Origin of the sequence: Neptunicella marina (assembly GCF_014270035.1) — a bacterium.
Classification (GTDB): Bacteria; Pseudomonadota; Gammaproteobacteria; order Enterobacterales; family Alteromonadaceae; genus Neptunicella; species Neptunicella marina.
Genome location: NZ_JACNEP010000001.1, coordinates 346,029 through 461,371, shown reverse-complemented (window position 1 = coordinate 461,371; position 115,343 = coordinate 346,029). Strand labels below are relative to the sequence as shown.

The window sequence follows — 115,343 nt, the reverse complement described above, 5'->3', positions numbered from 1 at the left end:
TTGGAAAAGTTGAAGCCAAAAAGCCTGCCAAAGAATTGAAGTTGTTGCCTGAAAAGGAACGCGAAGACTATCTGCGCCATTATGAATATTTAAAACTGGTGGATCGCATGGGTATCGATCCACAAAATAACTGGCAGGCGCACTATGAAATTTTAAACGGCAAAGAAAAAGTCGTTAGTGAATTAAAAAAACTGGCTAAAGACGCTGATACTATTTATCTGGCAACGGATTTGGATAGAGAAGGGGAGGCTATCGCCTGGCACCTTCGTGAAATCATAGGCAGTAAAAATAAACATTATCAGCGTGTGGTGTTTAACGAAATTACTAAAAAGGCCATTCAGGATGCTTTCTCCAAACCGGGGGAGTTGAATCAGGATCGGGTGGATGCTCAGCAGGCCCGACGTTTTCTGGATCGCGTTGTTGGTTTTATGGTGTCGCCACTGCTGTGGAAAAAAGTTGCACGAGGATTATCTGCCGGTCGGGTTCAATCAGTTGCCGTGCGTCTGGTTGTTGAGCGTGAACGCGAGATCAAAGCCTTTGTTCCGGAAGAGTTCTGGGACGTGCATGCGGATTTATCCACACCGCAAAACCATGCCTTAAAAATGCTGGTGGCCAAACAGCAGGGACAAAACTTCCGACCTGTTAATAAAGCCCAAACAGACGCTGCATTGGCTCAGTTAAATAGTGCTAAATATCAAGTTATTAGCCGCGAATCCAAGCCGACTCAAAGTCGCCCATCGGCGCCATTTATTACCTCAACCCTGCAGCAAGCTGCCAGCACACGTTTGGGATTTGGCGTAAAGAAAACCATGATGATGGCACAGCGCTTGTACGAAGCGGGCCACATTACCTATATGCGTACCGATTCGACCAATCTAAGTGCCGAAGCGGTTGATGCATGTCGGGGTTATATTCAGGATAATTTTGGTGACGCCTATTTACCGGCTAATCCGGTTAAATATGGCAGTAAAGACAATGCTCAGGAAGCGCACGAGGCGATTCGTCCATCCAATGTGATTGTAAAAGCTGAGTCCCTTGGTGATATGGAGCGTGATGCACAACGCTTATATGAACTGATTTGGCGTCAGTTTGTTGCCTGCCAAATGACCGCGGCTAAATATGATGCCAGTACTATTCGTGTTGCTGCGGGTGATTTTGAGCTGACAGCCAAAGGACGTGTATTGCGTTTTGACGGCTGGACCAAAGTCCAGACCCAGGCGCGTAAAAAAGGTGAAGAAGATCTCATTCTGCCCGATGTAAAAGAAGGGGATGTACTGGATTTACAATCACTTGATCCTAAACAGCATTTCACTAAACCTGTGGCGCGTTTTAATGAAGCCTCGCTGGTTAAAGAGCTTGAAAAACGTGGCATCGGTCGTCCTTCTACCTACGCCAGCATTATCTCTACCATTCAGGACAGAGGATATGTGCGAGTGGAAAATCGTCGATTTTATGCGGAAAAAATGGGTGAAATCGTTAATGATCGTCTGGTCGAAAACTTCACTAATCTGCTCAACTATGACTTTACCGCCAATATGGAACAGCACCTGGATGAAATTGCTGAAGGTAAACTTGAGTGGAAACAGGTTTTAAACGACTTCTATAAAGACTTTTACGGTCGCCTATTAAAAGCCGAGCAGGATTACGAGCAGGGTGGCATGTTGCCCAATCAGGCAGTTCCTACTGCCATAGATTGTGCCAAGTGTGGTCGCAAAATGATGCTGCGTACTGCCAGCACAGGTGTGTTCCTGGGATGTTCTGGTTATAACCTGCCACCAAAAGAGCGCTGCACGCATACCATGAATCTGGTATCAGGTGATGAAGTTGTCAAAGTTGACGATGAAGAAGAACTGGAAACCGAAATTCTGCGTGCCAAACACCGTTGCCCCATATGTGAAACGGCCATGGATAGCTATCTGATCGATGAAAACAGAAAGCTGCATGTATGTGGTAATACGCCGGCTTGTACCGGTACCGAAATCGAACAGGGTACCTTCAAAATTAAAGGTTATGATGGCCCACTTATTGAGTGCGATCGTTGTGGTTCTGACATGGAACTGAAAAACGGCCGTTTTGGTAAATATTTCGGTTGTACCAATGACGAGTGTAAGAATACCCGTAAACTGCTGAAAAATGGTGAGGTTGCTCCTCCCAAAGAAGATCCGGTGGATTTGCCTGAATTGCCATGTGAAAAGTCTGACGCGCACTTTGTATTACGTGATGGCGCTTCCGGTATATTTATGGCTGCGCATAACTTCCCTAAATTCCGTGAAACTCGTGCGCCCCTGGTTGAAGAGTTAGCGCGTTTTCGCGACCGTATATCAGAAAAGTTCTATTATCTGGCTGATGCACCACAACAGGACCCTGACGGCAATAAAACACTGGTACGCTTTAGCCGTAAAACTAAACAACAGTACGTTATGTCTGAGGATGACAACGGTAAATCAACAGGCTGGTCTGCCTGGTATCAGGATAATAAATGGGTTGTAGACGATAAACGTAAGGGTAAAAAGAAGTAGTTATGTCATCGTTACAGGAACAGCTTTTGAAAGCAGGGTTGGCTGATAAAAAAAAGGCCAACCAAATCAAAAAAGAAAAACATAAGCAGGTTAAAGCCAGGCAACATCACAATGTTCAAATTGAAGATGAAGCTAAAAAGCTGGCGGCTGAGCAATTAAAAGCCAAGCAGCAAAAGGATAAAACACTTAACCAGCAAGCAAAGGCGAAGGCTGACGAAAAGGCAGTAAAGGCGCAAATTAAACAGCTTATTCAATTGAATAAACAGCCAAAAGGAAATGGCGATATCGCCTGTAATTTTACTGATGGTACTAAGGTAAAACATATGTATGTGGATGATAAAACCCATAAACATATTACGCGCGGACTGTTGGCAATCGTTAAGTTTCAAGGTGGTTATGAGCTGGTGCCAACTCAGGTGGCAGAAAAAATCGCTCAGCGTGATGAACAATCAGTGTTATATCGTGCTGACCAACTGGAAGAAAATAATAACCTTACTGAAGAAGAAAAAGACTGGTATGCAGATTATGAAATACCAGATGATCTGGTGTGGTAATCAGCATGAAAAACAAAACACAGCGGCTTTTAAGCCGCTGTGTTGTCTGGATCGACTTGCAAGCTAACTGTCACTAGATAAACCGTCAGCCCAATTATTGCGCCAATTAAAAAAGCACAAACATTTTGTACACTCACTATATTTATTCCAATTTGCACCGAGAGTTGTTGATGCAAACCTTCAATGGCAGGATGATGATTATTGGCAATCAGCAGTAAACTGTAACAGCCGCTGGATAACATATATTGCAGGCGTTTTATATTAACATTGTTGTCGTTAAGTAAACGTATCGAAACCCACAGCAACCAGCTGATTAGGCCGGACATAGTGCACGACATTAAAATATCACTAAAGCTGCCGTAACTACCGGTTAAAATAAAGATGATCGCCATAATAATGGCTAACCCGAGGAAGGTGACAAAACTTCTGATGCCCAGTCTGGGGGCGGTCAACTGAATAAACTTCACAAACGTCCTTATTCGTTAGCAAATCCATTGTATGGTTTAACCATACTGCTAATTCTACCCATTTTAAATGGGGGCAGAAAAATATAATAAATTGTTACATTTATCAAATTTTTGTTCAGTCACTGCCAGAATCAGAACGTTTGTGCTGCAATGAGTGTTTAATGATTCCTTATCGTGCTACCCAGCCACCATCCAGCACCATGGTCTGTCCGGTGATATTTTTCGCGGCGTCAGTGAGTAAAAACGCCGCTGTGCCTGCCAGTTCATCCAGTCCAATAAAGGACTTTTTGGGCATAGGCTCCAGCATGATTTTATTTACAACATCCTGTTCGCTCATGTTGTTTTCTTTGGCTTGTGCTGCGATTTGTTGTTCAACCAAAGGCGTTTTAACATAGGAAGGACACAGAGTATTGGTGGTAATGTTAAATTCACCGGTTTCCAGTGCCAGTACTTTTGAGAAACCCAGTAACCCGTGTTTAGCTGCAACATATGCAGATTTAAACGGTGAGGCAACCAGTGAATGAATTGAACCCACATTAATAATGCGTCCAAAGTTGCGTTGTTTCATGCCCGGCAATACAGCTTGAGTGAGCATAGCAGGGCCCACCAACATAACATTGATAAGTTGTTGCCATTTATCTGCCGGAAAATCTTCCAGTTTACTCACATGCTGAATGCCGGCGTTGTTAATCAGCACATCAATATTAGCGCCGCCAGTTAATTCATCTAATCTGGCAATTTGTGACATATCTGCCACATTCAGTGAAATGGCGCTGGCTGCAACGCCATTTGCTTTTAATTTCTCGGCACTTGCACGTGCGGCATCAATATTTAGGTCTGCGAGAATCAGTTTATGGCCCAAGTCGCCTAAATGTTCTGCTATGCCCAACCCTATACCGCTGGCCGCGCCTGTGATTAAAATGGTGTAAGCTGACATTACTTAGCCTCCAATGCATGGACCATATTACTTACTGCTTTTATTTGCTGGCCGTCTTTAGTGGCATAGTTAGCATCGGTATATCCCCACCAATCCCAGCATGCTTGTGGGTTTAGCGGCATTACCGTGCTCTTTTTAGTTTGCGGATAAAGCACCACAGTATTGTGTGTGGCGGCCCATTGATTTATGCCGGTTTTTGTTGTGTAAGCATCGCCGACCGCTTCGGCATTCTGGTTACAACCATGGAAACTGACATGTACCTTACATTGCGCGCCTTGTTCACAGTTTTGCGGTATAAATACATAGCCGGTATCCGCTAAGCTGATTGCAGCATCTCCACCTAACTGATGCTGGTTAAATTCATATAATTTACCGTTTTGATTGTCTGCTTCCGGCGAGGAGGCAATAAAATCCAGCATGTCACTGGCAGCGTTGTAATCACAATTACCAATAAATGGCGCTTCGGATACATCACACTTACTGCCTTTGTCTTTTGTTGGGAAGTGATGCGCAAAAGGTTTATTACTGGAATATTGTAGGTTTTCTGTCGGCATTAACTGGCGGTATTGCTCAGCCAGTTTGTCAGTGACCGCCTGAATAACTCGCGTATCCTTTGTGCCGTGTAATAACCACACTTTGTCATGTTTAAGGTTGATTAACCCATCGACTTTGCCTTGTTTTTCCCAGTCTTTTAATTGAGCATTTAACGCAGCCAGATCGACTGGCGTTTCCATCTTATTTACGCATTGACCAAGCGCCGTGAAAATATCACCTTTGGCACAATAGTAGGGGCCAGCAGAAATGATACCTGCACCCGTTACCCATGCAGAGTGGGCGATATGAAACTGGTTAGCCATGTAACCACCACTGGATAAACCTGACACGCTGATGTGTGTGGTATCCAGATTTAATTTAGGGATGTCAGCAGCCGCAGTACCAGCAATAAAAAGTGATGCCAGAGTGAGTTGACCTAGTGTCATGGAAGTTCCTTATCGGCTAAAAATGCCGCGATGGTATTCGCCTGAGACTGAATATGGCTAAGGCCGTTTAAGTGTCCGGCATTGCCCTGAATCTCAGTAAGATAACTGTGTTTGTGTAATTCAAGTAAACGGTTGTGTACCTGTCTGGCCATGTAGGGCATCAACAATAAGTCATTGTTGGAAGGTAAAAACAGGCAACGGGCTTTTACTGCTTTTAGCGCTTCATTTAGTGCTTTGTTATGTCCGGCGATATATAGCTGGTTGGCGCGAACTAAATACAATAAATGATTGGCATCGCTGGTTTGTGCACGTTTTTCAGCCATGGTTCTTAACCAATCAACCACCGCGGGTGATTGGTTAATGTCGTTTAAGACCTTGTTATCAAGCGCGTTATGATGCGGATTTGCTGCATTGATAAATTCAGGGTGAAGTGCCTGCTGAGTCAACATCATTAAAGACGCGGTTAATCCTTCCATTGGTGGTGTGCGACTATAATAGTCACCCTTGTTCCAGTTAGGATCGAGTTTGATAGGTAATGTCCATTGCTCCAGTGCAAGCGTCGTCCACGCATCGGCCTCGCCACTGCCGATTACTGAAATCATGCGTGGCACTTTGTCGGGATAAGCCACAGCCCAGTCCAGCGCTTGCATCGAGCCCATTGAGGCGCCAATAACTGCGTATAAGGAATCAATGCCCAGGCTTTCCAGTACCGCTTTTTGCACATTCACAAAGTCGCGAATGGTCACTACGGGAAAGCTTAAACCATAAGGTTTACCCGTATCAGGATTGATACTGGCAGGTCCTGTGGTGATCACGTTTTTATCACCAACGTTTAAATTCACCAAAGTATCGACACTAATCACAAAATACTGATTGGTATCAATCGCTTTACCGGGCCCGATAATGGTATCCCAATAACCGGGTTTGGCATCACTTTGGCTGTATTTGCCTGCGGCGTGTGAACTACCACTAAAATAATGGGTGATTAATATAACGTTGGACTTTTCCCGGTTTAGCTTTCCGTAGCTCTCAAATCCTACCTGTAAATTTTTAATAGTACTGCCATTGAAGGTAGTAAAAGCCGGCATTGAGAAACGCTGTTTTTCGACGAGTCGTTCACTGGCTTTAACTGGCTGTAAGCCAGCCAGCAAAGCCAAAAAAACAGTGAAGATTAAGAAGGGGTTACCTTGTCTTAACCGCATAAAAAACATCCTTTAAAACCAGTTAAATAAAGCCACTGCCATGGCTAATCCAATTAACGGAATTACCACAGTTAACGCACCGACTGCCCAGTAAGCCTGTTGGTGAGTTTCGTTGCAAATGGCACGTATGGTTGTCACTACATATCCGTTATGCGGCAAAGAATCGAGCGCGCCGGAAGAAATGGATACGATGCGATGTAATTGTTCAGGATCAACTCCCTGATCAATATAATGTGGAGCGATCAGAGGCAGAGCGATCGCTTGTCCACCTGAAGCAGAACCCGTTAAGCCGGCGATCACACTCACCGCTACTGCGGCACCAATTAGCTCGTTGCCAGGCAGTTGCGTCATAACTTCAACCGCCATTTGAAAGGCATCGGTTGACTTAGCAATAGTGCCAAAACCGACAACTGCCGCAGTATTACCAATTGCAACCAGTGCACCTGTGGTGCCTAAACTAATGGCATTATTTAAATTGGTGAAATGTTTGTAATTGATAAGCAATAAACATAATACGCCACCACCTAACGCAACAATTAACGCCAGTTGCTGTAGTGCTTCATGCAGGGTAAATGACAATACAAGAACCACAATAAGCGGCAGTAGACCGGTGAGTGGGTGAGGGTAATCACGCTCGCTGGCAAAGGTATCGCCTTCACGCTTTTCGAAACATTCACCGTTGGCAACAGCTTTGCCAATCATGCGTTTTAGCCACCAGTATCCAAAACTCGCCATGAAAATGGCAACCACTAAGCTCACTTCCCAGGCAGCGAAGGGGGACGTTCCTAAATATTTAATTGGGATCCAGTTTTGGATTTCCGGTGAACCAGCCGAGGTCATAGTGAAGGTCACTGAACCAAATGCCAGCGCAGCAGGGATAAAGCGACGGGGTAAATTGGCATCTTTAAACAAACTTAGCGCCATAGGGTAAACTGAAAAGGCCACCACAAATACGCTCACGCCACCATATGTTAATAAAGCACAGGCTAAAACCACGGCAGCTACAGCATGTTTCATACCGAGTTTATTGACGATCCAGTTGGCTATGGAATCGGCTGCACCGGTATCTTCCATAAATTTGCCAAACAAAGATCCCAGCAAAAACATAAAAAACCACGAAGCGATAAAGCCGGAAAAACCCGCCATATACGTGGCGACAAAGTTAGTGTCACCTATAAAAACCGGCATGTTGCTGCTTAAGGCAACGATTAGGGCACAAAAAGGTGCGGCAATAAAAAGATTCATGCCACGAATGGTCAGCCAAATCAGTAAAATCAGCCCACCTACCAGCCCCAGTAAACTCAACATAATGTATTGTCCTTGGTGATAGTGTTATTTTTATGTGCGGTAAATCAGTTGTTAATTAAACCAATTACCAGCATTGATAAAGCTTTGACCGAAGCGAAACAAATGCGTGGATATAGCCCTGTTATTCAAGGCCGTAGAGATAATGCGATAACTTCGATACCTTGCGCCATAGTACTATGGTACAGCTTACCATTTGTTAAAAATACGTTAATGTTTGTCGTGACCGTACAACTACAAATGCCAAAACCATAACAATACAGGTATAGAGGAACAAACATGTCTAAGCCGATTTTTACACAATCTGTGTGCGCTATTGCAGTAGCCGCAGCACTTGCCAGTCCGCTGGCTCTGGCTCAGCAACAATCTCAGGAAGAAAACCAGAAAAAAGGATTGGAACGCATCGAGGTAACCGCTCGCAAAACTGCTGAAAGTATTCAGGAAGTGCCGGTTGCCGTCACATCTGTCGGAGAGGTGGAGTTAGCCGAAAAAGGCATTTCCAGTGTGGTGGAAATTCAACAAATGTCACCCAACACCACCTTGCAAAAAAGCCGTGGTACCAATTCAACCTTAACCGCATTTATTCGTGGGGTAGGTCAGGAAGATCCATTATGGGGTTATGAGCCCGGTGTCGGTATTTATGTGGATGACGTTTATATGGCGCGTCCCCAGGGCGCTGTGCTGGATATTTTAAATGTCGAACGCATCGAGGTATTGCGTGGTCCTCAAGGCACGTTATACGGCAAAAATACCATAGGTGGTGCAGTTAAATATGTTACTAAAACCATGTCTGGTGATACCGAGCTTGCGGTTAAAGGCACGGTAGGTAGCTATGGTCAAAAAGACATTAAACTGAGTGGTCAGTTACCTTTGGTGCAGGACAAGCTTTATTTTGGTTTTGCTTACGCTAATTTAAATCGTGATGGGTTTGGTGAGTTTTTAACCTCCGCTTTGCCTAATCAGGATAAGGAAAACTACAACAAGGATTTACAGGCCTATCGTTTGACGCTGGAATATCATGCATCTGACGATGTATTTATGCGTTTGAACTATGACAATACTGAAGATAAATCCAATTCGAAAGGTGGCTACCGGTTATTGCCTAGTTTGCTAACTGATGCGCCGGTTCCTGATAGTAAATACGATTCCTATACCAGTTTGCCAACCTGGAATAAGGTTGAAAACGAGGGTGTAAGCCTGACGATAAACTGGGATGTTAATGATAATTTCCTGTTTAAATCGATTACGTCAAAACGTGAAAGTTATTCACCCACCAATATCGATTTCGACAACACCTCGTTGCGCATTTTTGATGTGCCGGCAATTTATGACGATGAGCAGTTTACTCAGGAATTTCAGTTAAATTATGTTGATGACGGCATAAAAGTGGTGTCGGGCTTGTATTACTTTAAAGGAGACTCCTGTGGCCAGTACGATGCCATTCTGGATGTGTTAGGTAATGCACTGGGATTTGACGGTTATACCAGTGAAGTGGGAGGGTGCAGCAATAGTAAAAGTATCGCTGCCTATGTACAGGGATCATTTGACTTAACCGACAAACTGTCTTTAACCGCAGGTGCCCGTTATACCAAGGAAGAAAAAGATGCGACCGTATATAACGGGGTGTATTTTGGCACCATGTACCCGCAAAGTGGCTGGGTCGACGGTTTTGTGCGTGATCAGGCACTGGTCGATGCTACCAATCATGTTGTACTGGATAACAATGCTGACTGGTCACGTTTTACCCCTAAATTAGGGGTGGAATATCAGTATTCGCCGGATATGATGTTATATGCCAGTTATGCACAAGGTTTTAAATCCGGTGCATTTAACCCACGTGCCACCACGGATGAGCCAGCAGCCGATCCGGAAATTGTTGATTCATTTGAAGTGGGTATGAAAAGCGACTGGAACGACACGGTGCGTTTTAATGCCACTTTATTTATGCTCGATCACAAAGATCGCCAATATGTGACCTTAATTCCTGATCCGGATGATTTAACCATTAACAACCAACGTTTGGGTAACGTGGGTAAATCTGAAGCGACAGGGGCGGAAGTTGAATTAACTGTGCTCGCCACGGACGATTTAGAATGGTATGCCAATTTAGGTTATATCGACGCTAAGTTCAGCGAAGTGAAGTCGGTAACACCGGATGGTCAGCCGTTAGATATAACCGATCAGTTTTCCATCACCAATACGCCTAAAACCACGGCAAGTCTTGGATTTAATTACAATTTCTCCAGTGAAATGGGCGATTTTGTATGGAATACCAACTATTACTATCGCAGTAAATATTCGTTAGTAGAGAAAGGCAACTTATTAACCCAGGAAGGTTATGGTTTAGTTAATATGAGCCTGAACTGGTACAGCGAAGATGGTCAGTGGTCAGTGGGGCTGCATGGTAAAAACCTGACGGATAAAGAATATCTGGTGGGTAACTATCCGTTTGTAAACGTGGCTGCGCCATATTCAACAGACAACCCTGGCCCGGGTACCGGAGGTGATACCACGTTAATCGGTTATTATGGTGACCCGCGTACAGTGAGTTTAACCGTGGGTTATCGTTTCTAATCCGTGTTTCGGGCAAAAATAAAGGCGACTTAGGTCGCCTTTATTTTTTAGTGAGCGTTGTCAGAGTGGTTTCACTTGCACCATTTAATCTGTTAGTGAATAGTTGGCTTAAAAAATTAAGAGCAAAAAGTTATCTATGTCGTTCAAAGTTGTTATTGCCGATGATCATCCATTATTCCGCAGTGCGTTAAAGCAAGCTGTTGAATCTGTTTTGGGATGTGATGTGCTGCAGTCTGCCAGTCTGGATGAAACCCGTCGTTTGTTGTCGGAACATGCGGATACCGAGTTGGTGTTTCTTGATCTTAATATGCCGGGCAATCAGGGGTTAACTGGCTTAAGCAGCTTGCGTAGTGAGTTTAGTGATGTTTTAGTGGTGATGGTCTCGGCAGAAGAAGATCCTCAGATTATACGCAAAGCTCTGGATTTAGGTGCCAGCGGTTATATTCCTAAATCAGCCTCACTGGACCAATTGTCAGACGCCGTTGCTCAGGTTATGGATGGTGAACAATGGGTTCCACAGTCTGTTATGTCTGACGTGCAAAGCGCCACAGATCATAATCAAAAAGCCTTCGCCGAGAAAATGCAGCAACTGACACCACACCAGTTTAAAGTGCTTAAACTCATCGCTGACGGCATGCTTAATAAACAAATCGCCTATGAACTCAATGTGCAGGAAACCACGATTAAACAACATGTCTCTGCGGTTTTGCGCAAGCTGGATGTGATTAATCGCACTCAGGCAGGGATTATTTTTAAGCAAATAATGGGTGAATAGCGGTCTGATTTCGCAAGGAAAAACGTGAAGTTATGGTACGATGCGCCGTCGTTTTAAAGGAGCTTTCATGAGTTTACAGGCGCGCCCAAAGCAGTATTTATGGGTCTGGGGGTTCTGGCTAACCGCTTTTTATCTGGTGTGGTCCTATATTGTATTTGGCCACGATTTATTAGCCGTAACCTTGCAGCACTGGCCTATGGCTGCAGCAATGGCTGTGGGCAGTTATGCCGCGGGTTCGACGCCAATGGGCGGAGGTACCGTTGGTTTTCCGGTATTGGTACTGTTATTTGAATTGCCTGCCAGTCTGGGACGGGATTTTAGTTTTGCTATTCAAAGCATCGGCATGACCAGTGCCTCCATTTTTATTCTTGCCAAGCGCCAACCGCTGGCCAAAGCACTGTTATATGGTGCTATGCTCGGCGCATTAATTGGTACGCCGCTTGGCCTTATATTTGTTGCGCCTTATTTTTCAGAACTGTATATAAAGTTGGTGTTTGCAGTAATTTGGGCCAGTTTTGGTTTATTGCATCTTTATCGGCTGGATGAAATCGCCAGTCATAGCGGCATGACTGACTTTGATGAAAGTTGGGATTTTAAGCTCGGTTTAACGCTTGGTTTATTATCGGCAATGATACTGGTTTCGGTTACGGGCGTAGGTATTGATATGGTGCTTTATACAGCACTTGTGCTGTTGTGTCGGGCGGATTTGAAAATTGCCATTCCCACATCAGTTGTGATTATGGCATTTACGTCTGTTGTCGGCGTTATGGTCAAAACCATCAGTGGTAGCTGGCAGGATGGGGTCTTTGAGAACTGGTTGGCGGCTGCACCTGTGGTGGCTCTTGGGGCGCCGCTTGGCGTATTTGTGGTGGCGCGAATTGGGCGTAAGCCAACGTTATTGGTGGTCGCGACATTATGCGTGGGGCAATTTGTCTGGACGTTGCACTCCGAGCAAAAAATTCTTGGTTTGTGGGGCATGCTGTTAGCCGTATTGGCGGTATTAATCAGTTTGCTGGGCTTTGAAAAGCTAAGGCAACTGGGTGCTAAGCTGGTTAGATACAAAAATGCACCTTAAAAGGTGCATTTGGGGGAAATGTATTATTTGCGGCGTTTTACAAACTCTTCCCATCAAAATGATTAATTTTAAACTGGCTTAAATCCACATTATCCACACACCTTGCATTAATTGCCGCCATGGAATTGCCCTTACCATCTTCACCTTCGCCAAATGGCGCACAGCCACATACCGGGCAAAAGTGGTGTTTTATTTTATGACTGTTAAAGGTGTAGGTGCTCAATGGTTTATCCGGCGTGCTCACAGATAGATTGCTACGCGGGATAAACCACAGCAAACTGCCACGTTTACTGCATATGGAACAATTGCAGGACAGCAAATCGCCAAATTCACCATCCGCCTGATAACGAATATTGCCGCAATGGCAGCTGCCGTTAATTTTCATGTGTTTACCTTCCGTATTAGAGCGTGTTGAACTTTGCGGTATATTTTTGCAACGAGTTGCGCGGTATTTAAACAATGAAGCACGAATGTGGTGTAGTTGTTCTACATAAATGAGTGCTGAAGCAGTAGAAATGCCGCACAAACGTTGCCCGAAGGGTTCGTCCTAAACACTTTTCACTCTTTGTTGCTTATTTTTGACTTAATCCATTAGGCCTGCAAATAAGCGTCGCGATTAAAAAGTGTTTAGTTAGAACAAAATTTATACAGTAAAGTTCAACACGCTCTAGTTTGTATGAGCCAGCTCTAGTTATCGTAGTCAATATTGTTGAGTGCAAAGAGTTTTTTTATTGCTCGTTTTAATGCCGCGGTTTTCAGCGGCTTGGGTAAAAAAGTAAACCCCGCTTCAATCGCCTGATCTTTTATCGCATCGTTGTAATCGGCACTATTGACGATAACCGGTACATTGTCGTGCCACAAATCCATTAATTGAGTGGCAACGTCCACGCCAATCACATTGTGATCCAAATGGTAGTCCACCAGCAGTAAATCTGGCGGCTCAGCCTGTAACTGTTGAGCTTGTTCCAGATTGGTTGCCACGAAAACGTTTGCCCCCCACTGGCTAAACAATTCCTGCATTGCGTGTAAGTTTTGGGTTTCGTTATCAATAATCAGTACCTGTTTATTGTGCAGAAATACCGATTTATCGGCAGGCTCTGAAACCGGGAGATTGGCGGGGGGACGCTGAGCTTTACAGCGACTGAGTTGCACACTAAAACAGGTCCCTTTACCCAGCTCCGAACGCAAGGTGACGGGATGATGTAATAAACTGCAGATACGTTCGACTATGGTTAATCCGAGACCCAGTCCCTGACGGTTATCGGCATCGAGTTGGTGGAACTCATTAAATATTTCCTGTTGCTGATGTTTGGCAATGCCAACACCCGTATCGTGAACCTGAATGTAAATTGTATCTTTGAGTCGTCTGCCACCGATTAATATTTTGCCTTTTAGGGTATAACGAATGGCATTTGATAATAAGTTTTGCACAACACGTTTAAGTAGTTTGCGATCTGATTTGACCCAAATAGAGTTTGGAACGTAAACAAGTTCTAAACCCTTCTGCTGAGCTTGCAGCGAAAACTCAGCTGCTAATGGGTGCAGCAGCTCATGCAAATTAACGGCTTCTATATGACTGGTTAATACACCTGATTCAAGCTTGGTCATATCCAGCAACATGCTAAGCAACTCCTCGGCATTACCTAACGACAGCAATAAACTTTCGGATAATTCCTGAACCTTGTGGTGGGTGGATTGTTGCTTGATCATGCTGGCAAACAAGGTAGCAGCATTAAACGGCTGCATTAAGTCATGTCCTGCTGCTGCCAAAAATTTGGTTTTACTGTCGTTGGCCTGTTCTGCCTCCTGTTTAGCTATTTCCAGTGCCTGATTAACCCGCTCCAACTGTTCTGTTCGCTGAGCGACGCGCAGTTCTAACTGCGATTTGGATTCTTCCAGCAATTGCTGGGTACGTACGTAATCGGTCATATCGCTGTAAGTTGTTACAAAACCACCACCTGGCATAGGATTGCCCTGTAGTTCAATAACACGTCCATCGGGCTGGGTACGTAAATACTTATAACTACTGCCATGGCGCAGATAATCGATACGTTTGGCGACTTCTGCATCAATATCTTTATTACTGGCAAACAAGCCTCGCCGGGCGTTAAAACGCAGTAATTCTTCAATTGGCATGCCGGCACGAATAAAACCCGTGGGATAGTTGAATAACTGGATATAACGTTGATTCCATGCCAGCAATTTTAGATGGCGATCGACTACGCTAATGCCCTGATCAATATGTTCAACCGATGACTGCAGCAGCTCGTGATTAAACTGATAGCTTTGACTGGCTTCTTCCACCAGTCCGACTAGCTGCGCAAGTGGAACCTGATGTTGCTCGGTAATCGCCGATAGCAGGATCCGTGCACTTGCAGAGCCAACATGTGCAGCCAGATCTGCTTCTATTTTTGCAATAAGGGATTCACTGGCATAAGCACTTAGATCCTGCGTGCCGATTTGACTGATCAATTGTTGCTGTTGGGATGGGGAGAAAACCCGCTCTGTTACTGCCAGCAGGTTTTGCAGCTTAATGGCATAATAAGCTTCGTGACTTTTATCCTGTATAGTGCTTTGCAGCTCACGTCTTTGTCTCAAAATTAAGCTACTAACAAGATAGACCGAAATATTTATCGCCAGACTGATAAATACACCAAAACTTAATTCACTGTCGCTGGGAATGGAGTCAAAGTAATAGGTTGAGGTAATACTTGGCCATAACAAATAGATCCACCAGCAACAGACACCGGTCAGGATTGACAAAATAGCTGCGATTTTATGACTACGTTGCCAGTAAAGCCCCAGAACCAGACTTGGCGCAAGTTGTGCCATCAGTGCCATTGCAATAATGCCACTGTTAACCAGTGGTGCAGTGCGGCTAAGATACTGGTAGTACAGATAAGATAAACCTACTACCAGTAAAACAGTGAGTCGACGAATGGTGAGTAAACTTTGTTGATTAAATACCTGTTGTTTGTCGGCACGAAAACGTAGTTTCAACCATAACGGCGTGACCAGATTGTTGGCCATCATTATGCCTATGGCCAGTGTGGCAACAATCACCATGCTGGAAGCAGCGGCCAGTCCGCCAATAAAAACAATGCCAGCGACGGCAGCGTTATTGCCAAGCATAGGCAAAGCAATAACATAATTATCCGGACTGGTTTCGGGCAGCAGTATTTTGCCTGCCAGTGCAATGGGTAAAACAAACAGATTTATTGCAAGCAAATACAGCGGAAATAACCAGCGTGCACTTTTTAATTCCTGTTCTCCGTTATTTTCAACATAGTTGATATGAAACTGTCTGGGTAAACAGAACATTGAGCACATACCCAGTAGCATATGGCTCATATAAACCCAGGGGGCTGAGGAGCTATCCAGTACGTTGCGCGCCTGTGTGTGCAGCTGGGTTTTACCCATTAAATCAATTACACCATCGAATAGCTGATAGCAGACAAATAACCCAAGTAACACAAATGCCGCCAGCTTAATCACTGACTCAAAAGCAATAGCCAGCATTAACCCAGGGTGTTTCTCGGTCAGACTTAACGTACGGGTACCAAATAAAATTGCGAAGAGTGCCAGCAGCATAGCGACATACAAACTGATACCTCCTGGCCAGGGAGATTCAGCATTAGATAACATACTTAAACTGGCCGTCACAGCATCAAGTTGTAAGGCAGTGTAGGGCAGCACACCTATAAAGCATATAAAGGTAACAATCGCGGCAATTAAATGAGATTTTCCATACTGATTGCCAATAAAGTCAGCAACAGAGCTGATGTTATTTTGTTGGCAGAAATGAATAACGCGTCTTAACAGGGGGTAACCAAATAAAAACACACAAATGCTACCTACGTAGGTAGGTGTAAAAGCCCAGCCATATTGTGCCGATTGTGCGGTGGTACCGTAGAACGCCCAGGAGGTACAGTGAACACCCAGTGCCAGACTATAAATAACGGGGCGTTGACGATTACCCTGATGATAACGATCTCCCCAGAACCCCACCGCAAATAGTAAAGCTAAAAAGCCAACCGCTATGGCCGTAAGTGACCAGATAGTAAACATAGGGTAATGCGCCTGTTGTAATGTTGTTAACGCTTTATTTTCAATAGCTTATAGCCTCTTTAGTTGGGTTACAAATTGATATTGACTGGCACTCTGATATTTATCTTGTAGCGGTTCCTATGTAGTCTGATTCAGATGCCCGGGAGGTTTCGCAACAATAATGGGTGTTAGTTCAATGATATATTGTCGTAAAATTTGTCGATTTAAGACCTGTTGCAAGGATGTAAAACATGGATCAAGCCGAAAAACCTCAGGATAACGTGAGTCATGATTTAACCCATAGTCAACCTACCCGGGCTACCGAGCGTATTCAATTACTGGATATTTTGCGTGGGTTTGCCCTGTTTGGCATTTTGTTGATGAATATCGAGTTTTTTAATCGCTCGCTAAGTGCCATCAGTCAATTCGATTTGACTCTGCAGGGCTGGGACTGGGCTGCAGGCTGGTTAATAAAGGTATTGGTGGAAGGTAAGTTTTATAAGTTATTTTCCCTGTTGTTTGGCATGGGATTCGCCATCATGTTGCTTAAAGCTCAGCTGCAGAACAGACCTTTTGTTGGCCGGTTTACCCGTCGCATGCTGGCATTATTTGTCTTTGGTCTGGCACATATGATTTTGTTATGGAGTGGCGACATCCTGCATGACTATGCTGTTGGCGGATTGGTATTGCTTGGCTGGGTATGCCTGATTAAAACACCTCGCTTTAAGCGCTTTGATAGCAATAAATTTTTTTTAAAAGCAGGGTTACTGGTGTTATGCATGCCATTTTTAGTTGCCACAATCGGTGGGATGCTGTTTGGTATGGTGCAGGACAATAATGGTGCACTTGCTAATGCAGAACAGGATCGAACAATTAAGTCTGAGGCTGATAAGCGGTTTGCCGGTTATTACCGGCAATATGTTGCAGAACATCTGGATGAACTTCCTGAACATTTACAAAATCAGATTATTACGGCTGACATGACAGATACTATTGCTGAAAATCAGCAGGCTGGTGAGGTGGTAACATCAGTCAAAGGTAGCCCTCACAACTCAGTCTTTGATTCGTCTGAAATTTTAACGGAAGAACCACTGCAATCTGCGACAGATTCGACTGAAACACAGCCTGCAAGTGCGGAAAACGATCAACAACAGGCATTTGAAGACGCGGTTGAAGAACGTCTTAAAACCAAAGCGCAGCAACAGTTTAATCAAAATAAAGATAAATTGGGTTTGCTGCAAAATGAATACTGGCAAGTTACCCGATTCCGTGCGACATCGGTTATTGACTGGTTACTGACGACACCTGTATTTGTGGCATTTTTCGGTCTGCCTTTGTTTATGCTGGGTTATTGGTTAATTGCTACTAATAAAATGACACAACCAGAACAACATACTTTGTTTTTTAAAATTATGACGTATGTTGGTTTGTTCTGCGGATTGATGATGAGCACTGCCGGGGTTTTGCTCTCTGCTCAGCCAGAGTCTGATATCCACCCTGTTTTTATGGTCGTCGCAACGACGTTGGATCAGGCCGGACAATTATTACTTAGTGCCGGTTATCTGGGGGCGGTTACTTTGTTATGTATGTCAGTTAAATGGCATAAACGTTTAGCCTGGTTAGCGCCGATGGGGCAGATGGCGTTAACTAACTATATGATGCACTCACTGGTTCTTTCCTGGTTATTTTATGGTTACGGTGGCGCCTTATTTATGCAGGTTTCCCGCTTTGAACAGGTAATACTGGCTTTTGGTATACTGGCATTTCAGGCAGTATTCTCCTTATGGTGGTTAAGAGTGTTTCACTTTGGACCACTGGAGTGGGTGTGGCGTTGTATTACCTATTGGCAATGGCAACCTTTTAAACGCCTCAGCGCAGGTTAATTATCGGAATGAATATGCAAACAGAAGTAACAATTGAAGATTTAGTTAAAGGAGAAGGTAAGGCTGCTGAAAAAGGCGCTTTAATTACTGCTCATTACCGGGGATGGCTGGAAGATGGTACCGAATTTGACTCGTCTTATTCCAGGGGGCGGGCGTTTCAGACCGTTCTTTCACAAAAGAAAGTTATTCAGGGATGGTTTATTGGTTTGCAGGGCATGAAAACCGGCGGCAAACGCAAATTATGGGTACCTGCTGAACTGGCCTACGGTGAGCGCCGGATTGGCGATATGATCCCAGCTAACAGTAACCTTATATTTGAAATTGAATTGCTGGAAGTACTCACTCGTGACGATTGACCAAATCACATAAAAAAGCCCCGGACAACGGGGCTTTTAATACTGAAATCACGTCTTTATTTTTTTAGTGGATCACGCAATAAATGTAAAAAGTGCAGGTGTTTCTGATATTGCTCAAGAATATCGTTAATCACTTCATCCTTACTCCAGCCCATCACATCGTAGTCTTGTCCACCTTCACGCAGGTGCACTTCAGCGCGATAGTAATCGTTGTGCTGCTCATCTTCGTCATGTTGCACAAAGTCAGGCTGCATATGACGCTGACAATACACGCCGTAAGTGAAGTCAATTTCCTCACCATGTAAAACCTGAAGCAAGGTGGCCTTGTCTTCGGGATGAATGATATGGGTTTCCAGTCCTTGCTTTTCCATTTCCTTGGCAACCTCAATTAGCGCAGGATTTACCGTCTTTTTAATAAATCGGGTAACTGCGTCACGTTCAGGAAAATGAATGATATTTTTTAATCGCTCTCGCCAGTCGTCGTAACTGACACTCATACCATGGGTAATACTGGTCGAACTTAAGCTGGTGCGTTTATACACGTCAATGCGCAAGGCTTTAAATAAGCCCAGCACGCCTAGTAGTAATACCAGAGTAAAAGGCAACGCACTGGCGATAGTCATGGTTTGAAGAGCTTCCAGTCCATCCGCCAGCATCAGTGCAATGGCGACAACGCCTGTCAGTGACGCCCAGAAAACCCGTTGCCATAGCGGGGTATTGGTTGAGCCGTTAGAGCACAACATATCCACTACCAGTGAGCCCGAATCTGCTGAGGTAACAAAAAATACCACTACCATCAGGATGCCAATACCGGATAACAATCCTGCCAGAGGAAATTGTCCTAAAAACTGGAATAACGCTGAGGCGGTATCGTTTTCAACGGCCTGTCCCAGGGCGGTATTGCCTTGATTAAATATAAAGTCGATTGCGGAATTCCCGAATACAGTCATCCACAACAGCGTGAAAGTCGTCGGCACGAGCAACACGCCTAAAATAAACTCACGGATGGTGCGCCCTCGCGATATTTTGGCAATAAACAAACCGACAAAGGGAGCCCAGGCCAGCCACCATCCCCAGTAGAAAATAGTCCAGCCTCCAATCCAGTCGGTTTTAGCATAGGCAAAAAGGTTAAAAGTGTTGCTAACCAGATTGGATAAATAAGCGCCGGTATTTTGTACAAAAGCTTCAAGCAGGAATACGCTGTTACCCAGCAAAAGAATCAGCACTAGCAACCCTACTGCCAGCGCAATATTCAGTTCTGATAAACGGCGCACTCCTTTGTCCAGCCCGGTTGCCACAGACACCACGGCCATTAGTGTTACCACTACAACGATAACCATCTGCATACTGGTTGTTTGTGGCAGATCATACAAATAATTCAAGCCGGAGTTTACCTGAGATGCACCAAAACCCAGCGAAGTGGCAACACCAAATACAGTACCGATAACGGCAAATACATCTACGGCATGGCCAATAGGGCCATAAATTTTATCACCAATCAGAGGATAAAGTGCTGAACGCAACGTGAGGGGCAGATTATGTCGATAAGCAAAAAACGCTAACATCAGTGCAACCAGAGCGTAAATTGCCCAGGCATGCAAACCCCAGTGAAAAAAGGTCATCATCATTGCCTGACGCACTGCAGCCAGAGTGGCTGGTTCTGCAGTAGGTGGAGATAAATAATGCATAACAGGCTCAGCCACACCAAAAAACATCAGGCCGATACCCATACCAGCAGAAAAGAGCATTGAAAACCAGGTGATCTGGCTGTACTTGGGGGTGGAATGATCGGGACCTAAACGAATTTCCCCATAACGTGAAACACCCAGATAAATCACAGAAACAAGAATAATCGCTACGCTCAATACATAAAACCAACTGGCATTACTGACAATACTGGCCTGCATACTGGCAAAAAGATCTTTGGCCGTTTTGGGCATAGTTGCCGCAAACAGGACCAGTATTCCAATCAGTATGGCGGATGGATAAAACACACTGGGAGTAAGGCGTTTAGACGATTTATTGGCAGTTTTTTGCATAGTGATAGACATCTTTTAATTATTAAACCAGCCAGAGTATTGTAACTGTTAAACGCTCAGTGATCTGCCTGTTGCTTTGCTTTTTGTACCTATTTTATATAATAATAATTAGAGCACAAACAAATATTTAAGCTGTTTAAAGCAGTTGATGTATAGATATAAGAACCACTTATGTGCGCTATTAGGCAATTTTAAATGACTATTATCAGTAGTATTGAGTAAGTGTATTGGTGATTTAAAAATTGAGCACTAATAGTTTGAGTGCGTTTAATTAAAATATGACGAGAGTCAACAAAACACAGGTGCCTAACATGTTTCAACACACAAAATTATCGTCGGCTATTGTGCTGGCGATGAGCAGTCATATAGCTATGGCTGCAGATACGCCCAGCCCGGATGGAAGCAAAAAGTCCATTGAAACCATTCAAGTCACTGCAACAAAAAGAACACAATCCATTCAGGAAGTGCCGGTATCGGTTACCGCTCTAAATGGACAACAGCTGGAAAATCTCGGTATTGATGATTTTCAGGATTACGTAGAATTTTTACCTAACGTTGTGTTTCAGGGCACAGGCCCAGGGCAAAACGAAATTTATATTCGCGGTGCCGCCACCACCCAAACCAGTATTGCCGTATCAACCGTACAGGCATTACAACCATCAGTAGCGTTTTACCTGGATGAACAACCGGTATCCATGCAGGGGCGAAATCTGGATATTTATGCCACTGACATGGAACGTGTGGAAGTATTACCTGGCCCACAAGGCACGTTATTTGGTGCCAGCTCGCAATCGGGCACTGTGCGTTTAATTACTAAAAAACCTAGCCACAGTGGTTTTGCTGCCGGTTTTGATACCGGTATGAGCTGGACCAAAGGTGGCGATATGAGTAACTCGGTCGAGGCTTATATCAACCTGACACCAACTGATGATACGGCCATTCGTATTGCAGCGTACAATGATCGTCAGGGCGGCTGGATTGATAACATTCTTAACCAACCGGGCAAAGGTGGATACATTGGCTCTGCTGTAGTGATTGACCGTATTTCAGGCGGCTTATTGGCCGACCCGGAAAATACACCAGTAGAAGCACCCAAAAATGATGGCTTAGTAGAAGATAATGCCAATGACGCAACCTATTCAGGTGCGCGTTTTGGTTTACATCATAATTTTGATAATGACTGGAGCTTATTGGTTCAGCACACAGAACAAACCTTAAAAACCGAAGGCGTATTTGCATACGATCCTAACCTTGAAGGTGAAAGTTCAACCAACCGTTTTGTACCAGAAGAAAACCAGGATGATTTTGGTTTAACCACCTGGACGCTGGAAGGTCGCCTGGCCAAGCTGGATATTGTTTATACCGGCGGGTATTTAAACCGTGATATTCAATCTACCATTGATTACACAGGTTACACCAATGGTGGTTTGTATTCGGCCTATTACGCTTGTAACTACGCCAGCCCTGATCCGGCGGAACAGTACTGTGCCGATCCAACTAAATGGTACAAAGAAGATACCGACACCACGCGTTTAACTCATGAGCTGCGTTTTAATACTGATGTGGATAATCCCTGGCGTGTAACGGCGGGTATCTTCTACGATGAACAAGAGTTGTCTACTGTAGGGAAATTTAATTTAGGTAACACCGATTTGCCCTATTTCCAGAATCTGGGTGTAACAACCGTAGGTCAGGAAGGTATCAACAGTGACGGTGGCCCATTTGAATCAGAAGTCAGCTTTGTTAACGATATCACCCACGAAATTGATCAGTTAGCGGTATTCGGTCAGTTTGAATACGATTTAACCGATACTATTACTGCTAGCCTAGGTGCGCGTTGGTATCAGATTGACGACATCTTTAAAGGTTCTACTACTACGGTTGATGTTAGCCGCCGTGTTAAAGCCTTTGCCACGCAAAACCCAGACGAGTTAATTGCGGTGGGTGAGGATCCTGCGTTAATTGCTGACGCTATTCAAAGTGGCCAGCTGGAAGTGGGTTTGCTGGACGATGACGGCACCTTAACCGTTGACGATGTAATTTATAAGGCGACCCTTAACTGGAAAGCTGCTGATGATTTGATGTTCTTTACCACTTATTCAGAAGGTTTTCGTCCACCGGTAACCAACCGTGTTGGTGGTGGTTTGGCTAAAAACCAACAAGGCGCCTTTGAAGGGTTCCGTATCCCGGTTTATTCAACTACCGATACCCTGAAAAATTACGAAGTGGGCATGAAAGGTGATTTCTTTGACAGTGTTTTACGTGTCAATGCAACCGCTTATTATTCAGAAATCAAAGACTTACAAACCTCACGTTTCGACCCAACCAATATTAGCTTTTTGGTATTTACCGATAACGTAGGTGATGCCGAAATTCGTGGTTTAGATGCTGATATTACCTGGCTGGCGACCGATAATTTGGTTGTTAACGGTGCAATGAGCTGGATTGACAGCGAATTAACCCGTTTAAATGATGAGCTTAAAGGTATTGCGCCGCCGGTTGGTAGCAGCCTGCCATACTCAGCTGATTTCTCTGCCAATATCCGTGCACGGTATTATTTTGAGTTGGATAACGGTTGGGAAGCCTATATTAACGGTGCCGTCAGTTACACCGGTGATCGTTATACCGGTATGACCATGAATGCTTTTGTGGTGGAAGATGCCACACGTCTGGTTTACGGCACAGGTTCCGGTTTGTCGATTGAAAAAGAAGCTGACCTATATTCAGGCGTTAACTACACCGATACCAATGGCAACAGCTATGCTGGGGGCCGTTATGTGCAGGACAGTTATGTACTGGCTAATGCATCGGTAGGTATTACCGCTAACGAATGGAAGGTGGAATTGTACGTCGATAACATCACCGACGAGCATGCCATTTTGCATATTGATGATCAGCAATTTACCCCGAAAGTGGTGACTAACCGTCCACGCACGGTTGGATTGCGTTTCTCATACGATATGTATTAAGTCTTAAAGTAGGTTAAGCTCAAAAAGGCAAGCCACAGGCTTGCCTTTTTTATCTTTCAGGGAGTAGGTAGGTTTTGAATTCAGTGGTTAGCCCCGATAAACAGTCAGATAACAATATCAGCGAAACACAGTGGCTTGAGCAAACACAGCAGCTACAGCAATTGATTCAGCAAGCAAAATTCAGTCAGGCGATTGAACAGGCAACCACTTTGCTGCAACAAGCCGACAATACGCAGCGACAAGCGGATATCCTGTATTTGTTAACGGTGGCTGAGCGTTATGCCAATCACGCTGAAAACTCGCTGCAATGCGTTGAGCAATTACTCGCGCTCAATGCGGTTCATGCCCGTGGCTGGCAGGAAAAAGGCTATATCTATTTAAAATTACAACAGCCAGATAATGCGGCCTATGCCTTTGAACAAGCGGTAAAATATAACCCGGCATTAATTGCCAGCTGGAAGTTGCTGGTGGAGCTGTATCGTCACCAAAATAAAACCGCTGATGCACAACGTGCCGGTTATCAAATCGAATTTTTATCTTCCTTACCTCAGGCGTTATTAGCCGCACGCGATTTAATGTATGACGGAAAACTGCATAAAGCCGACAGTTTGTGTCGTCAGTATTTACAGAAATATAAACATGACATTGAAGGCATGTGTCTGCTGGCAGAAATTGGCGGTCGTTTACGGGTATTTGATGATGCCGAGTTTTTACTCGAAAGCTGCGTGGAACTTGCGCCCGATCATCAGCGTGCACGCAGCGAATATGTGGGCTTATTAATTCGTTTAAGTAAGTTTAGCGTGGCGCAACCTCATGTAGACGAGCTACTAAAAGCACAGCCGGATAATCCCTCTTTTTTAATTGCCAAAGGCTCGGTTGAAGTGGGGCTGGGTAATATTGAAGCGGGTATCGGGATTTTTCGGCGCGTATTGACGATTCAGCCCGACAGAGCCGGCGTGTACGTGCAACTAGGCCATGCTTATAAAGCCAATGGCCAGAGAGAGCAGGCAATTGAAGCTTACCAGCAGGCGTTTAAACTCAACCCGTCATATGGCGATGCCTACTGGAGTCTGGCCAATACTAAAACCTATTGTTTCAGTGATGCCGAGCTACAACAAATTAAACAACAGGAAGCCCAGCCTGATATTGCTGAAGATGATCGTATTCATTTGTGTTTTGCTGCCGGTAAAGCGCTGGAAGATGCAGCTGACTTCGATAGATCTTTTGAGTACTACCAACGCGGTAATCAACTGCGACATCAGCAGTTAGGCTATCAGGCTGATAACACCGACAAACAGGTTGACGAGCAAATTGCACATTGCAGCACTGAATTGTTTGAGCAATTTGCTGATGCTGGCCATGATGATCCTGCGCCTATTTTTATTCTGGGCTTACCACGCGCCGGCTCAACATTACTCGAGCAAATTCTTGCATCGCATTCCATGGTGGACGGCACCATGGAGTTACATAATATTCTGGGACTGGCAATGCGTTTACGTGGGCGAATTGCCGGTGATGCGCCGCAATATCCGGCCAATTTAACTGAGATTGATAAAAGCTATTTTGCCCGGTTTGGTCAGCAGTTTATTGAACAAACGCAGGTTTATCGCCAGGGGGCGCCATTTTTTATTGATAAAATGCCAAACAACTTTATGCATATCGGTTTAATCAAACTGATTTTACCTAATGCAAAAGTGATTGATGCACGTCGTGAGCCGATGGCCTGTTGTTTTAGTGGTTTTAAACAGCTCTTTGGTGAAGGTCAGGATTTCAGTTACAGCCTGCACGATATTGGTCGTTATTATCAGTCTTACCTGCGCATGATGGAACACTGGAACAAGGTGCTGCCCGGTTTTGTGCTTAAAGTACAGCACGAAGACGTACTGGATGACTTGCAAGGGCAGGTTAAACGTATGCTCGATTTTTGTGGTTTGCCCTTTGAGCAAAGCTGCGTTGATTTTCATAAAACCAAACGCCAGATCAAAACCCCAAGTTCAGAACAGGTACGCCAGCCAATTTTTAAAAGCGCACAACAGCAATGGAAAAACTATGAAATCCATTTAGCTGAGTTAAAGGCGTGTTTTAGCTAATCGCCATCAATCTATGAGGTTGTACAGCTGTTTATTCATTTGGCAGTAAACAGCTGTGTTGGCTGTATAAGGTAAATATTGCTACATTAACCGCATTTGTAAGCCATTGTTAATTTTATGATTTCACTACCTTCATCCGCCATATTTGATTTGGCATTTCGTTTTGCCACCGTAGGTTTGTTATTGATGATGATGGTGCTGAATATCAAAAATCCGGCTCCCGTTGTAAAAAGAACAGCCGTTTTATTGTTGTTAACCTGTGTTAGTGCCTATTTGCTGTTAACTTTGCCTATTGAAGATGAGTATTATGGTTGGTTACGCCAGCCACTTTTGCTGTTCACCGATTTAACCGCATTCGCCATACTGTTTTATGTACAAACGCAATTGCAGCCCAAATGGCATTGGCGGGATTCCCCATTTTGGATCAGCGCACCGATATTAGGCTGGTGTGTTTTTTTAGCTTGGTTTTTCCTTTTTACACCGGGTAGTGGGCTAATTCATGACATAAGTCATGTGGTGGGCATGGCGGTGCTGCTGTGGGTGGTTTATCGCTGCATAAGTGGTTATCAGGACGATTTAGTGGATAAGCGTCGTCAAATGCGCCTCAAACTTAGTATTGGTATTGGCAGCTATATGGCGTTGTTAACCTTGTTTGAGTTGTTTTTACATCAGATTAGAAATACGGCTGCATTTGGCATGGTCAACGCCATGATTATGTTTGTGCTGGTATTTTGGGTGATACTCAGGAACATTCATCTCACTGCAGAACAACCTGTCGATAAACCTAAAAAAGCGGCCAACTCAAATAATCCTCAACTGGCAAAACTTGAAGAGTTTATGCAGCAAGGCGGTTTTCGCGAGGAACAATTGAGCATTGGTAAATTAGCCGAGCATATTAATATGCCGGAACATCAACTTCGCAAACTGATTAATCAGCAATTAGGATTCAGTAATTTTTCTCACTATTTAAACAGCTACCGCATTCCTGCCATGTGTGAAAAACTCAAATCCGCAGACAAATCTTTGCCGATTCTTACCTTGGCACTGGACATGGGGTATGGCTCTGTTGCCACCTTTAATCGTGCATTTAAACAACAAATAGGTGTGACACCGACAGAATATCGTGATCAATTTTAAAAATGCGCAGCATTTTTCATTTTTGAGAAGATAAAACCCTTAAATATCAGCAGCATCAGCACAATCAAACACTTAGGAGATTGTGATGAAATTAAAACTGATATTAGTACTTTTACTGGTAATTCTTGGTTATTTACTGACACCGATTTACGGCTTTTTAAGCCACAAAGATAAATTACCCATGCTGCCTTTTGGTCAGCAAACCATGCCTCATGCCAATGCGCCAATGGTGTCTAAGGTGCATAACAGTGATTATGCAATCCAGGCCGCGGATGCAATTGCAATGTTAGAAAAACACCGGGAGGTTATTAATTCGCCGGGCTTTACCGCTGCCGTTGCGATTAATAATCAACTGGTGTGGCAAGGTGCGGCAGGCTGGGCCGATCTTAAACATGCATTACCCATGCAAACCGATACGCAATTACGTATTGGCAGCACCTCAAAAGCACTGACTTCTGCAGGTTTGGCTCGCGCGGTGGCGAGCCATAAACTGACTCTGGATACGCCACTAAAAGACTTATACGAACATTTGCCCAATCCAAACTGGGCACAAATTACCCCAAGGCAGCTGGCATCACATATGGCAGGTCTGCCACATTATGGTCAAAACACTGAGTTTAGCGGCTTATTAAAATCCATGACCCTGGATCATTATTATGAGCATGTGGATGATGCCGTTGCTCTGTTTGATGAAAGTAAACTGTTGGGTAAGCCCGGCGAACGCTTTGAATACTCAAGCCTGGGCACGGTTTTGTTGAGTCAGGTGATTGAAAAGGCAACGGGTGAGTCTTACACAGCCTGGATGCAACATCAGGTTTTTAGCCCGCTTAAACTGTCTCATACTCAGATTGAGCAAAAAGCGACTAAACTTGCACAGTTTTACAAACAGGATAAATCCGACTCAGAACAGTTTTATGTTTGGCGCAAGGTGGATTTAAGCCATCGATTAGCTGCCGGTGGCTGGGTGTCTACTTCAAGCGATTTGGCACAGTTTGGTCAGGGTTTTATGCAATCTGACTTTATACCGGCCGATGTTAGAGAGGCGTTTTATGAGCCGCAACGATTAAATAATGGTGAGGTAAATCCGCAAAATTATGCGATTGGCTGGCGTAAACATCAAATTAGCATTGATCCTGCTTTACCAGAGGTCGATTATTACAGTCATGGTGGCGTATCCCGCGGTGCACAGAGCTTTTTAATGGTGATCCCTGAATATCAGTTTTCACTGGCAGTGAACATTAATCGCAATGTCGATGAATTTGGCGATTTCTCCAAAATAGCCGGACAGTTAAGTCGATTGTTTTTACGCCCACAAGGTATAAAACGGGATTAATTGTTCAAACCATCAGGCATGTAACCACTGGAATTGCTCACTGGCTTATTGCATTATTTTAATCAGATATTCAATCAGGCATAAATATGAAAATAGGTACAGTGAGCAGTGAAACCGGGTTAGGTATTCATACCATCCGTTACTATGAAAAACAGGGGTTAATACAAAAGCCAGTTAAAGATATCAGTGGGCATCGCGCCTATGCGCATAAAGATGTGGAAGTGCTTAACTGGATTTCCTGTATGAAAAATTCAGGTATGTCTCTGAATAAAATCAAACAATATACCAATGCCTTTTATTCCGATGATAAACAAGCCTGTATTGAATTGCTGCAAGAACACCTGGCGCATTTGGCTGTGCAGCAACAAAATATCGAGCATTATGTTGAAGTGACAAAAAATAAAATAAATCGGTTCAAAAACGCTTGATCTAGAGCATGGTCCAGGTTGTTAAGCTTACTTTCTCATTCACTCACGGAGCAACAAAATGAAAGTAAACGTAGCCATAGTCGATGCTTTTGTCGATGGTCAGAGCGGTGGAAATCCTGCCGGTGTTGTACTGAATGCTGATGCTTTATCAGCTGAACAAAAATTACAGATCGCGCGCAAAGTCGGTTTATCGGAAACCGCTTTTGTATCGGACTCACAAACCGCCGATTTTAAGCTGGACTTTTTCACCCCTAATCGCCAGATTGCCCATTGTGGCCACGCCACGATTGCCACCTTTAGTCATTTATCACAGCAAGGGTTAGTGCCTACGCAGCATACCTCTAAAGAGACCATCGATGGTGATCGTACCATTGAAGTGCAGGGTCACTTTGCTTATATGGCGCAGCTTAAACCCAGCTACATTGACGTTTCGCATAAGCTGGAACAAATTCTGTTGTCTTTAGGTCTGGAGCAGCAACAAATCGTCGGTTCACCACGTATCGTTAATACAGGCAACGGATTTCTGGTGGTGGGTGTTACCAGTATCGAAGCGTTGGAAAGTATTCAACCCAATCAAACCATTATCGAACAGCTGTCGGATGAATATGATCTGATTGGTTATTACGTTTTTACCAGTGAAACCAATGTAGCAGACCGTGATGCCAGCACGCGTATGTTTGCACCGCGCTATGGCATTGATGAAGAATCGGCAACAGGCATGGCAGCCGGGCCGTTAGCTTGTTATCTACACGATATCATGCATATTCAAAAATACAGCTTCCAGATAGAGCAAGGCTATGCCATGCAACCGGCATCACCCAGTTGTATTAATGTGGTATTGAATCTTGAGCAAGGCGAAATTGTTGGGCTTAAAGCGGGTGGCGTAGGCAAACCATCTCGCTTTGAGGAAATAGAGATTTAGTCATAGATACTAAATCGCGTCACCGTCTTATTCGTTAACCAATCCCACATTGACCTTTATTAGAATGAGCAAAGCGTTATTAGTGCTTTGCTCATTCTAGATTTCCTTATGCATATTTTTTGTGCGGTAAATCTTTCATATCTCAGCATGTAATTGTTGCTAAAAAGCGACACTTTTACTCTTCGCAATTTACATAATGTTAATTAAGTTATTGTTATTAAACAAAAATTATAAAGTGGAATAGTACTTGATATATGACAATTACAAACCGATTTTATGGATGTGGTCGGCTAAACCGAATTCAGGGAAATTAAGTATATAACGAGAATTGAAGTGAGGTAGCAATGTATAAAGTAATCCTTCCCCTGGTCAGTAGTGTTTGTCTTTTAAGTGCCTGTGGTGGTGGTAGCGACAATAGTAGCTCTAATACTGCACCTCCAGCTCAAACCAGTAATAAAACTAACTTTTCAATGAATGTATCAGATGCACCGGTTGATAACGCCACTAAGGTCGTAGTGTATTTTGATGCCATTACGCTTGAGGGAAATGGCGATCCTATTGTGATTGATGTTAAGGATGAAAATAGTGAAGCAAAATCAGTTGACTTGTTAACGGTGCAGGGCAGTGATTTCGCTTCTTTGGTGACGGATGTGGAAATCCCCACCGGTGAATATTCACAAATTCGTTTACATGTTACCGATGAATCTTATATCGAAATGTTGGGTGGAACCTTTAATTTGCGCGTTCCAAGTGGTGAGCTAAAGCTGGACGGCATTACAGCACAAGCGAATGTTGAAGCGGCGTACACAGTGGAATTCGATTTACGTAAGTCACTGGTCGATCCTGTGGGACAACAAGCGGTATTCCTGAAACCTCGCGGTGTTCGTTTGGTAGCGAACAATGACATTGGAACCATTAATGGAACCGTGTCGACTGATCTCATTAATGACGAATCATGTGCCAGTAAGACCGACATGGAAATGGGTAACGCAGTGTATATCTATCAAGGTGAACATACCGATATGACCCTTCTGGGTGATGATGCAGATGAGCCGGAAAATCAGGATGAAGTGACCCCATTTACCACTGCAGCAGTTAATTTCAACGATGATACTCAGGCTTACGAGTTCGAAGCTGGTTATGTCCCCACAGGTGAATACACAGTCGCTTTTAGCTGCATGGCGCAAATTGATGAACCTGAAACAGATCAAAATGCACAAGACGGTTTTAGCTTTTTGGCATCACAATCTGCGATGGTTGAAGCAAATCAGACTACTCATGTTGAATTCACCGCTACTGAGCAAGCTAGCGGCGAATAAAAACACACTTTTCCCCTTTGTGTTCCGGTGTTACAACTTCGGTTGGCACCGGTTTTTTTATGCCTGTCGCAAATTTAAGACATGGGAACTTAAATCGCGTTCTGGGTTAGTTATTAGATGAACTACGTCGAAGACGACTTTGCTCAAACATGGCATCAAGGTCGGCAGCAGGGCGGATTTCAAAGGTGCCGCCCATGCCAATGCTGGGGTGGTGCGACATTAATTGAATGGCTTCATTTAAGTCCCTGGCTTCGAGCAACATAATGCCACCTAAATATTCCTTGGTTTCGGCAAAGGGGCCATCGGTAATTTGCAATTTACCGCCGCGCTGGCGCACTGTGGTAGCGGTGTTGGTGGGTTGCAATGCCTCACCACCGATCATATGGCCGTTTTTTTGCAGTTCTTCATCGTAGGCAAAACAGCTATCCATAAAATCCTGTTGCTGTTTTTCGGTTAAGTCTTCGAAATATTTATCTTCGATATAACCCAGGCAAATGTATTTCATCACTTCACCTACTTATTCTTCGAATTCGAATATCTGGCGAATTTCAATGATATCGCCGTCTTCTGCCGGGCATTGCTGCATCATTTCAACCACAGCCTCTTTGCTGTCAGCTTCAATCATCCAGTAGCCGCCCAGTACTTCTTTACTTTCAATAGAAGGACCATCGGTAACCGTGGCATGACCTTTGTTAAAGGCCACACGTGCGCCGTTTAGCTGTGGTTGCAGGCCATTTAAATCGGTAATTTTAGAACGCTTGCCGAGCTCTTCGTTAAAGCGTCCCATTTCCTCCATTTTTTGCGGATCGGGGGTGAAATCGGATGTGGGATTGCTACCAGGCTGATAAACATTGGGGATCATTAACAACATAAATTTCATCTGAATATCCTTTTGTAGGTTAGGTTTCAGCAAGTAGTCGTTTGATGGTTAATGATTTCGACATTGGCTGAAAATATTTTTTAACTTAATTGGGCAATACGTTTTTTTAAAAAACGTTGTTCAGCTGCTTGTTCAGTTAAACCAAGTGCTTGCTGATAATGTTTTAGCGCGTTTTGTTTATCACCGGCACGGCGATATAAGTCGGCTTTAGCGCTTTGCAACCAATAGTAATTTTTAAGTGCAGGTTGCTGTTGCAACTGATGTAAAAGTTTAAGCCCATCTGTTGGGCCATCACGCATCGCGATAGCGACTGCACGATTAAGTTCAATCACCGGTGAGGGCGTTAGTTCGAGCAGTTTATCGTACAGCAAAATGATTTGCGCCCAGTCGGTATCGCTGGCCGATTCAGCCTCGCAGTGCACCGCAGCAATCGCCGCTTGCAAACTGTAAGCGCCAAACTCACCGCTTTTTAACGCTTGCTCAACGAGCGCTACGCCGTGTTCAATTAACTGCTTATCCCATAAAGCCCGGTTTTGTTCTTCAAGCAGGATCATATCGCCATCATCATCCATACGAGCATGGCGCCGTGATTCATGCAACAGCATTAATCCCAACAGACCTTGTATTTCTGCGTTGGGCAGCAGTGACAGTAGTAATTTCCCCAAACGAATCGCCTCGTTGGATAATTCCTGACGCAGCAAATTTTCGCCGCTGCTGGCGCTGTAACCCTCGTTAAATAACAGATAAATCACTTGCAACACCGCATCTAAACGCTCGGGTAAATCTTCCTGTTCTGGTACTTCGTATGGAATGCCAGCCTGACGAATTTTACTTTTAGCGCGCACAATTCGCTGAGCCAGAGTTGTGGTACTTTGTAAAAAGGCACTGGCGATTTGTTCTGTACTCATGCCACACACCTCGCGCAGGGTTAAAGCAACACGCGCTTCGGCAGAAAGAGCAGGGTGGCAGCAGGTAAAAATTAAACGTAGTTGATCATCGACAATCGATTGTTCGTCTTGCAAAGCGGGGTCATCCTGCATATCAATCTGATGATCATCGGGTAATTCGGCATAGGTGCTGAATTTAGCCTGCCGGCGCAATCTGTCGATAGCTTTAAAACGGCCGGTGGATATCAGCCAGGCACGAGGATTGTCCGGCATACCTTTGACTGGCCAGTGGTTCAAGGCTTCATTAAATGCATCCTGCATGGCATCTTCCGCCAGCTCTATATCACCTAATAAGCGCACCAGCGTCGCCAAAATACGGCGTGATTCTGTTCGGTAGATGTCGTTTATTGGCTGGGAAATTGCGGTCATGCTAACAATCCTGATTAAGATTGCCACTCAGTGTAATCAGTCGCTGATTTAAATGCGAATGCTTTGTTTTAATTATCTAACTAATTGATTTAAATTGATTTGTTAAGACTGGGGTTGTCGTGCGCTCTGCAATAGTTAATATTTTTATTCATATGTCAGATGGTTGTGCATCCTGATTCAAACGAGCAGCATCACGTTTTTGATTGTCTGCGTTATTATGTTCCTGAGGTTCATTAATACGTTGCTGTTAGTGGGTGGCAACGATATACCTTATGGGAAAAATATTGCCGCTAATTCATATCCTTACAGGTGAAAACAACCGGTAAAAACAGTATTACTGTTTGGCGTATTTATTGCTTTTGAGATTGAAATAAAGAAATAGATGATTTTAAAACCTTTAATAAGGACGCTTAATACTGTGAATATCGATTCTGGCATAAATCCTTATACGGCCCTTTACCGTTCAAAGACAAGCGCTTCCTCTGCTAACGTTAATCCTTCAAATAACCATAGTCCCCTGGTTAATCTGGATGCCAAAGAAGTCGAGGTGAAAAATATCAAAGCGACTCAGGAGTTGCAGGGGTTAAAAGTCGATATTCAGAATGACACCGATTTAGGCACTCAGGAAAAACAGTTATTATTATCTAAGTTGGAAGAGCAATTGATGGCTCAATATGTCAAGTCTTCCAGTGAAAAAGAACAGCCGGTTAAAGACAACGTTTCTGCTAATAATCTCAACGTGAATAAATTGCATCAGGCTTATCAAACCAACCACAAACAACAATTATCTTCGTTCTCCGGACTGGCGTAAGTCCGGAAGCCGTCGGTTATTGCACGCCATTATTAAACCATATCGCTAAAAATATGATGTTGGCTCGCAGTAAAATAATCGCGGAATATTTGATTAAGGATATGCTCTTCGCGCGCCGCTTTTACGCCTAAATGCGGGAATATGGTCACTATCTGTTGGCTAAAACATTTCACAGAATCACAGGCGCTTTGGTGTACCTTGTCGCAAAATGCACTAGCGGGTTCCCGAGCGTTTTCAACCCTTTCACTGGTTAATGTGGCAAAGTCGATTATTTGTTGATTGGCTTGCGTGATTGCCGCTTGCAGCTCAGCTAGTAAGCCTTGTGCTGATTCAGTTGGCAATACATCTTGTGCCTCTGCTACAAAATGTTCGGCCATGCCAAGGTAGTTCACCCATAAAGTTAAATCAGCAAACAGACTAAAGGGAATACGGAAAATCGCTTGCGGTAAATGGCAATGGTTATAGCTAAAACTGGCTTCCTGATTCACGAGCAAGTTGCTAACGCTAAAGGAATGAGTAGCAGAGGCTTTTAAACCCATGGTGTTCCAGTCCTGAATAATGTCCACTTCGCTGGCCGGGATCACAAAGGACAAAAACTGTGGTGAGCCGTCGGCATGAGTGAGTGCCTGACCATTTTCGGTTATTTGTGCATTGAGTGTGAAGTGGGTTAAGTAAGGTGCGCCGGTTGCGTAGCGCCAGGTACCATTAAGCTTGTAGTGGTTGTCCAGTTTCTCTGCAGTGCCAAACATGCCACCACTGCCACCTAAAATAGCTTTGCCCCCGGCGAATATCTGATCGGCTGTTTGAGGAAGCAAATTACCGACAAAATAATTGGCGCCTGCACATAAGGTAACTGTCCAGCCGAGACTACTATCGGTTCTTGCCAATGTTTGTAACTGCTGAAGTCCGGTCAGAAAACCGGTTTCCAGCCCTCCATAGTTTTTGGGCACCCATAAATTCCACAGGTTGCACTGAGCAATCCAGTTTAACAATGGTTCAGAGAATAAGGTGTTTTCGGAAAAGGACGGCAGTGGTGTCATAATCATACAGCGCGAGACAAAATAAAGAGCAGCAGTGTCGCATATTCGGTTGTTCTCATTCAAACAGTCACTATCAATTTTAAAAAGCCATTAATAATCACATAATTGAGATTTACAGCTACACTTTAAATACCAATAATAATCCTCCTGCCATTACAAAGTTGTCCGGCGTAATGAATGATTCAAAAAACCTAAAAACTCAGTTTGCGACACCGGAACGTGAACTGCTGTTATTAAAAAATTTGGTCGAACATGCCTCGGATGGCGTGCATGTTGTTGATACTCAGGGCGATGTCGTTTATTGCAGTATTGCATTTGCTGAGTTACTGGGATATTCGCTGGAAGAAGCCTTGAACCTCAATGTAAAAGACTGGGATCGTGTTTTCCCTGTCGTGCAGATAGTTCCGATTATTAAAGATTTAATTCAATCCCCCAGACGTTTTCAGACCCGTCACGAGCGTAAAGATGGCTCACAGTTTGATGTGGAAATTAACGCCCGTGGCATTGAGCTGGACGGTGAGTTTTTTTTATATGCCTCCTCGCGCGATATAACCGAATTAAAACAGGAGGCGCTGGAAAATAAAAAAAATAACGCCAAGTTAAATTCTATTTTTACCACGATGCCCGACGCTTTTTTTGTGATTAATAAACAAGGCATTATTGAAAGCGTCAATAAAAAAAGTACTGAAATGTTTGGTTATTCTGAGCAGGAATTTACAGGCCAGAATATATCGATGATAGTGTCCGATGAGCATCGTTCTCATCATGATCAATATATTCAAAATTATCTGACGACAGGACGAGCCAGTATTATTGGTAAAACCCGGGCATTAGAAGCAAAAAGAAAAGATGGTACGGTTTTTCCTATCGCATTAAATGTCGGCGAAGCGCTCACCGATGATGGCATCTATTTTACCGGTATTATCCGTGATATCAGTGAAATAAAACAAAAACAGCAGGAGCTGATTTGGGCCAAAGAACAGGCGCAATCAGCTGAAAAAGCCAAATCTCTGTTTTTAGCCAATATGAGCCATGAAATCCGCACACCGATGAACGGTATTCTGGGCTCCCTGTCTTTAATGGAAGCAACATCGCTTGATGATAATCAGCGTGAAATGTTCAAAATCATCAAATCCTGTAGCGATAGTTTGCTGATAATCATCAATGACATTCTGGATATTTCAAAAATTGAATCCGGCAAGATGACCATAGAGGCGGTGAATTTTCAGCTACAAAAAATTATCGAAGAAGTTGCGTTTTTAAATACCAATGCCAGCGCTGAAAAAGGCATAACCATTCATTCGTTTATCGATTCCAATGTGCCCGAATATCTGGTTTGTGATGTGGTCAGACTTAAACAGATATTGATGAATCTGGTCAGTAATGCAGTTAAATTTTCATACAGTGATTCTGATGTTTTTATAAATGTTTCCCTGCTTAATGAGTCACAAGATAACCTGAGGGTTGAGTTTTGTGTACAGGACCGTGGAATAGGCATGTCACTCGATGAGCAGGCAAAACTATTTCAGGATTTTAGTCAGGCAGATAACAGTATTACCCGTAAGTTTGGCGGCACAGGTTTAGGACTGGCCATTTGTGCCAAGTTGATTGATTTAATGGGGGGGAATATTCGGGTAAATAGTGAAAAAGGTATTGGCTCCAGTTTTGTGTTTGAACTCGACATGCAGCGCGGCGAGAAACAGGAGGAAACGAGCAACCATATAGATATGAGCAATTTCGCCAGCCATCACCCACATAAGATTTTGCTGGTGGAAGACAACATTGTGAATCAGATTGTGGCCGTGAGCATGCTGGAAAATTTGGGTTATGAATGTGATGTTGCGGAAAACGGGCAACAGGCGGTGGACATGTGTACTGAGCAGGCATATTCACTGATATTTATGGATATGCAGATGCCGGTCATGGACGGTGTGACCGCAACTAAACTTATTTTAAAAATTAATCCCGGTATACCTGTTATTGCCATGACCGCCAATGCCCTGCAGGAGGATAAAGACAAGTGTCTCAACGCCGGAATGCGTGAGTTTGTAACCAAACCGATTGTGTTAAAAGACATTGCACAAGTGATTGAAAAAGTCAGTCGTTAGCTTCTAACGTTGTGTAAATTAGTGTTTTTTTGTGGTGTTAGCTGCAGTCGATAACCCCACAACGCATTTTCTACAACGACATCCAGCTTTATTTCGCCTTGTTCAATGTCATAGGTTTTTACTGAATCCGTTATCGTTTGATTAACCGGACTTTCTTTACTGTCCCAAACAACATGTTCAGTTTTTACTAAAATTGTGTCACCAAAGGCTTGTGGCAATCCACTAATGTTAACACTGGCGGTGCCGGTAAAATTGCCGCCCAGCACAATGCTCGCTGAATTATTGAGCAGGTCGATATTCGCAAAGGCGTCCAGACCATCACTGTTATCATCGGGTGGAACTGTTTTAACCATGTCTCCTTGCATATCGCCATACCATTTATATAACCACCAGCCTCCATTTTTCTGATTATTAGCCGTAAGTAAACTACCTAATCGACCGGGGAGAGCAGGGAACCACCATGATATATTGGCACTCTCCACGCCATGACGCTCAAACTTGGCAATAAAAGGCACGGATACACCAGGTGCTCCCTCATATTCGTGTGTATCGTGAGAATACTCGTTAATACTCAATCGTTTGGCCGCTATTCCTAATTCTTTCTCAGTTGCGCGGTAATTAGCGACATTCGTCGCCACGCTTTCCACACCTTGTAATTGATGCCAGGAAATGACATCAGGCAAGCAGTTGTATTGCTTACAAAAAAGCAGGAATTCGCGCATTTTTTGTTGTTCATATACCGCAAATGAAGGACCTATAATCGCTTGCTGAGGATCATGTTGCTTTAATAGCTGGTAAGTTTTTAGCCATACATCACGATTAAACTGACCATTTTTCGCTTGCCAGGTCACATCGGGTTCATTCCAAATTTCATAGCCATAGTAGTTATTGCTGTTGGAATGCTGGCGTGAATTAATAACCTGCATCACTTTGCTTTGCCATTGCTGCCAATTTGTCCATTCGTATGGCCAGCCGGGCAATACATCTGCCAGCCTAATTGTTACTTTGGCATCGCTGACATTTGTCAATCGTTCAGCTACCGCAACCGCATTGCCGTAAGGCTGTTGTGCATCTTTACCTGCAAGAGCCGGTTGCAAATAGGTACTGGGTTGCAAGGGCGTTACTAATTGTTGTAAATCTTCGGGGATATGTTCAACCACACCATATAAAGCGCCAGAGGCTACATGTGTTACTGGTTTTATGCGATGGTCGAACTCTACTCTAATAAGGTTTTTAGCTAGCCTGGGTTTAGATGAAAGCGGGTTATCTTGTTTGGGTGAGGCGCTACTTTGTGATGCAGGGTTGCAGGCTGCGATACTGGCCAATGCGAAAATACATGTAACAACCCTTGGAATAAATCGGTGAACTCGCCCAAAAAACATAAATAAACCATTAACTTATATATTGTGTTAATTAAACGTTAATGCTGGTTGTCTTAATTTAGAATGCTTTTTTTAACTAGCAGTATTACCAATTTTAGTTTTACCATTTGATTGCCAATGAGTATTGAGCAATGCCCAGCGTTCATGATCTTTCCAGCCTTTGCCACCAATATTTAAATATTGCTTTGAAAAGCCTTCTTTCACAAAACCTGCACCCGATACCAACTTAGTCGATGCACTATTTTCTGGTTGAATATTGGCTTCAAGCCGATGCAAATTAAGGGTTTCAAAGGCTTCTTTTATTAACAGCTGTAAGCCCGGTTTCATAAACCCTTTACCCTGATAAGGCGCAAACACCTCAAAGCCTAAATACGCGGACTGAAAATAACCCCGTACGATGCCGGAAATATGAAATGTCCCAATAATTGAATCGTCCACTTTCAGGCACAACAGATAACGCCCTTCGTCCTGTATAAATTGTTCAAAGTCAGTCGGCGCATAACTCCATGGCTGATGTAAAGAGCTACTCGCTGCATAAAGTTGTTTTAAGATTTTGATGTCGCTGGGAGCAGGGGAGCGAAGGTATAACACTGTGTTACTCAATATTTTTATGTTTGTTGGCGAGGGTTTTTATATTACTTAGAGCGTGTTGATCTTTGCTGTATATTTTGTAATTAAATCAGGGTTATGTCGTTCTAATCTGCAGATTATTCTAACTATAAGCCATTAGACGAGTTATTCATGAAGTTATCAATTCGTACCCAATTAACCTTAGTTGCCATTCTGCCTGCACTGATCCTTACCTGCATTATAATAACCGCCGCACTGACTGACATGAGTAAAATCATTACTCAACAGGCTAAGGAATCTGCAGCATTTGTTCGTATGAATGATGTATCGACATTGTCAGAAACCTCGTTGGAGCAGAAATTTGCTGAATTCGGTCGGTTAAAAAAGGTGGATGTAACCACAAAAGCGATATTCGTTATCCTTATTCTGATGGCTAGCCTGGTTGCCGGCGGTTTTTTCCTTGTACGTCAGATAATGTCAAAAGTGGATAGTCTGATACATCAAATTACAACAATGGCCGACCCTCAAACCGGTCTGGACTACAGGTTGCAACTGGATGTCAATAATGAACTGGGCACTCTGGCTCAGTCACTTAACCAAATGATGGTTAATATAGAAGATGTGATGAATGACATTCGCTCTTCCAGTACCAAAGTGGCTGGCAATGCTGATGACCTTATGGGCCGGACGTCGTCAACAATGGAGTGCATCAATCATGTTAATGACAATATGCATAACGTTGCGACTGCCATCAATCAATTACAGGCATCAGCTAAAGAGATAACCCAAAGCGTTCAGTCAGCGAGTTCTGAAGTTCAGGAAGTCAGTGAGCAAAGTAGTCAGATGAACTGTAATTATCGCACTGTGATGAGCGACATGGACAAACTTAACCTGCGGATGTCTCAATCCGCAAAAGAAGTGGTGGAATTAGGCTCTCAGGTGGAAAAGATTAATAGCATTATTACCACCATTCAGGGTATTGCAGAGCAAACCAATTTATTGGCACTTAATGCGGCAATTGAAGCGGCGCGCGCTGCGGAACAAGGTCGGGGGTTTGCCGTTGTTGCGGATGAAGTGCGTAATCTGGCAGCGAGAACACAGCAAAGTACTCAGGAAATTGAAACAATGATATCCGCCCTTAAAACGGTGTCTGAGTCTGCTGTACACAATATGCAGCACTCTGAGGCAGAAGTAAGAAGTATGGTTACCATGTTGAATGAGAATACTCAGCAATTTGACGTGCTGAACAGTAAATTTGAACGCGTCATGGCTTCAAATCTGCAGGTTTCTGCTGCGACAGAAGAACAAAGCATGGTAATCAATGATATCAATCAAAATGTTCACCGTATTACTGACTTGTCGAAACAGGTTCAACAGCAAGCTGATACCAATGGCAAGATAGTCAACGGTTTGCATGGTGTTGCCAATCAGCTGGATAAAACAGTCAACAGTTTTAAAACATGTCAGCAGGTGGATGATTCTGCAATAGTTTGATGTTGACTAAAGTCAGAGTCACAGAAAGCTAAGCTGTTGCTTGACTTTAGGCGTTAATCAAAGTGGTTTAAGTTAACTATGCTCACAGTTAGACATCAAAGATGATTTAGCCGCCTTTGTTGACGGCTCGTATTAATTCAGTAACAGCCAGACAACGCCAGCCTTAGCGCCTGCGTTTTATATTAACCAGGGAACCCTCAGACTCCGCCCTATTATTTTTGTTAATTTATAAACCAGATTGATCTTTAGTCTGTTCATACATTATGATTACAAATGTAATCTTTACAATATCAAATGGATGACTCTAGTGAAGTATCTTAAGTATTGGATTTTTTTAACTGTTATTGGAACTATAATTTTTAGAAGTGTTATAGCCGCAGAACCACAAAAACCACTGATAGGAATGTTCGATGCCGGAGACGCAAAGCTGCATTTAGCATGTTATGGTAATCAATCACCTACGATAATTGTTCATTCAGGATTAGGTGATTATGGTTCCCAGGGGCATTGGAATGCAATTATCGACAATATCCAGTCAAAGAATAGAATCTGCATTTATGACAGAGCGCATACCGGTAAAAGCGATAAATTAAAGCATGCAAATAATATCAATGATATGAGTCACCGGTTAAAAAAAGTATTAAACAATGCCAATGTTAATCCTCCTTATATTATGGTTGGGCATTCATATGGTTCCTATCCTGTAAAAGCATACAATCATCTGTATCCAGATGATGTAAAAGCTATTTTGCTGATAGATCCAAGCCAATATGGTATGTGGTTTAACAGAGTAAATAGGTGGCACTTGAACACGGAAAGTTATGAAGGAGAGTGGGAGTCAGCAAGACTGAAAGAAGATTTTAAATACTGGGATGATCCTGGTAAAAATAAGGCTTTTATCGATATAAAAATGAATGAATCGATTATAAAAAAGACACAAGACTTCGGCGATAAACCTTACGTTTTATTATGGGCTAAAAATGGGATTTGGGACCCCAATAACAGTAGTTTTAAACAACGTCTCCCAAAAGTTTGGGAACGTACAAGAGATAGCTACCTTAAAGCAATTGCCGATATGCACAAACTTTCAACAAACATTCGAGTTGTTTTTTCAAAAACGGATAATCACTATATTCATTATGTGGAACCTGAAACCGTGATAGAGCAACTGGATTACCTGCTAGCGCAAATATAAAGATAAGACACGGAAACTGCTCATTCCACCAATGACCTATTACAACTGGCAGCGCCCACATCCGTACAACAACGTTTTACAGCCTGCCATTGTTTTTTCGTGCGACATCCATATCGCCCAAGGCCGAAAGTCGTGTTCGGCCATTCGAAAGCCAGCTTGTTTTTGGCTAAATGCCAGAATCGCTGAAAGGAAAAAGCCAAGCGGAGCTTGGCTTTTGGGAGTTAGTGATAATGTGATTTGACATTACGATTAGTTCTTTAACTAGTTTGCAGGGAAAGGCGAAATTTCAATCGGTGCGTTTTCAGCGGGCTTTTTAATCATCGCAGTAAAGCCTGCTCCAAGGCTATTGCCGCTGCCTAATCTGCAAGTGTCTGAACGGTCAACTCGATAGCCTTGTAGCAGTAATTCAGCGATGCCGTCATTATCAAAATCGGCAACCAGTTTTACCGATAAATTGAAGGTATCATTTATCTCACCACAGGCTTGTTTATCTGTCGCTAATATCAGTTCAAGCGTTGCTGTATCGCTTGAGGTATTTGATAAATTAAGCTCACCAAGTTGTTTGCCTGATACAAGTTTTTGTCTGTTTTGCTGTGCGATTTTCCATGAGTCATCGCTATAAATACCGCCCGACATGGGAATAATTTCAGCTGGAATAGCCTGCCACCAATTGGGTGATGACAAGTCAAAATAATTTACCTTGGTTAGTTTGGCATTTTTTAATCTATCGATTTGATTGCATAATCTTTCATAGTTCAGTTCAACGCTCATAGCGTAAGTTGAATTGCCATAACAGCCTTGTTGTTTAAGTTGGTTAAACGCTTCACAACTCTTAAATTGATGATTGTCCTCGTCCTTTTCACAATACAATGAACCACCGCGTTGCTCAGTTTTATGTAAATCGGCCAGATAAAGGTCAATTGCATTTGGCACGGGGTCAGGTTTTTGTGTAGAAGCGCAACTGGTCAATAAAATTGTCAAAGGTAATAAGATTATGGCGCTGGTGAGTTTTGTTAATGTCATTTTCGTATGTGGTTATTTGTTATTTTAATCGACGTTAACATTAAGCATGATTATTCAAAAGCCAGCTCGTTTCTGGTTAAAAGTCAGAGTCACTGAAAAACAAAAAAGCTAAGTTGTTGTTTAGCTTTTAGGAGTTACTGACAATTTTAATTCACTTTTTTTATTCAAAATAATTAGCCCTGACCACTTTGATTGATTTTCCACTCTAAAAAGTTTGTTAGGTCGTCATTGTTTATACCAATGAGCTGGAATATTTTTGAAATTGACAAGCCTGTCTAAAGTTTGTTTTACAGTCCAGTTATTAAAGATACCAACTGCCAATGCCGTAGCTAAATAAGAGACAAGAAACGTTAAAACAAGTGAAATCAAATATACATAATCAAATATATTAAGACTTTCACCAGGTTCTCCTGAAGCATATTTTTCGATTCCTAAAACGTGAAATAATGAATACAACAAGTCCCACACTACGTAAAAAATACCAAGGGCGGCAATAAATAAAAAACTTAAATATAAGTTGTATTTTGTTTGTAATCTCACAGCGTATTTACTATCCACCATCATTACATAACGCCAAGCTAAGCGGCACAGTTTGCTGCGTCCTTACTTGACCGTCTCGTTATGTGCGTATCTAGAACGGAATATCATCCCATTCAGCTTCCTGTTCTGTTTTTCCAATCGTAAGTTTCTTAACATTGAATTTGCTAAGCATCATGTTCAGATTATCGACAAATTCCTTGGATTCTGTAAGACGGCTATTGTCAACAACCTGCTGCTTTAGATTTTCCAGGATTTCTGATGGGACGCCATCTAAAGAGTTGAAGATTAAAACCTTTTCAATTGCCTCCTCGCTAGTAGTTGCATTTGCAATTGCACCAGATAACGCAACTAGTATCTTATTTCTGGTTTTGGGCGATTTTACTAAAGTTTTGAATACAGCCTCAGCTACTTCACCTATTGTTTTTCCTTTCGCCTGAATGCCTTGATACTTCCCTATAAATCCGTAGGGATCCTGCCCTTTGCGAATCGGAATTACTAAGACATCACGACCGACTGCAACTCCAACTTCTTGATCGCACCATTTACTTTCTTGAAAGCCTGGCATAAGAATGGCCGCTATAGCGTCCATTGTACGCAAACCAGCCTCAATTTCATTTTGCCATTCCTTGGTTGGCTCAATATCTTCATGAGCAACAAAACTCGATATAGCATATTTTCTGAGAGCCGTTTGAAGATGAGATGTTTGAACCTTAAACGAAGCCAAGTGGCTAAGAAAAAGCCGGAAGTGTCCTGCTTTCCAAAAACTGACATCCTTAGCCGAAGTCGAGCTATTTGGAACTTCTATTATTCCTAGTTCATCCGCAATTTTAAAAAGTAACTCATCATCTACATTAGCAAGCATATCTTTTGCGTATGCTCTTTTGCTATTGTGAGGATAATCGTCCTGTGTTGGAACGCCATACCCTCGGAAATATGTATCAATATCAGAAAAGGTCATCCTAGACTGAAGCTCTGATCCAATGTTATCTAGGAATTCAATTTTTTCTAATCCATTCATAACTGTCTGCATACCTCCCAAAGCACGCCTTTTGCGCTGCGACAACAGCAACTTGTTAAATGGCATTACCTGCCAACCTTCTTGTATAGCTTTTCAAAATGCTCATTAGCTTCCTTGGCATTGAACACTTGGCGCTCCTGCACCTTTAGGGTGTTGTACTCCAGCAGCTTCTGAATGAATACATCGAAAAAAACTAGTGGTAGGATTAGCGACAAGACAACGGAGAATACAATTACATCAGTTAACCATGCTGCATCCGTGAAGTACGCACATACAACCAAGCAGGCCAAAGATACCTTTAGCCACTTAGATGCGGATACAAAACCCTTCGAGGATTTGATCTCGCCTGTCAGCATTTCTTCCTGAATATCACGCACGTTATCTCCTTTGACATTTAACACCCAAGTATGGGGCTTATAAAGCTTGGCTAAAATGTGTAGCGAAGCGGAACCAAAGCAAGCTTTAAAAGTCCCACATAAGTTGTTTGTTAGCCTTACATTCTATTCCAGTTCCATTCATCGCCTTTCACTTCATGCTTTGTTTTGGAGTGACCAATCCAGCGTCCTTTCATAGAGCTTGCATCAATTATCTGCAATTGAAATGCACCGAAATAGCCACTAGCGTCATTCTTATCAAACCAGTCACCAACCAAATAATCGTTGACGATTTTACCAAAAACCACATAGGTTTTTGATTTGGATTCGAACTCTGTATAGCAATAACTTCCAAACTGACGAATTACAGGATGGCTGTGGCGTTGGCTAGACTTAGAAAACCCTAAACTACCTGCTGATTCCCAAATTTGCTCCCACTTACCCGCTATATTTATTGGTTTCGATCTAAACATCCCACGTACCGGAATCCACCAAAAATATTTAACAAATAATGGAGCCAGCTTGAAATCAAGGATAGTTTTGATAATTAGCACTGCAACAGGGGCTAACAGACCAGTTAAGATTACGTTCCAATCGATACTCATATATTCCTTTATGTAAGGCTAACAGTGTATTAGCGCGATTTCCGTATAAGTCCGGAGCGGCTATTCCCAAATTTTTTCTTACCTTATCCCTTTATGTTAATAAAACCAATACTTTAGGTTGTCACCTTTGCCGTTAAGTATGATTTTATGTCTGGGGAAAACAAGACTTGTTGAAAACGAACCTGTGCGAGGTAGCTATCCGTGCAAAACACGCACATCGGGAAAACGTCCTGTTTTCCCGTTCGAACAAATTTCACCTACACAAGGCAAGTTTGAGTCGCAATTAGCCAAACTTTGTTTGGCTGCTGTCGCTGAAAATTCTGATGTCTTTGGTTTTAAACCTAGTCAGCCAACGGCTGACTTAATGCGACTCTAACTTTTAGACAAAATCAAATTGGCTTTCGAATGGCCGAACAGGACGTTCGGCCAAGGCCAACGCTTTGCAGGGATTGCTGCCTTTGGCCGTTTCGAATTTAAGCCAGTCTGATTTTGGCGTTAAGAAAGTTGGCGGAGTGAAAGACCTTTCGCCTATTTGGGTCTTTCCAAATAGGCTCGCGCCCACGGGACTGGGGGTGAAAAACATCAGGGATGATGTCATTGCGAATACAACAGTCAGAGTCGCAGACTAGCCATGCGACTATTTGGCTAAAAACACAAAAAAGCCGACGACTGTCGGCTTTTTAAAAGATTGTATTGATGCAATCGCATCTCTAGCAATCTGCCAATTTGGCCTTTGCCACTTTAGACTGATTCTCTTTGCCCAATGCTTTGGTAATCGCATCACCCGCTTCGATTACTTTATCCAAATCAACACCGGTTAAAATGCCCATGCCGTGCAGCATGTACAACACATCTTCACTGGCTACATTGCCGCTGGCGCCTTTAGCGTAGGGGCAGCCGCCTAAACCGGCTACTGCAGAATCCACTACGGCAATGCCCATTTTCAGCGCTTGCAGGATATTTGCCAGTGCCTGACCATAGGTATCGTGAAAATGCACCGCCAGTTTTTCAAGCGGCACCACTTTTAATACCTCATTTAACATGGCTTCGGTTTTTACCGGGGTGCCAACACCTATGGTATCGCCGAGGGAAATTTCGTAGCAGCCCATATCCAGTAGTGCTTTGCTGACCTCGGCCACTTTGGCTGGGGCGATTTCACCCTCGTAGGGGCAACCTAATACGCAGCTAACATAACCTCGTACTTTTAAGCCTTTGGCTTTGGCTGCTGCTACCACTGGCGCGAAACGCTCCAGTGATTCCGCTATGCTGCAATTGATGTTTTTGTGGGTAAAACTTTCTGATGCGGCGCCAAAAATCGCCACTTCGTCGGCGCCAGCTTCAATTGCGGCATCAAAGCCTTTGAGATTTGGCGTTAGCGCAGAGTAGGTAACACCCGCTTTACGTTCAATGCCGGTAAATACCGCGCTACTGTCGGCCATTTGTGGCACCCATTTGGGCGAGACAAAACTGCCGGTTTCTACCACGTTAAAACCAGCATCGGCCAGCTGGTTGACCAGTGCCACTTTGTGGCTTAAATCAATCAGTGCCTTTTCATTTTGCAGTCCGTCACGCGGACCCACTTCAACGATTTTGACAAATTCAGGATAGCTCATGACTGATGACTCCTAATCGGCTTCAAACGCCAGCAGATCGCTGCCGCCATCGACCAGTTCACCGGGCTGATAATAAAACTCGGTGACTTTGCCAGCCGCTGGGGCTTTGATGCTGTGTTCCATTTTCATGGCTTCCATCACCAACAGTGCCTGACCTTTTTCCACACTTTGGCCAGCTTCTACTAGATGGGTGACGATAGTGCCATTCATCGGTGCGGCAAAATCAGCCGGGCCGGCGTGGTCGCTATCGAGCTGTAAATCGGGCAATTGCTGCTCAATCAACACGCTGCCGCTATCGTCAAATAACTGGATCTGATTGCCATCGGCAAACACGGTAAGTTGCTCATGGCGACCGTCCAGTGCGATATCCAAAGTGCGGCCGTTTAACCTGGCATCAACCAAATGCACCACATTGTCGTGCTGGATATGCAGCAGATTATCCTGCTGAAATACGGTTAACCTGAACAGGTCTTCACCGTGTGCCAGTTCAAACACTTGCTCCAGTGTTTCATTGCTGCGCCAGTTATCCTGCGCCAGCCAGGGCGAATGAGCATCCTGTGAGCGCGGAATAACATGGCTGCGGTTTTGCTGCTGACGTAGCGCCAAATAGGCTGCGGCATACACTAGTTTGTCACCTAGATGTACATCCTGCCCGGCAAAGAGTTCTGCTTCATGTTTTTGGATAAAGTTGGTATCCAGTTCGCACGCTGCAAAGGCTGGATGCACTGCTAAACGATGCAGAAAATCGAGGTTGGTGGTCACGCCACTAATACGGTAATCACGCAAAGCACTTTGCATGCGTGCCAGCGCTTTATCGCGATTTTCATCCCACACGATCAGCTTGGCGATCATTGGGTCGTAATACACCGATACTTCATCACCTTCGGTAACACCGGTATCCACCCGCACAAAGCGCGATTCAGCTGGCGCTTGCAGTAATTTGAGCGTGCCGGTGGCAGGCAGGAAGTCGTTGTCCGGATCTTCGGCGTACACCCGCGCTTCAAAGGCATGGCCTTTTAAGGTCAGCTGCTGCTGTGTTTTTGGCAGATGTTCACCATCGGCCACACGGATTTGCCATTCCACCAAATCCTCGCCGGTGATCATTTCGGTAACCGGATGCTCTACCTGTAAACGGGTATTCATTTCCATAAAATAGAAACTGCCGTCGACATCAAGCAAAAACTCCACCGTGCCGGCGCCCACATAACCAATGGCTTCGGCTGCTTTTAGTGCCGCTTCGCCCATTTGTTGACGTAATTCGCTTTGCATGCCCGGTGCCGGGGCTTCTTCAATCACTTTTTGGTGGCGACGTTGCAACGAGCAATCACGCTCAAACAGATACACGCCGTTGCCGTGTTTATCGCAAAATACCTGAATTTCCACGTGGCGCGGTTGCATCAGGTATTTTTCTACCAGCATTAAATCATCGCCAAAGCTCGACATGGCTTCACGCTTGGCGGCGGCCAGTGCTTCATCAAATTCACTTAGCTGATGCACCTGACGCATGCCTTTGCCGCCGCCACCGGCTGCGGCTTTGAGCAATACCGGAAAGCCCATATCAATGGCTTGTTGTTTTAAAAATTCGGCGTCCTGATTATCGCCATGATACCCGGGTACCAGTGGCACACCGGCTTTTTCCATTATCGCTTTGGCTGCCGATTTACTGCCCATGGCTTCAATTGCGCCAGTGGGTGGGCCAACAAACTCTATGCCATTATCTGCACAGGCCTGGGCAAAATTGGCATTTTCGGATAAAAAGCCATAACCCGGGTGAATGGCATCCACACCTAAAGCAATCGCTGCATCCAAAATTCGCTGGCCTTGCAGGTAACTTTCTTTAGAGGGTGCAGCGCCAATATGTACTGCTTCATCGGCCATTTGCACATGCATGGCATGGGCATCGGCATCGGAATATACCGCCACGGTTTTGATACCGAGTTTTTTCGCGCTGCGGATAACACGGCAGGCGATTTCACCACGGTTGGCAATTAATAGTTTTTTCATTGGATTACTCCTGCCCCTGACGCCACGCCGGTAAGCGCTTTTCTAAAAAGGAATTGAGCCCTTCCTGACCTTCCTGGGATACTCGAATGGCCGCGATTTGCTCACTGGTGTAAGCCAGTAATTTATCATCCACACTGCGCTTGCTTACGTTGGCAATTAATTGTTTTCCTGCCGCAATGGCTGCCGGACTGTTTTGCAGCAGTGAATCGATTAAGCCGTTGACCGTTGGCTCTAAGTCTTCTTCGGTGACGGTTTCATTAACTAAGCCTAAACGACGCGCACGACGAGCGGTAAAACGCTCGGCAGTTAAGAAATAACGGCGCGCCTGACGTTCGCCAATGGCAGCAATCACATAAGGGCTGATGGTGGCCGGAATTAATCCCAGTTTGACTTCCGATAAACAGAACTGGCTAAGCTTGGTGGCGACTGCCATATCACAGCAGGCCACTAAGCCTACCGCACCGCCAAAAGCCGCGCCGTTTACACGGGCGATAGTCGGTTGTGGCAGGCTGTTTAAGGTAAATAACATCTCGGCCAGCGCGTTGGCATCACGGCGGTTTTCCTCTTCGCTGTAACCGGCCATGCGCTGCATCCAGCCTAAATCGGCACCCGCGCAGAAGTTTTTGCCGTTGGCGGTTAATACCACCACACGTACAGTTTTATCTGCGGCAATCTGTTTAAACTGCGCGGTTAGCTCGGCAATTAACGCATCGTCAAAGGCGTTGTGTTTTTGCGGGCGGTTTAACGTAACAGTGGCCACACCGCGCTTATCGACTGAATAAAGTAATGCATCAGACATAATTCGCTTCCTTACATTCTGAACACGCCAAAGCGTGTGTCTTCAATTGGTTTATTCAGCGAGGCAGAAATACACAGCCCCAGTACTTTGCGGGTATCGGCCGGATCGATCACGCCGTCATCCCATAACCGCGCCGAGGCGTAGTAAGGGTGACCTTGTTTTTCGTAGGTGTCGATTACCGGTTGTTTAAAGGCTTGTTCTTCTTCAGCTGGCCAGTTTTCACCTGCAGCCGCTTTTTGGTCGCGTTTCACCTGGGCTAATACGCCAGCCGCTTGTTCGCCGCCCATTACCGAAATACGTGCATTGGGCCACATAAACAAAAAGCGCGGATCGTAAGCACGGCCGCACATGCCGTAGTTACCGGCACCAAAACTGCCGCCGATTAAAATGGTGAATTTAGGCACATTGGCACAGGCCACCGCCGTGACCATTTTGGCGCCGTGTTTGGCAATACCGCCTTGCTCGTATTGTTTACCCACCATAAAACCGGTGATGTTTTGCAAAAATACCAGCGGGATTTTGCGCTGAGCGCATAGCTCAACAAAGTGCGCGCCTTTTAAGGCCGACTCACCAAACAAAATGCCGTTATTGGCAACAATGCCCACCGGATATCCGAAAATTCGTGCAAAACCACACACCAAAGTGGTGCCGTACAGCGCTTTAAACTCATCAAACTCTGAGCCATCGACAATGCGCGCAATCACTTCGCGTACATCAAAGCTTTGTTTGCTGTCTTTGGGGATCAGGCCATAGATTTCTTTGGCATCGTATTTAGGCGCAACCGGTTCACGCACATCGATGTTAAGCGTTTTAACCCGGTTTAAACGGCCAATGGCATCACGCGCCAGTTGCAGTGCATGGTGATCATTATTGGCTAAATAATCCGCCACACCCGAGGTGCGGGTATGTACGTCACCGCCGCCTAATTCTTCGGCCGTGACCACTTCGCCGGTGGCAGCTTTTACCAGTGGTGGCCCACCTAAAAAGATGGTGCCTTGTTCACGTACGATAATTGACTCATCTGCCATGGCCGGTACATAAGCACCGCCTGCGGTACAAGAGCCCATCACCACAGCAATCTGGCCGATACCTTCGGCCGACATGGTCGCCTGATTATAAAATATACGCCCGAAGTGTTCGCGGTCGGGGAAGACGTCATCCTGACGCGGCAGGTTAGCACCGCCGGAATCCACCAAATAAATACACGGCAGATTATTCTGGCTGGCGATGGTTTGTGCGCGCAGGTGTTTTTTTACTGTCAGCGGGTAATAGGTTCCGCCTTTTACTGTGGCATCGTTAGCCACAATAATACATTCCACACCCGCCACACGGCCTATACCGGTAATAATGCCGGCTGCCGGTACGTAATCTTCATATACTTCCCATGCAGCCAATTGGGATAATTCCAAAAAGGCGCTGCCGGGGTCGAGCAGGGCGTTGATGCGATCACGCGGGAGTAACTTGCCGCGCGACACGTGTTTTTCGCGGTACTTTTCACCGCCACCAAGTTTGATTTGGGCGATTTTATCTTGCAAATCATCCACCACCGTTTGCATGGCGGCGGCGTTATCGCTAAAGCTTTGGCTTTTGGTATTGATTGTCGATTGAATAACTGGCACCTGGTGCTCCTATTCTGACAAAGCCGGCAAAGGCCGGCTTATTAGGTTGTCCGGCGGCGGATTAAGCCGATTCTTTGAATAATTCGCGACCGATTAACATACGGCGAATTTCTGAGGTACCGGCGCCAATTTCATATAATTTGGCATCACGCAATAAACGTCCGGCCGGGAATTCGTTGATATAACCGTTACCCCCTAATAACTGGATGGCATCCAGCGCCATTTTGGTTGCCAGTTCTGCGGCATATAAAATCGCGCCTGCGGCATCTTTACGGGTGGTTTCACCACGGTCACAGGCTTTCGCTACAGTGTAAACGTAAGCACGGGCGGCATTCATCTGGGTGTACATATCGGCCACTTTGCCCTGAATTAACTGGAATTCACCGATGGACTGACCAAACTGTTTACGGTCGTGAATATAAGGCACCACTAAATCCATACAGGCCTGCATAATGCCCAGTGGGCCACCCGCCAGAACCAGACGCTCATAATCCAGACCGCTCATTAAAATTTTAACGCCGTCGCCTTCGTTACCCATCAGATTTTCAGCCGGTACACGGCAATCTTCAAATACCAGTTCACAGGTATTGGATGAGCGCATGCCTAATTTGTCGAGTTTTTGCGCCTGTGAGAAACCTGGCGTGCCACGTTCAACGATAAAAGCACTGATGCCTTTATGACCGGCACTCACATCGGTTTTGGCGTAAATAACAAAGGTATGTGCATCAGGACCATTGGTGATCCACATTTTGTTGCCGTTTAGCACATAGTGATCGCCGTCTTTTTTAGCGGTCAGTTTCATGGAAACTACATCGGAACCGGCGTTAGGTTCACTCATTGCCAGTGCACCAATGTGTTCACCGCTGATCAGTTTTGGCAGGTACCTGGCACGTTGTGCATCGTTACCGTTACGGTAAATCTGGTTCACACATAAATTAGAGTGCGCACCGTAGCTAAGTGCGATACCGGCAGAGGCGCGGCTGATTTCTTCCATCGCCACCACATGAGCTAAATAACCCATATTGGCACCACCGAATTCTTCATCCACGGTCACACCTAACAAACCCATTTCGCCCATTTTAGGCCAAAGTTCATTGGGGAAGCTGTTTTGTTCGTCGGCTTTTTCCGCCAGAGGGGCGATTTCACCCTGTGCGAAGGCATACACGTGGTCACGTAACATATCCACGTCTTCGCCAAGATCAAAGTTTAAAGTAGGGTACGGAGCATTCATTTAATTATCCTCAATCTCGAAACCTGTTGTGTCACAGGCTGGGGTATTTATTTGTTTTGGGTTTCCAGCTCGGCCAGATCTTCGCGGCAGCGCTGTTCCACTTCATTTAATTCATTCATCAGCAAGTTGATGTCTTCCAGTTGCTGGTTAAGTACCGCACGTTTTTCGTGGGTCATTTCCAGCATGGCATGCAACTGTGCTGCAGAGTTTTCATGACTGTCATACAGGTTAAACAGGGTTTTGGTTTCTGCCAGTGAAAAGCCTAAACGCTTACCGCGCATAATCAGTTTTAAGCGTACGCGGTCTTTTTTGTTGTAGATGCGATTTTGGCCATTGCGCTCTGGATTAAGCAGCCCTTGTTCCTCGTAAAAACGGATGGAACGGGTGGTAATGTCAAATTCTTTTGCCAGTTCACCAATACTGTATGTGATGTCTTCAGTCATAATTACTTTACGTTTACGTAAATGATAGGTTAACGTAAAGGTAAAGTAACCTTGGTCGTGCGTCAATACACTGGTGACTGGATTTTAAGCAAATATGTGCAATTTCCTGTACGACACCCTGATAAATTAATTAGCCAGGGTGTACCTAAGTGTTATGGCGACAGGGCTAAAGCCTATGTAAATTAGCCGTTTAATTTTTGTTAGTGGAATTCAACATGCAAGCAAATGACATTGTAATAGTAACTGCCAAACGTACGCCTTTAGGCGGATTTATGGGGAGCCTGTCCAGCGAAACTGCCACCAGTTTAGGTGCGGTAGCGATTAAAGCTGCGGTAAATGATGTGCAGGTAGATGAAGTGATTATGGGCTGTGTATTGCCTGCTGGTCTGGGTCAGTCTCCGGCCCGTCAGGCCTCGTTAGCGGCAGGTTTACCTTTATCGGCTGGTGTCACTACCATCAATAAAGTGTGTGGTTCAGGCATGAAAGCCATTATGTTAGCGCATGATTTAATCAAAGCTGGCAGCGCCGAGGTAGTGGTGGCTGGTGGTATGGAATCCATGAGTAATGCGCCTTATTTATTGCCAAAAGCACGTGGCGGTTACCGCATGGGCCATGGTCAGGTGCTGGATCACATGATGCTGGATGGTCTGGAAAACGCCTACGACGGTAAAGCTATGGGCTGTTTTGCCCAGGATACTGCCGACAGCGAAGGTATCACCCGTGAGCAAATGGATGAATTTGCGTTAAGCTCATTGTCGAAAGCGCAGCAAGCCGCTGCAGAGGGTAAATTCGATAACGAAATCGTGCCGGTAACCATCAAAACCCGTAAAGGCGACGTTGAGGTGAATATTGACGAATCTCCAACTAAAGCCATGCCGGATAAAATCCCGGGCCTGCGTCCGGCGTTTAAAAAAGACGGTACTATCACGGCGGCTAACTCCAGTTCGATTTCTGATGGTGCCGCCGCTTTGTTAATGATGAGCAAAGGCAAAGCCGATGAATTAGGTTTAACACCGATTGCGAAAGTGGTAGCACATACTACCAACTCGATTGAACCAGAAAACTTCACCGTGGCGCCTGTGGGCGCAATGCAAAAGCTGTTTGATAAAACCGGCTGGAGCAAAGACGAGGTGGATCTATTTGAAATTAACGAAGCTTTTGCCATGGTCACTATGCTGGCAACGCGCCAGTTAGGTTTAGATGATGCCAAAGTTAACGTACACGGTGGTGCCTGTGCTTTAGGGCATCCAATTGGTGCATCCGGTGCACGTATTGTGGTTAGCTTAATTCATGCGATGCAGCAATACGGTAAACAAAAAGGTATTGCGTCGTTATGTATCGGTGGTGGTGAAGCCACTGCGGTAGCGATTGAGTTAGTAAACTAAGCAAAAGGTAGCTGGTTCATTCTTTTGAATCAGCTACTTCTTCTGTTTGTTCGGACGTCGCCGGTGGTTGATGAATACTCACATCGGCTTTCATTTTGGCTTTCACGTCATTAAATCGTTTTTGGTTGGCATCCGATAACGTGAATTCAAGTAATTTGCGGTAGATATCGATTGAACGCACTTTTTTGTGACTGGCTATCTTGGCTTCAACCATGCATTGCAACAGGTTGAGTAAAAAGGCTGGTTCTTTTGGAAATAAAATATGCGCCTGATAGAAATAATCGATGCCTTCATCAAACTCACTTTGATTAAATAACGCCAGTCCCGATTTATTAAATTCCAGTGCACGGGATTTTTTATCACCCATGGTTTCTTCATTTTTGAGGATGCGCAAAGATGAAACGGTTTTTTCGTTTTCATCCTGTAACTGTGCCATTTTATCTTCACATTCCTGCATTAATTCTGAGGCGAGACCTGCTTCACCTACGCCCATCCAGGCACTGGCGGCGTCTGCCAGTAATGACACATCGGCACTTTCCAGTTCCATCATGCCGTCCTGTTTGAGGATTTCCAGTGCTTTATCTTCATCCCCTTCAAGCACTGCTACCATGGCACTCATATAGTTGCGTTTAAGGCTTAGCTCTTCATCTACTGCGCGACGACTGGCACTGCCAATTAGCATACGTGCTGCCTTGATGGCGTTATCTCTGTCTTTACCGGACGATTTTTCCGCTAACACCAGATGGCAGCGGGCTAAATCCATGGTCAGTTCAGCAAAACGTTCACGGGAATGGCGATTGGTTTCGCGTTTTTTCTCCAGCAGCTTAATTGCGTCTTCGACATTGTCCTGTACCTGACACAAATGCACTTTAAGACGTGCGGCTGACATGGTTAAATCTCCTTCACGGATCATGTCAATATAACCCTGCGCGCGCTGGTATTGTGTTTTCTGAATATTAATACGTGTTAGCCACTCACATGCTTTGTCTTTGGTCATGTGTGTATTAAGCATACGCTCAAGGTCTGCTTCACTGCCTGCAATATCACCGGATAAATAGCGACTGAGTACCAGCCCCCATTGTGCCCACACCACCTTGTCAGAGGCTTGTAAAATACGTTCGTAAAGCGCAATGGCTTTTTTGAACTGTCCGGCTTTAATCAACAGACGACCACGTAACTTGGTCAGGTTAGTACGACTTTTGCTCAGTTTTTTACTGGCGATGACTTCATCCAGTAGTGCCAGCGCTTTGTTGTAACGGTGATTATCCAGTTCACGAAAGACTGGTTTTAATGCGTCGCGAAATTGCAATGTCAGGATCACTGCTTTTTCGAGATTACGGATGGTATAGGGTTTTAACACCACTACATCAGGGTGAATATCAACAATCTGACCCAGCACCATGGGCACGCTGTCTGCAGTTAAAAATACCACAGCAGTGGAGGGTTTTAAGCTACCAGATTGTTGAAGTTCCTGAATGACCTCCACCCCGGTTTTATCCGGACCTAAATGGAAGTCCATTAGTATCAGATGGAAGGAACGTTTACGCATCGCATTGCGTAATTCACGTCCGTGGCTGTAACAGCCTATGTCAACGAAACCCATCGCCAGCAGGTGATTGCGCAGATTTATTCTGGCAACTCCATTATCTTCTACGATGGCGACATTTATATTGGCAATTCCCATGAACGAGTTACAGCATCCTTAATATTAAGATTGGCTTAAGCAATTGTGATAATACCAACAATTCCTGTCATAAATGAAATTTTGTTTTATGCATTTTATCTATTCTGTATGCAAAGCGAGCAGGGGTTAAAAAATCTGTACAGCTGGTTGGCAAAATTATTGTAAATATTTAACCTTAACGTTAACGTTAAAGTGAAAACTTTGTTAATGTTATGAAAATTAAATGTCGTTCCTCAGGCCAAAACACTGAGTCACAGCCAAGAGAGTACCCTATGAATACAGTTCCATTATTTATTGATGGCAAGTTTGTGTCATCGAAAGCCGATCAATTTATTGACGTTACCAATCCGGCGAATAACGAAGTTATTGCTCGTGCACCTTGTGCCACTGATGATGAAATGCAACAGGCAATTGCCTCTGCTAAGTCTGCATTTGCAGACTGGCGTGAAGTGCCGGTGCCTGAGCGTGCGCGACTGATGATGCGTTATCAGCATTTATTAAAACAACATCACGATGAAATTGCGGAAATCCTGGCCAAAGAAACCGGTAAAACGTTTGCTGATGCTAAAGGCGATGTGTGGCGTGGTATCGAGGTAGTGGAGCAAGCCGCCAATATTCCAGCTCTGATGATGGGTGAAACGGTTGAAAATGTCGCGCGGGGCATTGATACCAGCAGTTATATTCAGCCTTTAGGTGTGTGCGCAGGTATTACACCCTTTAATTTCCCTGCAATGATTCCATTGTGGATGTTCCCTCTGGCGATTGCCTGCGGCAATACCTTTGTACTGAAACCCTCTGAGCAGGATCCGCTTACGCCCACCCGTTTAGCTGAATTGTTCGAAGAAGCCGGTTGCCCTAAAGGGGTATTAAACGTGGTACATGGCGGCAAAGATCAGGTGAATACCTTACTGACCCATGATGATATTAAAGCCGTATCCTTTGTCGGCTCTGTGCCTGTTGGTCAGCACATTTATAAGACAGCGACCGATCATTTAAAACGTGCGCAATGTTTTGCCGGGGCAAAAAATCACTCGGTAATCATGCCGGATGCCAACAAACAACAAGTGATTAATAACCTCGTTGGTGCCAGTGTTGGTGCAGCCGGTCAGCGCTGTATGGCGATTTCGGTAGCAGTCTTTGTGGGTGACTCCAAACAGTGGATTGACGAACTGGCCAGCGAAATCGCCAAAGTAAAACCGGGTTTATGGAATGATGAAAAAGCCGGTTTTGGTCCGTTAATTAGCCCGCAAGCCAAAGCGCGTGTTTTAAGTTTGATTCAATCGGGTAAAGATCAGGGAGCAAATTGTATTGTTGATGGTTCTGATTTTAGCGTTGCCGGCTACGAGCAGGGTAACTGGGTTGGTCCGACGGTGTTCACTGATGTGAAACCTGATATGGATATTTACACCCAGGAAATTTTTGGTCCTGTACTGTGTTGTGTCTGTGTAGATACATTAGAAGAAGCCATCGCACTGGTAAACCGCAATCCATTTGGTAACGGTACCTCTATCTTTACAGCCAATGGTGCCGCTGCACGCAAATATCAGCACGAAGTTGAAGTAGGACAAGTGGGTGTTAACGTGCCGATTCCTGTGCCATTGCCTTTCTTTTCCTTCACTGGCTGGAAAAATTCTTTCTATGGTGATTTACATGCTTACGGCAAGCAAGCTGTACGCTTCTATACTGAAACCAAAACTGTTACATCGCGCTGGTTTGAGGATGACATTCCTTCAGGTCCAAATTTGACGATTAATTTAGGGTAAGTCGCTGTTATGAATTTTAATTTAACCGAAGATCAAATTGCCTTTGCCGATACCGCTCGTCAGTTTGCCGAGCAGGAACTGGCGCCCAATGCGGCATTATGGGACAGGGAACATATTTTCCCTAAAGACGTGATTCAAAAAGCCGGGGAGCTGGGTTTTTGCGGATTATACGCGCCTGAAGATGCCGGTGGTTTAGGGCTGTCGCGTTTAGATTCCTCGATTATTTTTGAACAATTATCCATGGGGTGTACCACCACCACCGCCATGATGACCATTCATAATATGGCCACCTGGATGATTGCCAGCTGGGGCACAGAATCGCTCAAAAATAGCTGGTGTGATGATTTAGTGGCCGGTGCCAAACTGGCGAGTTATTGCCTGACTGAGCCGGGTTCAGGTTCGGATGCGGCATCTCTGCGCACTACCGCGGTTAAAGATGGTGATGAGTATGTGATTAACGGCTCGAAAATGTTTATCTCGGGTGCCGGTGAAACCGAAATTTTAGTGGTGATGGTAAGAACCGGCGAAGCCGGGCCAAAAGGCATTTCTGCGGTAGCCGTGCCTGCCGATGCCAAAGGTATTATTTACGGTAAAGCCGAAGAGAAAATGGGCTGGAACGCTCAGCCTACGCGTTTGGTCACCTTTGAAGATGTGCGTATTCCTGTTGATCATTTATTAGGTGAAGAAGGCCAGGGTTTTACCTTTGCCATGAAAGGCCTGGACGGCGGCCGCATTAATATCGCCACCTGCTCAATTGGTACAGCGCAGCAAGCGTTAAACACGGCCAAAAATTACATGCAGGAACGTGAGCAGTTTGGCAAGCCTTTAGCAGCATTTCAGGCACTGCAATTTAAATTAGCCGATATGGCGACTGAACTGGTTGCGGCACGCCAAATGGTGCGTTTAGCGGCGTTTAAACTGGATAATAACGATCCTGAAGCCACTGCGTATTGTGCGATGGCAAAACGTTTTGCTACCGATGTCGGGTTTAAAGTGTGTAATGAAGCGCTGCAATTGCACGGTGGCTACGGTTATATCAAAGAGTATCCACTGGAGCGCCATATGCGTGATGTGCGCGTTCACCAGATTTTAGAAGGCACTAATGAAATTATGCGACTGATTATCGGTCGAAGAATTCTATCTGCCGATGCCGGTGACCTGCTTTAAGGAGAACATATGACAGATAAAGTCATTTTTGAGGAGTTATCTGCCCATAACGGTAAAAAAATTGGTTATGCCAGGTTAAATAAAGTGCGTTCACTCAATGCGCTGGATCTGGATATGATTCAGGCGTTAATGCCACAACTACTTGCATGGCAAAACGACAGCACTATTGCGGCCGTTTTGCTTGATGGTGAAGGCGATAAAGCCTTTTGTGCCGGTGGTGATGTGGTGGCAATGCACGATGCCATGGTTAAAGCACCAAAAGTCACACCAGAAGCGGTGGAAGTCTTTTTCAGTGAAGAATATCGCCTCGATTATTTGATTCATACCTTCCACAAACCTTTTATAGTCTGGGGCAATGGTATTGTGATGGGTGGCGGTTTAGGGCTGCTGTGCGGTGGCAGTCATCGCATTGTTACTGAGTCTTCGCGTATTGCCATGCCGGAAATTAGCATCGGTTTATATCCTGATGTGGGGGGGAGCTGGTTTTTAAATAAAATGGCACCGGGTGTTGGTTTGTTTTTGGGATTAACCGGCGCCAGTATTAATGCGATGGATGCCTTGCATGTCAAACTGGCAGACCATTTTATTCCCCATGAGCAAAAAGCCGGTTTTATCGAACAGTTGCTGACATTGCCTTTTGGTGAAACGGTCAGTCTGAATCATCAAAAACTGACTGATCTGTGTCAGCAGTACCATCAGCAACATTTAGCTCAGTTGCCGGCGGCTAATGTCAAACCTCACGAGGCATTAATTCAGCAATTAACCGCCAGCGACAATATTGCTCAGATTTATCAGGCTATTTTGAATCATGATTGCGGTGAAGATAAGTGGTTAGCTCGCGCGCAGCAGACGTTAAACAATGGCTCTGCCTTAACTGCCTGTTTGGTATTTGAGCAATTAAAACGCGGTGCGTCGAAAACACTGGCGGAATGTTTCCGTATGGAACTAATTATGTCGTGCCGTTGTGCATCCACTGGCGAGTTTCAGGAAGGTGTGCGCGCCTTGCTTATCGATAAAGATCAGAATCCAAATTGGCAATATGCCTCGGTAGCAGACGTGCCTGCAGAACTGGTTGAACACTGTTTTACGTCGCCATGGACAGATGAAGCGCATCCGTTAAAAGGCATAGGAAAGTAGGAGATTTAGAATGAGTCAAACCATTGCATTTATCGGCTTAGGTAATATGGGTGGCCCCATGGCGGCCAATCTGGTCAAAGCCGGATTTAGCGTCAAAGTCTTTGATTTAGTAGCCAGCAGTGTTGAAACTCTGGTTAAACAAGGCGCGTTGGCCAGTGCAAGTGCGAGCGATGCCGCCAAAGATGCGGATGTTGTTATTTCGATGCTACCTGCTGGTAAACACGTGAAAAGCCTGTATTTAGCTGATGATGGATTAATTCATCAATTAGCTAAAAATACCCTGGTGATTGATTGCTCAACCATTGATGCGGCTAGTGCACAGGAAGTGGGAAAGGCATTAGAAGAGCAGGGGATTGCCTTTATTGATGCACCTGTCTCTGGTGGTACCGCCGGTGCAACTGCCGGCACCCTGACCTTTATTGTGGGTGGTGATGCTGAGAATGTAGCGCGCGCTCACCCTGTATTATCGGCGATGGGTAAAAACATATTCCACGCCGGTGAAACCGGGGCGGGGCAAATTGCCAAAATCTGCAACAATATGTTGTTATCGGTGTTAATGGCAGGTACCGCAGAAGCATTGCAAATGGGTATTGATAATGGCCTTGATCCTAAAGTATTAAGTGACATTATGCTGCAAAGCTCTGGTCGTAACTGGACACTGGAGCTGTATAACCCATGCCCGGATGTGTTGGAGAATGTGCCATCATCCAAAGGTTATCAGGGTGGATTTATGGTGGATTTAATGAAAAAAGACTTAGGTTTAGCGGTTGATACGGCTAACAAAAGCCAGTCTACCATTCCTATGGGATCGATGGCGCAAAGCCTTTATAAATTGCACAGTCTGGCGGGCAACGGTCAGTTAGATTTTTCCAGTATTTTTAAAATGTATAGCGCAAAACAGGATTAACCCATGCAACTTAAAGATAACGTAATCGCAGTAACAGGTGCTGCGCAGGGATTAGGAAGAGCAATGGCTGAAGCCCTTGCAAACGAAGGCGCGCATATTGCGTTAATCGATTTGCAGGAAGATGCGCTACAAAACGCCGTCAGCGAATTACAGCAAAAAGGCATTCAGGCTGAATATTTTGTGATGGATGTTACCAACGAAATGGCGGTTGAACAGGGTTTTGCGGAGATTGTTAAACGTTTTGGCCGTTTAAATGGTTTGATCAACAGTGCCGGTATTATGCGTGATGGCATGTTACTCAAAGTAAAGGACGGAAAAGTGGTAGGCAAAATGTCGGCTGACCAGTTCCAGTCTGTGCTTAACGTCAATGTTACCGGCACTTTTCTGTGCGGGCGTGAAGCGGCGGCTGCGATGATTGAGACTGGCAGTCAGGGCGTGATCATCAATATTTCCTCAGTGTCGCGTGGCGGTAATATGGGGCAGAGTAATTATTCAGCCTCTAAAGCGGCGGTTGCGACCATGACAGTGACCTGGGGTAAAGAACTGGCGCGTTTTGGTATTCGTACCGGTTGTATCGCGCCGGGATTGGTTGATACCGCCATGGCTGCGCAGATGCGTCCGGAAATGAAAGAAAAATTCCTGCAAAGCGTACCTTTGCGCCGACTCGCGCAGGTGGAAGAGTTAGGTCATGCGGCCAAATTCATTTTTGAAAATGATTATTTCACCGCCCGTACGTTAGAGCTTGATGGTGGTACCCGCGTGTAATCCCCATTTGTTTTTAACATGCTAAAAGCCTGCAATCGCAGGCTTTTTTTATGGCTGTTTGGTATGATTGGGTTTTATTGTTTTAGTCAATGATGCTTATGTGGTCCTGTCCTTCCTGTAAAAGTCCTCTTTATCTTCATCAGCCAAACTCTAATTCGCAAAGAGTCTTACGTTGTGACAATGGCCACAGTTTTGATGTGGCAAAGGAAGGGCATGTCAATTTGTTACTGGCACAACATAAAAACTCACGTGATCCCGGTGACAATAAACAGATGGTGGCGGCACGTCGGCGCTTTTTGGATAGCGGTGCCTATCGGCCCCTGGCGATGAAATTAGCCGACATCATAGTGCAACATTGTCAGCACACCGAACTCAATCTGTATGATGCCGGGTGCGGTGAGGGTTATTATCTCGGGCAAATAAGTCAAACGTTATCAACTGCGGGTAAAACAATAACAGCAGCAGGCAATGATATTGCTAAATTTGCGGTGCAGAAGGCGGCTAAACGTTATCCGGATGCCAATTTTGCAGTGGCCAGCAGTTTTGACCTGCCGGTTGCGGATGGCTCGCAGGATGTGGTTATTCAAATCTTTGCGCCAGCTGATGAAAATCAGGTTTTACGGGTACTAAAATCACGGGGACTCTGGATCCAGGTAAATCCGGTTGCTAAACATTTATGGCAGTTAAAACAGGCGCTTTACGATACGCCGCTTAAGTTCGATACCCCAAAACGCGCAGAAAATGCAGAACTCATGCAGCAACAAGTACTTGGTTTTGATATTGATCTCGAGGAGCAATCATTGCGCGAAGATTTACTGATGATGACGCCATATTACTGGTCTACCCCGCAAGCTAAAAAACAAGCCGTGATAGATGCGATGCAACATCTTAGCATTGAGTTTGAAATTTCCATTTATCAAAATAAGCCGGCTTAAAAGGATATCCACTGCGAATGACCAAAGTGGATGGTATATAAATTGCTCTAAACGCATACAAAGCACAGTGACTTTTAATTAAAGGACTAAGCTAATATGCAAATTAATAGCAATAATCCAGTGAATCGCTTGTATAACAGCGTTTTCACCTTACAAACACACGAAACAGCTAACAACCAGTTACAGAAGGCTAATCAGACGACACAGAATGTGACTGCAGATAATGAACAAGCGGAATGGCAACAAATTGCCGCGCGTTTTGATGTCACTAATATTTCCACCAGTGAGCGTGCTGAACTTGCCGGGCAACTGGCAGAGAAAGGATTGATATCCTCTGAAATGCAATTGAAGCTGGCTGCACCTTCCAGTATGAATGATGATTTTCAAACTAAAACCAATTTTTTAGCCGAAATGCAAAACAGCCAACAAGTTCAGCAGGGGGATCCGCTGGCATTGAAAACACTCAAGGTTTTGCAACAGTTAAATGGATTTTCCACCGGGAGCGATGGGAGTCAGGTTTGGCAAGGTTATGCGCAAGCATAAATTTTGAATTCTGTAAGGGAGCCTGCCGGTAAACCCCAGGAGATTTACCGGCCTGCAATCGAAAGGCGTTAAGTTATTTGGCGATAAAACGGCTTAAATGCTTAATGCCCTGACTTAATACACTGGTGTTTAAGTCCTCTGATAATTCGGCTCCGGTCTGGCGATCAAATATCTTGTGGTTACCGTTGGAGTCCACTTCTATGCGACGGGTCGGATTCAGTAATACAATTTTGTCACCCAGGCTGGTCACCATCCAGTCACGCTTAAGTTGCATCAGGTTTTGTCCTGTGCTGTATAACTCAGTATTGGTTGAACAGCCCATCGCATTTAATAAAGTGGGGGCAATATCTTCATGTCCGGCAACACTGACCTGATCAACCCCCTGCAAGTTTGAATAAGTTGACACCTGTGAATCACTTTGCAACCCGGTAATCACAATTTGTCCGGCAGAAAAGTCAAAATGACTGAGTAGTTCCTGTGCTTGCTCAGGGCTGACAAAAGCGATAGCCAAACGGGCAGAATGTTGTGCAAACTGTTGTTTAAACGCGTCCCAACTGCTGTTGCCGTATTTAAAACCGGGTGCATAAACATAAGTTTCAAGCCCCAGTTTAGCCGGTAAATCAAGCAGTACTGGTGTGATGGGATACATCACATGCTGATACATTTCGGGTAAACCATATAAAAGACTGAACTGACCCGCGACCGCACTTGATGACAAATCATAGTAGTTATTGATTTTACTTACTGGCAATTCAGCCACCAGTGCATCGATATCACCATGATTTAACACCAGCAAGTTGACATTGCTTTGTGGGTTGATAGAGCAATATAACGCCGATGTGGGGTAATTTACGCCCTGAATACGGCGTTCCAGTTGTAATTGTTTGCGTTGTTCATAGCTGTCACGATCCAATAAATCGTACTTCGACATCAGGGTTTTAGCCGTTGCCGGATAAGACAGCGGGAACATGTCGTCCTGCTCGACAATAGGTTGATACAAGTTGGCATCTGCCCATATGTGGGTTGCGTGGCTGGTAACAAAACAAGCAATAAAAAACAGCGCCAGAGGTTGTGCGTATTTGCGTAACTTAAAGCGTTCAGTGCGTTTCCATAAGGCATTCGCCAGTATCAGCTGGAAACTCAGCCACACAATAAATAACAAGGCAAAAAAGCCCCATTGCTGCCAGCCAAAATTGGCAATTACATTGCGAGTTTCATTACGCAATAGTTCGGCTGAACTGAAACTAACATGCAGACCATACTTGGTATACACCAGCGCATCAAAAGCCAGTAAGGCCAGACCCACTGCGGCCACAACCGACGCAATGGCTTTGACTACTTTGACGTTTGGCAGCAAATAACACAGTGGTAAAATTAAGATAACAAAACCAATAAAGGTTAAAAAACTGATATGCCCAAACCAGTTAGAGAACAGGTAAACGGCGCCCAGAGCAGTATCAGGTAAACGGGAATTAAAGGTATAAATTGAGGCGATAACAATGGCGATCAAAATATTGAAAAAGGCAAACCAATGGCCCCATCCAACTAATTTTGTCACCCGCTGACGCCGGGGTGTTTCGGTTAAAATCATAGCGCTTGTCTTTTTTATTTAATTTTTACTGACTGGCTTTAACACTTTTTATTAAAACTTGGGTAAACTGCGCGACCATTTGCTCACGGTTGTCCGGTTTTACCTGATGCTGAAAAATGTTGGTCAGGATATTGCCCAATACCATTAATGACAAATCGCGATTCGCCTGGTGTTTTTCCAGCACATCGATAATGTCATGGGTCAGGGCTGTAAATTGTGAATCGGTATATTTAGACTGTTGTGGCATGTGTATTGGTCTTATTGAGTAATATGCGACATAGTAGCAAGTAAATGCAGGTAGCTCCATAATAACTGCGCCATGCTGGTGCAGTTGTAGAAACTACCATCAATAAAGTCGAAAAAGAGGTTGGTTCGCCCCATGAGTGCGATTATTCATCATTTTGTTGTTCATCAATTAGCAATTAACGAAGCGCAGGAACTGACGTTGGTTCCGCGTGAAAACTGTTACCCGGTTTCAGCTCAAATCGAAGGGTTAGCAGCACAACTTAACCAGGTATTTGCCGGTAAGCCAGGCAAAGGTGTTGGTGGTTTAATTGATGCAGACGAAGACAATTTCACCGGTGTTTTACAACAACTGGGTGAAGACGAACAAAGCTTTTACGACTTTAGTGTGGCGACAGCCAATATCCTCAAAAATACCCTGGTAGAATTTGGTCGGGCCGATACCGGCTTTTTGATTTTTTGTCAGTACCAGTTTTTAGCCACTGACTATATTTTTATTGGTTTGCTCAATACCAAACAACATGTGGAAATTAATCATAATCTGGAATTGAATTACAGTACCCATCTGGATTTAGCCAAGATGCAATTGGCCGCGCGTATCGACTTAACTGAGCGCCGTATTAATCCGGACGCCAATCGTTACGTAAGTTTCATTAAAGGTTTGGCCGGACGCAAAGTGTCTGATTTTTTTCTGGCGTTTTTAGGCTGCGAAGAGCTGGTTGATATCAAACAGCAAAATAAACAACTCGTTGCTGTGGTGGATGATTATTTCCAGAGTGAACAGCTCGACCCGCACGAAAAGCAACAAGGCCGTCAGCAAATGGTCGGTTACTACAAAGAAAAAATCGATGCGGGTGAAGATATTACCATCGAAGAACTGGCCGATCATTTACCTAAGGGTAATGCCAGTTTTGTTGATTTTGCGCGCAACACCGAACAACCCATGGAAGAAAAGTTTCAGGCCGATCCGGCTGTGATCAAAAGCCTGAGTAAATTTAGTGGCGGCGGAGCAGGATTAACCATTAGTTTTGAGCGCAAATTACTGGGCGAAAGGGTACAATATGACCCGCATTCCGATACCCTTTTAATTAAAGGCGTGCCGCCTAATTTGAAAGATCAGTTACTTAAGTCTGGTAATTAATCGTCTATTTTATTCATTTGGAGAAGTTACACCACCATGCAGTTATTTGTTAATGATCTCACCGTTATGGATTTTTCTTATCTGTGCCCACAGCGCGGTATGGTAGGAGAGTCCTGGATTGTTGATGTGATTTTAAACGGCGATCTCAACGAAGAAAGCATGGTTTTGGATTTCTCCAAAGTGAAAAAGCGTTTAAAGGCGCTGATAGATCAGTATGTTGATCATAAACTGCTGATCCCGGCTGAACATGCGTTTACCCGCATAGTGCCGCATGCACAAACCGATACCATTCAGGTCGATTTTAATCGCGAAGATAATAAATCTATCCATCTTAATTGCCCGGCAGAAGCCTATGCTTTTGTGTATAGCGATGCGGTGACCATGGAATCGGTAAGCCAGTATCTGAAAGACATTATTGCCACCCATTTACCGGAAAATGTCGCAGGGCTCGAGCTGTCTTTACGTGCAGAGCAAATCGATACCCCTTATTACCACTATACCCACGGCTTAAAGAAACATGACGGTAATTGCCAGCGAATTGCCCACGGGCATCGCTCAAAAGTGATCGTGTATCAGGATGGCGCTATCAGTGATAAATGGCAGCAATACTGGGCCGAGCGTTGGCAGGATATCTACATTGGCACAGAGGAAGATATTGTCACGGTGCAAACGCTGGGCATGACTGATCTTGCGGGTGAATTTGCCGACCATTATTGTTTTGCCTATGAATCCTCTCAGGGGCGCTTTGAGCTGATTATTCCAAAAGCAGAAAGCGACATAGTACAAACCGATTCTACGGTGGAATGTTTAGCGCAATTTATGGCAGACGAACAAAAACGCTTAGCGGCTGATGCAAATTACCGTGTATTTGCTTTTGAAGGTGTGGGCAAAGGGGCGATTGCTGATGCGTAAAGTGTGCTTGTTGTTATTAATGTTGTTGCCGTTGTCACTGCAGGCCATTGAACTTAAAGGACAAATGACGCAAGGCAGTATGATAGTTGGCAAAGTCGAGCCGGGTACTTTGGTTTGGTTAGATGACAAGCCATTGAAAGTAGCAGCAAACGGCGAGTTTTTATTTGCGTTTAGTCGTGAAGCAGAGCTATCCCACACGCTAAGCTGGCAGCAGGCGGGGGAGGATAAACAATCTCAATCCCTGGCGCTTAAAAAACGTGAATACAAAATCGACCGCATTGATGGTTTGCCGCCTAAAATGGTCACGCCAGATCCAAAGGTGATTGCGCGTATTCGTGAAGAAGGCAGGCGCATCTCCAAAGCCAGAACCCGCGACGATGACCGTACCGATTTTGCCATGGATTTTATCTGGCCTGCCAAAGGACGTATTAGCGGTGTATACGGCAGCCAGCGTGTATTAAACGGCAAACCCAAAAATCCACATTACGGTGTGGATATCGCTAATAAAGTGGGTACAGCTGTTGTAGCACCTGCCGATGGTATTGTGACTTTCTGGATGCCGGATATGTATTACTCTGGCGGTACTATGTTGATTGACCATGGCCATGGTATTACCTCCGCTTTTTTGCACCTTAGTAAAAGTGAAGTAAAGGTGGGTGACATGGTTAAACAAGGTCAGCTTGTGGCTCGCATTGGTAAAACCGGACGCGCCACAGGTCCGCATCTGGACTGGCGCATGAACTGGTTTAAAGTGCGTTTTGACCCGCAGTTATTAGTTAAAGGTAAACCCTGATTCAGGCAGTGTGAGTGCTCAGCGCCTGCTCAAAATTGTCATAAAAGGCTTTGCTGACTTTATTAAAATCCGTCCAGCCATCCATGTTGACCGCAAAATCCAGCGCCGAGCGACAACGTGCAATTAAGTCCTGCCAACCGCTGGTGGACCACTGTTGTTCCGGTAAGGGGGCGGTTTTAGTGGCAACACCATCAATTTGAAAGCCGTAAACCATGTGATGCATGTGAAATTGCATCATCATTTTGTCTGATTCGCTCATGTCGGCAGTCGCTTCATCCCATGCCTTTTTTACCCATTCTGGCGCGTTCGCCGGAGGGAAAGTAATAGTTTTGGCTTCACCGTGTTCAACAATACCATCGTTATTTAAATCTACCAGATCACTGCCATCTGGCTGAGCAAACAGGTTTTGTGCTCCTTCTTCAGATAACATGCTGGTGTTGATTGGATTAGCCAGGGAGTTACCCTGTTGCAGTAATTTAAGTTCGTCGGCGGACAAGCCTTGTACTACTTGTTTATAGCTTAAATGCTGCTCTTGTTGCTGAGCCTGGGCTTTAGTCAATAAGGCAGAAAAATCACTGACCTGCTGCTCACTCAACCCGCGTAGCTGCAGCAGTGACTGGGATTTTGTACTGAAATCATTTTGTATTTGCATGGCGTGATATGGTCTGTTGGCAAACTGTTATTGAGCAGATAGTACAAGTTATGTGCCAGAACGCGACTCACGTGTTTTATTTTATAAAGTTGTAATTGCGCAAGTGATGTCAGGTTTTTTGCGGCACAATAACGCAATATTTTGTGCAGTGTATTCAGTAAGTGAAGCAGATTATGCAAGTAGTTTCATATTTAAGTCGCTTTGAGAAGGTGTGTGCTTATATTAACCAGCATTTAGAGCAGCCATTGCGCTTAAGTGAATTGTGTGAGCTGGCACATTTATCTGAATTTCACTTCCACCGGCAATTTTCTGCCCTGACAGGTATGCCGCTGCGGCAATATATTCGCTTGCAACGTATGCACAAGGCGGCGTTCTATCTGATGTATCGAAATCATAGTGTGCAAAGGATCAGCGAAATGATTGGCTTTGAAAATGCGGAATCATTTTCACGTGCATTCAAACAGCAGTATGCACAATCGCCAACTGATTATCGAAAACATGCCAATACGGTACCCGTGTCTGTGCAGAAATTGCGTTTTACATCCCAAATAACGGAGCACAAAATGCAAGTTGAAATAACCGAATTACCTTCTTTAACCCTGGCGGTGATTGAGCATCAGGGGCCGCAACAACATTTACCCCAATCCATTGCTAAATTAATTCAATGGCGCAAAAAACAGGGTTTGTCGCCGGATAAAAGCCGTACTTTTAATGTGTTTTATCACGATCCTGACGATGTTAATCCTGCTGAGTACCGTATTGATGTCGGAGTATTAACCGATATCAGTCCCGAAGGCAGTGAATTGAAACAAAAAATCATTCCTGCCGGTCGTTATGCCTGCCTGCGTTATATGGGGGCCTGGCATCATATGCGTAGTGCGGTGGAATATTTGTATGGCGAATGGTTAACTGAATCCGCAGAGGAGTTAGCAGATTTTCCCTGTTTTTGTGAACGGATTAATCTTTATCCGGAAACCCCGGAACACCAGCTAATTACCGATATTTATTTACCTTTGGCGTAAAAGCATCAAATAGTTGCTGGTGATTTAACCAAGTCCGCTAATTTGCGCACTTTTTGTCACCGCAGCTATTGTTCATATTACAAAAATATTTAATAATTAATAATAATTATTATCATTTGAGGTAAGCAATTGTTTATGACCTTGTGGGACATCAAAGTAAAACAAATCGCACAGATCCATAGTTTAAGCTCTATGTTAAGTAGTGCGGTATCTCAACGTCTTGATGAGATGGGATTTAACCCCGGTCAGAATGTAATTTGCTTGCGTCGTTCTCCGCTTAAAGGCCCTGTTGTAGTGCAAATTGGCGACAGTGTTTATTCACTGGAGCAAAACGTTGCCAATAAAATTCAACTGGCATAAGTCAGCTGAATTCTCACCTTCTTATTTGCCTTTTTGGGTCATCACAGGTAGTTGAATGAAAAAGATTATTTTAGTCGGTAAACCAAACTGCGGGAAAAGCCTGTTATTTAATCAGTTAACCGGTCTGCGTCAAAAAGTAGCCAACTTTCCCGGCGTGACGGTGGAGTTGAAAAGCGGTCAGTTTAAACAGTTTGAAGTGGTTGATTTTCCCGGTACTTATTCTTTACAAACACTATCGCGCGATGAAGAAATTGCCATTAGTAAGTTGCATGAATCTTTATTGGATGATGACACCGCTCTGATGGTTTGTGTGCTGGATGCAACACGATTAGAGCGTAGCCTGGTGTTTGGTTTACAGGTTCAGCAACTGGCTAAAAAACACAATAAAGCCGTCGTATTTGTACTGAATATGATTGATGAGGTACAGCGCTATGGTTTAAAAATTGACACGGATGGATTGCAACAGGCTTTGGGTTCTCCCGTATTTGCGTTATCCGCCAAGGCACTGGTCGGATTGGCGGAATTTCAGCAAGCCTTGCCTGAACTGGCAGATAATCCACAGCAGCATATTCCTGATATTAGTGAAGAAACAACACAACTGAATGTATTGCAACAGGCAAAAACACTTGGCCAGACATACGGTATCAATGTGGATGTTATGCTGAAAAAGCAAAACCGTATTGATAACTTCCTGCTTAATAATGTATTCGGCGGCCTGGCCTTCCTGTTTATCATGTTTTTTCTGTTCCAGAGCGTATTTACCTGGGCGAATCCCTTAATGGATGGGGTTGAAGCATTGGTGGGGGAGTTGGCCGCTGTTGTCACCTCGTTTACCGGTGAAGGCATAGTCACAGATTTTCTTAATGATGCCATTTTTGGTGGTGTGGGGGCTTTTATTACCTTCGTACCGCAGATTATGGTGTTAACCCTGATTATCGGTTTGCTGGAAGACAGCGGCTATCTGGCACGCGCTGCGCTGATTTGTCATAAACCCTTAAGTTATTTTGGCCTTTCCGGCCGAAGTTTTATTCCATATTTGTCCGGTCATGCTTGTGCTATTCCGGCCATTATGGCTGCGCGTACTATTGAATCACCGCGCAAACGTCTGATTACCATGATGACTATTCCTTTAATGTCGTGTTCAGCCCGTTTACCTGTTTATGCGTTATTAATCGCCGTCTTGATCCCAGAAGATCATACAGTGTTAGGCATTTTTAACCTGCAGGGTGTGACCTTTTTTGGTTTATATCTGTTTGGCATTCTGATGGCGTTAGTGGTCAGCATAGTCATGAAACATGCACTACCACAACAAGATGATAAATCTGATATGCCTTTTATTCTGGAGTTACCTACCTACCGTTTACCACACTGGAAGCCTTTGTCCCAAAGGGTGCTAAACAGCGGTAAGCAGTTTATAAAACGTGCTGCTCCGGTGATTTTTGTGGTGTCAGTTGTGATTTGGTTTTTGGGGTATTTCCCACAAGGAGGAGGCTTACAAAACTCCTGGTTGGGTACAATTGGGCATGTGATTGAACCTGTCTTTGCACCGTTAGGACTGGACTGGCGTTATGGTGTGGCAATATTAATGTCGTTTGCAGCACGTGAGGTCTTTGTTGGTGCTCTGGGAACTATGTTAGGCATTGATGGTGCAGATGAAAATATCGGTGGACTGGCGGCGCAAATTCAGGCCGATGGTCTGGCATTAGGTGCCGGCATTGGTCTTTTGCTGTTTTATGTGGTTGCTCTGCAGTGTGTGGCCACCGTGGCGGTATTACGGGCTGAAACCGGGAAAAGCCGTATAGCATGGGGATTATTTGCTCTTTATGGTGTGCTTGCCTATTTCATTGCCATGACGACCTATCAAATTATTGGCTAAGTTGCCGGCAAAACAAGCCTGAACCAAAAACGCCGCATTTATCTGCGGCGTTTTTATTGGGGATTTAATTCGGCAGATGCTGATTTAAATTGATTTTGCCAGCCATTTATCGGCTAAGTCTTTGTCTTTAACTGTCAGATAAATACTGTCTTTTAACGCTGCTACAGGGCTAAACGTCAGTTTAAGCAGTTTGCCACGTCTAAAGACTAACAATGTTGTCTTAGCCGTTAATTTATCAATAAGACTTTGTAAATTGCTGGCCGTTATTTGCCATTCACCCAGTGCGACCAGTACATCTCCTTTGGCTAAACCTGCTTTGCTTGCGGGGGAGTCATTGAGTACCGAGGTGATTTTAACGCCGCTAGGTTCCGCATTATAGGTTGCACCAAACTGATGTTTAATGGCGCTGGTCAGCTTTTTACCACCTTTATCCTGATAATTATTAGCTGCCTGATAATTCACTTCTATGCCTTGCTGGTTTAGTAAATTATCAACAGGTAATGGGTCGGTGCTGTATAACATCTGATTCAACAGGTTGTCGGCATCAATCCCCATTTGTGTGCATAAATCGTGAATAACGCGCGGGTGCGTGCCATTAGGGGTTAACCCGTATTCACGCCACAAGGTTTGCATTAATTCGACCAGTGTCAGTTTCTGTTCACTATTTTGACGAATATATAAATCCAGACACAACGCTATTATCGCGCCTTTGCTGTAGTAACTGACAATGGCGTTGTTGGCGTTTTCATCTTGCTGGTAAAAGCGTGTCCAGGCATCAAAACTCGATTCGGTAACCGTTTGTTTAAATTTACCCAGATTGCGGTGCACGCGGGTTAACATCTGCCCCAGTAATTCAAGGTAACTCTCTTGTGAAACCACGCCACTTCTCACCAGTGCATAGTCATCAAAATAAGAGGTGATGCCCTCAAATATCCACAATTGTTCGGTGTAGGCTTCACGCGATAAATTTGCGTTAATATGTTCCTGTGGGCGAATACGTTTAACCAGCCAGCTGTGGAAAAATTCATGACTGCATAAGCTTAAAAATGTGCGATAGTTTTCTGATATTTCTTTGTTATCAGTCGGCGAGGGCAGATCATTGCGTCCACAAATTAGCGCAGTAGATGCGCGATGCTCCAGTCCGCCAAAACCGTTGTCTGTTACCATGGTCATAAAGACATAACGGTCAATATCCAGGCCATTGCTGAACATAGATAGATGATGATCACATAATTTACTGACATCATCTGCGATGCGCTGTTTGTCCAGTGATGCTGCACCAACAAATACCATATCAAACTGAATGCCATGTTGTTCAAATTGAATAAGATCCAAGTTACCCATCATTACCGGATGGTCAATTAATGCCTGATAATCTGGGGCCTGATATTCACCGAAGGCGTAAAGTGGGGTAGTGTCACTCAGTGGTAGGCTTGTGGCGACTTTCCATTGGTGAGTTTTGGCATGTTGACTTTGATTTAACGTTACTGCAACCGCCTGTTCTTGCTGGCCTTCGACCTGCATAAACACACTGGTTCCGTTGAAAAAGCCAAACTCCTGATCAAGGTAAGCCCCGCGAACAGAATAATCAAAGGCGTACACTTTGTAGTCTATTTCGATACTCTGCTGGCAGGGCTCGACTTTCCAACGTTGTTTATCCAGCTTAGAGTATGACAGAGCATCGCCATTGCTATTTTTTGCCGAAAATTCGCCAATATGTTTGCAAAAATCCCGAACCAGATAGCTGCCGGGGATCCAGGCAGGTAAGCTGAGCACTTGCCCATTTTTATCGGGGGTGGGGATGACAATCTTTACGCAAAATGTGTGGGTATTTATCTCGTCATGGCTAATAATATAATGCACAGAGGGAAATTGTTGTGTCATTGTTTTTGTTTCAGCTCACATAAAGTTATGGACAGATGGCAAAATTTTACAATAATTTGGCTTTAGAGTGTGGTGAACTTTGTAATTGGTTTTATGAAACCTGATTGTGTTTTTCTCTAACAGCAGCAAATGTGGCGTGGTTATTTGTATCAAAAATAATCAGCCAATGAAAAAACATTGTTCAGGAATTTAATACACCCATAAAAATCAACATGTTGTTAAATGTTTCTCTATAATCAACAGGTTATTAAATATACACGGACGTTGGTATTTTTAACTTACAGTTTCTTGTCGTACAAATTTAACGATGTACCTCAGTGTATTACGGGTGATAAAGATTTAAATGGCAATCCTTAAGCAAACTCAACGTCTGACATTAGAAGATTTAAAAAAGCTGCATGCGATGCATCCGGGCATGGCCGTTGATATGCAGTTAAAAGGCCCTAACGCCGCTAAAAGAGTGCGTTCTGAATTTATTGGCCGTGATGGTAATAAAATGTTGATGATAAAATTTCCTGATGAGAGCAAATGGGGAAATTTGCGTGACATGATTTTTAACGATGCGAACATTGTTGTGCGTTATATCCTTGAAGAAGATACCGGTGAAATTGTAGCATTTCAGAGTAAGGTTATGTTTGTGCTTACCAAACCTGTGCATATGATCTTTTTACAATTTCCAGGCAATATTCAGCTGCATGGTTTGCGCTCTACTAAACGCGCCTCAACCAGCATTCCTGCCAAAATTTTTAACGGCGACAATGAAAAATATTTAAAAGAGGGTGTGATTGTTGATATGTCCTCGACAGGTTGCCGTATTAGTGTAAAGAAGATAGGTCACAGCGAACAAAAACTGGAGAACGGCGAAATCTTTGTCCATATCGAAAGTAATCGTAAAGAGCCGCATATGATTAAAGCGATGATTGTAAATAGCAGAACTGATGGCCTGAGCTTTTATTATGGTATAAAGTTTGAACAATCAGCAGATTCTGTGTCTGAAATACTCGACGATTTGCTGGTCGCCATCTGATAAAACAATAATGACAGGCCACAGGCCATTTCGGAGAGCATGATGCGAAATATTGACCGATTAATGCAGGAATATTCAGAGAGTCATCAAAACCCTACCAACAAAAAAATCCACAACATTGCGGTGCCGGCGATTTATTTTGTCACCGTTGCGTTGCTTTACTGTATTCCGGTACTACCCATTATGGAAAAGTACGACTTTACCTTTGCGCATGTTGCAATTATTCCGGTACTTTTTTATTACTTTAAATTATCGGGGCCGGTGGGCGCCGCCATGACAGCTCTGAGTATTTTGGTATTCTGGGGCATTAAATGGCTGGAATATATGGATGTTTCTGTTTGGCAATTTAGCCTGATTTTATTTGTCGTGATGTGGATCCTGCAGTTTATTGGTCATGCTATTGAAGGTAAAAAACCCTCTTTCTTTAAGGATGTACAATTCCTGCTTATTGGACCGGTATGGGTTATTTCCGGTTTTCTCAAAAAATTAAATATCCAGTATTAATTCGTATTTAGTACTGCGACAAGTCAACACCGACTTAAGACCAGTGGCCGTGATTACCTCACGGCCCGCTTGATATAATCACTCGTTAACATTTCTAAGCGGATAAACACGTGACGATCAATAAGTGGTTTGAAGATAAGGAACGTTTTTTCTGGATCCTGCATACCGGTGGCTGGGCCGGTTTTGTGCTGGTGTATTATCTGGGATCGTTTCTGCACGATATGCGTGCTGTGTTTGTTTTGGTTATTGTGCTTAATGGTATTGCGGGCTGGTTACTGACTATCCCTCTGCGTTATCTCTATCGTCGTATCTGGGATTTTCAACCACTGGCATTAATTGGCAGCATGTTACTGGCTTCCTATTTAATTGCACTGGTATGGACGGTGATTAAAAACCTGCATTATTGGGAAATTTATAAATTTGGTTATGTGCCCGAAGACTGGATTTATTATTTCACCAATAGCCTGGCTTCGTTTTATATCATTTTCAGCTGGAGTGGGCTGTATTTTGGTATCAAGTATTACCAGATGCTGCAGGCAGAAAAACGTAATGTATTAAAGGCGTCGAGCATGGCACATCAGGCTCATTTGAAAATGCTACGCTACCAGTTAAATCCTCACTTCTTGTTTAATACCTTAAACGCCATATCTACTCTGATTTTGGTTAAAGAAAACGATACTGCCAATAAAATGGTTAGTCGATTAAGTGACTTTTTGCGTTATTCACTGGACAAAGATCCGATTAAAACGGTGACATTAAAGCAGGAAGTTCAGGTGGAAAGTTTGTATCTGGATATCGAAAAAGTACGCTTCGACGACCGTTTAACAGTGCACTTTGCAATCGATCCTGAAGTGGAAAATGCGTTAGTTCCCAGTATGTTATTGCAACCATTAATTGAAAACTCGATTAAATATGCCATTGCTGCATCTGAACAAGGTGGTACTATTTGGATATCAGCAAACGCATTTGGCAAAGATGTATTGATTGAAGTCGCAGACAACGGCCCCGGTGTGAATTTGGATGAATCCTCTATGTACCGTAGCAAAGGCGTCGGTTTGCCAAATATTAAGGAGCGTTTGCAGTCATTGTATGGAGACAATTACTCATTTGATATTGCTAAAAATCAGCCCACGGGTGTTAAAGTCCGCATAAGGCTACCATTTCAGGAAAAAAAACGTGGAAAGGAAAATTAAAACCCTGATAGTAGATGATGAGCCGCTGGCCAGGCGGGGATTATCGGTTCGTTTACAGGATTTTGAACAGATTCAATTGGTGGGTGAATGTCATAATGGCAACGATGCAGCCAATAAAATAGTCGCGTTAAAACCTGATTTGGTTTTTCTTGATATCCAAATGCCGGGTATGAATGGCTTTCAGCTGATTCAGTATCTGGCGCAAAATCATCATCCTCTTCCCCTGATTATTTTTGTCACGGCTTACGATACCTACGCGATTAAAGCCTTTGATGTGCATGCGCTGGACTATGTGCTTAAGCCGGTGGACAACGAGCGTTTAGGTCAGGCTATTAATAAAGTGATGCAACATTATCAGTTGCGCGAAGGCGAACAACAAAAGCGTCATCTGGCTTCTTTGGTGGCCAATTTCACAGGTGAAGATTGCGAAACCATATTGCAGGACCTGGCCGAAGGTAAAAACATTAATATTAATCCTTATCCGGATGTACTGGCGGTTAAAGATGGTAATGAGGTTACCCGGGTGGCGTTATCTGATATTAAATGGATAGACGCTGCAGGAGATTATATGTGTGTGCATTCGGTGAATGGTACCCATATTATGCGCAGTACCATGAAGGAGCTCGAAGAATTACTCGACCCCAGACATTTTGTGCGTGTGCACCGTTCAGCTATTGTCAATATTCGGTTTGTGACCAAAATGGTAAGTCATGTGAGTGGTGAGTATCACCTTATTTTAACCTGTGGTAGCGAGCTTAAAGTCAGTCGTAGTAATAGGGATAAAGTGAAAACCATGGTAGGTGTATAACACATTCGGTCATCAATGTAGTTGGGCGGTTATGACAACATCCTGTAGACGCTTTTATCAGTTTTTTCTTGCGGTGAGCCTATTGCTTGCAGGTTTTGCTGCGCGAGCCAGTGTCGTTGATGTTTTGTTTACCCACGCAAGGGTGATTGATGGTAGTGGCAGACCTGCTTTTATTGGTGATGTTGCGGTGACGGGAGGGCAGGTCAGCTTTGTTGGAGACGCCGCTAAACACAATATTATCGCTACGCAAACTATTGATGCGGCGGGTAAATATTTAACCCCTGGGTTTATTGATTTACATGCTCATGGCAATCCGGTTAAAGATGGTGCTTTTACTAACTTTATTAGCATGGGGGTTACCAGCGTTGTACTGGGACAGGATGGTTTTAGCCCGGCTATTAGTGGTATCCAGAGCTGGCAACAGCAGTGGGATCCACAGGGTGTTGCAGTTAATATTGGCATGCTGGTTGGTCATGGTAGTCTGCGCCGCTATGTTGGAATAGGAAACGTTTCCAACGTATCTGAAAAGCAAATCTCAGCAATGGAAAGTGTGTTAAACAACGCACTTGATACGCATTTTGGTTTATCAACCGGTCTCGAATATGTGCCTGCAATCCATGCTCCCGAATCAGAGCTCATCGCGCTGGCCAAAATTGTTGGTAAAAAACACCGGCTGATCATGAGTCATATGCGTAGTGAGGACGATGACAAACTTTTTACCTCAATTCATGAACTGGCGCGTCAGGGCAAGTTTGCCAAAGTACATATTTCGCATATTAAATCTGTTTATGGCCAGGGCGCTGAGCGTGGTAAGGACATCGTGGCGCTGCTGGAGCAATACAATAACGAACGTATTCATATTACAGCGGATATCTACCCCTATACGGCAAGTTATACCGGTTTAGCCATATTATTTCCGCAATGGGCAAAAACCGATGGCATGATGCAGCGGGCAGTGCAGACCCGTCGTAAAGAGCTGGAGCAATATTTATTAAATAAAGTGTTATCCCGCGGAGGGCCGGGCAGCACCTTAATGGGGACCGGCAAATATAAGGGAAGAACGCTGGAAGAAGTCGCCACCTTGCTGGAAAAGCCTTTTCAGGATGTATTAATTGATGATCTGGGGCCTGAAGGTGCCTCTGCCGCTTATTTTATTATGGACGATGCACTTCAGGAAGAATTGCTGAAAAGCCGTTTGGTGGCAATTGGTTCCGATGGCAGCCCGACTATGTATCATCCGCGGGGCTATGGCAGTTTTGCAAAAGTTTTGCAGCAATATGTTAAACAACAGGGTCTGTTAACCATTGAAAAAGCCATCTATAAAATGACAGGATTGGCTGCGCAGATCATCGGGTTACCGAAACGAGGATTGATTCGCGAAGGATACAGCGCTGACCTGTTGTTGTTTGACCTTAATCAGATAAAAAGTCATGCTGACTATCAGCATCCTCATCAGTTAGCCACCGGATTTGAATGGGTGATGGTTAATGGTAAGTTTGCTATTGAGCAAGGTAACGTTAATTTAAACAGACAAGGACAATTATTATTACCAGCTTCTTACAATCAAGAGCATTAGTTGCACTGGCAGTTATTTTCGCCAGTCCTTTGCTCCGGGCTGAACAGCCGTCACTACCTGCTGATTTTTCCAGTGTTAATAAACTGATCCCCAATGCAATTTATCAAATGCGTTATGCCACCCGTAATAATTTTGTTGGCAGTGTGGTTGATGGTTATCAGGCACGGCAATGTATTTTGAAAACGACCGCGGCAACGTCATTGCAATTGGTGGCACAAGCAGCAAAGACTCAGGGGTTAAAGCTGGTGTTATTTGATTGTTACCGACCACAGCGCGCGGTAGATCATTTTGTGCGTTGGGTGAATGACATTGAGGATACTAAAACCAAAACCGAATATTATCCTAATCTCGATAAAGGCGTTTTGCTGGGTGACTATATCGCGGAAAAGTCCGGCCATAGTCGTGGTTACACCATAGACTTAAGCCTTGCGCAGAAAAATGAACAGGGTCAGTGGCAATTGCTGGATATGGGGGGGCAGTTTGATTTGTTTGATCCTCTGTCCAATACCGATAACCCGGAGGTTACGGCTCAACAAAGAGCTAACCGTTATACCCTCAAAAATTTAATGGCAAAGGGCAATTTCAGTAATTATCCCATGGAGTGGTGGCATTACACCCATGAACAGGATAGCCAGCAAACAACGAAACATTATTATAACTTTCCGGTGTTAGCTTATTAATCGAGGCGCGCAAGGCAGTTAAACGCATATTTTCACTAATGATAACAGAGCCAGAACGGAGAACGAGAGTGGCTGGAGAAACCGATTTAGAGCATATTCTGGCAAGTTTATCGCCAGTATTATCTGAGCAGGAATTTGTATTTTGTACCTTTGTGCATGGACAAATCGGTGACTTTTTGGGCATGGAGCCTATGGCACATTTTGTGGAGCCAGAAGGTATAACCCTGATTGTTAAGCGTGAAACGGCGGAGCGGTTTGCCGTGGATTTTGAGGGGGTATTTAAGTGTATCACGCTTAAAGTGCATTCTTCACTTGAGGCCGTCGGATTAACGGCTGCGATAAGCCAGCATTTAGCGGCTCATCATATTAGTGCCAATGTGGTAGCAGCTTATTACCATGACCATGTATTTGTGCCGGTAAAACTGGCCTATAAAGCCATGCATGTATTAACTGAATTATCGGAACAATATCAGCAAAAGGCAGGTTAAGTTAGTGGCTAAAACCCAGTGTTAGACCGGGTTTTTAACCAGATCAAAAAAGTCCTGCTGGATTTCTACTAAATATGGATCCAATGGTTTTTTGCTGCTACGTGTTTGTTCCAGAGGTATCTCAACTACATTGTGGTTTTGTTCCCCAATCATTATCAGGTGCTTGCCATCACGAGCGGCTTCAACAGCATATGCCCCGAGTTTTGTCGCGAGGATCCTGTCCATGCTGACCGGTGAACCACCACGTTGAATGTAACCCAGAATGACGGGTTTACAATCTACATTCATTTCTTCGGTTAATTTGGTCGCCAGTGCGTTTGCGCCGCCGGGATAAAGGTTTTCTGTAATGACAATAATGTAACTGCACATACCGCGTTTTTCACGAGTGACTTTTACATGACGCATGATTTGCTTTAAATCGATAGCGTTACCATCGTCTACCAATTCTGGTAACAACATTTGTTCGGCTCCGGAGCCTATTGCCGCATTTAAGCCAATAAATCCGGCATGACGGCCCATTACCTCTATCAGAAAAATACGCTCAAATGCATCAGCGGTATCACGCACTTTGTCAATTGCTTCCAGTGCCGTATCTATCGCCGTGTAATAGCCGATAGTGCCGTCGGTACCGGTAATGTCATTATCGATAGTACCGGGCAGGGTAATTATTTGTCCGTCCCAGTGACGGCCAAGGTGTTCAGCCCCCATAAATGAGCCATTGCCACCAATTATCAGCAATGCATCGATGTGCATGTCATTAAGATTTTGTGCTGCACGTTCTGCGGATTCGGTGCTGACAAATTCAGGGCAGCGGGCACTGCGTAAAATGGTACCGCCACGCTGAATAATATTGACCACATCACCTGGGTGAAGTGGCTGATATTCGCGTTTTAATAACCCGTTGTATCCGTGACGATAACCAATAACCTCAATTTGATTACGATGCGCAGTTAATACGATGGCGCGGATACATGCATTCATACCCGGAGCATCACCACCTGATGTTAACACTGCGATACGCTTCATAATCTTTTCCTTGCGTTGGAATGAATTTATTAAAAGTCAAAAATGCCACATTTTTTTAACAGAGCAAAGGAAATTCATTTTCTGTAACAAAGCGTTAGTAAATAATTGAAGCCAGAGCATAATCCCGGCAGGATGAATAAATATATTCATCAAAAGGTTGATTCTTATGCGTCGTTGGGCAGGGATACTGGGGTTGTTGCTTTTAGTAACTGGCTGTAGTTCAAAATTCGCCTACAACAATCTGGACTGGATAAGTTACTGGTACATTGATGACTATATCGATTTAAGCCGTCTGCAAAAACAGCAGGTGGATAAAAAGCTAAATCTATGGCTTAGCTGGCATCGTAAAGAAGAGCTGGCTCGTTACAAGCAGCAACTTGAAACATTAAAGTCACTTCGATATCAGGGGCCACTCACCGCCGGGCAGTGGTTAGAGCAATTTGAGCAGGGCCGGGAGCATTGGTATCGTTTTCGTGACCGGGTGATTCCTGATTTAGTATCGTTAGCACATCTGATCAGCGATGAGCAGGTTGACTCCATATTTGCCGAACTGGATAAGCAAAATAACAAATCGATAAAAAGACGTCAGGACAAATCTGCCAACGAGAAGCTTGAAGAGCGGATAGAGGATACCAGGGAAAATATCGAAGAGTTTGTCGGTCATTTAAATGCCAAACAGCTTGATATGATTCAACAGGCAGCTCCACAATTTAATTCTGCATTTAAAGCCTGGATTGCTTACCGGCAGGCTTTTCAGCAAGCATGCAAAGAGATGTTGCTACAACGTGAAAAAATGGCTGATTTTGACCAACAATTTTTACATTTACTTGGGCATCCGGAAGAATTTCAGGATCAGTCGTTTATATCTCTGGTAGAGCAAAACAGGATGTTGTACGCTCGCCTCGTCGCAGATATTGATCAAACCCTGACCCCGGCACAGGTGGCGAAATTAAATCGTGAACTGGATGATTTAATTGAAGACCTGGATGATTTAATCCAGCACTAAGTGGCATTCAAGGCGGGTAAGCGACAGCAGCACATTGTCTTTCCTGTTTAAGTAGAATTTATCTGATGCAAAACCAATATGAAGTGCGCCATTGGTATGGCTTTTTTCTGGCGTTAACCACCGCAATCATGTGGGGAGTATTACCGGTTTTCCTAAAACTCGCATTGCAAAAAATGGATCCGGTCACTATTACCTGGTACCGCTTTATGGTGGCGGCTTTATTTGTGTTTTTGTTGCTGTTACGCCAAAACAAATTACCTTCCTTAGCACAGTTGGGTGGACAGCAGGCCAGATGGTTGTTTATTGCCTCTGCGGGTTTAATTGTTAACTATGTCTTTTATTTAAAAGGGCTTGATTATCTGAATCCCGAAACGGCGCAGGTTCTTATTCAACTGGCGCCGTTTTTAGTAATGTTGGGGGGGATATTTCTTTATAAAGAAAAGTTCAGCCGGCTGGAGTGGCTGGGCGCTTTTATTTTGTTTAGTGGCATGTTGTTGTTTTTTAATAACCGACTGGATGAATTGTTAACATCGGTAAACCGCTATAGTCTGGGGGTATTGATGATTATTCTTGCCGCTGTTACCTGGGCTGTATATGGCTTATTGCAAAAACGCTTGCTTAAAAGCATGAATGCTAAACAACTGACGTTGATAATGTACACAGCCGGCGTTGTGGTGTTATTGCCTTTTTCTACCCTGTTCACAGTGCTGGAGATGAATCAATTACAATTTTTGGCACTGTTGTTCTGTTGTGCCAATACCATTATTGGCTATGGTGCTTTTACGGAAGCCATGGCTGTATGGCATGCCTCCAAAGTGAGTGCGGTGATCGCTTTAGCACCATTAGTGACCATTTTTAGTATGTCACTCGCGGTAAAATTCTGGCCACAGTATTTTGCTCAAAGCGACATTAATCTGTTGGCTTATGTTGGCGCAGGGTTGGTTATGCTCGGATCTATTCTGGCATCGATGGGCAAAGCTCGTCCGGGTGTAAAAGCCAAATAGGATTACAAACAGGGAATTAAAATGAAAGGACTCGAGCGGGAATGGTTATTGTTACAACAACAATATGAAAGTTATGAACGCTTGTCGTTAAGCATTAAAGTGGTAGCTGTGATTGTAACAGCACTACTTTATGGGTTTCAGATAGCTTATGGAGCGATATTTGTGGTTTTGCTGTTGTTGATAGACTGTATGCTTAAAACCTTTCAACAACGTTTGGAATCCCGTTTACTAACGGTTGAACAATTCATTCAGAATAATAGTCAGCAAGGTGGCTTTCGTCTGTATCTCGAATGGCAAAATCAACCCCGTGGACTGAGTGTTTTGCTTCATCAATATCTGAGGGCGGCGGTCAGGCCGACCCAGGCTGTAATTTATCTTTTGCTACTGATTTTTTGGGGACTTGTGCAGGTGCAGTGGTTTTAGCCGACATTCTCAGTAATTTGGCATCACTACCGTCGGTTAATAAATAAATACTGCCATCGGCGGCAATATGCACATATCGCATGCGCTGATTGAGGTGCCTTAACAAGTTTCGTTGCTGCATGACCTTATTTTTTTGTACTTTCAACCAGCGTAATGCCCGGGTTTTTAGCGTGGTAACCAGTAAATCCCCATTTATCTGTTTAAACATGTCACCGTAATAGATTTGCATTGAAGAGGGGGCTATGGACGGCGTCCAGTCTACTATTGGTTGTTCCATGCCAGGATATTGCTGATAGGGGCTGATCATGGCACCTGAATAATCCATGCCTTTGGTGATCACTGGCCAGCCATAATTTTTGCCTTTTTCAATCAGGTTTACTTCATCGCCACCTGCCGGGCCATGTTCGTGCTCATATAAAACATGATGTCTGGGATCATATGCCAGTCCTTGTGGATTACGATGCCCAATGGACCAGATATAGGGATCCACAGCAGAATCATCTGTAAAAGGATTATCATCCGGCACGCTGCCATCATCTTTCATTCTAAGCAATTTCCCCATTTGACTGGATTTAACCTGTGCCTGTTCGCGGTAATTAAACCCCTCACCAACCGTTAATATCAGGGTTTTGTCCTCTAGAAAAAGCAATCGTCCACCATAATGAACGGGTGTATCCTTGTCCGGACTGGCGCTGAATATAACTTTTTGATGTTGTAAATGATTTCCGGACAGTTCAGCCTGCATCACGCTGATATGATTGTGACTGGCTGTTCCCTGGGCAAAGCTAAGGTAAATTAAGTGATTTGTGTGAAAATCAGGGTGTAATACTATATCCAGTAATCCACCCTGGCTGGCGTAATAGACATCTGGTACACCAGTTACTTGCGCCACAATTTGACCTTTTTCGAGGCGTAACAATTGACCGGGTTTTGTGGTGATTAAAAAGGTTTGGGGGGCGATTTCCGCCATCGCCCACGGATGGTTAAGTGAATGCGTGATGACATCAAGATTATATGCCGGAAAAGTGTAACCTGTTGATGTTTCCGGTGTGGCAATGCTTTGTGCCATGATGAAATACAGTCCTGATATGGCCAAATAGCGCTGTTTTACATTCATATATGCATTCCGTGGCGATTTGAGTCTCAATTCAAATTATTGTATAAAAAATAATAACCTATCCTAACCTGCCTTCAGTGGCAAGGGAAGGTAATGAGCCGGGCGACCACATAACAAACTAAAGATTAACTTGCCCTAATTGCAGGACGCGCCACATGAAAAAAATCCATCGCAGATTGATTAGTTATTGTTTTGCCACAGTGCTGACCTATTTATTGGCGAGTACTTTTCATACTTTATTGGTATTAGGTGCATTAACGGATGTGGGGGTAAATCTGCCATCGGATGTATGGCTGCGTTCGGTTATTAGTGACTGGGGAAATTTGTTGGCAGGTTTTGCCCCCATCGTTGCTGCCGCATTGTTGCTGGCGTTTGTTGTGGTCTCTGCATTGCGTTTTCAGGTTTCTTCCTATGGAAAGCGTGTGTCTTACTGGATATTTCCGTTTGCCGGGGCGCTTAGTATGTTGATTGCGCATCTGTTAATAAGCGCAATATTTGATATTTATCTTATTGCCGGGGCCCGGGGCGTTGTGGGGCTTTCCACTCAGGTATTTGCGGGGTGGTGTGGTGGTTTAGTGTATGCCTCCACGATTAAATATTTACGCTTACAGAGACAAAAACGCCGCCTAAGCAGACGGCGTAATCACTATGATTCAAACAAACAAGCTGCTATACGGTAATAATTTTACAGCTGTTAGTTGCACCCACGGTTTCCATATTATCGCCATAGGTCATGATCAGTTGATCGCCGGGTTGCACCAGGCCTTTTTCCAGTAGACGGGCTTTAACATCAAATGCTAAACGACCCGGCTGGCAGTGTTTGGAATCAAAATAAACCGGCTTCACTCCACGATAAAGTGCCATGACGTTGAGAGAGCTTTGGTGGCGGGACAAGGCCAAAATAGGCAGCGAACTGGTAATACGAGACATCAGACGTGCAGTATCACCGGTTTCTGTCAGTGCAACAATGGCTTTTATTGACGACAAATGGTTGGCTGCGTACACCGCTGACAAGGCAGTAGTTTCGCTAACGGTGCTAAAATGCTCATCTATTCGGTGTTTGGAAATTTTCACACTTGGATGTGTCTCTGCGCCTTCACAAACACGCGCCATTGCTGACACCGTTTCAACCGGGTAGTTACCTGCGGCGGTTTCCGCTGATAACATCACCGCATCGGTACCATCCAGTACAGCGTTTGCCACGTCCATGACTTCAGCACGGGTGGGCATAGGGCTGTCGATCATGGACTCCATCATCTGAGTCGCAGTAATAACCACTTTGTTTAACTGACGTGAACGCGCAATCAGTTTTTTCTGCACACCAACTAATTCAGCGTCGCCAATTTCCACACCCAAATCACCACGGGCAACCATAACTGCATCTGATGCTTCGATAATGTCATCCATGGCTTCATCGGTCTGAACTGCTTCAGCACGTTCAACCTTGGCGCATATTTTGGCATTACAACCGGCGGCAACGGCCAGTTCACGTGCATAACGCAAATCGTCACCATTACGCGGGAAAGATACCGCCAGATAGTCCACATTCATTTTGGCTGCGGTTTTGATATCTTCTTTGTCTTTTTCGGTCAGAGCATCGGCTGACAGGCCACCACCTAAACGATTAATACCTTTGTTATTAGACAGTTTGCCACCAACGGTTACTTCGGTCAGGACTTTGTTGCCATCCACGCTCTCTACCCGCAGCTGGATACGACCATCATCCAGTAACAGGATATCGCCGGATTCAACATCCTGAGGCAGCGCTTTGTAGTCAATACCCACGCAATGCTGATTACCCGCGTCACGATCCAGACCTGCATCCAGAACAAACTTATCGCCAATTGCCAGTTTAATACTACCTTCGACAAAACGAGCTACGCGGATTTTGGGACCCTGAAGATCGCCCAGAATGGCAACATATTTGCCCAGCTCTTCTGCTGCTTCACGTACACGTTGAGCACGGGCAATGTGGTCTTCCGCGGTGCCATGAGAAAAGTTCATTCGCAGAACATTTGCACCTGCTTTGAGAATGGCGGAGATTTGTTCTTTGCTATCTGTTGCAGGGCCGAGAGTGGCAACAATTTTAGTTCTTCTTAGCATCATAATTGAGATTAGCCTGTAGAAATCGAAGTTTGTTGTAATTTAATTACAAAATATTAAAGCACTATGGCAAAAATGTGAAACGATTCCCGCTTTTATGCGGCCATTTAATCAATGCTCGTACCAGTGCTTCACTAATTAGTCGTAATATTAACAAAAAGGAGCCATTTGGCTCCTTTATGTTTTTTCATTTACTTGTCATATCGGGACCCGCGCAGGGTGTCTTTGACTTTCTTCAGGTTTTCACGGAATTTTGGTCCGCGGCGCAGGGTAAAACCAGTGGCCAGGATATCAATCAAAACCAGCTGAGCAATACGGGATGCCATGGGCATATACATATCGGTATCTTCCGGTACTTTCATTGAAATGACATGGTTACATTCATTGGCCAGCGGGCTGCCTTCACTGGTTAAACCCACTACGGTTGCATCATTAGAGCGGGCAATCTGCGCCACATCCACCAGTGATTTAGTACGACCGGTGTGAGAAATTAACACCACCACATCCCCTTCGTTACAGTTCATACAGCTCATACGCTGCATTAGAATGTCTTCAAAATAGGTAACAGGCACGTTAAAGCGGAAAAACTTGTTTAATGCATCATGGGCGACAGAAGCTGAGGCACCCAAACCAAAGAAAGAGATTTTTTTGGCCTGAGTCAGCAGGTCAACGACACGGTTGACTGTTTGGATATCAATAGACTGACGTGCAACATCCAAAGAGGCCATGGTTGATTCAAATATTTTACGGGTGTATTCATCCGCAGTGTCATTCTCTTCCACGTGACGGTTAACATAAGGCGTACCATTGGCCAGGCTCTGCGCCAGATGCAATTTAAAATCAGGGAAGCCTTTGGTATCTAAACGTCGACAAAATCGGTTTACCGTTGGTTCACTTACATCCGCCAGTTTTGCTAACGTAGCAATACTGTAATGGATAGTGGATTTGGGGTCGTCAAGGATGGCATCTGCCACTTTACGTTCCGATTTACTGAATTGATTATGATGGAGCGTTATTTTTTCTAAGATATTCATTATTGCTATTGTTCTTTATGTAAGGTCAAAAGTGGTAAGTCATCCGTAACTTTTTGACAATTAAGCCAACAGAAACTGGTGAATAGGCTACACCATTGCCTAATAAGGTCAAAATAAAATCTATTCTGTTGTAAAATTACTACAAATAAGTTTTACTAGTGTTAGTAAAACGAGAATAATTCTGCTTCATATAGTAAGCTTACGTTTTTAGTTTTTAGACAACGAATCAGGTAATTACATGGTGTTGGACAATCATTCAAACCCTTGCGATTTTGTTTTATACGGAACCGGTGGGGATCTTGCTCGTCGTAAATTGTTGCCTTCTTTATATCAGTTGGAAAAAGCCAACCTGCTACACAAAGAAACCCGTATTGTCGGGGCTGCACGTCAGGAAATGACTGATGAAGAATATGTGCAGATGGCAGAGGAAAATATTCGAAAATTTAATTCAGATGCCATTTGCGAAGATACATTAAAGCGATTGCTGACGCGTCTGGATTACATCAAAATCGACTTCAAGCAGATGGATGATTATAAGGCTTTAAAACCTTATGCAGAATCCAAACGTACCATGGTGTGTTATTTTGCAACACCACCTTCCATTTTTGGTGATATCTGTAACGGTATGCATCATGCCGGTGTCATTGATCCGTCATTACGAGTCGTGCTCGAAAAACCCATTGGTCATGATTTAGAATCATCTAAAGTGATCAATGATCAGGTTGCTGAATACTTTAATGAAGATCAGATTTACCGTATCGACCATTATTTGGGTAAAGAAACCGTACTAAATCTGATTGCATTGCGCTTTGCTAACTCAATCTTTACCAATAACTGGGACCATAACTGTATCGACCATGTGCAAATCAGCGTGGCAGAATCGGTGGGTATTGAAGGTCGTTGGGGCTATTTTGATGAAGCCGGCCAGATGCGGGACATGGTGCAAAACCATTTGTTGCAAATCCTGACGCTGATCGCGATGGAACCCCCCGCGACACTGGAAGCCAGCAGTATCCGCAATGAAAAAGTCAAAGTACTCAAAGCACTGCGTCCAATCAACAGCACTAATGTTGAGGAAAATACCGTTCGTGGTCAGTACGTTAACGGTTTTATCAATGGTAAAGAAGTACCGGGTTATCTGGAAGAGCCAGATGCTAATACTGTTAGCCAGACTGAAACTTTTGTTGCATTAAAAGTCGAAATTGATAACTGGCGTTGGGCTGGGGTTCCGTTCTATTTACGTACCGGTAAACGCTTGCCATCAAAAGTGAGTGAAGTGGTTATCTACTTTAAAAAACAGCCTCACAACCTGTTTAAAGACAGTTTCCCAAGCTTGCCACCCAATAAATTAACCATTCGTCTGCAACCGGATGAAGGTGTTGAAGTCACGGTAATGAATAAATTACCGGGCTTAACAGGCTCAAAAGGCATGGATTTACAAAAAACCAAGCTAAACCTGAGTTTTTCTGAAACCTTTAAAGATGAACGTATTGCCGATGCTTACGAAAAACTGATTCTGGATGTGATGTTAGGCAACCAGACATTATTTGTGCATCGTGATGAAGTTGAACAGGCATGGACCTGGGTCGATGGCATTATGGATGCATGGCGTGCCAGTAATGAACCGCCTGCACCTTATCAGGCAGGTACATGGGGACCCGTTGCATCGATTGCATTACTGGCTAAAGAAGGTCGTGCCTGGTACGAGGGCAGGGTGACTAAAAAATGAAACAATCCACTTTTGAATCTGCCGAACAGTTAAACAGCGTATTCAGTCAGCGTATTGTTGAATTACTGGAGCAGGGTATTGCCAAAAAAGGCCGTGCCAGCATTCTGGTTTCTGGTGGTCGTACGCCGTTAGGTTTATTTAAAGCTTTGTCTGAGACCAACATGGACTGGAGCAAAGTGGATATTAGTCTGGCCGATGAGCGTTGGGTATCCACTGATGATGACGCCAGCAATGAAAAACTGGTGAGAAATAATTTGTTGCAAGGCTACGCCAGCAAAGCCAGTTTTTATTCTTTGGTGGCAGATAAAGCCGATGCTGCAGATGCCATTGATGAAGTGAGTGCACGTGTAAGTGCAATGTCACAACCCTTTGATGTATTGATTCTGGGCATGGGCGAAGATGGCCATACTGCTTCTTTATTCCCGTGCTCAGCGCAAATCCAACAGGGATTGGATTTGAACACTGATCAGCAGTTAATTGCGGTAACGCCCACAACCGCACCTCACCAGCGCATTTCATTTACGCTAAAAGCGTTGTTAAGCAGCCAGAATATCTTTTTGCACCTGACAGGTGAAAGCAAAAAGCAGGTTTTGGAGCAAGCGCTGGCTGGAGATGACGAATTTGCCATGCCAATTCGTGCCGTGTTGTCACGTGCCGATGTCGAACTGATGTGGGCAGCATAGGAGATATTATGAATAAAACGATTCAGGCGGTGACCGACAGGATCATCGCCCGCAGTCAGAAAACCCGTCAGGCTTATCTGGATAAAATCGATAAGGCGCGTCGTCAGGGACCACATCGTGGTGTGTTGTCATGCGGAAATCTGGCGCACGGTTTTGCTGCCTGTAATCAGGACGATAAAGCCTCGTTACGTAGCATGACGAAAGCCAATATCGCGATTACATCTGCCTATAACGATATGTTATCGGCACACCAGCCCTATGAAACCTATCCTGCCATTATCAAGGAAGCCGTTGCTGAAGTGGGCAGTGTGGCACAGTTTGCTGGCGGTGTACCGGCCATGTGTGATGGTGTGACTCAGGGTAATCCGGGCATGGATTTAAGTCTGATGAGCCGTGACGTGATTGCGATGGCTACCGCTGTTGGTTTGTCTCACAATATGTTTGACGGCAGTCTGGCACTAGGTATCTGCGATAAAATCGTTCCGGGATTATTAATTGGCTCTCTGGCATTTGGTCATTTACCTACTGTCTTTGTGCCTGCTGGTCCTATGCCATCAGGTATCCCCAATAAAGAAAAAGCGCGTGTGCGTCAGGCTTTTGTTGAAGGCAAAGCCAGTCGTGAAGAATTACTGGAAGCCGAAGCCAGTTCTTATCATGCTGCCGGTACTTGTACCTTCTATGGTACAGCTAATAGTAACCAGTTAGTGGTTGAAGTGATGGGCCTGCATTTACCGGGTTCTTCTTTTGTTAATCCGGGCACACCACTGCGTGATGCCTTAACTAAAGCAGCCGCCAAACAAGTTACCCGATTAACCGATTTAGGCGGAAATTACATGCCTATCGGCCATATTGTTGATGAAAAAGCGGTTGTGAATGGATTGGTGGCATTGTTAGCAACCGGTGGTTCAACTAACCACACTATGCATTTGGTGGCGGTTGCACGTGCTGCCGGCATCATTATTAACTGGGATGATTTCTCGGAAATTTCCAAAGTAACACCATTGCTTACGCATATTTATCCAAATGGTTCAGCCGATATTAACCACTTTGTAGCGGCAGGTGGTATGGCGTTGTTGTTTAAAGAATTATTAGGCGCAGGTTTGTTACACAATGATGTAAACACCATCTGTGGACATGGGTTAGAGCAATACACCAAAGAGCCTGTACTGGTGGATGGTGAACTGGAATGGCGTGACGGGGTAAGCGTATCCGCTGATCCTGACGTGGTTGCCAGTGCCTCTAATCCGTTTAAACCGGATGGTGGTTTATCGGTACTGGATGGCAATTTGGGGCGTGCTGTAATGAAAACCTCAGCTCTGCGTGCTAACAAAACCAAAATTAAAGCGCCGGCGGTGGTATTTGAAGATCAGTTTGATCTTAAACAAGCCTTTGAAGCCGGTGAACTGGATAAAGATTGTATCGTGGTGGTGCGTTTTCAGGGACCAAAAGCGATTGGTATGCCAGAGCTGCATAGCTTAACACCACCTATGGGCGTGTTGCAGGATCGCGGGTTTAATGTCGCGCTGGTCACCGATGGCCGTATGTCTGGTGCATCAGGTAAAGTACCAGCAGCGATTCATGTCACACCTGAAGCCTATGATGGTGGCTTGTTAGCTAAAGTGCAAAACGGCGATATTATCGAACTGGATGCTGAAACCGGCACTATTGAATTACTGGTTGATGAGGCAGAGCTGGCACAACGTGAAAACGTGCTGGCACAAATTGACCATCACCTGCAAGGCATGGGACGTGAGTTATTTGGCGGCATGCGCAGTCAGCTTACAGGTGCTGAGCAGGGAGCCTGTTCATTGTTTGTAACACAGGAGCAGGCTCAATGAGTGAAAGGTTTGTCGCGGATGTAGGAGGAACCAACATCCGTCTGGCGCGTGAGGTTAATGGCAAGCTGGCAGATATCAAAAAATATCTGTGTAAAGATTTCGCCGATATCGCAGACGTGATCAAATTATATTGCGATTCATTGCCAGAATATCATTTTGTGGCTGGCTGTATTGCGATTGCTTGTCCGGTTAATGGTGACTTTATCAAAATGACCAACCATGACTGGCAGTTTTCCATTGAGATTACCCGTAAGCAATTAGGTCTGGAACATTTGCTGGTGATTAATGATTACACCGCCATCTCCATGTCCTTGCCGGTATTAAATGACGAGCAGAAAGTCAAAATTGGTGGTGGTGAACCAACCGAAGGTCAGCCAATGGCAGTATTTGGCGCTGGAACCGGATTGGGTGTGGGGCATCTGATCCCGGTGACTGAAGGCTGGAAACCTATCCCCGGTGAAGGTGGCCATGTGGATTTTGCGCCCATCGATGATACCGATCTGGCCATTTGGCAATACCTGCGTAAAAAGCACGGACATGTGTCAGCCGAGCAACTTATTTCCGGGCCTGGTCTGTTGCAAATTTACCACGCGTTAGCGGCGTTAAATCAGGTGACACCAACCTGTGCTTCTCCGGCAGAAGTTACCGAACAGGCATTAAGTGGAAACTGCGCAGTATGTGAACAAACCCTGACCCAGTTCTGCAAGGTGATGGGAAGTTTTGCCGGCAATATCGCGTTAAATATGGGCACCTTTGGTGGTGTTTATATTGCCGGTGGCATCGCTCAGCGATTTGTGGATTTTGTATTAAATAGTGAATTCAGAGCGCGCTTTGAAGATAAAGGCCGCTTTAAGCCCTACATGCAGGCCATTCCTGTTTATCTTATTACCGAAGCCGACCACGGCCTTATGGGTGCCGCTGCGTACCTGGAACAGAATCTTAAGGAAGTATCATGACACAAAATTGGGCTTTATCTCCGGCAGAATTATTTGCCAAAGGGCCGGTAGTACCGGTGCTGGTTATTAAAGAACTGGAACATGCAGTGCCGCTGGCCAAAGCGTTGCTAGCGGGTGGTATCAGCGTACTGGAAGTGACGTTACGTACGCCGGTCGCCCTGGATGCAATTAAAAAAATTGCTGAAGAAGTACCTGAGGCTTGTATTGGTGCGGGCACAGTGACAAACGCGGAACAGCTGCAACAGGTGACTGATGCAGGGGCTAAATTTGCTATCAGCCCGGGGTTAACCACCAACTTGCTTGAAGCGGCCAATAATGGCTCTATTCCATTAATTCCGGGGGTATCATCAATTTCTGAGCTGATGAATGGTCTGGACAAAGGATATGACCATTTTAAATTTTTCCCGGCGGAAGCATCCGGCGGTATCAGTGCCATTAAATCTATCAGTGGTCCGTTCCCGCAGGTGACGTTTTGTCCTACTGGCGGTATTGGTCCGAAAAATTACCGTGATTATCTGGCATTGCCTAATATTCACTGTGTGGGTGGTTCCTGGGTGGCACCGGATGATGCAATGAATGACGGTGACTGGCAGCGTATTACTGATTTAGCGGCAGAAGCTGTGGCAGGTGCTAAAGCTTAATTTACTGAATAGCAATGTTTAAAAGGCCGCGACAAGCAATTGTACGCGGCTTTTTTTATTTGGGCGTGATGATCTTTGTTTTATTGATAAATTGAACCTAATCTTAATTTGCACATTCTCATATTTATAAAAATATGCGGTATCACAAGAGGTTAGGGTGAAAAGGACGGAACAAACCTTATTGGAGCAGTTGCAGATTAATGACGTGGAAATAGCCAGACGCAAGGAGTTGCTGGGTCTTACCACTGAATCACTTGAGCAACTGGCCAGTCATATGCCGGTAATCGAAGAAAAAATCGATTTTATCGTCGATGAGTTTTATCAAAAACAAACTGAAATTGATGAAATTTCCCTGTTGATTGGTGATGCCGATACACTTAAACGCCTGCGTTCTGCACAACGGTTTTATGTCATGGACTTATTTGCGGGCAACTATGGCACCGATTATGTTAATAATCGCCTGCGAATTGGTATGGTGCATAAACGCATTGGGGTGGAACCCAAGTTGTATTTATCTGCGGTAATGACCTTAAAGGAAACGCTGTTTAACGCGCTGAATGACGCCATTAGCGACAGCACTAAATGCATAGAAATCAAACGTATTCTCGACAAGTTAATGTGTTTTGATACCACATTGGTATTTGATACCTATATTGACAGTTTATTAAGTGAGATTGAGAGCGCCAAAAGACGTACTGAAATCTATGCCAAAGGGCTGGAAGACAAGGTTGCAGAACGCACTCGTCAACTTGAAGAGCAGACCAGGCGCGATCCATTAACCGGTATTTTTAATTTTCGAGCTATGCAGGATGTGATTCAGCGTGAGATAGCGCTGGCGAAACGACGGAATGTCGCAATGTCGCTGGTCTATATCGATGTGGATGATTTTAAGGAAATCAACGATGAATACGGCCATTTAATTGGTGATGAAGTACTTAAAAATCTGGCCAGCTATATGTTGCGGCATATTCGGGAAACCGATGTGGCCTGTCGTTATGGCGGTGATGAGTTTTGTATTATTTTTCCAGACTGCCATGTAAAGCAGGCAAAAATCATCTGCCAGAAAATTATTCGATCTTTTTCAAGCACTTATCCGGATTATTCATTAAGCATGGGTATAAGCGAACTGGACGTATCAAAAAATACCAGCGTAGATGAATTTATTAGTTTGTCAGACGGTAAAATGTATCAGGCCAAAGAGCATCAGGGTAATCGTATCGTTTGCTGATGTGTACGTAATGATACATTTTTCGTTGATCCAACTAATGATCATGGGCGCATGTTCCGTTATAGTAGCCAATCAACTTTGCAAGAGATCCCGGGTTAATCATTAATGAGTAAGCGCATATTCTTCCCTTTGTTATTGTTAGTGGCCTCCATTCAAGGATGCAGCAGCTCTTCTCAACAGCAATTTCAGGCAGCTTCACATAATAACGCTAAAATGGGGAATTTAGTTCTGGCTGAGCCTGCACCCGTGAATATTCGCAGCCAGATGGCTTTAGCGCGCCTGACCGATATTCTAAGTCGTGTAGAAGTACCGGATAATCAAAAGGCTGAGTTTTTGTATCAGCGTGGTGTACTGTATGACAGCGTGGGCTTAAGTGGGATGGCGCAATACGATTTTAATCGTGCTCTGCGTTTAAATCCGAACATGGCCGAAGCACATAATTTTATGGGTATTCACTATACCCAGAATATGGACTTTATTCAGGCTTATGATGAATTTGATGCCACGCTGGATATTGATCCTGAACATGATTTTGCTTTTTTAAACCGTGGGATAGCGCTGTATTACGGTGGTCGTCCTGAATTGGCGGTTAAAGATTTATCCAGCTTTTACCAAAAAGACAAAAGCGATCCTTATCGTGCGTTGTGGGCCTTTATTGCAGAAAAAGCCATTAATGAAAAAGCCGCATTAGAAAAATTACGTGAAGTGCGTGGTTATTTAAGTGACCAGAATTGGGCCACCACACTGGTGGACTTTTATCTGGGCGAAGTCAGTGAATCGCAGGTCTTGTCGGATTTAATGAGCGGTGTCACCAACCAAAAACAACTGACCGATAAATTATGCGAAGCGTATTTTTATTTAGGAAAATATCACGCCGATAAGGATCAAAAGGGCATTGCAGCCAATTATTTTAAACTGGCGCTAAGCACTAATGTATATTCCTTTGTTGAGCACAGATACGCGCGTTTAGAGCTGGAACTGATGCGTGAGCGTACCTATCAGGAAGAAGATATCGTCGCTAACTAAGTGCCGATGAAACCTTTTATTGGCATTGTGCTGCTGTGTCTGTTTTTACGCAGTGATGGCAATGCCAATATCGCTTCTATCTCTTTTTACAGTAAACAATTTCAAAGCAGCTTTAATTATCTGTGGGCACAAGCTATTGCTGATGCCCCTGACCTCGCTTATACGCACTTAAGTCAGTCAGATGAAATATACTGGCTAACCCTGGCCGCACAACATCAAAATGCTGACGCACAATGGCGCTTAGCCAATAAATTGGTGGGACAAAAACAACAGGACTTCTGGTTACAGCAGGCTGCGCAAAATGGCCTGTTGCAGGCTCAGCTTTTGTTGGCTAAGCGCTGGAAAAAGAAACATCCACAACTGGCTCATTACTGGTTAGCACAGGCGGCACTGCAAGATGCCAGTGCTGCGATGCAACTGGCCCAATTAAACTGGATGAATATAAATAATACGCCGGAGCATAGTGCAGGCTTAGCGCAAGTCACGCACTGGCTGGAAGTTGCAAAGCAATCTGGCTCCGCAAAAGCCTCCCGGTATTTAGCGCAGATTGAACAAAGCACACCATATTTTTTACCTTATTCAAGGTATCAGCAATCAGTATCGAATGCATATCACCCGTTAAACTGTGCCATGCAGATTCAACCTGTAGTGAGCTCTCTTGCGCAGTGGAGCAGGGTATCGGCCTATATTCAACAATTTAAAACTGACGAATCGCTTCAAAACTTGCCTGTGTGTTTTAATGCGCCCGTGGTTATCAGCGAGCAGCAACTGCAATGTGACAAATTTAGCCAAAATCAACAGCGTATCTTGTGTGATGAATATCAACTGGCAACCATGTTATCGCCTGTCCCGTTTAGTCATATCCTGATAATGAGTCAGCAAGGCAAGGCGAATGTGCACAACGGTATTTTGTATTTGGATGAGCAGGATAGTTACAAGGTGATGTTGCACGAATTAGCGCATTTTGCCGGCTTAATTGATGAGTATCCGTTATCCCAGGGGTTAGCTGCGCAGTTTTGCAATAAGGAGCAGGTATTACCTAACTTACTGATTGTTAAAAAATCATCCTCAACTGAGCAAAAAATACCTAAGTGGCCTCAGCAGTGGAGCGCCAGCGCAGATGAAAAACTGTATAAAGCCCGTACCTGTGACAATACGCCTTATCAGGCTTACAAACCGTTTGCAGGGTTAAGTTTTATGGAGTTTTATGATGCAGGTACAAAACCACACTGGTATATGGCGGCGTGGGCTCAGCAAATAAATCATCGTAAAAATCTAATTCCGGCCTTCGTTAATTTTGCACAATCTGCCTCAGAACAAGGAGATAAAACAAGTGCGGACTTATGGTGGCAACGTTATCAGGATTATATTAACGAATAAACATTACTCCACGCGTTGCCAGACCTCATATTCGACGCGTGTTTCTCCCTCCCAGCGAGAGTTGTACCAGATGTTACCAACCAATTTGCTATCGAATGTAAACTGACTGCCTTTGCTTTGCCCAAAGGAATTAAAATTAAGGGTTTCCTGGTATTTGCCATCGGCAAATTTATACGTACCAGAGCCTGCCGCCCAGAAACTATCACCTTTGACTGAGGTAAAACTAAAATGAGATTCTGAGAGAACTTTAAGGGATTGAAGGTTAATTGACTGGTAACTGGTCAGCTTGCCATTTTGATCAATATATTCACCGGAAACCAGTTTCCAGGCGCCTTGTAACTCGCTTGCTACACATGTATTCGCCGAACAAATTAATAGCAGTAAAATCCATTTTTTCATTTGGTGTCTTCCTTATGTTTTGGGTGTTACTAACGAAAATAATTCAGAAGTTAATTTTTACTGTATAGCTTAAATGGTTGTTGGTTTGTTTACTTGCTTTTGATTTATAAAAAATGTTTAGCAGATATAACATTTAAATGCCCAGTAAAATATCGACGCTGCGACAAAACTCCGGCAACCAATTTGGCGCAACTGAGTGAGGGTACAAACTCAGGTGCACAACATCATAAATACCATGAGCCATAAAACCAATGGCAAAAAATGCGATACCTACAATGCCTCCATTTATCAGCGCGCCAAAATCGAGTGCATAAAGCGCAAAAATCCAATAATAAACAGGGAAGGTCGCCAACAGCACAACATAGGCTTTGTGGCGTTTGTAGGAAGCGTAATGATTAAACTTGTAAACGATAAGGCAAGTAGTAAGAAAGCCAATGACCAGGGCTGTGATGTTCATTGATGATAATTACCTAATTGTGGCAAAGGGTTCTAACGCTTGCCTAAACGGTGAGCGATAGCGAGTTCGGTGGAGGCCAAACATCTGTGGCCGGAACGGATTTAAGTGGCTTGTTAGGCATATTCTTAGCTGATACCAAGCTTTTCGAAAAATACTCTATTTCGCATACGGGCATCATTTAGTGCTTTATCCCAACTCCAAACTTCAATATAGAGGTTTGCACTACCGTGATGCTTGAAGTACCCCAATCTGTCTGGTAGTGGTTTGAAATCTTTAATTTCCTCTAACCAGTCTTCAACTTTCTGATTTAGTTCGCAGATGACATATCCATAGAAAGGGGTGTTTTGCTCGATTTGCATTTTTCTCCCTTTGGGAGTTTTGTACTTTCCTTTCCGGATTTGATTTACGTATCGGATAATTTGCTCTACGGGGTCTTCTTTTGAAGAAGGGTTTACGAAGTCATCTCGCTGAGGTTTCTTGAATTCAAAAATCGTAACTGGATTACTAGCCTCGTTTCCGCCTCGGAAACCAATACGCTTGTCATAGGCCAGTATGTCAGGGCGATCAGAATTTGGCCCATTCAATTCTTTATCTGATGATAGGTATTCAGTGAAATTGAGCCGTTCATCAATAATCCAAAGATTGTGATCCCTAAATGGAGTTTGATCTGAATCTTTTTTAACAGGGAAAATGATGTCATGAACAACGTCTTCTGCTGAGTATTTACCATCAGGCCCACGCTCTAAACTTTTTTCGAAAATATCCAAGACACTCTTGCGCAGAGAAATGTAGTGAGCCAGCTCGTTCTTACTTCTATCGGAGACTTGCCGTGCGATTTCGCCTGCTTTCTCCTTTAGTGATTCTACATTATCGTCAGCCAGCAACTTTCGCACTTCACCTTTAACCCTTGCTTCTTCTCTATATTCTTGCTGATGAAGAACTGAGTCTATTTGTGATGGGGAGGGGTTATGCGGAATAGATGAATAATCAAGTTTCGTAAGAGCTTGACGGTGCCATGGAGCATTGTCTCGGACATAATCTTCTATACGACTAATTTTCCTAGATTTTCGATCTTCCACATCGGAGTCGACTGCTTTTTGTGAATATATGGCTGCTTTTTCTTCAATTTGCCTCTGTGCGATATAGTGAACCATATCCGGTTTTTCTTTTGGAAAATCGAAACCACCTCGCTCCAGAGAAACATTTTTGTCTAGGTAGCTCCCGGTGACGTATGAAACAACTATGAAATTTCTATCTTTGTCCCGCTCTCCGCTTGCGGCGTTGTCAAAAAATTCTTCCGAAAATTCAGGAATGTATTGGTGCAATGATGTTGCAGTCACTTCTCTGCGATGAGCAACAAGACTTATTCTACTTCTTGAAGTGGCTGGCGAATAAATCTTAAACGTTTGAACGAAGAATTCGTTTCCGGGTTCTAGAGAGTTGGATTCAACTAGAAATTCTCCATTAGCTTTTTTGACTTCAACAATCAGTGCATCAATGCCACTTCCAAGGTATTCATTGAGAACTATGGCATCAGAACCATCTTGCTCCGCCAATACCACTTTTGGGCAGCCTTTATCACTTATAAAATATGGCAATAGCTTTTCAACCAAACGCCGCGCTATTTGGGGGAGGCTCTTCTCAGGAAAGTTTTTTATAGGATTGCTCAGTTTTACTGTTGTACCTGTTGAGTTCTCGTGAGATGGGGTCACGCCTTCATCGACAATAATTTCCTTCTCTTTGCCCATGGAAAATGAGCGGTTATAAAAGCTTCCATCCTTGTGATAAGTACTAATGTAATTCACATCTTCGTAGTACTTTAGACAAGTAAAACGACCGAATCCCTTGCCGCCTTCTTGGATTTTATGTGCGGTGTATAAAGTGTCGAAAGACTCCCGATGTTCATCTGTAAAACCGACTCCGTTATCAATAACCGTGAACCCATTGATCTCGGGTGCTGAATCATCAAGATTAGCTTGCCTCACTCGATCCGCTCTAATTTCAACAAGTCCATCGGAGTTTTCCGTTTCTTCAATGGCTTGAATTGCATTCACAACAACTTCTGTGATTGGTGTGTAAACGCTTGTTCCAGAGCGAATATTGTCTACGGCTCTTTTTATATTGAGATTGCTCATGAATTCTCAGTTTCCTCAAATATGCCTAACAATTTAATAGTGAGCGATTGGGTCGTTTTTCTGTCGCAACCTGTCTCGTTTTTGTCCTTTGACTTATTAGTATCAGATTAATAAAAGCTTTACCAATTAAAGGGTTAGTGAGTAGCTGTATTTGAGTATCTTCAATAAACTTTCTAAATCGTCCCTGATGTTTTCACGCCCTTCCCGGAGGCGCGACCCTGTTTTGAGGCACCAAAACAGGGGACAAATTTATTCGGAATAAATTTGAACGCACGTTAGTGCGGCCCTAAGGGCGGAGGACAGGAAGTCCGTAGTAAAAGTGCTGAACTCCACCAACTTGCTAATCTTGTTCCGGTAAAACTTGTTTATTTGAACCGGTGCGAGGCAGCTATCCGTGCAAAGCACGCACCTCGGGAAAACGTCCTGTTTTCCCGTTCGAACAAGTTTCACCTACACAAGGCAAGTTGGAGTCGCGATTAGCCAAACTGCGTTTGGCCGCTGTCGCTGATAAGTCTGAAGGTTTGGTTTTACCTAGTCAGCCAACGGCTGACTTAGAGCGACTCTGACTTTTAGACAAAACCGAGCTGGCTTTCGAATGGCCGAACAGGACGTTCGGCCAAGGCCAACGTTTTGCATGGATAGCTGCCTTTGGCCGCTTCGAATTAAAGACAGTTTGGTTTTGGCGTTAAGAAAGTAAGGGAGCAAAGGAGCTTTCGCCTATTTGGCTCCATCCAAATAGGCTCGCGTCCCCGAAGGGACGTGAAATAAAAGATGTTCGTGGTGATGAAATCGCCAAAAGTATTGCTGTCGCCAACGCGACGCCCAAACCTAACGTTTATGACAAAAGGTTAGTGCGAAGCAAATACGCCAATACTCAGCTATCAGCAACCAACGCAGAACCACAAGACCGACACATATATGTCATGCCCTTTAGGGCTTTATTATGCCGACGAATAGTCAGCTTATGCTGCTGGCAATGGCAGCGATAGTTAAAGGTTTTGCCTTGTACCTTGCTAACATCCATTTGATGACGGGTTTGCGGGTGTAACCCATACACCTGTCGCATCATTTGCTGCCATTCATAACCATGGGGTTTTACCCGCCCATATAACTGATGGACCAGTAAATGCGAGACTTCATGCGGCACCACATCGGTTAAAAAATGCTCGGGATTGTCTTTTAACAAGGTTCTGTTAAAACGTAATTCGTTAAGTTGCAAACGCGCGCTGCCGGCTATTTTACCGCGTTGATTAAAACCAACCACAGGACGAGGAAAAGGTTTGTTTAAGTGTCGTTCGGCCTGCTGATAACAGTGTTCAACCTGATCAACGATTTGCTGTTCCAGTGTTGTTTTAGCGGGATAGCTGGCGGTAGTGGATTTAGCTAAGGTTGACGGGATATTGCCAGAACAGGCAGGCGCCGCAGTGCGACGCCTGAACAGATTATTTAACTTCTTCACCTGCAGCCTGTTTATCTGCATGGTAACTGGAACGTACTAACGGACCACATGCTGCATGGCTAAAGCCCATGGATTCTGCTTGTTCGCGCAGATAATCAAACTCATCCGGGTGTACATAACGTTTTACCGGATAGTGGTGACGACTAGGCTGTAAATACTGACCCAGGGTTAACATATCTACCTGATGTTCACGTAAGTCTTTTAAGACTTCGAGCATTTCTTCCTTGCTTTCACCCATGCCCATCATCAGGCCGGATTTAGTCATCACCTCAGGATGCTGCTGCTTGAATTTTTGTAGCAATTGCAGTGACCACTTGTAGTTTGCACCCGGGCGACATTCACGATACAGGCTGGGAATGGTTTCCAGATTGTGGTTAAACACATCCGGAATACCGTTTTTAAATATTTCCAGCGCACGATCCATGCGGCCACGGAAATCCGGCACCAGCACTTCAATTTTGGTCGAAGGGCTGTGTTCACGAATGGCGTTAATGCAATCCACAAAGTGTTGCGCACCACCGTCGCGTAAATCATCACGGTCAACCGAGGTGATTACCACGTATTTCAGTTGCATTTCAGCGATGGTTTTGGCCAGCTTAATAGGCTCTTCGGCACTCGGAGGAAGCGGTTTGCCGTGAGCCACGTCACAGAACGGGCAACGGCGGGTACAGATATCACCCAAAATCATAAAGGTGGCGGTACCGTGGTTAAAACATTCTGCCAGGTTAGGGCAGGAGGCTTCTTCACACACCGAGTGCAATTTGTTTTTACGCAAGGTTGATTTGATGTGATCGATGCGATCGGAATGCGCAGGTAATTTGATTTTGATCCATTCCGGTTTACGCAGCATTTGCTCACGCTCGGTTGGCACAATCGTAATTGGAATATGCTCAACTTTGCGTGCATCACGCAGCTTCTCACCGGCTTGTATACGTACTTTACTCATCAAAACCTTCCCGAAATTCTATGTGTTCAATGCCTATTTGCTGACAAAATAGTTTGACCAGCGCAGAGGAGGCATCTTCTAAAGTTTGTGGCCCACCTAAACGATGACAATCCGTCATCATTAAGCCTGCATAACCACAGGGATTAATGCGATTAAAGGGCGCCAGATCCATATTAACGTTGAGTGCTAACCCATGAAAAGAACAGCCTTTGCGAATACGTAATCCAATGGAGCAGATTTTATCACCATTCACGTACACACCCGGCGCATCGGCTTTGGGGTAGGCATCTATATTAAAGGGTTTTAGCAGATTAACTATGCTGTTTTCCAGCTCGGTTACCAGCTGACGTACACCTAATTTGTTGCGTTTTAAATTCAGCAACACATACATCATTTGCTGACCGGGCCCGTGATATGTCACCTGACCGCCGCGATCAACTTGTACCACAGGAATATCACCCGGGTTTAATAAGTGCTCAGCTTTACCGGCCTGCCCCTGAGTAAATACAGCTTCGTGCTCTACCAGCCAGATTTCATCTGTCTGGTTGTTATCGCGGTTATCGGTAAATGACTGCATCGCCTGCCAAATGGGCAAATAGGGTTGCCGACCAAGCTGGCGAACAATTAAATTGGGGTTATTCAATACCTGACTCTTTGTCTAATTACAGTACAACACGTACCAGTTCTAATTTGGCTAACTCGGTGTAAATGGTTTCCATATGTTCTTTACTGGTGACTTTTACACTGACTGAAACAGAATGATAGTTACCTTTAGTGCTGGGTTTAACTGTTGGGCTGTAATCACCAGGTGCATGGTCTTGCAGACAACCTATAACATGATCGGGCAGGCGTTCATCGGCAATTCCCATGACTTTGAAAGTCTGAAAGCAAGGAAAATCGAGTAACTGATCAAATTTGGTATCCAAAGGTGTTCTCCACGGGGTAAATCAACGGGCGGCATTATATACCGAGATGGAGGCAAAATGTATGCTTTCAAGTAAAGTGGGCAGTAAACATAATTTACCGTTTACACCGGGGAAATCACCCAGCATTAAAAAAGGAGCCATCGAGCTCCTTTTTTCACTGTTTAAATGGGGTGTACAGCGTTACTCACCCAGGCCCATTTGCAGTTTAATATAATCCACCATGCGCCCGAAGAATCCACCTTCCTGTACTTCCTGCAAGGCGACCAGAGGGTAAGTAGCAATTTCTTCGCCCTCCAGTTCAAGGTGAAGAGTACCTACAACTTCGCCTTTGGCCAGCGGTGCTTCCAGCTTTTTATCCAGCTTGAAGTTAGCTTTGAGGTTTTTGCGCTGACCACGGGGGATAGTGATCAGGGTATCGTTCATAATGCCCAAATCAACGGTATCTTTGTCACCCATGTAAATACGCTGAGAGGCAAAGCTTTCGCCAGCAGCATACGGCGCGATGGTTTCATAATAACGGAAGCCGTATTTTAATAGCTTTTTGTTTTCGATTTTACGTGCACGTTCGCTTTCCGTGCCCATTACTACCGCGATTAAACGCATATCGCCCTGAGTGGCTGATGATACCAGGCTGTAACCTGCGGTAGAGGTGTGGCCGGTTTTGATTCCGTCAACATTCAGGCTTTTATCCCACAACAATGAATTGCGGTTGTACTGTTTGATATCGTTGTAGGTGAATTCTTTTTCAGCGTAAATTTTATATTCATTGGGTAAGTCTGACACCAGATGGCGTGCCAGAGTCGACATATCGCGTGGCGTGGTGTAATGATCAGGATCATCCAGTCCATGACTGTTCATAAAGTGGCTGGCAGACATACCCAGTTTTTCAGCATAGGCATTCATCATATCCGCAAAAGCACTTTCACTGCCGGCGATATATTCGGCCATGGCAACACAGGCATCGTTACCTGATTGCACAATAATGCCCTGATTTAATTGCTCTACCGGGATTTTAGAGCCTACTTCGATAAACATCTTCGATGAGTCGGGAAAGTTTTTCGCCCAGGCATTTTCTGACACTGTCACTAAATCAGTATTTTTAATACGACCATTTTTGATTTCGTCACCAATAATGTAACTGGTCATCATTTTGGTCAGACTGGCAGGTGCCAGTTGAATATCTGCGTTCTGTTCTGCAATCACTTTTCCGGTGTTTGCATCAAGCAAAATATAACCTTTGGCGTTAATAGTCGGAGAAGGGGGAATGATAACAGCAAGTGCTGTGGCGCTATTAACAAGCAAAATCGCCGGGACAACTAATTTAGCGAGAAGCGTTTTTATTTTGAGCATTATTCTTCCAATTTTGAGTTTGTGACTGGTGTATTTATAAACGCGCAACAATATATCATTTTTGACGGTAAATATGAGGTTTAGCGCATGTTTTTTTTACGACTCATTAATTTGCTAAAAGTTTAATTTTTATTGCGGTGCGCTTAAAGTAAAGGCGTTGGGATAACCGCCTTGTTGTACCTTTTTAAGTAACTGCTGTGCGCTACTGGTATCTTTAAGCGGGCCTAAGCGTAATCTGAATACACCATTTTCTTCCGGCGTTTGGGCGCCAATCTGATATAGTGCCGCTAGCCCTTTGGCAAGTTTGTTAATTTTGCTGCTGTCACTTAACGCAGCTACCTGCACGTAATATTCGGTTTGTAATTCTGGCGCGTTTTGTTGTGGGGTTAACGGTTTTCCGGCGATTAACATTTGGCCGCTTTCATCTAAGGTCACAACATCCAGCTTAATATTAGCGACACCATGATTAAGCATATCCAGTTTTTTCGCTGCGGCGTAGGACACATCAATCAGGCGGTGACCATGGAAGGGCCCTCTGTCGTTCACCCGAACAATCACTTGTTTATCGTTTTTCAGATTGGTCAATCGTACATAGCTGGGTAAAGGCAAGGTTTTATGGGCGGCGGTCATCTGGTACATATCGTACACTTCGCCATTGGCAGTCAGATGACCATGAAATTTTTGTCCATACCACGATGCTTGCCCTGTGGCCGAGTAGGTCACCGCTTGTTGCGCGCTCATGGGCTGATAAGTGCGGCCTAAGACATTATAGGCGCGTAAACTGGCAGGGTAATAAGGTTCTACTTTGGGAACTGCATCGTGCATTGCGATATCGTGTGGGACTTCATGTGCCTGAGGCGCGGAATCGTTGCGTTGCTGATAACGTCCGTAATTGCTGGAACAGGCTGATACCAACGTCAGTAACAGCAGCAACAAAAATGTTCTACCTGTGACATTAGTGTTTGAAATTGTTTTAGTGTGTTGCTGACCTTGCTTCATTATCCTGAGTCTGAATTATTTTTATTCCCGCGATAACAGGCGTTTTTGGGTACCAATAGCCATTAAAATACCAAAACCTGCCATTAAGGTCACCATGGATGTTCCTCCATAACTCACTAACGGCAAGGGCACGCCAACCACAGGTAAAATACCGGATACCATGCCCATATTCACAAAAACATAAACAAAAAAGGTCAGTGTGATACTGCCAGCCAGCAATTTACTGTACGCATCCTGTGCGCGCATGGCGATTAACATACCGCGAAAGATGATAAACAAATACAGCGACAGCAGCAGTAAAATGCCAATAAGGCCAAACTCCTCGCTAAACACTGAAAAGATAAAATCGGTATGGCGTTCAGGTAAAAATTCCAGTTGTGACTGCGTACCCTGCAACCAGCCTTTACCTTGCAATCCCCCCGAACCGATAGCGATTTGTGACTGGATAATATGATAACCGGAATTAAGTGGATCACTCTCCGGATTCAAAAAGGTGAGTACCCGCTGTTTCTGATAATCCTGCATCAGGAAAAACCACATAATCGGTGCAAAGGCGGAGCCCATCACCGCCAGACTGCCGAGTAGTTTCCAACTCATACCCGCCAGAAAAATAACAAAAATTCCTGAGCTGGCAATCAGTAACGACGTACCTAAATCCGGCTGTTTGGCAATTAACAGGGTAGGGATGGTTACCAGCACAAACCCGATAAATACGTGTTGTATTTTGGGGGGTAAGTTAAAGCGACTGATATACCAGGCCACCATCATAGGCACGGCCAGTTTCATGATTTCTGATGGCTGAAAACGCATAAACCCCAAATCAAGCCAGCGCTGTGCCCCTTTACCTATGGTACCGATAACCAGCACAGCTACCAGCATGGCAATGCCAACCAAATAAAAATATATCGATACTCTTCGATAGGCCATAGGGGGAACCTGTGCCATGACCACCATAACCAACAGGGCAAAGCCCAGACGTAATAACTGGCGGTAAATCAGGTCCATATTCTGGCCGCCCGCTGAATATATTACTGCCAGACCAACTGACATGAGTACGGCTAACCCCAGCAATAACCAGCCATCAATATGCGCCCGGGCAAGTGGCGTTTGTTCATTTGGGTTGAGTTTGTTACGTACCATTATTTTTGTTCTTCTTGTTCGTGAAAGTGGTAATCCATTAATGCACGCGCAACTGGCGCGGCTTGCGAACCACCATGCCCGGCATTTTCTACTACCACTGTAACCACCATTTCAGGGTTTTCATAGGGGGCGTAACCCACGTACATGGCGTTATCACGTAAATGCGCAGCGATTTTGGATGCATCGTATTTTTCATCTTCAGCGATGCCAATGAGCTGAGCGGTACCGGTTTTACCTGCTGACACATAAGGCGTTTTGCGGAATGCTTTAAAGGCGGTGCCACCTTCGCGGTTTACTACGCCATACATGGCATCCAGTACGATATCCCAGTATTTTTCATCACCCATATCAACCGGATAATTTTCACTGGGCGGGTAGACAATATAATCATCGGCGTTATCGACTTTTTGTCCGCGTATCACCTGAGGAGTGAAGGAATGGCCACGATCCACCAGTTTGGCTACAGCCGTGGCCAGTTGCAGTGGTGTCGCCGTCCAGTAACCCTGGCCAATGCCTACCGGAATGGTATCACCTATGTACCAGGGTTTATTGAATCGTGCACGTTTCCAGCCTTCATTAGGCATATTAGCGTCAGATTCTTCATATAAATCGATGCCGGTAAACTGCCCAAAACCAAAGGCAGACATGGAACTACTGATTTTTTCTATACCCATCTTATAGGCTAAATCATAAAAGAAAGTATCGCAGGACACTTCTATGGCTTTGGTGACATTCACCCAGCCATGCCCCCAGGGTAAATAATCACGCCAGGTTCGTGGACCGTTTTTTATTTGGTAAGTGCCGGGATCATATACCCGGCTTTTTTCGGTAATGACCCCTTCGTTTAAACCTGCCAGCGCCAGTAAGGGTTTGATGGTCGATGCAGGCGGATATTGCCCTTGCGTGGCACGGTTAATTAGTGGACGGTCTGCAGAACTCAATAAACGTCGGTAGTCTTTACTACTGATGCCATGCACAAACAGGTTAGGGTCGTAACTTGGATTGGAATACAGCGCAATTACCCCGCCATCCCGCGGATCAATCACAACGACCGAGCCACGGTTATCCTGCAAGGCCCGCTGCGCAACCATTTGCATATTAATATCGATATTCAGCACAATATCTGTGCCTGGAACCGGAGGCTGAAATTTAAGGGTGCGGATAATTCGCCCCTGGCTATTAACCTCTACTTCCTGATAACCCACTTTCCCGTGTAACAGGGTTTCGTGATATTTCTCCACACCCTGTTTGCCAATATCGTAGGTAGCGGCATAGTTGGCGTCCTGACCGCTTTCTTCGAGTTTTTGCAAATCACGTTTATTGATTTTGGCCACATAACCCACTACATGGGTGAGTGTATCGCCAAAAGGGTAATAACGTTTTAAGCGCGCCTCAACACTAATGCCGGGGTACTTGTGTTGATTAACCGAAAATATCGCCACCTGCTGCTGGGTCATATTACTGATCAATGCCACAGGTTTAAAACGGCGCTGACCTTTTAATTCACGATTAAAACTCTCAATATCCGATTGACTGATATCAAGTAACTGGCTTAGGTCGGCAACCGTTTGCTGGATTTTATCCTGTTGCTCAGGGATGACTTCCAGACGAAAAACCGGTTTATTTTCGGCCAGTAATACGCCGTTCCTGTCGTAAATCAATCCACGGTTAGGCGCTACCGGTAATACCTTAATACGGTTGCCGTTAGAGCGGGTTTGATAATCTTCATAACGGGTAACCTGAAGATAATACAGGTTGCTAATTAATATACCCAGTGCCACCACGATAATCAGCATGGCAATAACCGAGCGCCGGGCAAACAAGTTCGCTTCTGCGGTGTGGTCTCTTATTGTTATTCTTTTTGGAGGCACAAAAACAAACCCTGTTGTAATTATTCTCTGTGGTACGGGTGGTTATTATTCAGTGACCATGCACGATATAAACTCTCAGCGACCACAATTCTGACCAAAGGATGCGGAAGGGTTAGAGCCGATAATGACCACTTTTGTTCCGCAGCCGCAATACATTCTGTTGCCAGACCTTCCGGACCTCCGATTAGCAGGCTGACATCGCGTCCATCCATTTGCCAGGCTTGCATATGTTTCGCCAGTTGAGGCGTATCCCAGGCTTTACCTTTTACTTCCAGTGTAACAATACGATTGCCTTTGGGAATGGCAGCCATGGTCAGCTGTCCTTCTTTTTGCAGAATACGTGAAATATCCGCGTTTTTACCGCGTTTCCCTGCAGGTATCTCAATTAACTGTAGCTGGACGTCAGTATTTAAGCGGCGGGCATATTCCTGATATCCCTGTTCGACCCATGCTGGCATTTTACTGCCAACAGCAATCATCTGAATACGCATTTCAACGTCCTTTAAAGGTTAACCCCAGAGCTTTTCCAGCTGATAAAAATCCCGGGTATCATCCTGCATTACATGCAGTACCACATTGCCTAAATCAACTAGCACCCATTCGCCTTCATCATGGCCTTCGACACCCAGCGGTGGTTCGCCAGCGGCTTTGGCTTGTGTCACCACATTGTCTGCAATAGAGACTACGTGACGTTTTGAATTGCCCGAGCAGATAATCATACAGTCGGTAATGGTGGATTTATTAGTAACATCTAAAGTGACGATGTCACGGGCTTTGAGATCTTCGATTTTATCGATAACAAATTGACTAAGTTGTGCGTTATCCAACAGTGTTTCCTTCGAACAGGTTAAGGTTTTATTACAAAGCTAAGTTTACCACGAACTTAGCGTTATTCTCTATTTTGGTATAGCCGGTGTTGCTGGATGTATTCAGCCACTGCATTGTCTAATAGCGTAAAGGGTGCCTGACCACTCGCTAATTGCTGACGTATATTGGTAGCCGCGCAATCAACCGGACTTACTTCGGCAATATAAATACGTCCGTGATTGTGCTGAGCGAATGCTGCTCTCGCTTGTTCAGTATTGGTGATAATGCGTTTTTGAATCACGGGGGGAACGTCTTGTTGATAGCCGGGGCGTGCACAAACCACTAAGTGGGCCAGGTCAAGAATATCCTGCCAACGAAACCACTGAGTAAACTGATTAAGTGAATCCATGCCCATAAAAAAGCATAAGGTTTTTGCCGGGTATTTTTGTTTGAGCTGACTTAATGTTTCTACTGTATAAGACGCGCTATTGCGTTTTAATTCAGTATCATCGGCTTCAAATAATGGATGATTTTCACACGCCAGTCTGACCATTTCCAATCGTTGGCTGGCAGTTACTTCTGGTGTTTCACGGTGTGGCGGAATGTGGCACGGCATTAAAAGTACTTTAGATATACCGAGTAAGTTTGCCGCTTGCTCCGCCGGCAGAATATGACCTGAATGTATAGGATCAAACGTGCCACCTAAAATACCCAGCATTATTGGTAATCCAGTTCTATCGCGCTGAGGGATACCGGTACAAAGAGCAGGCAGATATGGCTTAATTCAATAAAGGGGCGGGCAATGGCGCTTTGTTTGAGCCCGGCATCCAGCGCTGCGATTTTTGTTTGCATTTCGGTTAACTGAGCCATGGACAAGCGACGAAGTGCATTTTGATAACCGGCTTGTTTGTTTTTCCATATACGCAACTGGGTAAAAACGGTATTCAGAGACTGGCCATTGTCGGTAGCAAATTTCATTTCATACAGATTTTGCCATTCACGGTTAAGCGCCCACAACACCACAACCGGCTCTATGCCTTCACTTTCCAGGCGATACAGCATTTTTATGGCTTTTTGAATATCACCGGCCAGTAACACATCTACTAACTGGAATACGTTAAAACGACTGTGATCACCCATGGCCTGTTGCAACTGCGCGAAGTCAATTTTTCCATCGGGAAACAATAGAGGTAGTTTGTCAATTTCCTGCTGCGCCGCTAATAAATTGCCTTCACAGTGTTCTGTCAGTAAGTTGATCGCTTCATTGGTGGCCTGCAACCCTTTGTTTTGTATACGATTAGCAATCCACTGGGTTAATTGGCGTCCTTCCACCGGATAACAGGGCACATAAACTCCCAATTTATCCAAAGCCTTAAACCATTTACTGTTTTGTACATCACGGCCAATTTTATCGCCATGAATAATAAATAAGGTATCGGGATTAGGATTTTCAGTTAACGATACTAAGGTTTTGCTGCCTTCTGTGCCGGGTTTGCCGGTGGGCAACTCCAGTTCGATTATCTGGCGACTGGCAAACAGAGACATCGACTGACTGGCTTCAATCAGACTAGACCATTGAAATGAGGAATCGGCGACCAGACTTTGGCGTTCATCAAACCCTTGCTCACGGGCGGCCTTTCGTATCAGTTCAATGCACTCAATTTTTTGCTGTGGCTCTTCACCAAAAATCAGATAAAAAGGTTTTAGCTGACCTTGGAGTCCGGCGGCAAAACGATTGGGATAAACCTGCATATTAGCGGGTTATCTCATTGGGATTGGCAAGTTGACGAATAATCTTATCCGCCGCCTGGGTACGCATTTCTTTTAAAATCAAATCCAGTTCGCGTGACTTGGCCAGTACCGCGTTAGGGTCATCCTGATATTCACGTACAATATCAAACTGGATGGCTTGTGCTTCCTGATCCGGTAACATCAGTAAGTAGTTTACTGTATAAACCAGCTCATATTCTGCCACCTGCCCTGAGGTAAACAGTGACAGCAAGCGGCGCTCTAATTCATCTTTAACCAGTCGGATGGTTGGCACACTTGCCAGACTATCTGTACTGACTGTTACCTGATGATTTTGCAAGCGTGTTTTAACAACCTGATACAGAGCATCATAATCGCTGGTGGCCTGCAATTGGATCTGTTGCATTTGTGGTGGCAGGCTGTTGCTGCCACGTAATTTAAAACCGCATCCTGTCAGCATCAGTGACAGGCTACAGATTAACAACAGACTCAAATGTTTCATGCAGGCTCCTGTGATGTATTGTTGACGCTAATGACCACTAGTTAGCGACGATATTAACCAGTTTACCCGCGACGTAAATCACTTTGCGCACGGTTTTGCCGTCAGTAAATTGTTTTACATTATCTTCATCCTGTGCTTTTTGTTTCACGCTTTGTTCATCGGCATCTGCTGCCACGGTGATTTTTGCACGTAATTTGCCGTTTACCTGCACGATGATCAGTTTTTCATCTTCAACCAACGCTTTTTCATCTGCTACTGGCCAGCCGCTGTATTCAACATCGGTATCAAAACCTAAGTCCTGCCATAACTGGTGACAAACATGCGGGGTTACCGGTGTTAATAGCTGAACCACTGCGATTACTGCTTCACGCATAATGGCGTGATCCTGTTCGCTTTCCTGCGGCGCTTTCTGCAGATGGTTTAACAGCTCCATAATCGCCGCAATCGCAGTATTGAAGGTTTGGCGGCGGCCAATATCATCACTGACTTTAGCAATGGTTTTATGTACTTCACGGCGCAGGGTTTTCTGCTCGTTGCTTAATGCATCTGCGTTAATGTCAGCAATTACGCCGCTATCAATATGGCCTTGTACCAGTTTCCATAAACGTTTAATGAAACGGTTAGCACCTTCCACACCCGATTCAATCCATTCTAAGGTTTGCTCCGGAGGCGCAGCAAACATAGTGAATAAACGAATGGTGTCGGCACCGTATTGGTCAATTACCTGCTGTGGATCGATACCGTTATTTTTTGACTTGGACATTTTGGTCATGCCGCCATGGCTAACTTCCTTACCATCAGCTATTAATGTGGCTTTAACGATACGGCCCTTGTCGTCTTTTTCTGTTTCCACATCAGCCGGGGAGAACCAGGTGGTTTTGCCATTTTCGTCGGTACGGAAATAGGAATCAGCCAATACCATGCCCTGACATAACAGACGTTTGAAAGGCTCATTGCTTTCTACCAGACCTTCGTCACGTAATAATTTGTGGAAGAATCGGGAATACAACAGGTGCAAAATGGCATGTTCAATACCACCCACATATTGGTCAACCGGCAACCAGTAATTGGCTTGAGCCGGATCTAACATGGCATCGCCATTTTGTGAGGAACAATAACGGGCGTAGTACCAGCTTGATTCCATAAAGGTATCGAAAGTATCGGTTTCACGTAGCGCCGGCTGACCGTTATAGGTGGTTTTGGCCCACTCGGGATCGGCTTTAATCGGTGAAATGACACCGTTCATAACCACATCTTCTGGCAATTCAACCGGTAACTGCTCGGCTGGAACCGGCACGGATTCGCCATTCTCCAGATTTAGCATCGGGATAGGTGCACCCCAGTAACGCTGACGGGAAACACCCCAGTCACGCAAACGGTAATTAACCTTTTTATTGCCTTTGCCTTCGCTTACTAACTTTTGGCTAATGGCGTCAAACGCCGCAGTGAAATCCAGACCGTCAAATTCGGCGGAATTCACCAGTTTGCCTTTTTCGGTGTAAGCCGCCTCGCTTAAATCTGCTTTTTCGTTGTCATCAAGCGGTGCTACTACTTGTTTAATTGGTAAATTATATTTTTGTGCAAATTCCCAGTCTCGTTGATCGTGACCCGGAACTGACATCACCGCACCTGAGCCGTAACCCATCAATACAAAGTTAGCGGCAAAAACCGGCACCGATTCACCGGTTAAAGGATGAATCGCTTTTAGCCCGGTGTCACAACCTTTTTTCTCCATGGTCGCCAGTTCTGCTTCGGCGACCTTGGTGTTTTTACATTCATCGATAAAGCTGGCCAATTCCGGATTCGATTTGGCGGCTGCCAACGCTAAAGGATGTTGCGCAGCAAGGGCAACATAGGTTACGCCGTATAAGGTATCAGGGCGGGTGGTGTATACATCAAACTGGTCGTTGCTGCCTTCAACATGAAATGTAATTTCTACGCCTTCAGAGCGGCCAATCCAGTTTTTCTGCATGGCCACAACCTGTTCTGGCCAGTCAGTTAATTCATCCAATTCCGCTAGCAGTTCTTCGGCGTAATCAGTAATTTTGATGAACCACTGTGGAATCTCTTTTTGTTCAACCAATGCGCCCGAGCGCCAGCCACGGCCATCAATAACCTGTTCGTTGGCCAACACTGTGTGGTCAACCGGATCCCAGTTAACTGTGGCGTTTTTCTTGTATACCAGGCCTTTTTCATACAGGCGGGTGAAGAACCATTGTTCCCAGCGGTAATAGTCTTTTTTACAGGTGGCGACTTCTCTGTCCCAGTCATAACCAAAACCCAGCGATTTCAGCTGGTTTTTCATGTATTCAATGTTGGAGTATGTCCAGTTAGCCGGCGCAGTGTTGTTGGCGATAGCCGCATTTTCAGCTGGTAGGCCAAAGGCATCCCAACCCATTGGTTGTAATACGTTTTTGCCCTGCATGCGCTGATAACGACTGATCACATCGCCGATGGTGTAGTTGCGCACGTGCCCCATATGCAGGCGTCCGCTGGGGTAAGGGAACATCGACAGGCAGTAGTATTTTTCTTTACTGGCATCTTCTACGGCTTGAAAGACTTTGTTCTTTTCCCAGTATTGCTGGACGGATTGTTCTATTTGCTGGGGATTGTACTGTTTTTCCATCTTAAATGAGTTTCCACAACGGTTGGATAATTTGGACTTATAACGATCCTAATAGAATACCTTAGCGCTTAGGTAAGTCACAATAGCAGGGCCGACTTATCATCGAATTAAATCGGTTAGCTGGTTAAACCCTGAGCAATTGAAGTGGTGAAGATTTTAATAAACCAGATATGGATTAGCGAAATCGCCAATTTAAGCCGACTATGACAACATATTCGATCTAGATAATGTCTTTTAATCAATAAAATAGGTTAATAAATGAAACAAAGACAACTTGGACACAGTGGTTTTGATGTGAGTGAAGTTGGTTTGGGTTGCTGGCAGCTGGGTGGCGACTTTGGGGTTGATTTTGACGATAAACAAGCCTTTGCCATTTTGCAGACTGCTGTAGATAAAGGTGTGACCTTTTTTGATACAGCAGATGTATACGGTGCAGGCAAAAGTGAAAAGTTTATTGGGGATTTCTTAAAGCAATCCAGCGCCAGTATAAGAGTAGCGACTAAGTTTGGACGTGGTGGCGATGTATTCCCCGATAACTATACTGAAGACGCGTTGCGTCAGGCTATTGCTGCATCGTGCGAACGTCTTGGTGTTGAACAACTGGATTTACTGCAATTGCACTGCGTTCCTGTTGATGTACTCAAACAAGGTGATATTTTTAACTGGTTACGCAAGGTGCAGGATGAAGGTTTAATTCGTTATTTTGGTGCCAGTGTTGAATCGGTGGAAGAAGCGCTAATTTGCCTGGAGCAGGATGGCCTGCAGTCTCTA

103 protein-coding genes (2 of these 103 cut by a window edge) are annotated in these 115,343 nt (G+C 44.4%); 52 read left to right on the top strand and 51 right to left on the bottom strand.

Annotated elements, in window-relative coordinates; all coding sequences use genetic code 11:
* Positions 1-2,519: the 3' portion of a type I DNA topoisomerase gene (topA, locus tag H8B19_RS02130; protein WP_186505120.1), read on the top strand. Its footprint begins 124 nt before the window's first position; 2,519 of the gene's 2,643 nt are visible here — the last part of the coding sequence; the start codon falls outside the window, past its left edge; it ends in the stop codon at positions 2,517-2,519.
* A gap of 2 nt (positions 2,520-2,521) precedes the next feature.
* Complete coding sequence (locus H8B19_RS02125; protein WP_186505119.1) at positions 2,522-3,073, top strand: DUF2058 domain-containing protein; 552 nt, start codon at positions 2,522-2,524, stop codon at positions 3,071-3,073.
* 29 nt (positions 3,074-3,102) lie between these two features.
* On the opposite strand, the gene H8B19_RS02120 is transcribed toward H8B19_RS02125, so the two are convergent.
* The 5 genes from H8B19_RS02120 to H8B19_RS02100 all read right to left on the bottom strand — a co-directional run bounded on the left by H8B19_RS02120 (position 3,103) and on the right by H8B19_RS02100 (position 7,967).
* The gene (locus H8B19_RS02120; RefSeq protein ID WP_186505118.1) at positions 3,103-3,540 is read right to left on the bottom strand and encodes a hypothetical protein; all 438 of its coding nucleotides are present in this window, start codon (positions 3,538-3,540) and stop codon (positions 3,103-3,105) included.
* A gap of 169 nt (positions 3,541-3,709) precedes the next feature.
* On the bottom strand, positions 3,710-4,477 hold the full coding sequence (locus tag H8B19_RS02115) for a 3-hydroxybutyrate dehydrogenase (protein ID WP_186505117.1): 768 nt from the start codon (positions 4,475-4,477) through the stop codon (positions 3,710-3,712).
* On the bottom strand, positions 4,477-5,457 hold the full coding sequence (locus H8B19_RS02110; protein WP_186505116.1) for an extracellular catalytic domain type 2 short-chain-length polyhydroxyalkanoate depolymerase: 981 nt from the start codon (positions 5,455-5,457) through the stop codon (positions 4,477-4,479). The genes H8B19_RS02115 and H8B19_RS02110 overlap by 1 nt, the downstream gene beginning before the upstream one ends.
* Positions 5,454-6,659 (bottom strand): E22 family MetX-like putative esterase, encoded by a 1,206-nt coding sequence (locus H8B19_RS02105; RefSeq protein WP_186505115.1) that lies wholly within the window; start codon positions 6,657-6,659, stop codon positions 5,454-5,456. The genes H8B19_RS02110 and H8B19_RS02105 overlap by 4 nt, the downstream gene beginning before the upstream one ends.
* A 12-nt stretch (positions 6,660-6,671) precedes the next feature.
* Entirely contained in the window at positions 6,672-7,967 is a 1,296-nt protein-coding gene (locus H8B19_RS02100) for a GntP family permease (protein WP_186505114.1), read from the bottom strand.
* A 276-nt stretch (positions 7,968-8,243) separates the two neighbouring features.
* Between H8B19_RS02100 and H8B19_RS02095 the strand changes: the two genes are divergently transcribed.
* The 3 genes from H8B19_RS02095 (at position 8,244) to H8B19_RS02085 (ending at position 12,388) form a co-directional block, all read left to right on the top strand.
* Entirely contained in the window at positions 8,244-10,538 is a 2,295-nt protein-coding gene (locus H8B19_RS02095) for a TonB-dependent receptor (RefSeq protein ID WP_186505113.1), read from the top strand.
* Positions 10,539-10,674: 136 nt separating this feature from the next.
* Positions 10,675-11,313, top strand: a complete 639-nt coding sequence (locus H8B19_RS02090; protein ID WP_186505112.1) for a response regulator — start codon at positions 10,675-10,677, stop codon at positions 11,311-11,313.
* A 67-nt stretch (positions 11,314-11,380) separates the two neighbouring features.
* Positions 11,381-12,388 carry a sulfite exporter TauE/SafE family protein gene (locus H8B19_RS02085; protein WP_186505111.1) on the top strand — a complete coding sequence of 336 codons (1,008 nt, stop codon included), beginning with the start codon at positions 11,381-11,383 and terminating at the stop codon, positions 12,386-12,388.
* A gap of 37 nt (positions 12,389-12,425) precedes the next feature.
* On the opposite strand, the gene H8B19_RS02080 is transcribed toward H8B19_RS02085, so the two are convergent.
* A complete protein-coding gene (locus H8B19_RS02080; RefSeq protein WP_186505110.1) occupies positions 12,426-12,773 on the bottom strand; it encodes a GFA family protein in 348 nt (115 codons plus the stop codon).
* Positions 12,774-13,075: 302 nt separating this feature from the next.
* On the bottom strand, positions 13,076-16,456 hold the full coding sequence (locus tag H8B19_RS02075) for a PAS domain-containing hybrid sensor histidine kinase/response regulator (RefSeq protein WP_186505109.1): 3,381 nt from the start codon (positions 16,454-16,456) through the stop codon (positions 13,076-13,078).
* A 230-nt stretch (positions 16,457-16,686) separates the two neighbouring features.
* On the opposite strand from H8B19_RS02075, the gene H8B19_RS02070 reads away from it, so the two are divergent.
* A complete protein-coding gene (locus H8B19_RS02070) occupies positions 16,687-18,318 on the top strand; it encodes a DUF418 domain-containing protein (RefSeq protein WP_186505108.1) in 1,632 nt (543 codons plus the stop codon).
* Between the two features lie 14 nt (positions 18,319-18,332).
* A complete protein-coding gene (locus tag H8B19_RS02065; RefSeq protein ID WP_186505107.1) occupies positions 18,333-18,674 on the top strand; it encodes an FKBP-type peptidyl-prolyl cis-trans isomerase in 342 nt (113 codons plus the stop codon).
* A gap of 56 nt (positions 18,675-18,730) precedes the next feature.
* On the opposite strand, the gene H8B19_RS02060 is transcribed toward H8B19_RS02065, so the two are convergent.
* Positions 18,731-20,713 carry a BCCT family transporter gene (locus H8B19_RS02060; protein ID WP_206683153.1) on the bottom strand — a complete coding sequence of 661 codons (1,983 nt, stop codon included), beginning with the start codon at positions 20,711-20,713 and terminating at the stop codon, positions 18,731-18,733.
* A 311-nt stretch (positions 20,714-21,024) separates the two neighbouring features.
* Here H8B19_RS02060 and H8B19_RS02055 point away from each other — a divergent pair, with 311 nt between their 5' ends.
* The 7 genes from H8B19_RS02055 (at position 21,025) to H8B19_RS02025 (ending at position 30,911) form a co-directional block, all read left to right on the top strand.
* Positions 21,025-23,682 (top strand): TonB-dependent receptor, encoded by a 2,658-nt coding sequence (locus tag H8B19_RS02055; RefSeq protein WP_186505105.1) that lies wholly within the window; start codon positions 21,025-21,027, stop codon positions 23,680-23,682.
* A gap of 83 nt (positions 23,683-23,765) precedes the next feature.
* A complete protein-coding gene (locus H8B19_RS02050; RefSeq protein WP_338401480.1) occupies positions 23,766-25,772 on the top strand; it encodes a sulfotransferase in 2,007 nt (668 codons plus the stop codon).
* A 117-nt stretch (positions 25,773-25,889) separates the two neighbouring features.
* Complete coding sequence (locus tag H8B19_RS02045) at positions 25,890-26,909, top strand: helix-turn-helix domain-containing protein (protein ID WP_186505104.1); 1,020 nt, start codon at positions 25,890-25,892, stop codon at positions 26,907-26,909.
* An 85-nt stretch (positions 26,910-26,994) separates the two neighbouring features.
* On the top strand, positions 26,995-28,242 hold the full coding sequence (locus H8B19_RS02040) for a serine hydrolase domain-containing protein (RefSeq protein WP_186505103.1): 1,248 nt from the start codon (positions 26,995-26,997) through the stop codon (positions 28,240-28,242).
* An 86-nt stretch (positions 28,243-28,328) separates the two neighbouring features.
* Positions 28,329-28,670, top strand: coding sequence for a MerR family transcriptional regulator (locus H8B19_RS02035; protein ID WP_186505102.1), 342 nt, complete (start codon positions 28,329-28,331; stop codon positions 28,668-28,670).
* A gap of 58 nt (positions 28,671-28,728) precedes the next feature.
* A complete protein-coding gene (locus tag H8B19_RS02030) occupies positions 28,729-29,592 on the top strand; it encodes a PhzF family phenazine biosynthesis protein (protein WP_186505101.1) in 864 nt (287 codons plus the stop codon).
* Positions 29,593-29,936: 344 nt separating this feature from the next.
* Positions 29,937-30,911: a DUF4382 domain-containing protein gene (locus H8B19_RS02025; RefSeq protein ID WP_186505100.1), complete on the top strand. Its 975-nt coding sequence runs from the start codon at positions 29,937-29,939 to the stop codon at positions 30,909-30,911.
* 106 nt (positions 30,912-31,017) lie between these two features.
* Here the strand turns inward: H8B19_RS02025 and H8B19_RS02020 are convergent, their stop codons facing one another.
* The 3 genes from H8B19_RS02020 to H8B19_RS02010 form a co-directional block, all read right to left on the bottom strand.
* Positions 31,018-31,416: a YciI family protein gene (locus H8B19_RS02020; protein ID WP_186505099.1), complete on the bottom strand. Its 399-nt coding sequence runs from the start codon at positions 31,414-31,416 to the stop codon at positions 31,018-31,020.
* Positions 31,417-31,428: 12 nt separating this feature from the next.
* The gene (locus H8B19_RS02015; RefSeq protein ID WP_186505098.1) at positions 31,429-31,791 is read right to left on the bottom strand and encodes a YciI family protein; all 363 of its coding nucleotides are present in this window, start codon (positions 31,789-31,791) and stop codon (positions 31,429-31,431) included.
* An 80-nt stretch (positions 31,792-31,871) separates the two neighbouring features.
* A complete protein-coding gene (locus H8B19_RS02010) occupies positions 31,872-33,107 on the bottom strand; it encodes an RNA polymerase sigma factor (protein WP_186505097.1) in 1,236 nt (411 codons plus the stop codon).
* 418 nt (positions 33,108-33,525) lie between these two features.
* Between H8B19_RS02010 and H8B19_RS02005 the strand changes: the two genes are divergently transcribed.
* Entirely contained in the window at positions 33,526-33,918 is a 393-nt protein-coding gene (locus H8B19_RS02005; protein WP_186505096.1) for a hypothetical protein, read from the top strand.
* A gap of 32 nt (positions 33,919-33,950) precedes the next feature.
* Here the strand turns inward: H8B19_RS02005 and H8B19_RS02000 are convergent, their stop codons facing one another.
* On the bottom strand, positions 33,951-34,958 hold the full coding sequence (locus tag H8B19_RS02000; RefSeq protein ID WP_186505095.1) for an acyl-CoA dehydrogenase family protein: 1,008 nt from the start codon (positions 34,956-34,958) through the stop codon (positions 33,951-33,953).
* 173 nt (positions 34,959-35,131) lie between these two features.
* Between H8B19_RS02000 and H8B19_RS01995 the strand changes: the two genes are divergently transcribed.
* Positions 35,132-37,066: a PAS domain S-box protein gene (locus H8B19_RS01995; protein ID WP_186505094.1), complete on the top strand. Its 1,935-nt coding sequence runs from the start codon at positions 35,132-35,134 to the stop codon at positions 37,064-37,066.
* Here the strand turns inward: H8B19_RS01995 and H8B19_RS01990 are convergent.
* Together H8B19_RS01990 and H8B19_RS01985 are read right to left on the bottom strand one after the other, a co-directional pair.
* Positions 37,063-38,391 (bottom strand): hypothetical protein, encoded by a 1,329-nt coding sequence (locus H8B19_RS01990; RefSeq protein ID WP_206683152.1) that lies wholly within the window; start codon positions 38,389-38,391, stop codon positions 37,063-37,065. The genes H8B19_RS01995 and H8B19_RS01990 overlap by 4 nt on opposite strands.
* Positions 38,392-38,520: 129 nt before the next feature.
* The gene (locus H8B19_RS01985) at positions 38,521-39,039 is read right to left on the bottom strand and encodes a GNAT family N-acetyltransferase (protein WP_338401478.1); all 519 of its coding nucleotides are present in this window, start codon (positions 39,037-39,039) and stop codon (positions 38,521-38,523) included.
* Between the two features lie 150 nt (positions 39,040-39,189).
* On the opposite strand from H8B19_RS01985, the gene H8B19_RS01980 reads away from it, so the two are divergent.
* On the top strand, positions 39,190-40,512 hold the full coding sequence (locus tag H8B19_RS01980) for a methyl-accepting chemotaxis protein (RefSeq protein ID WP_186505091.1): 1,323 nt from the start codon (positions 39,190-39,192) through the stop codon (positions 40,510-40,512).
* A gap of 307 nt (positions 40,513-40,819) precedes the next feature.
* Positions 40,820-41,707, top strand: a complete 888-nt coding sequence (locus H8B19_RS01975; RefSeq protein ID WP_186505090.1) for an alpha/beta fold hydrolase — start codon at positions 40,820-40,822, stop codon at positions 41,705-41,707.
* Positions 41,708-41,968: 261 nt separating this feature from the next.
* On the opposite strand, the gene H8B19_RS01970 is transcribed toward H8B19_RS01975, so the two are convergent.
* From H8B19_RS01970 to H8B19_RS01920, 11 genes are all read right to left on the bottom strand, one after another.
* Positions 41,969-42,640: a hypothetical protein gene (locus H8B19_RS01970; protein WP_186505089.1), complete on the bottom strand. Its 672-nt coding sequence runs from the start codon at positions 42,638-42,640 to the stop codon at positions 41,969-41,971.
* Between the two features lie 315 nt (positions 42,641-42,955).
* Positions 42,956-43,294: a hypothetical protein gene (locus H8B19_RS01965; RefSeq protein WP_186505088.1), complete on the bottom strand. Its 339-nt coding sequence runs from the start codon at positions 43,292-43,294 to the stop codon at positions 42,956-42,958.
* 67 nt (positions 43,295-43,361) lie between these two features.
* Positions 43,362-44,288 carry a toll/interleukin-1 receptor domain-containing protein gene (locus H8B19_RS01960; protein ID WP_186505087.1) on the bottom strand — a complete coding sequence of 309 codons (927 nt, stop codon included), beginning with the start codon at positions 44,286-44,288 and terminating at the stop codon, positions 43,362-43,364.
* Between the two features lie 65 nt (positions 44,289-44,353).
* On the bottom strand, positions 44,354-44,665 hold the full coding sequence (locus H8B19_RS01955) for a hypothetical protein (RefSeq protein WP_186505086.1): 312 nt from the start codon (positions 44,663-44,665) through the stop codon (positions 44,354-44,356).
* Between the two features lie 116 nt (positions 44,666-44,781).
* Positions 44,782-45,267: a hypothetical protein gene (locus H8B19_RS01950; RefSeq protein ID WP_186505085.1), complete on the bottom strand. Its 486-nt coding sequence runs from the start codon at positions 45,265-45,267 to the stop codon at positions 44,782-44,784.
* Between the two features lie 710 nt (positions 45,268-45,977).
* Entirely contained in the window at positions 45,978-46,880 is a 903-nt protein-coding gene (locus tag H8B19_RS01945; protein WP_186505084.1) for a hydroxymethylglutaryl-CoA lyase, read from the bottom strand.
* Positions 46,881-46,892: 12 nt separating this feature from the next.
* Positions 46,893-48,884 carry an acetyl/propionyl/methylcrotonyl-CoA carboxylase subunit alpha gene (locus tag H8B19_RS01940; protein WP_186505083.1) on the bottom strand — a complete coding sequence of 664 codons (1,992 nt, stop codon included), beginning with the start codon at positions 48,882-48,884 and terminating at the stop codon, positions 46,893-46,895.
* Positions 48,885-48,888: 4 nt separating this feature from the next.
* Entirely contained in the window at positions 48,889-49,683 is a 795-nt protein-coding gene (locus H8B19_RS01935) for an enoyl-CoA hydratase/isomerase family protein (RefSeq protein ID WP_186505082.1), read from the bottom strand.
* A gap of 11 nt (positions 49,684-49,694) precedes the next feature.
* Complete coding sequence (locus tag H8B19_RS01930) at positions 49,695-51,302, bottom strand: carboxyl transferase domain-containing protein (RefSeq protein WP_186505081.1); 1,608 nt, start codon at positions 51,300-51,302, stop codon at positions 49,695-49,697.
* A gap of 61 nt (positions 51,303-51,363) precedes the next feature.
* The gene (locus H8B19_RS01925) at positions 51,364-52,533 is read right to left on the bottom strand and encodes an isovaleryl-CoA dehydrogenase (RefSeq protein ID WP_186505080.1); all 1,170 of its coding nucleotides are present in this window, start codon (positions 52,531-52,533) and stop codon (positions 51,364-51,366) included.
* Positions 52,534-52,580: 47 nt separating this feature from the next.
* The gene (locus H8B19_RS01920; RefSeq protein WP_186505186.1) at positions 52,581-52,976 is read right to left on the bottom strand and encodes a MerR family transcriptional regulator; all 396 of its coding nucleotides are present in this window, start codon (positions 52,974-52,976) and stop codon (positions 52,581-52,583) included.
* Positions 52,977-53,191: 215 nt separating this feature from the next.
* Here H8B19_RS01920 and H8B19_RS01915 point away from each other — a divergent pair, with 215 nt between their 5' ends.
* Positions 53,192-54,361: an acetyl-CoA C-acyltransferase gene (locus tag H8B19_RS01915; protein ID WP_186505079.1), complete on the top strand. Its 1,170-nt coding sequence runs from the start codon at positions 53,192-53,194 to the stop codon at positions 54,359-54,361.
* A gap of 16 nt (positions 54,362-54,377) precedes the next feature.
* Here the strand turns inward: H8B19_RS01915 and H8B19_RS01910 are convergent, their stop codons facing one another.
* A complete protein-coding gene (locus H8B19_RS01910) occupies positions 54,378-56,045 on the bottom strand; it encodes a response regulator (protein ID WP_186505078.1) in 1,668 nt (555 codons plus the stop codon).
* Between the two features lie 272 nt (positions 56,046-56,317).
* Between H8B19_RS01910 and H8B19_RS01905 the strand changes: the two genes are divergently transcribed.
* From H8B19_RS01905 to H8B19_RS01875, 7 genes are all read left to right on the top strand, one after another.
* Positions 56,318-57,808 (top strand): CoA-acylating methylmalonate-semialdehyde dehydrogenase, encoded by a 1,491-nt coding sequence (locus tag H8B19_RS01905; RefSeq protein WP_186505077.1) that lies wholly within the window; start codon positions 56,318-56,320, stop codon positions 57,806-57,808.
* Positions 57,809-57,817: 9 nt separating this feature from the next.
* Entirely contained in the window at positions 57,818-58,975 is a 1,158-nt protein-coding gene (locus tag H8B19_RS01900) for an acyl-CoA dehydrogenase family protein (protein ID WP_186505076.1), read from the top strand.
* Between the two features lie 9 nt (positions 58,976-58,984).
* Complete coding sequence (locus H8B19_RS01895; RefSeq protein ID WP_186505075.1) at positions 58,985-60,112, top strand: enoyl-CoA hydratase/isomerase family protein; 1,128 nt, start codon at positions 58,985-58,987, stop codon at positions 60,110-60,112.
* Between the two features lie 10 nt (positions 60,113-60,122).
* Complete coding sequence (mmsB, locus tag H8B19_RS01890; protein WP_186505074.1) at positions 60,123-61,019, top strand: 3-hydroxyisobutyrate dehydrogenase; 897 nt, start codon at positions 60,123-60,125, stop codon at positions 61,017-61,019.
* 3 nt (positions 61,020-61,022) lie between these two features.
* Complete coding sequence (locus H8B19_RS01885) at positions 61,023-61,784, top strand: SDR family oxidoreductase (RefSeq protein ID WP_186505073.1); 762 nt, start codon at positions 61,023-61,025, stop codon at positions 61,782-61,784.
* A gap of 98 nt (positions 61,785-61,882) precedes the next feature.
* Entirely contained in the window at positions 61,883-62,719 is an 837-nt protein-coding gene (locus tag H8B19_RS01880) for a putative RNA methyltransferase (RefSeq protein ID WP_186505072.1), read from the top strand.
* Between the two features lie 96 nt (positions 62,720-62,815).
* Complete coding sequence (locus H8B19_RS01875) at positions 62,816-63,262, top strand: hypothetical protein (protein WP_186505071.1); 447 nt, start codon at positions 62,816-62,818, stop codon at positions 63,260-63,262.
* A 73-nt stretch (positions 63,263-63,335) separates the two neighbouring features.
* Here the strand turns inward: H8B19_RS01875 and H8B19_RS01870 are convergent, their stop codons facing one another.
* Positions 63,336-64,853, bottom strand: coding sequence for a DUF3413 domain-containing protein (locus tag H8B19_RS01870; RefSeq protein WP_186505070.1), 1,518 nt, complete (start codon positions 64,851-64,853; stop codon positions 63,336-63,338).
* Positions 64,854-64,878: 25 nt separating this feature from the next.
* Entirely contained in the window at positions 64,879-65,100 is a 222-nt protein-coding gene (locus tag H8B19_RS01865) for a YejL family protein (RefSeq protein ID WP_186505069.1), read from the bottom strand.
* A 132-nt stretch (positions 65,101-65,232) separates the two neighbouring features.
* On the opposite strand from H8B19_RS01865, the gene yejK reads away from it, so the two are divergent.
* The 3 genes from yejK to H8B19_RS01850 are packed head-to-tail and all read left to right on the top strand — an operon-like array spanning position 65,233 to position 67,942.
* The gene (gene yejK, locus H8B19_RS01860; protein ID WP_186505068.1) at positions 65,233-66,237 is read left to right on the top strand and encodes a nucleoid-associated protein YejK; all 1,005 of its coding nucleotides are present in this window, start codon (positions 65,233-65,235) and stop codon (positions 66,235-66,237) included.
* Positions 66,238-66,273: 36 nt separating this feature from the next.
* Positions 66,274-67,149, top strand: a complete 876-nt coding sequence (locus H8B19_RS01855) for a 6-pyruvoyl trahydropterin synthase family protein (protein WP_186505067.1) — start codon at positions 66,274-66,276, stop codon at positions 67,147-67,149.
* Positions 67,142-67,942 carry a M23 family metallopeptidase gene (locus tag H8B19_RS01850; protein WP_186505066.1) on the top strand — a complete coding sequence of 267 codons (801 nt, stop codon included), beginning with the start codon at positions 67,142-67,144 and terminating at the stop codon, positions 67,940-67,942. The genes H8B19_RS01855 and H8B19_RS01850 overlap by 8 nt, the downstream gene beginning before the upstream one ends.
* A gap of 1 nt (position 67,943) precedes the next feature.
* Here H8B19_RS01850 and H8B19_RS01845 read toward each other — a convergent pair whose 3' ends face one another.
* A complete protein-coding gene (locus H8B19_RS01845) occupies positions 67,944-68,594 on the bottom strand; it encodes a hypothetical protein (RefSeq protein ID WP_186505065.1) in 651 nt (216 codons plus the stop codon).
* A 173-nt stretch (positions 68,595-68,767) separates the two neighbouring features.
* Here H8B19_RS01845 and H8B19_RS01840 point away from each other — a divergent pair, with 173 nt between their 5' ends.
* The 3 genes from H8B19_RS01840 (at position 68,768) to feoB (ending at position 71,852) form a co-directional block, all read left to right on the top strand.
* Complete coding sequence (locus H8B19_RS01840; protein ID WP_186505064.1) at positions 68,768-69,616, top strand: AraC family transcriptional regulator; 849 nt, start codon at positions 68,768-68,770, stop codon at positions 69,614-69,616.
* Positions 69,617-69,751: 135 nt separating this feature from the next.
* Positions 69,752-69,976, top strand: coding sequence for a FeoA family protein (locus H8B19_RS01835; protein WP_186505063.1), 225 nt, complete (start codon positions 69,752-69,754; stop codon positions 69,974-69,976).
* Positions 69,977-70,031: 55 nt separating this feature from the next.
* On the top strand, positions 70,032-71,852 hold the full coding sequence (gene feoB, locus H8B19_RS01830; protein WP_186505062.1) for a ferrous iron transporter B: 1,821 nt from the start codon (positions 70,032-70,034) through the stop codon (positions 71,850-71,852).
* An 84-nt stretch (positions 71,853-71,936) separates the two neighbouring features.
* Here the strand turns inward: feoB and H8B19_RS01825 are convergent, their stop codons facing one another.
* On the bottom strand, positions 71,937-73,736 hold the full coding sequence (locus tag H8B19_RS01825) for a M61 family metallopeptidase (RefSeq protein WP_186505061.1): 1,800 nt from the start codon (positions 73,734-73,736) through the stop codon (positions 71,937-71,939).
* A gap of 343 nt (positions 73,737-74,079) precedes the next feature.
* On the opposite strand from H8B19_RS01825, the gene H8B19_RS01820 reads away from it, so the two are divergent.
* The 7 genes from H8B19_RS01820 to H8B19_RS01790 all read left to right on the top strand — a co-directional run bounded on the left by H8B19_RS01820 (position 74,080) and on the right by H8B19_RS01790 (position 80,012).
* Complete coding sequence (locus H8B19_RS01820; protein WP_186505060.1) at positions 74,080-74,763, top strand: flagellar brake domain-containing protein; 684 nt, start codon at positions 74,080-74,082, stop codon at positions 74,761-74,763.
* Between the two features lie 42 nt (positions 74,764-74,805).
* Complete coding sequence (locus H8B19_RS01815) at positions 74,806-75,267, top strand: Mpo1 family 2-hydroxy fatty acid dioxygenase (protein WP_186505185.1); 462 nt, start codon at positions 74,806-74,808, stop codon at positions 75,265-75,267.
* 116 nt (positions 75,268-75,383) lie between these two features.
* Complete coding sequence (locus tag H8B19_RS01810; protein WP_186505184.1) at positions 75,384-76,460, top strand: histidine kinase; 1,077 nt, start codon at positions 75,384-75,386, stop codon at positions 76,458-76,460.
* The gene (locus H8B19_RS01805) at positions 76,444-77,268 is read left to right on the top strand and encodes a response regulator (protein WP_186505059.1); all 825 of its coding nucleotides are present in this window, start codon (positions 76,444-76,446) and stop codon (positions 77,266-77,268) included. Before H8B19_RS01810 ends, H8B19_RS01805 begins: the two co-directional genes overlap by 17 nt.
* A gap of 31 nt (positions 77,269-77,299) precedes the next feature.
* Entirely contained in the window at positions 77,300-78,844 is a 1,545-nt protein-coding gene (locus H8B19_RS01800; RefSeq protein ID WP_186505058.1) for an N-acyl-D-amino-acid deacylase family protein, read from the top strand.
* 29 nt (positions 78,845-78,873) lie between these two features.
* Positions 78,874-79,524: a M15 family metallopeptidase gene (locus tag H8B19_RS01795; RefSeq protein ID WP_206683151.1), complete on the top strand. Its 651-nt coding sequence runs from the start codon at positions 78,874-78,876 to the stop codon at positions 79,522-79,524.
* A 68-nt stretch (positions 79,525-79,592) separates the two neighbouring features.
* Positions 79,593-80,012, top strand: a complete 420-nt coding sequence (locus H8B19_RS01790; RefSeq protein ID WP_186505057.1) for an ACT domain-containing protein — start codon at positions 79,593-79,595, stop codon at positions 80,010-80,012.
* A 21-nt stretch (positions 80,013-80,033) separates the two neighbouring features.
* Here the strand turns inward: H8B19_RS01790 and H8B19_RS01785 are convergent, their stop codons facing one another.
* Positions 80,034-81,038, bottom strand: a complete 1,005-nt coding sequence (locus H8B19_RS01785) for an ATP-dependent 6-phosphofructokinase (protein ID WP_186505056.1) — start codon at positions 81,036-81,038, stop codon at positions 80,034-80,036.
* Positions 81,039-81,204: 166 nt separating this feature from the next.
* On the opposite strand from H8B19_RS01785, the gene H8B19_RS01780 reads away from it, so the two are divergent.
* The 3 genes from H8B19_RS01780 to H8B19_RS01770 all read left to right on the top strand — a co-directional run bounded on the left by H8B19_RS01780 (position 81,205) and on the right by H8B19_RS01770 (position 83,471).
* Entirely contained in the window at positions 81,205-82,044 is an 840-nt protein-coding gene (locus H8B19_RS01780) for a DUF6279 family lipoprotein (protein ID WP_186505055.1), read from the top strand.
* 65 nt (positions 82,045-82,109) lie between these two features.
* Entirely contained in the window at positions 82,110-83,048 is a 939-nt protein-coding gene (locus H8B19_RS01775) for a DMT family transporter (RefSeq protein ID WP_186505054.1), read from the top strand.
* Between the two features lie 21 nt (positions 83,049-83,069).
* Positions 83,070-83,471 (top strand): hypothetical protein, encoded by a 402-nt coding sequence (locus H8B19_RS01770; RefSeq protein ID WP_186505053.1) that lies wholly within the window; start codon positions 83,070-83,072, stop codon positions 83,469-83,471.
* Here H8B19_RS01770 and H8B19_RS01765 read toward each other — a convergent pair.
* Positions 83,398-84,588 carry a PQQ-dependent sugar dehydrogenase gene (locus H8B19_RS01765; RefSeq protein ID WP_186505052.1) on the bottom strand — a complete coding sequence of 397 codons (1,191 nt, stop codon included), beginning with the start codon at positions 84,586-84,588 and terminating at the stop codon, positions 83,398-83,400. The genes H8B19_RS01770 and H8B19_RS01765 overlap by 74 nt on opposite strands.
* A gap of 155 nt (positions 84,589-84,743) precedes the next feature.
* Between H8B19_RS01765 and H8B19_RS01760 the strand changes: the two genes are divergently transcribed.
* Positions 84,744-85,268, top strand: a complete 525-nt coding sequence (locus H8B19_RS01760; RefSeq protein ID WP_186505051.1) for a hypothetical protein — start codon at positions 84,744-84,746, stop codon at positions 85,266-85,268.
* Here the strand turns inward: H8B19_RS01760 and pyk are convergent.
* Together pyk and H8B19_RS01750 are read right to left on the bottom strand one after the other, a co-directional pair.
* Entirely contained in the window at positions 85,258-86,691 is a 1,434-nt protein-coding gene (gene pyk / locus H8B19_RS01755) for a pyruvate kinase (protein ID WP_186505182.1), read from the bottom strand. The genes H8B19_RS01760 and pyk overlap by 11 nt on opposite strands.
* 191 nt (positions 86,692-86,882) lie before the next feature.
* Entirely contained in the window at positions 86,883-87,725 is an 843-nt protein-coding gene (locus tag H8B19_RS01750; RefSeq protein ID WP_186505050.1) for a MurR/RpiR family transcriptional regulator, read from the bottom strand.
* Between the two features lie 238 nt (positions 87,726-87,963).
* Between H8B19_RS01750 and zwf the strand changes: the two genes are divergently transcribed.
* The 8 genes from zwf (at position 87,964) to H8B19_RS01710 (ending at position 97,206) form a co-directional block, all read left to right on the top strand.
* Positions 87,964-89,454: a glucose-6-phosphate dehydrogenase gene (zwf, locus tag H8B19_RS01745; protein ID WP_186505049.1), complete on the top strand. Its 1,491-nt coding sequence runs from the start codon at positions 87,964-87,966 to the stop codon at positions 89,452-89,454.
* A complete protein-coding gene (gene pgl, locus H8B19_RS01740) occupies positions 89,451-90,137 on the top strand; it encodes a 6-phosphogluconolactonase (protein WP_186505048.1) in 687 nt (228 codons plus the stop codon). The genes zwf and pgl overlap by 4 nt, the downstream gene beginning before the upstream one ends.
* A gap of 8 nt (positions 90,138-90,145) precedes the next feature.
* Positions 90,146-91,975 (top strand): phosphogluconate dehydratase, encoded by a 1,830-nt coding sequence (gene edd / locus H8B19_RS01735; protein WP_186505047.1) that lies wholly within the window; start codon positions 90,146-90,148, stop codon positions 91,973-91,975.
* Complete coding sequence (locus tag H8B19_RS01730) at positions 91,972-92,931, top strand: glucokinase (protein ID WP_186505046.1); 960 nt, start codon at positions 91,972-91,974, stop codon at positions 92,929-92,931. The genes edd and H8B19_RS01730 overlap by 4 nt, the downstream gene beginning before the upstream one ends.
* A complete protein-coding gene (locus H8B19_RS01725) occupies positions 92,928-93,572 on the top strand; it encodes a bifunctional 4-hydroxy-2-oxoglutarate aldolase/2-dehydro-3-deoxy-phosphogluconate aldolase (RefSeq protein ID WP_186505045.1) in 645 nt (214 codons plus the stop codon). Before H8B19_RS01730 ends, H8B19_RS01725 begins: the two co-directional genes overlap by 4 nt.
* Before the next feature lie 157 nt (positions 93,573-93,729).
* Positions 93,730-94,800, top strand: coding sequence for a diguanylate cyclase (locus H8B19_RS01720; RefSeq protein ID WP_186505044.1), 1,071 nt, complete (start codon positions 93,730-93,732; stop codon positions 94,798-94,800).
* A gap of 105 nt (positions 94,801-94,905) precedes the next feature.
* Complete coding sequence (nlpI, locus tag H8B19_RS01715; RefSeq protein ID WP_186505043.1) at positions 94,906-95,826, top strand: lipoprotein NlpI; 921 nt, start codon at positions 94,906-94,908, stop codon at positions 95,824-95,826.
* 6 nt (positions 95,827-95,832) lie between these two features.
* Entirely contained in the window at positions 95,833-97,206 is a 1,374-nt protein-coding gene (locus tag H8B19_RS01710) for an SEL1-like repeat protein (protein ID WP_186505042.1), read from the top strand.
* Between the two features lie 3 nt (positions 97,207-97,209).
* Here the strand turns inward: H8B19_RS01710 and H8B19_RS01705 are convergent, their stop codons facing one another.
* The 17 genes from H8B19_RS01705 to leuS all read right to left on the bottom strand — a co-directional run bounded on the left by H8B19_RS01705 (position 97,210) and on the right by leuS (position 114,572).
* Positions 97,210-97,605 carry a hypothetical protein gene (locus H8B19_RS01705; RefSeq protein ID WP_186505041.1) on the bottom strand — a complete coding sequence of 132 codons (396 nt, stop codon included), beginning with the start codon at positions 97,603-97,605 and terminating at the stop codon, positions 97,210-97,212.
* Between the two features lie 133 nt (positions 97,606-97,738).
* Positions 97,739-98,062 (bottom strand): hypothetical protein, encoded by a 324-nt coding sequence (locus H8B19_RS01700; RefSeq protein WP_186505040.1) that lies wholly within the window; start codon positions 98,060-98,062, stop codon positions 97,739-97,741.
* A gap of 125 nt (positions 98,063-98,187) precedes the next feature.
* Entirely contained in the window at positions 98,188-100,197 is a 2,010-nt protein-coding gene (locus tag H8B19_RS01695; protein ID WP_186505039.1) for an ATP-binding protein, read from the bottom strand.
* Positions 100,198-101,071: 874 nt separating this feature from the next.
* Positions 101,072-101,656, bottom strand: a complete 585-nt coding sequence (locus tag H8B19_RS01690; RefSeq protein WP_338401477.1) for a SprT family zinc-dependent metalloprotease — start codon at positions 101,654-101,656, stop codon at positions 101,072-101,074.
* Positions 101,640-102,602, bottom strand: a complete 963-nt coding sequence (lipA, locus tag H8B19_RS01685) for a lipoyl synthase (RefSeq protein ID WP_186505037.1) — start codon at positions 102,600-102,602, stop codon at positions 101,640-101,642. Before lipA ends, H8B19_RS01690 begins: the two co-directional genes overlap by 17 nt.
* On the bottom strand, positions 102,595-103,245 hold the full coding sequence (gene lipB / locus H8B19_RS01680) for a lipoyl(octanoyl) transferase LipB (RefSeq protein WP_186505036.1): 651 nt from the start codon (positions 103,243-103,245) through the stop codon (positions 102,595-102,597). The genes lipA and lipB overlap by 8 nt, the downstream gene beginning before the upstream one ends.
* Positions 103,246-103,264: 19 nt before the next feature.
* Positions 103,265-103,528 (bottom strand): DUF493 family protein YbeD, encoded by a 264-nt coding sequence (gene ybeD, locus H8B19_RS01675; RefSeq protein WP_186505035.1) that lies wholly within the window; start codon positions 103,526-103,528, stop codon positions 103,265-103,267.
* A 180-nt stretch (positions 103,529-103,708) separates the two neighbouring features.
* A complete protein-coding gene (locus H8B19_RS01670) occupies positions 103,709-104,878 on the bottom strand; it encodes a serine hydrolase (protein WP_186505034.1) in 1,170 nt (389 codons plus the stop codon).
* A gap of 129 nt (positions 104,879-105,007) precedes the next feature.
* A complete protein-coding gene (locus H8B19_RS01665) occupies positions 105,008-105,814 on the bottom strand; it encodes a septal ring lytic transglycosylase RlpA family protein (RefSeq protein WP_241737431.1) in 807 nt (268 codons plus the stop codon).
* Positions 105,815-105,898: 84 nt separating this feature from the next.
* A complete protein-coding gene (rodA, locus tag H8B19_RS01660) occupies positions 105,899-107,017 on the bottom strand; it encodes a rod shape-determining protein RodA (protein WP_186505032.1) in 1,119 nt (372 codons plus the stop codon).
* A complete protein-coding gene (gene mrdA, locus H8B19_RS01655; RefSeq protein ID WP_186505031.1) occupies positions 107,017-108,888 on the bottom strand; it encodes a penicillin-binding protein 2 in 1,872 nt (623 codons plus the stop codon). The genes rodA and mrdA overlap by 1 nt, the downstream gene beginning before the upstream one ends.
* A 20-nt stretch (positions 108,889-108,908) precedes the next feature.
* On the bottom strand, positions 108,909-109,379 hold the full coding sequence (gene rlmH / locus H8B19_RS01650; RefSeq protein WP_186505030.1) for a 23S rRNA (pseudouridine(1915)-N(3))-methyltransferase RlmH: 471 nt from the start codon (positions 109,377-109,379) through the stop codon (positions 108,909-108,911).
* An 18-nt stretch (positions 109,380-109,397) separates the two neighbouring features.
* On the bottom strand, positions 109,398-109,715 hold the full coding sequence (gene rsfS / locus H8B19_RS01645) for a ribosome silencing factor (RefSeq protein WP_186505029.1): 318 nt from the start codon (positions 109,713-109,715) through the stop codon (positions 109,398-109,400).
* Positions 109,716-109,777: 62 nt separating this feature from the next.
* Positions 109,778-110,413: a nicotinate-nucleotide adenylyltransferase gene (nadD, locus tag H8B19_RS01640; protein WP_186505028.1), complete on the bottom strand. Its 636-nt coding sequence runs from the start codon at positions 110,411-110,413 to the stop codon at positions 109,778-109,780.
* Complete coding sequence (holA, locus tag H8B19_RS01635) at positions 110,413-111,447, bottom strand: DNA polymerase III subunit delta (RefSeq protein WP_186505027.1); 1,035 nt, start codon at positions 111,445-111,447, stop codon at positions 110,413-110,415. The genes nadD and holA overlap by 1 nt, the downstream gene beginning before the upstream one ends.
* 1 nt (position 111,448) lies before the next feature.
* The gene (locus H8B19_RS01630; RefSeq protein WP_186505026.1) at positions 111,449-111,946 is read right to left on the bottom strand and encodes an LPS-assembly lipoprotein LptE; all 498 of its coding nucleotides are present in this window, start codon (positions 111,944-111,946) and stop codon (positions 111,449-111,451) included.
* A 37-nt stretch (positions 111,947-111,983) separates the two neighbouring features.
* Positions 111,984-114,572 (bottom strand): leucine--tRNA ligase, encoded by a 2,589-nt coding sequence (leuS, locus tag H8B19_RS01625; protein ID WP_186505025.1) that lies wholly within the window; start codon positions 114,570-114,572, stop codon positions 111,984-111,986.
* A 258-nt stretch (positions 114,573-114,830) separates the two neighbouring features.
* On the opposite strand from leuS, the gene H8B19_RS01620 reads away from it, so the two are divergent.
* Positions 114,831-115,343, top strand: partial view of an aldo/keto reductase gene (locus tag H8B19_RS01620; protein ID WP_186505024.1) — the 5' portion only. 471 nt of this gene lie beyond the right edge of the window; 513 of the gene's 984 nt are visible here — the first part of the coding sequence; it begins with the start codon at positions 114,831-114,833; its stop codon lies beyond the right edge, outside the window.

Coding starts and splice junctions, on each gene's coding strand:
- H8B19_RS02090 (WP_186505112.1), top strand. CDS start 10,675: ATGTCGTTCAAAGTTGTTATTGCCGATGATCATCCATTATTCCGCAGT.
- H8B19_RS01965 (WP_186505088.1), bottom strand. CDS start 43,294: ATGATGGTGGATAGTAAATACGCTGTGAGATTACAAACAAAATACAAC.
- H8B19_RS01670 (WP_186505034.1), bottom strand. CDS start 104,878: ATGCTCAAAATAAAAACGCTTCTCGCTAAATTAGTTGTCCCGGCGATT.
- H8B19_RS02115 (WP_186505117.1), bottom strand. CDS start 4,477: ATGTCAGCTTACACCATTTTAATCACAGGCGCGGCCAGCGGTATAGGG.
- H8B19_RS01825 (WP_186505061.1), bottom strand. CDS start 73,736: ATGACACAACAATTTCCCTCTGTGCATTATATTATTAGCCATGACGAG.
- H8B19_RS02105 (WP_186505115.1), bottom strand. CDS start 6,659: ATGCGGTTAAGACAAGGTAACCCCTTCTTAATCTTCACTGTTTTTTTG.
- rlmH (WP_186505030.1), bottom strand. CDS start 109,379: ATGCGTATTCAGATGATTGCTGTTGGCAGTAAAATGCCAGCATGGGTC.
- H8B19_RS01895 (WP_186505075.1), top strand. CDS start 58,985: ATGACAGATAAAGTCATTTTTGAGGAGTTATCTGCCCATAACGGTAAA.
- H8B19_RS01845 (WP_186505065.1), bottom strand. CDS start 68,594: ATGCAAATACAAAATGATTTCAGTACAAAATCCCAGTCACTGCTGCAG.
- mmsB (WP_186505074.1), top strand. CDS start 60,123: ATGAGTCAAACCATTGCATTTATCGGCTTAGGTAATATGGGTGGCCCC.
- H8B19_RS01800 (WP_186505058.1), top strand. CDS start 77,300: ATGACAACATCCTGTAGACGCTTTTATCAGTTTTTTCTTGCGGTGAGC.
- H8B19_RS02030 (WP_186505101.1), top strand. CDS start 28,729: ATGAAAGTAAACGTAGCCATAGTCGATGCTTTTGTCGATGGTCAGAGC.
- H8B19_RS01915 (WP_186505079.1), top strand. CDS start 53,192: ATGCAAGCAAATGACATTGTAATAGTAACTGCCAAACGTACGCCTTTA.
- H8B19_RS01780 (WP_186505055.1), top strand. CDS start 81,205: ATGCGTCGTTGGGCAGGGATACTGGGGTTGTTGCTTTTAGTAACTGGC.
- H8B19_RS02000 (WP_186505095.1), bottom strand. CDS start 34,958: ATGACACCACTGCCGTCCTTTTCCGAAAACACCTTATTCTCTGAACCA.
- H8B19_RS01700 (WP_186505040.1), bottom strand. CDS start 98,062: ATGAACATCACAGCCCTGGTCATTGGCTTTCTTACTACTTGCCTTATC.
- H8B19_RS01880 (WP_186505072.1), top strand. CDS start 61,883: ATGTGGTCCTGTCCTTCCTGTAAAAGTCCTCTTTATCTTCATCAGCCA.
- H8B19_RS01840 (WP_186505064.1), top strand. CDS start 68,768: ATGCAAGTAGTTTCATATTTAAGTCGCTTTGAGAAGGTGTGTGCTTAT.
- H8B19_RS02055 (WP_186505105.1), top strand. CDS start 21,025: ATGTTTCAACACACAAAATTATCGTCGGCTATTGTGCTGGCGATGAGC.
- feoB (WP_186505062.1), top strand. CDS start 70,032: ATGAAAAAGATTATTTTAGTCGGTAAACCAAACTGCGGGAAAAGCCTG.
- H8B19_RS01785 (WP_186505056.1), bottom strand. CDS start 81,038: ATGAAGCGTATCGCAGTGTTAACATCAGGTGGTGATGCTCCGGGTATG.
- zwf (WP_186505049.1), top strand. CDS start 87,964: ATGGTGTTGGACAATCATTCAAACCCTTGCGATTTTGTTTTATACGGA.
- H8B19_RS01855 (WP_186505067.1), top strand. CDS start 66,274: ATGCAGTTATTTGTTAATGATCTCACCGTTATGGATTTTTCTTATCTG.
- H8B19_RS01705 (WP_186505041.1), bottom strand. CDS start 97,605: ATGAAAAAATGGATTTTACTGCTATTAATTTGTTCGGCGAATACATGT.
- H8B19_RS01820 (WP_186505060.1), top strand. CDS start 74,080: ATGGCAATCCTTAAGCAAACTCAACGTCTGACATTAGAAGATTTAAAA.
- H8B19_RS02060 (WP_206683153.1), bottom strand. CDS start 20,713: ATGCAAAAAACTGCCAATAAATCGTCTAAACGCCTTACTCCCAGTGTG.
- H8B19_RS01995 (WP_186505094.1), top strand. CDS start 35,132: ATGAATGATTCAAAAAACCTAAAAACTCAGTTTGCGACACCGGAACGT.
- H8B19_RS02095 (WP_186505113.1), top strand. CDS start 8,244: ATGTCTAAGCCGATTTTTACACAATCTGTGTGCGCTATTGCAGTAGCC.
- H8B19_RS01815 (WP_186505185.1), top strand. CDS start 74,806: ATGCGAAATATTGACCGATTAATGCAGGAATATTCAGAGAGTCATCAA.
- H8B19_RS01695 (WP_186505039.1), bottom strand. CDS start 100,197: ATGAGCAATCTCAATATAAAAAGAGCCGTAGACAATATTCGCTCTGGA.
- H8B19_RS02010 (WP_186505097.1), bottom strand. CDS start 33,107: ATGACCGCAATTTCCCAGCCAATAAACGACATCTACCGAACAGAATCA.
- H8B19_RS01865 (WP_186505069.1), bottom strand. CDS start 65,100: ATGCCACAACAGTCTAAATATACCGATTCACAATTTACAGCCCTGACC.
- H8B19_RS02065 (WP_186505107.1), top strand. CDS start 18,333: ATGCAAACAGAAGTAACAATTGAAGATTTAGTTAAAGGAGAAGGTAAG.
- H8B19_RS01900 (WP_186505076.1), top strand. CDS start 57,818: ATGAATTTTAATTTAACCGAAGATCAAATTGCCTTTGCCGATACCGCT.
- H8B19_RS01925 (WP_186505080.1), bottom strand. CDS start 52,533: ATGAATGCTCCGTACCCTACTTTAAACTTTGATCTTGGCGAAGACGTG.
- H8B19_RS01980 (WP_186505091.1), top strand. CDS start 39,190: ATGAAGTTATCAATTCGTACCCAATTAACCTTAGTTGCCATTCTGCCT.
- pyk (WP_186505182.1), bottom strand. CDS start 86,691: ATGCTAAGAAGAACTAAAATTGTTGCCACTCTCGGCCCTGCAACAGAT.
- H8B19_RS01950 (WP_186505085.1), bottom strand. CDS start 45,267: ATGAGTATCGATTGGAACGTAATCTTAACTGGTCTGTTAGCCCCTGTT.
- H8B19_RS01940 (WP_186505083.1), bottom strand. CDS start 48,884: ATGAAAAAACTATTAATTGCCAACCGTGGTGAAATCGCCTGCCGTGTT.
- H8B19_RS01750 (WP_186505050.1), bottom strand. CDS start 87,725: ATGAATATCTTAGAAAAAATAACGCTCCATCATAATCAATTCAGTAAA.
- H8B19_RS01725 (WP_186505045.1), top strand. CDS start 92,928: ATGACACAAAATTGGGCTTTATCTCCGGCAGAATTATTTGCCAAAGGG.
- H8B19_RS02035 (WP_186505102.1), top strand. CDS start 28,329: ATGAAAATAGGTACAGTGAGCAGTGAAACCGGGTTAGGTATTCATACC.
- H8B19_RS01960 (WP_186505087.1), bottom strand. CDS start 44,288: ATGAATGGATTAGAAAAAATTGAATTCCTAGATAACATTGGATCAGAG.
- H8B19_RS01875 (WP_186505071.1), top strand. CDS start 62,816: ATGCAAATTAATAGCAATAATCCAGTGAATCGCTTGTATAACAGCGTT.
- H8B19_RS02070 (WP_186505108.1), top strand. CDS start 16,687: ATGGATCAAGCCGAAAAACCTCAGGATAACGTGAGTCATGATTTAACC.
- H8B19_RS01835 (WP_186505063.1), top strand. CDS start 69,752: ATGACCTTGTGGGACATCAAAGTAAAACAAATCGCACAGATCCATAGT.
- H8B19_RS01850 (WP_186505066.1), top strand. CDS start 67,142: ATGCGTAAAGTGTGCTTGTTGTTATTAATGTTGTTGCCGTTGTCACTG.
- rodA (WP_186505032.1), bottom strand. CDS start 107,017: ATGGTACGTAACAAACTCAACCCAAATGAACAAACGCCACTTGCCCGG.
- H8B19_RS01910 (WP_186505078.1), bottom strand. CDS start 56,045: ATGGGAATTGCCAATATAAATGTCGCCATCGTAGAAGATAATGGAGTT.
- H8B19_RS01945 (WP_186505084.1), bottom strand. CDS start 46,880: ATGAGCTATCCTGAATTTGTCAAAATCGTTGAAGTGGGTCCGCGTGAC.
- H8B19_RS01905 (WP_186505077.1), top strand. CDS start 56,318: ATGAATACAGTTCCATTATTTATTGATGGCAAGTTTGTGTCATCGAAA.
- pgl (WP_186505048.1), top strand. CDS start 89,451: ATGAAACAATCCACTTTTGAATCTGCCGAACAGTTAAACAGCGTATTC.
- H8B19_RS02045 (WP_186505104.1), top strand. CDS start 25,890: ATGATTTCACTACCTTCATCCGCCATATTTGATTTGGCATTTCGTTTT.
- nadD (WP_186505028.1), bottom strand. CDS start 110,413: ATGCTGGGTATTTTAGGTGGCACGTTTGATCCTATACATTCAGGTCAT.
- H8B19_RS02125 (WP_186505119.1), top strand. CDS start 2,522: ATGTCATCGTTACAGGAACAGCTTTTGAAAGCAGGGTTGGCTGATAAA.
- H8B19_RS01760 (WP_186505051.1), top strand. CDS start 84,744: ATGAAAAAAATCCATCGCAGATTGATTAGTTATTGTTTTGCCACAGTG.
- H8B19_RS01630 (WP_186505026.1), bottom strand. CDS start 111,946: ATGAAACATTTGAGTCTGTTGTTAATCTGTAGCCTGTCACTGATGCTG.
- H8B19_RS01710 (WP_186505042.1), top strand. CDS start 95,833: ATGAAACCTTTTATTGGCATTGTGCTGCTGTGTCTGTTTTTACGCAGT.
- nlpI (WP_186505043.1), top strand. CDS start 94,906: ATGAGTAAGCGCATATTCTTCCCTTTGTTATTGTTAGTGGCCTCCATT.
- H8B19_RS01935 (WP_186505082.1), bottom strand. CDS start 49,683: ATGTCTGATGCATTACTTTATTCAGTCGATAAGCGCGGTGTGGCCACT.
- H8B19_RS02015 (WP_186505098.1), bottom strand. CDS start 31,791: ATGAAATTTATGTTGTTAATGATCCCCAATGTTTATCAGCCTGGTAGC.
- leuS (WP_186505025.1), bottom strand. CDS start 114,572: ATGGAAAAACAGTACAATCCCCAGCAAATAGAACAATCCGTCCAGCAA.
- lipA (WP_186505037.1), bottom strand. CDS start 102,602: ATGAGTAAAGTACGTATACAAGCCGGTGAGAAGCTGCGTGATGCACGC.
- H8B19_RS02020 (WP_186505099.1), bottom strand. CDS start 31,416: ATGAAATACATTTGCCTGGGTTATATCGAAGATAAATATTTCGAAGAC.
- holA (WP_186505027.1), bottom strand. CDS start 111,447: ATGCAGGTTTATCCCAATCGTTTTGCCGCCGGACTCCAAGGTCAGCTA.
- H8B19_RS01920 (WP_186505186.1), bottom strand. CDS start 52,976: ATGACTGAAGACATCACATACAGTATTGGTGAACTGGCAAAAGAATTT.
- H8B19_RS01765 (WP_186505052.1), bottom strand. CDS start 84,588: ATGAATGTAAAACAGCGCTATTTGGCCATATCAGGACTGTATTTCATC.
- H8B19_RS01730 (WP_186505046.1), top strand. CDS start 91,972: ATGAGTGAAAGGTTTGTCGCGGATGTAGGAGGAACCAACATCCGTCTG.
- yejK (WP_186505068.1), top strand. CDS start 65,233: ATGAGTGCGATTATTCATCATTTTGTTGTTCATCAATTAGCAATTAAC.
- H8B19_RS02100 (WP_186505114.1), bottom strand. CDS start 7,967: ATGTTGAGTTTACTGGGGCTGGTAGGTGGGCTGATTTTACTGATTTGG.
- H8B19_RS01770 (WP_186505053.1), top strand. CDS start 83,070: ATGAAAGGACTCGAGCGGGAATGGTTATTGTTACAACAACAATATGAA.
- H8B19_RS02110 (WP_186505116.1), bottom strand. CDS start 5,457: ATGACACTAGGTCAACTCACTCTGGCATCACTTTTTATTGCTGGTACT.
- H8B19_RS02085 (WP_186505111.1), top strand. CDS start 11,381: ATGAGTTTACAGGCGCGCCCAAAGCAGTATTTATGGGTCTGGGGGTTC.
- H8B19_RS01885 (WP_186505073.1), top strand. CDS start 61,023: ATGCAACTTAAAGATAACGTAATCGCAGTAACAGGTGCTGCGCAGGGA.
- H8B19_RS02025 (WP_186505100.1), top strand. CDS start 29,937: ATGTATAAAGTAATCCTTCCCCTGGTCAGTAGTGTTTGTCTTTTAAGT.
- H8B19_RS02080 (WP_186505110.1), bottom strand. CDS start 12,773: ATGAAAATTAACGGCAGCTGCCATTGCGGCAATATTCGTTATCAGGCG.
- H8B19_RS02040 (WP_186505103.1), top strand. CDS start 26,995: ATGAAATTAAAACTGATATTAGTACTTTTACTGGTAATTCTTGGTTAT.
- H8B19_RS01870 (WP_186505070.1), bottom strand. CDS start 64,853: ATGATTTTAACCGAAACACCCCGGCGTCAGCGGGTGACAAAATTAGTT.
- edd (WP_186505047.1), top strand. CDS start 90,146: ATGAATAAAACGATTCAGGCGGTGACCGACAGGATCATCGCCCGCAGT.
- H8B19_RS01775 (WP_186505054.1), top strand. CDS start 82,110: ATGCAAAACCAATATGAAGTGCGCCATTGGTATGGCTTTTTTCTGGCG.
- H8B19_RS02075 (WP_186505109.1), bottom strand. CDS start 16,456: ATGTTTACTATCTGGTCACTTACGGCCATAGCGGTTGGCTTTTTAGCT.